The organism is Pseudomonas sp. PGPR40, assembly GCF_022014505.1.
In the GTDB taxonomy this organism is placed as follows: Bacteria; Pseudomonadota; Gammaproteobacteria; order Pseudomonadales; family Pseudomonadaceae; genus Aquipseudomonas.
In genome coordinates this window covers 57,672-153,394 of sequence record NZ_JAKLSP010000014.1, presented here as the reverse complement: position 1 = coordinate 153,394, position 95,723 = coordinate 57,672, and the positions used below count along the sequence as shown (strand labels likewise).

Below are 95,723 nucleotides of genomic sequence, written 5' to 3'. Positions count from 1 at the left end.
AGCACCCACACGAATTGCTTGATTCAGTTGTTAAAGAGCGGTTGGTTAAGATCTTTCGTCTCAACCGAGGCGCGCATTCTACAGCAGCCTCTGTTGCTGTCAAGCGGTTATTTTCAGAAGTTTTCAAAGTTTCGCTTGGAAATCTTTAACAACTTCAACCACTTGCGCTTTCGATCTCTCGTTAGCGGGAGGCGAATAGTACAGCATTTTATTTCGTGGTCAACCACCTGTTGCGATTAATTTTCCCCTTAGCAATGCGCCTCAAGACGGGTACTGATTCTGCTTCTATAAGCAGTCCTTGCTTTACTCATCGACACACCCCAGATCTGGGCAGGGTGAAACCAGCATGTGTCCGTCACAGCTCCCTTGGCAGATGTATTGTGCAAAGCGATCATCACTTGTTACAGATTCAGGCATAAGCCATTGGCCATCAGACAATCCTTGCCACTAGCTGCGCTATCATCGCCCACCTCTCTGCACCAAGAGTCTTGAATCCCGGATGTCCGTATCTTTGCCGTTGCCCGTCGATCACTCCCCATTGCCACCGATCCTCGTCGGCCCGCTATTACGGCGACTGGAACCCAAACGGCTGGTGCTGTGGCTGGTGGGATCACGTGCGTTGACGCTGACGCTACGCCTGCAAGGAGTAGACATCCGTCTCGATGCGGATCAATGCACGATCATCCAGGTCGGTACTCATGCCTTTATTCATTTGATTGATGTATCACTGAATGCCGCCCTGCCCTGCGACACACTGATCGAGTACGACCTGCTGATCACCGAAGCGGATGGCATGCCGTCGGGCATAGCGGAATGGGCACCGCATCTGCTGTACGGCAAAGCGTGTTGCCCGAATTTCGTGCTGCGCTCGCGCATCGATCAATTGCTGCATGGCTCCTGCCGTAAACCTCACCATCCGGCTGCAGATGGTTTGCTGTGCGTCGATCGGTTGCTGGAATCCGAGCCTGACGCTTGCAAGCGCCCCGCACTATTAATGATGAGCGGCGATCAGGTGTATGCGGATGATGTCGCGGGGCCGATGTTGCGGGCAATTCATGCCTTGATCGAGCGTCTGGGGCTGTTCGACGAACACCTCGACGGTGCAGTGGTCAGCGACAGTGCCAGGCTCTATGAACACCCGGCCAGTTACTACCATCGTGCGGATTTGTTACCGGCGCTTGAGAGCAACGAAACCCTGCGCGAACGTTTTTTCGGTGGCGCGCGTAAGCCTATTTTTACCAGTAGCAGCGCCGACAACCATCTGGTGACCTTCGCCGAGGTCATGGCCATGTACCTATTAGTATGGTCGCCAACGCCCTGGACACTGATCGCGCCGCAACCACCGGCACTGACGCTCGAACGACGCAAGCGCTATGCCCTGGAACAGACGCGCATCGATGCGTTCAAGACCGACCTGGGTGGTGTGGGGCGAGCGATGGCACATCTGCCGTGCCTGATGATTTTCGACGACCACGATATTACCGATGACTGGAATCTCTCCGCGCAATGGGAGGAAACGGCCTACGGCCATCCGTTCTCCAAGCGCATCATCGGCAACGCGCTGCTCGCTTATATGTTGTGTCAGGGTTGGGGCAACAACCCGGACGCGTTTGGCAGCATGCTGGAAAAAACCCGTCTATTGAGTGCTACCGGGCAAGATCATTACCTCGACAGTGAGGTCCAGGATAGCTTGATCGATGAACTGCTGAGCTTTCAGAAGTGGCATTACGTACTGCCCACCCGCCCGGCGCTGGTAGTGCTCGACACTCGCACCCGACGCTGGCGCAGCGAAATGAACCTCAAGCAACCGTCGGGTCTGCTGGACTGGGAAGCGCTCAGCGAGCTACAACAGGAATTGCTCGATCATCCCTCGGCCATCATCGTTTCGCCGGCACCGATTTTCGGCGTCAAACTGATCGAAACCGTGCAACGGGTGTTTAGCTGGTTTGGCTATCCGCTGCTGGTGGACGCCGAAAACTGGATGGCCCATCGCGGCGCGGCCCAGGTGATCCTGAACATTTTCCGACATTCCCGCACACCCGGTAACTACGTGGTGCTGTCCGGTGATGTGCATTACTCCTTCGTCTACGAAGTACTGATCCGACATCGCAAGGCCGGCCCAAGAATCTGGCAGGTCACCAGCAGCGGGATCAAAAACGAATTCCCGCCTGTCTTGCTCGAATGGTTCGACCGCCTCAACCGCTGGCTCTACTCGCCCCGTTCCCCCCTCAACTGGCTGACCAAGCGCCGGCGCATGCGCATTGTTCCGCACACTCCCGAACATGCCGAAGCCGGGGAGCGGCTGTGGAACTCGGCAGGGATCGGCCAAGTGTTCTTCAATGAAAAGGGCCAGCCGCAGGATATTTATCAATTCAACGCGGATGGATCGCCGAAGACGCGAATGATTGCGCCTGAAATTTCCGAAGCGGCTGAATGACTTTGCCCGAGTTGCCATGAGCAATGATTACCTGCACACCATGAACCTCACTCGAACCCTGATCATCGGCAACTCCGGCTCGGGCAAGAGTTGGCTGGCCAAACGATTGGCCGGACACCTGCAAGTGCCCTGGATCGATCTCGACCTGATTCACTGGATATCCGATGAACACAGCATCGCTCGTCCTCGCGCCGAAGCATTGCGAATGGCGCGAGTGGCAGCGAGTAAAGAGCGCTGGGTTATTGAGGGGGTGTATGGGTGGATGATCAGTGAACTTGCAGGACAGGCGACGACGCTTATCTGGCTGCGTCTGGAGGACGAAGACTGCGTCAATCATATTCGGCAGCGAGAAGCGAAGCGGGACGACAGTGACGAGTTGCTGATAGCGCTGCAGGACTGGGCGGGGAGCTACCGAAATCGCGAAGGGTCCAGCGGATTTGCCGCGCATCAGCGTTTATATGAAGGGTTCAGCAACTCGAAACTTCAACTTATGAATCGGGCTGAAATCACGGCTTTCGTCAGCAGCATGCAAAAAAACGACTGATCGCTATCGGTTTTTTGGGGAGATGCGTTCTAGACGGAGACACCGTTTCTGCAGGAGCTGCCGAAGGCTGCTCCTGCAGAGGCGTACATCCAATAGAAGTCAGGCCGCGCTCACCGCCCGCACCACCCCTCTGACAATCATCTCCACTTCCCGCTCATCGATCGTTAGCGGCGGCAACAGGCGAATGGTCTTGCTCCGTGTCACGTTGATCAGCAAGCCGTGATCACGTGCAGCAATCAGGGCCAGGTCACGGATCGGTTGGGCGAGCTCGATGCCGATCATCAAGCCCTGGCCACGGATCGCCAGGACGTTTGGGTTGTCAGCCAGTTCGATGCGTAATCTGGCGAGCAGACGTTCCCCCTGAAGTTTGGCGTTTTCCAGCAGGCTTTGTTCCTCGATGATCTCCAGCACGGTGTAACCCACCCGGCACGCCAGCGGATTGCCACCGAACGTGCTGCCGTGGCTGCCAGGGGTGAACAGGTCGGCAGCTCTGCCCCGGGCCAGGCAGGCACCAATTGGAATTCCGTTGCCCAGGCCTTTGGCCAGGGTCATGACGTCCGGGATGATGCCTTCATGCTGGAACGCAAACCACTGACCGGTGCGGCCGATGCCGGTCTGGATCTCGTCGAGCATCAGCAGCCAGGCGCGGCGGTTGCACAGTTCACGAACCGCTTTGAGATAACCGGACGGCGCCACTTGCACACCGCTTTCACCCTGAATTGGCTCCATCAGAATCGCCACAATGCGCGGGCCGTGGGCGTGTTGCACCGCCTCCAGCACCGCGAGGTCGCCAAACGGCACTTTAACGAAATCCCCCGGCAATTCGTTAAACCCCAGGCGCACTGCCGGGCCGTCGCTGGCGGACAAGGTGCCAAGAGTACGACCGTGAAAGGCGTTTTCCATGACCACTACCAGCGGCCGCTCGATGCCTTTATGCCAGCCGTAAAGCCGCGCGAGCTTCAACGCGGTTTCGTTGGCTTCGGCACCAGAGTTGTTGAAGAACGCCCGCTCCATGCCCGACAGCCGAACCAATTTTTGCGCTAGCCGCTGTTGCCAGTCGATGCTGTACAGATTCGAGGTGTGCAACAGTAGCCCGGCTTGTTCGCTAATGGCCGACACAATTCGCGGATGTGAGTGGCCGACGTTGGTCACCGCTACACCTGCCACCGCGTCCAGGTATTCACGACCGGCCTGATCCCACAGGCGCGTGCCCAGACCTTTGCTGAAACTCAAGGCCAAGGGTTGGTAGGTGCTCATCAGGCAGGCAGCAGTCATGACATCAAACTCCATTAATAGTCGGTGTTTTTACAGTATGGTTAGCCACCTGAACTGGATAAACACTGCAACACTTCAATCATTTTAAAGCCGAGCTTGATAATGGACTTGTTTCAGGCAATGACCGTTTACGTAAGAGTGGTGGAAGCCGGGAGCATGACTGCCGCCGCTTTGCAGTGCGAAATGTCCACGACCATGGTCGGTAATCATCTTCGAGCCCTGGAGCAACGTCTGGGTGTGCGCCTGCTCAACCGTACGACACGACGCCAGCGGCTGACGGAATTCGGCACGGCGTACTATCAACGTTGTCTCGAGGTATTGGGGCTGGTGGCCGACTCCGAACGCCTGGCCGAACAGACCCTCGACGAGCCAAGCGGCACCTTGCGCGTCACCGCACCACTGACCTTCGGCACCGAACGACTGGCGCCGGCCTTGAGCGAATTCGCCCTGTGTTGTCCGCAGGTCAAACTCGACGTCGTTTTGACCAACCAGCGCCTGGATCTGCTCGACAACGGTTTCGATGTAGCGATTCGCTTGGGCACTACCGAGATGTCCAACATGATCGCCCGCCCGCTCATGGACTACACAATGACCCTGTGCGCTTCGAAGGACTATCTGGAGCGTCGAGGCACACCAGAAAAACCCACCGACCTGCAACACCATGACTGCCTGGCCTTCGCCTACCCGGCAGGAGATGACTGGCACTCGGTAGCCAAACAATGGCGCCTGAAGGGACCCGAAGGCGAAGTCATGGTGGCGGTCAGCGGACCGATGCTGATCAACAGCTCGGCGGGACTGCATCAAGCGGCGCGAACCGGTATGGGCATCGTAATGGTGCCTGATGCGTTGGTGGAGCAGGACCTGCAGGACGGAAAACTGGTGGCCTTGATGCAGGACTACCAACTGCCGAGTCGGCCGATGAACCTTGTGTACGCCCAAGACCGCTACCGTTTGCCGAAATTGCGCAGCTTCGTCGACTTTGCACTGCAAAGGTGGGGCAAGCCATAGCCAGGGCGATGACAAGTTCATGAGGCTTCGTCCGAGCTGCTTGCTTAGAAGCCCGTTTTCACCAACACCGGCTTCTCCTGATACCGATCCGGATATAGCTGCTTCAACTGTGCCACTTTCGGCAGGTCATTGATCACAATGTACGGATAGGTCGGGTGCTCCGTCAGGAAGTCCTGATGCTCCTCCTCTGCCGGGTAGAAACCGTTGTAGGTTTCCAGTTTGGTCACGATGGGTTTATTGAACGAATGGGCGGCGTCGAGTTGCGCGATGTAGGCCTGGGCGACACGTTGCTGTTCTGCATTTTTCAGGAAAAGCGCCGACCGATACTGGGTGCCCCTGTCTGGGCCCTGGCGATTGAGTTCGGTGGGGTTGTGGGCCACCGAGAAATAGATCTGCAACAGAGTGCCGTAACTGACTTGAGCGGGATCGAAGGTGACTTCAACTGCCTCCGCATGACCGGTATCGCCATTGCTGACCCGCCCATATTGAGCGGTGTCAGCGGCGCCGCCAGCGTAACCGGAGACAGCGTTCTTCACCCCTTTGACGTGTTGAAATACCCCTTGGACGCCCCAGAAGCAACCGCCGGCAAAAACCGCCGTCTCACTGCGCGATTGAGTGTTTTCATCGAGCGCTGGTGGAGGAATGATGGCCGCCTCTTCGGCGCGTCCGAAGGAGAACGCTGCGCATTGACCGATAATGCTGGCAGCGGCCAGTCCCAGCAGAGCGCGACGCCAGTTGAATGGGGTTTTCATGGGCTATCTCCTGAATGATTGAGGCTATCAACCAAACGTAAATGCATACGCCGACACACCCGGATCGAGAAATTCAATGCTGAATGTCCGGTCCTTTACCCCTGCCGTCTGGCGTACCAGTTGATACAACCTCTGCTCGGTGACGCTGCCGCTGCCATCGGGCGCCACATCAACACCGTGGGCATCAACTGGGGGCTTGCCGTCAATCAACACTTTGAAACGCACCGGTTTACCGTCGGCGCCTGGACCCAATACCAAATGCAGATCGCGAGCGTGGAAGCGATAGACGATACGACTGGCCGGTGCGCTTGAGACAGCACGCTCCGGACCGACAGTCCATTGCCCCCCCAGACTCCAGTCATTGAGAGCCAATTGCGACGGTGGGCTATAGACTTTCATTTTGTCCGGCACCAGACCGGTTTCAGGGACGAAGTGCTCCGCCCGCTCGTAACCGAGATAGGTTTCGGGCGATTGCACTTCACTCATGTCCGGCGCGAGATGGACACCCTCGGCACGAGCATTGATCAGCCCGTCTGCGACCTTCGCGGCGCCCGCCTCACGCAGCAGTTGCTGAATCACTCGCTCCGATTCGGCGTACTTGCCTTCACCAAAGTGGTGATAACGAATGCGCCCCTGAGCATCGGCAAAATAGTGGGCTGGCCAGTATTGGTTATTGAAAGCACGCCAGACCTCATAGTCATTATCGATTGCCACCGGATAGGTGATGCCCAGGTCCTTCATGGCTTTTGTGACGTTGCCTACATCCCGTTCGAAGGCAAACTCGGGCGTATGGACGCCGATCACCACCAAGCCCTGATCGCGATACTTCTCGGCCCAGGCCTTCACATATGGCAGGGTGCGCAGGCAGTTGATGCAGGAGTAAGTCCAGAAATCCACCAGTACAACCTTGCCCTTCAAGGTTTGGGCGGTGAGAGGGGGTGAGTTGAGCCATTGCACTGCACCGTCCAGTGATGGAAGGTTGCCTTCAATCGGCAGTTCGCCCGGTATCCTGGCGGTCATTTTCATGCTGCCGACGGGTTGATCGCCGTCCCGTGGAATTTGCGACATCATTGCCCCACTGTCGGTCGGCAACTGACCAGCCAATCGGTTTACCAGCGCTTGCTCGATACCGCCGGTGGATGCCGTCGAGACCCGCGCCAGAATCCCGGTATCCAGTCCCAAGGCGATCGCCACCACACCGGCCAGCATCGCGACTCCCAAACCTCGTCGCAGCCACTCGCCTGCACCTATCGAGCGCTTCATCGCGGCGAAGACTTTACCGCCCAGCAGCAACGCCGCGGCGAGAGAGGTAGCGGCACCGGCCGCGTAAGCCAGTAGCAACAGGGTCGTGGCGATGCTTGCCCCTTGCAGCGCCGCGCCAGTCAATAGCAGACCCAGAATTGGCCCGGCGCAGGGCGCCCAGAGCAGGCCCGTGGCGACACCGATCAGCAACGAAGCGCCGGGGCGCGGCCGGGTATCGGCAGCCGCGGCTTCCGACAGCCGACCGCCGGCCGCCACCAATGGACGCGTCAGACGCTCGGCCAACCGAGGCAGCAACAGTGTCAGCCCGAACAGCGCAACGAACAGCAACGCGAGCCAGCGACCGTACTGATTGACTTGCACCACCCAACCGCCGCCCACCGCCGCCAACGAGGCGACGAGCGCGAAGGTCAGCGCCATCCCGGCCAGCAGCGGCAAGCCACTCTTCATAAACGGCTGCCCGGTGCGAGCGAAGACAAAGGGCAATACCGGCAGAATGCACGGGCTGACGATCGTCAGCACACCACCGAGATAAGCGAGGACCAGAAGCCACATAACGTCGACCTGCATCAAGTGAGTGAAAGGAAGTGCCCATGGATCACGCCTGTGGTTTGAAAGTCAGCGCCAGACCGTTCATGCAGTAACGCAGACCGGTGGGCTTCGGCCCGTCCTCGAAGACATGGCCCAGATGACCGCCGCAACGACGACAGTGGACCTCTTCGCGCAGCATGCCGAAGGTGCGGTCCTGACGAGTGGCCACAGCGTTGTCGAGCGGAGCCCAAAAGCTTGGCCAACCGGTGCGACTGTCAAATTTGGTATCGGAAGAAAACAACGGCAGATCACAACCGGCGCAGGCAAAAATGCCCTTCCGATGCTCGTTGTTCAGCGGGCTGCTGTAGGCCCGTTCGGTGCCCTCTTCGCGCAGGATCTCGTACTGCTCGGCGCTGAGCATGGCGCGCCATTCGCTGTCGCTGTGAGCCACCTCGAAAACCTCCTTCGCGCGAGCCTCATCGATCAGCGCGACGCTTGCGGAAAATTTTGGCAATACACCGATCACCAAGGCTGCAGCCCCCAGCCCGCCGCTCGCTACAAGAAACTGTCGCCGTGAAAACATGGGCCTTCTCCAAAATTCCAGATGCCTTGCATGGAACACAGCCTAGGCTTGAGTTGATCGCCAAATCCTCACGAGAAGTAAAACAATTCGTGATAACTCAGCCTCAGGAAAACCCGCACAATGTGTTCATTGCGTCACAAAGGATTGAGCTCCATGGAACAGACCAAACGCGTCCTGGTGGTCGAGGACGACCTGCCTATCGCCGACCTTATCTGCCTGCATCTGCGCGATGAGCAGTTCGAGGTAGTGCATTGCGCCGACGGCGATGAAGGCATGCGACTGCTGCAGCAAGGAAGCTGGGACGCACTGATCCTCGACCTGATGCTGCCCGGCGTCGACGGCCTGGAAATCTGCCGCCGCGCCCGGGCGATGGCACGCTACACGCCGATCATCATTACCAGTGCGCGCTCCAGCGAAGTCCATCGGATTCTGGGGCTGGAACTCGGTGCCGACGACTACCTGGCCAAACCCTTTTCCATGCTCGAACTGGTGGCACGGGTCAAGGCACTGCTGCGACGGGTCGACGCCATGGCCCGCAACCTGAAAATGGACGCCGGCAGTCTGATCAGCGATGGCCTGTCCATCGACCCGATCACCCGTGAAGTCTCTCTCGATGGTCGGCGCCTTGACCTCACGCCACGGGAGTTCGACTTGCTGTACTTCTTCGTTCGCCAGCCCGGCAAGGTCTTCTCGCGCATGGACCTGCTCAACACGGTGTGGGGCTACAGTCATGAAGGTTACGAGCACACGGTCAACACCCACATCAACCGTCTGCGGGCCAAAATCGAGGCCGATCCGGCGCAACCGGCGCGCATCCTCACAGTGTGGGGTCGCGGCTACAAATTCGCCACGAGCGGAGAGCAGCCATGAGGCTGACCCTGACCCAACGCCTGTCCCTGGTGTTCGCCGTGCTGTTGCTGGTGTGCTGCGGCACCTCGGCATGGATGCAGGTGCGCTCCAACCAGATGCATGAACTGGAAGTGGTGCAAGGGTTGTCGCGGGATCTGGCGCAACACATCGCCCACGACACTGTGCTGATGGACCGCAATGGCCCGATGCCCAATGCCGTGCGCGAATTGTTCAGCCAGCTGATGCTGGTCAACCCCAGTGTCGAGGTCTATCTGCTGGACACCGGGGGCCGAATTGTCGGCAGCGCCGCGCCCGAGGGGCGGATACGTCGCGAACAGGTTGATCTGGCGCCGATCCAGCGTTTGCTCAAAGGCGAAGCCCTGCCGATTCTCGGCGACGATCCACGCAGCATCGATGGCAGCAAGGTGTTCAGCGCTGCGCCATTGCGGGTCAACGGTCAGCCGGCCGGTTACCTCTATGTGGTGCTACTCAGCGAAGAGCATGACCGCTTCGCCGAACGCGGTGCCACCAGCGCAGCGCTCAATACCGCTTTGTTGTCCATTGGGCTGGTGGCGTTGCTGTGCCTGATTGCCGGCCTCACAGCATTTGCCCTGATCACCCGACCATTGCGTCGTTTGACGGAGAAAGTCAGTCAGTTCGATATCAATGGGGTGCCGACTGCTCCGCCCGCCCCGCCCGAGCCAGAATCGGTAGAAAAAGCCGCCAGCCATGATGAAATCGCCATACTCGACGCCGCCTTCCGGCAGATGCAAGCGCGCCTCGGCGAACAATGGCGCTCGCTGACCCGTCAGGATCAGGAGCGTCGTGAACTGGTGGCGAACATCTCCCACGACCTGCGCACACCGCTGGCCTCGCTGCACGGTTACCTGGAAACCCTGTCACTCAAGGACAGCACGTTATCCCCCGCCGACCGCCGTCGTTATCTAGGGATCGCTCTGGATCAAAGCCGCAAGGTCGGGGGCCTGGCGCAATCGTTGCTGGAATTGGTACGGTTGGAACACGGTTTCGTGCAACCGGTGCTGGAGCGCTTCTCCCTGACCGATCTGGTGCAGGATATCTTTCAGAAATTCGAGCTCAGCGCCGAAGCACGCCAGATTGAACTCAAGGCCACCTTCGCCCCCAATGTCGCCGTGGCTTGCGCCGACCTGGGGTTGATCGAACGGGTGCTGACCAACCTGGTCGACAACGCCCTGCGCCATACCCCTCAGGGTGGAGAAATCGAACTCAGTCTTCGCCCTCAAGGGTCTTTTATCGAAGTGTCCGTCAGCGACACCGGCCCCGGCATCGCCCCCGAATTGCGTGAAGGTCTGTTCCTGCGCCCGTTCAACATTGGCGGCGCACGACGTGATGGCGGACTGGGGCTGCGGATCGTGCACCGGATCCTGCAGTTGCACGGTCGAGAGATCGAATTGCTCGATGTGCCCGGACGCGGCGCGACCTTTCGCTTCTCCTTACCGGTAGATGAGCAAACGGCAGAACAATGTGTGGTTCGCTCGATGAGTATTAATTCGATGGGGCAATAGTCGATAGCGCTGGCAAAAATGCTGACCAGCCGCCTGTTCATCCGTGACAACACAGCCTCGGTCCAATAGATTAGGCGGCCTGAAAAGGCCTCGTGCTTTCTCGCCTCAATCCAAGTTAAAAGAAGTAGTGAAATTTCAATGTCCGATTCCAATACCGCTGAATCCGTAGTCACCTTGTCATCCAAAGCGGAATACGAAAACTCCATCAATCTTTCACAGCATGTACCTCAGGCCAAGACCATCAGCGAGATGGTCCTGGACGCTTTTCAATCCACCCGGGAAAGCGACCAGATCCGCGAGTTGCGCACCGCGATTCGCCAGGCTCATGACAGCTTCGATGACGATAAAGCCTACGAACTGATGGGCGAACTCAAGCAACTGAAAGACGCCGAAGCAGCCGACATCGCCGCCTTGGAAGACCTGAGCAGCAAATTTCCGATCAGCCGCATTCTGTCCAGCTTCAAGGACGACCCGGCGTTTCAGGAAATCGTCTATGGCCTGGCATTGAAGGTACTGAACCAGACTCACCAGGCCATCAGCAATCCGAGCAGCAGCAAGAGCAAGGCGGCTCGCGCCAAGAAAGAAGTCGAAGTGTTCACCATCAGCAAGGACGGAACCAGCGTCACGCTGCCCCTGCGCACCCCGCGTTCGCGTCTGAATGTTGACCGTGAAGCGCTGGAATTCCTGGGCTTCGCTTTCGTCGGCGAAGGCGATGAAGCCGAGCTGGAAAGCGAAACGTTCCTGGACAATGCCGGGGCTGAGCAAGCGGTTAACCGCAAGAACATCATCACCGCGCTTCAGCAAAAAACCGCGTTCGACGGCTACAGCATCGCCGCGCAGTAACGCTAAACGCTAATCAAAAAAGCCCCGCCCTTCTCTCGAAGGCGGGGCTTTTCTTTACCGCATCCAACGCTTAAGGCACGTAAGTCAGCAACAACTCACTCGGCACTTTAAAATCCAGCGACATCATTACGCTCAACGCAGTAATGGTGAAGATCGAGAACACGAACAGCTTGCGTGCCCAGACCGTGTCATCCACTGCCTTGTAACCGGTCCAGGCCATGTACAACCAGTACATGCCCATGGCCGCGGCGACGGCGAGGTAGCTCATGCCGGCGTAGCCGCTGAAGGTCAGCATCAAGGTCGCTACGAGGAACGCCAGGATGTAGAGCAGGATGTGCTTCTTGGCCACCTGGATCCCGCGCTTCACCGGCAACACCGGAATCGATGCGGCCAGGTAATCGTTGAAGCGGAAGATGGCGATGGCGTAGGAATGCGGCATCTGCCACAGGCTGAACATCACCAGCAACGTCAGCGCGGCCATGTCGAAGTTATTGCTGACCGCGACGTAACCGATCACCGGCGGCATCGCCCCCGACAGACTGCCCACCAGCGTGCCGTGAACCGACTTGCGCTTGAGGTACAGGCTGTAGAAGCCGACGTAGATCACGAAGCCGATGATTGCGAACAGCGCGGCCAACGGGTTGGCCACCTTGTACAGCAATGCAACGCCGGCAACGCCGAGGATGGTCGCGTAAATCAGGGCCAGTTTCAGGGAGATCAAGCCCTGGACCAGCACCCGGTTCTTGGTGCGTTCCATCTTCAGGTCGATGTCGCGGTCGATGCAATTGTTGAACACGCAACCGGAAGCCACCACCAGGGATGTGCCGATCATCGCAGCCAGGAAAATGGCCAGATCGACATGCCCTTTCGAGGCCAGGAAAAATCCGCCTGCCACTGAAAGCACGTTACCGAAAATGATCCCCGGTTTGGTGATTTGGATAAAGTGCTTCAAGGACATCCGGACTTACCTCACTTCGCCATCATGTTGGTGTGGATGCTGAACATGATCCACAACGACAGGCCAACCAACAGGACGATGACCAGCGCAGCGAAGACAAACGCGATCACGTTGTTACGCTGGGCGGCGGAACGGTCCAGGTGGAGGAAGTACACCAGGTGCACCAGCACCTGGATAACCGCGAACGCCAGCACGATCCACAGCGTGATCGATTTCGGCAGCGACGGGTACATCACCAGACCGAATGGAATGACGGTCAGGATCACCGACAGGATGAAGCCGATGGCGTACGACTTGTAGCTGCCGTGACCGGCGTCGTGGCTATCGTGGGAATGAGCTGGGTTAGCCATTTACATAGTCCCCATCAGATAAACAACCGTGAATACGCAGATCCACACGACGTCCAGGAAGTGCCAGAACAGGCTCAGGCAGCTCAGACGGGTCTTGTTGGTCGATGTCAGGCCGTTTTTCTGGACCTGATACATCATGATCGCCATCCAGATCAGACCGCTGGTCACGTGCAGACCGTGAGTGCCGACCAGGGTGAAGAACCCGGACAGGAAGCCGCTGCGACTAGGGCCGTAGCCTTCGGCGATCAACACGTGGAACTCGTTGATTTCCATGCCGATGAAGCCGGCGCCGAACAGGAAGGTCATGCCCAGCCAGCCCAGCACCTGGTTCTTCTTGCCCTTGAACAACGCCAGCATGGCGAAGCCGTAGGTGATCGAACTGAACAGCAGCAGAGCAGTTTCGCCCAGCACGTATGGCAGTTCGAAGATGTCGTGGCCCGATGGGCCACCCGCTACGTTGTTAACCAGTACCGCGTACACCGCGAAGATCGACGCAAACAGGATGCAGTCGGTCATCAGGTAGAGCCAGAAGCCGTATACGGTCATCTCGCCCGAGTCGTGGTGATGGTCATCGTGCCCATGTCCATCGACATGGGTGTGTCCAGCATTGGTCACTAAGTTCGACATGGTTTAAGCCTGTTCCAACGAGGTTTCAACACGGGTGGCGGTGGCTGGAACTTTCCCGGCCGCTACCAGACGCTTGTGCTGCTCGGCTTCGATGCGCTCGATCACGTCGACCGGCACCATATAGCCTTGATCATCACGTGCAGCATGGATCACGAAGTACACCACGGTGCCGACCAGACCGACGATCGCCAGCCACCAGATGTGCCAGATCATCGCAAAACCGAACACGGTCAACAGCGCACCCATGACCACACCGGTCGCGGTGTTGTTTGGCATGTGGATCGGCTCGTACTTGGCCGGAGCCTTGTACGCGGTGCCGTTTTCCTTGGCTTCGGTGAACGGGTCGATGCTGTCTGCTTTCGGCAGCACGGCAAAGTTGTAGAACGGTGGTGGCGAGGAGGTCGACCATTCCAGGGTGTGGGCATTCCACGGGTCGCCGTGTTCGCACATGTTCTCTGGCTTGTTGCGATCACGCACGCTGACGTACAGCTGGATCAGCTGGCAGGCGATACCGACAGCAATCATCACCGCACCGAACATGGCGACGTACAGGTACGGCACCCACTCAGGGTTAGTGGTGGCGTTCAGACGACGGGTCATGCCCATGAAGCCCAGTGCATAGAGCGGCATGAACGCGACGAAGAAGCCCGAGATCCAGAACCAGAATGCTGCCTTGCCCCAACCTTCGTGCAGCTTGAAGCCGAACGCTTTCGGGAAGTAGAAGGCGAAGCCAGCGATGTAACCGAATACCGCGCCGCCGATGATCACGTTATGGAAGTGCGCGATCACGAACAGGCTGTTGTGCAGTACGAAATCAGCACCCGGGATGGCCAGCAGTACGCCGGTCATGCCGCCGATGGCGAAAGTCACCATGAAGCCCAGAGTCCACAGCACTTGGCTGGTGAAACGCAGACGACCCTGGTAGATGGTGAACAGCCAGTTGAACAGCTTCACCCCCGTCGGGATCGAGATCAGCATCGTCGCCAGACCGAAGAAGGCGTTGACGCTGGCACCCGACCCCATGGTGAAGAAGTGGTGCAGCCAGACCATGAAGCCCAGGATCGAGATCGCGCCCGATGCGTAGATCATCGAGTGGTGGCCGAACAGTTTCTTGCCGGAGAAGGTCGAGATGACTTCGGAGAAGATACCGAACGCCGGCAGAATCAGGATGTAAACCTCGGGGTGACCCCAAGCCCAGAACAGGTTGACGTACATCATCGGATTGCCACCAAGTTCATTGGTGAAAATGTGGAAATCCATGTAGCGGTCAAGTGTCAGCAAAGCCAGGGTAGCGGTCAGGATCGGGAACGAAGCCACGATCAGGACGTTGGCCCAGGTGCAGGTCCAGGTGAAGATCGGCATGTCCATCAGCTTCATGCCCGGGGTACGCATTTTCAGCACGGTGGCCAGGAAGTTCACCCCCGTCAGCGTCGTACCTAGCCCGGATAGCTGTAGCGCCCAGATGTAGTAATCCATCCCCACGCCCGGACTGTATTGCAGCCCCGACAGCGGCGGATAGGCAACCCAACCGGTCTTGGCGAATTCACCAACGCCCAGAGACAGGTTGATCAGCACTACGCCGGATACCAGCAGCCAGAAGCTCAGGGAGTTCAGGAACGGGTAGGCAACGTCACGCGCGCCGATCTGCAGCGGCACTGCAAGGTTCATCAGGCCGGTGAAGAATGGCATCGCCATGAAGATGATCATGATCACACCGTGAGCGGTGAAGATCTGGTCATAGTGTTCAGGTGGCAGGTAGCCAGGCGAACCCTCGGTGGCCATGGCCAACTGGGTACGCATCATGATGGCGTCGGCAAAACCACGCAGCAGCATGACCATGGCGACGATGATGTACATCACGCCGATTTTCTTGTGGTCGACCGAGGTCAGCCACTCGGTCCACAGGTAGGTCCACTTCTTGAAATAAGTGATCCCGGCGAACAGCGCCAGACCACCCAGCGCGATCATGGCGATGGTCACCATCACGATCGGCTCGTGGAACGGGACCGCTTCCCAACTTAATTTACCAAACATCGTTTACTCCTCTGCCCCGGCAGCTGAATGCGAGTTCATGTCCATTCCTTGCGTAGCGGCCACTTCTTTCTCTTTCTTCTCGTGCTTCACTTTCGGGCCCGGTTTCATGCCTTCGTACTTGTCGACGATGATCTGGAACAGGTTCGGCGTGACCGAGGAGTAGAGCTCGACTGGGTTGTTCTGGCTCTGCTTGGCAAGGGCTGCGTATTCAGCTTGTTCAAGCTGTTTAGGTGCCTTTTTGACTTCACTTACCCAAGCGTCGAACTCTTCCTGGGAAGTGGCGATCGCTTTGAATTTCATACCGGTGAAACCGGCGCCGCTGTAGTTGGCGGAGATACCGTCCATTTCAGCGTTCTCGTTGGCGATCAGGTGCAGTTTGGTCTGCATGCCCGCCATCGCGTAGATCTGGCCGCCCAGCGCAGGGATGAAGAACGAGTTCATCACGGCGTCGGAAGTGACCTTGAAGTTGATCGGGGTGTTCGCCGGGAACACGATCTTGTTGACCGTGGCAATACCTTGTTCCGGGTAGATGAACAGCCACTTCCAGTCCAGCGCGACCACTTCGATGGTCACCGGCTTGACGTCGGATTCCAGCGGTTTGTAAGGGTCCAGTGCATGGGTCGACTTGTAGGTGATGTAACCCAGGGCAATGATGATCAGTACCGGAATCGTCCACACGGCGATTTCGATCTTGGTGGAGTGCGACCACTTCGGCGTGTAGACGGCGTCGGTGTTGGAGGCGCGGTACTTCCAGGCGAACAGAAACGTCATGACGATGACTGGCACGACGACCAACAGCATCAGCAGCGTTGCGGTGATGATCAGGTTTCGCTCATCCAGGCCGACCTGGCCCTTGGGATCGAGCAAGGTCATGTTGCAGCCTCCCAGCAACAACGTGCCGAGCAGCGGCAATAAGCCTAGTAGTCTGGGGTACCTGTTTTTACTCATCTCACGACCTCTAAAGCAGCTTGCGCAATGCAGTTGGGTTTTGATCGCCAACACTTCACCCTGCCAAGGGTTGGCATTTTTCTTGGATTGAATAAGGGCCTGCCCGTCGCGCGTCAGACGCTGTTCGACAAATCCTGGGCCTGCGTTAAGTTCTTATTCGAATTCGTGGTCAAGGGCCTTGTTACAGACCAATTCCATTTGGTGCGGATCGTCGGGAAGCACCGACACCTTGGGCGTCACATGAAGCCATCAGGCCTCTCGACACCCTAATGCTGCTCCTGCACCTGAGTCAGGGTGAGCAGTGCCGGAAATTCAGTGCGGGCGATTGTAGATATGTAGCGATTCATAAACCATGTCTCATCCCGAAATAATTTTTATCCGATCCAACAACAATCATTAACGGTTTTTGCAAAAGTGCGCCATGGTATCGAAATTAATTCTCAACAAAAACACCAAAAAATGTAGGTCTACCACACGAAGTTCAGACAGTTTCAAGGGCTCTGCGCTCGCCTTGCATCCTGCTCTACCCCCTATATGACAAGGGCTTCGGCCAATCGCCAGGCCCTGTTAAAACTGCCTGTTTCGTCCCATGGGCGCTAAAGCCTTCAGTTGCTTGAAGGGCCCGTTTTTGTTGCATGACGATGCACTATTTCAACGTATTGAAATGCCTTGCGACACTCACGCTGTGACAACGTGTCGCACGCATGTCGCACCCGTCCTTGTCGCGCATCAAGGTCTTTTTACCCGCCCTCTGAACATGCAAAACGCCCCGGCCTCTCAACGAGGACCGGGGCGTTCTTTTGTTTCACCTGACGGTGCGGCGGACAGTCTCAACGCAGCGCTTTGCGGTTACGCGAAGTGAGCAGCGGCACTAACACCACGATCAGCACGAACGCCACCAGCGCCCACTGTGCCAGGGACAAACCGAGGATCGGCGGATACGGAGTGGAACAGAAACCGTCGACCTGGAAGCCCAGCGGGAAGATCTTCGCCAGGGGCAGACCGTCGACGATGGGTTGCAGCACATCGATGCCGCAACTGACCGCCGGGTAAAACTGGGTATAGACGTGATGCCCGGCTACGCCGACGCCCGCTATGGCGCAGATCACCACCAATGCTTCGAACAGCGTGATGCTGCGACGGGTGCGCATTGCCGCGCCGATAAATGCGAACAGCGCGATCAGCAACAACGCATAACGTTGCAGGATGCACAACGGGCACGGTGCCTCGCCCAGCGCCACTTGCATGTACAGCGCACCACCGATCAGCGCCAGGCAAATAATGCCCAGCAACACCAAATAGCGCCGTTCACGCCCCAACCGCATCGTTTCCTCGCTCATCGCGTTTCCCTTTTGTGTCCGTGGATCAGCTCGCCGGTGGCTGCGCTTGCAGCGGCTGCGTCAGGCTGATGTTGTCTTCGATATGCCCTTTTGGCGGCAATGCCGTTGTCGATCTGATGTCGATTGCCCGGAAGTCTACACGGCAGCATTGACCTTCGGACGGGGGGCTTATCGATCAACCGCTTCGACAAGACCGCCTTGGCTAACGTCGGAAATAAACGATAAACCGGTTAAGAACGGATTAACTTTCAAATGTTTTTCAAGCCGTGATTGCTTACTGCTTCCAGCGATCTGCCGCCGCATGATCGCTGTCACGCCCTTCCACCCAACGCGGCCCATCACCGGTGTTTTCTTTCTTCCAGAACGGCGCGCGGGTTTTCAGGTAATCCATGACAAAGGCACAGGCATCGAACGCTGCTTGACGATGAGCGCTGGCGGCGCCGACGAAGACGATCGGCTCGCCCGGCTCCAGGGCGCCGACGCGGTGCAACACTTCCAGCCTCAACAGCGGCCAGCGCTGTTCGGCCTCTGCGGCAATCTTGCCCAGGGCTTTTTCGGTCATGCCCGGGTAGTGCTCCAGAAACATTCCGGCGACGTCGAGGCCATCATTGAAGTCGCGTACGTAGCCGACAAAACTCACCACCGCACCGACACCTACATTGGCCGCGTGCATGGCGTTGACTTCAGCGCCCGGATCGAACGGCGTGGCTTGCACGCGAATCGCCATGATTCACCCCCCGGTCACGGTCGGAAAAAACGCCACTTCATCGCCATCGCTCACCGGTTCGTCGAGCTGGCAGAGGTCTTCGTTGCGGGCACACATCAGGTTCTGCTCGCTCAGCACCTCGGCACCGTCACGTTGTGCCAACAGCGCGCGCACATCGTCGACCGTGGCGAAATCACCTTCGACCTTCACCGAGTCCACGCCGAGCGCTTCACGGTAGCGGGCGAAAAACTTCACGGTAACATTCATGGCTGATCCGCCTGGAAATGGCCGCTCTTGCCGCCGAGTTTCTCCAGCAGCCGTACGCTCTCGATGGTCATGCCGCGATCCACGGCCTTGCACATGTCATAGATAGTCAGCGCCGCGACGCTGGCGGCGGTCAGCGCTTCCATTTCGACGCCGGTCTGCCCGGACAACTTGCAGCGTGCCACGATGCGCACGGTGTCGTCGCCTTCGGCACTGAGTTCGACCTTGACGCCGGTGAGCAACAACGGGTGGCACAAAGGAATCAGATCGCTGGTTTTTTTCGCCGCCTGGATGCCGGCGATCCGCGCCACGGCGAATACGTCACCCTTGGGATGACCGCCGCTAACGATCATCTGCAGGGTTTCGGGCAGCATGCGCACCAGCGCTTGGGCCGTCGCTTCGCGGAACGTCACGGCTTTTTCGGTGACGTCGACCATATTGGCACGACCTTGGGAATCGAGATGAGTCAGCACAGGGTTACTCCTGATCAGAAGCATCGATTGTAAGCCTGTGGGTCAATTTTTCGCACGTTTGATTATCAAATCGACACACCTCCTGTAGGAGCGAGGCTTGCCCGCGAAGGCGGCGGCACATCCGACATCAATGTGACTGACACATCGCTTTCGCGGGCAAGCCTCGCTCCTACAGGGTATGTGTCGGGCATAAAAAAACCGGGCGACCTTTAGGGCGCCCGGTTCGGTCGTCACTGTTACAGATGCGATTCGGCGTATTCGGCCAGAATCGAGCGTGGCACCCCTTGCAGGGTGATGTGCACACCGTTGGGGAAGTCCTTGAAGCGCTCGGTCAGGTAAGTCAGCCCGGAGCTGGTCGCGGACAGGTAAGGCGTATCGATCTGCGCCAGGTTGCCCAGGCACACCACTTTGGAACCGGCGCCGGCACGGGTGATGATGGTTTTCATCTGGTGCGGCGTGAGGTTCTGGCACTCATCGATCAGGATCAGACTCTGCTGGAAGCTGCGGCCTCGAATGTAGTTGAGGGATTTGAACTGCAACGGCACTTTGCTGAGGATGTAGTCGACGCTGCCATGGGTGTTTTCGTCATCCATGTGCAGAGCTTCAAGGTTGTCGGTGATGGCGCCGAGCCAAGGCTCCATTTTTTCCGCTTCGGTGCCGGGCAGGAAGCCGATTTCCTGGTCCAGCCCCTGCACGCTGCGGGTGGCGATGATGCGCCGGTAGCGCTTGCTGACCATGGTCTGTTCGATGGCTGCCGCCAGGGCCAGGATGGTTTTACCGGAACCGGCCGCGCCGGACAGGTTGACCAGGTGAATGTCCGGATCGAGCAAGGCATAGAGCGCCAGGCTTTGATAGATGTCACGCGGTTTCAGGCCCCAGGCTTCCTGGTGCAACAGTGGTTCCTGATGCAGATCGAGGATCAGCAACTTGTCGACCTGGATTTCCTTGATCCAGCCGACAAAGCCCTGTTCGTCGATGATGAATTCGTTGACGTGTACGGCGGGCAGGTTGTCGATCAACTGCACCTGGTGCCAGGTGCGGCCATGATCCTGCCGGGTTTCGACTTTGCTCACCCGATCCCAGAACGAACCGGTCATGGTGTGATAACCATTGGGCAGCAACGAAACGTCGTCGACCAGTTGGTCGGTACTGTAGTCCTCGGCCGCAATCCCGCAAGCCCGGGCCTTGAGGCGCATGTTGATATCTTTGGTGACCAGCACCACGGGCAGCTTCGCATCGCGCGCGCGCAGGTCGATCAACTGGTTGATGATGATGTTGTCGTTCAGATGCTCGGGCAGAATGATGTTCGGCTCAATACGCTTGCTCATCAGAATTGACAGCAAACCCTTGGGCCCACTCTTGCCGCGCTGGATCGGTACGCCGAGTTCGACGTCTTCGGGGCTGGCATCGCCCAGGGTCTTGTCGATCAGGCGAATCGCCTGACGACATTCTGCGGCAACGCTGTGATGCCCGCCCTTGAGCTTGTCCAGCTCTTCAAGCACGGTCATCGGGATGGCGACGTGGTGTTCTTCGAAATTAAGCAGGGCGTTTGGATCGTGAATCAATACGTTGGTATCGAGTACATAAAGGATTGGCTGGTTGGAAGAAGAGCTACGTCCGTGATCATCCATACTCGGTCACCTTTGTGGGAGCCAGTCGACGCAATACCTTGACAGTGCTGCGCCTCGAAGTGGCCACCGAAATCACCTGCAAAGACTCAAGTGATTGCAACCCAAACGGAGTCTTGGAAGACGCCACCTGTGTTGCAGGTTTCGGCGGTCTGTCTTCGTAATACTCCAAAACCTGTGACAGAAAAAAGTACTTTGACGTTTTTTTGAAGTTTATTTTGCAGAGTGACCAATAGCACTTGGCGGACTGCCAGCACCCCGCTAAAGTCGGAAGTCCGCCTGCACCAAAATCGCTCCCAAAATCGCCCCTCGCGCAATGTTTACGGTGTTTCACCGCTTTCAGCGAAACGCATTCTGACAGTCTTCCCAACCGATCCCGCTTGGCGCCGTTTGCGTAATGAGCCAAGGCATCGCCGTTTTCAGCGCATCCTGCTTCACATTGAAATTGATCACCCCGTGCCGCCACAGCAGCATCAGAGTCAACACCCGTTGCGCGCTCTGGCTGCCCTTGAGCTTGCCGGCGCCATCCTGGGCATCGATGTCCCACAGCGCCACCTGCAAGCCCTGAGAGGTAAAGAAGCCTTCAGCATCGGCTCGACGCTGACCGTCGGGCGGACGAAACAACGGCACGTAATTCTCCGGCAGCTTGCCTTTGACCAGATCGATGCTGCGTCGCACCGAGTCTTGCCAATCCTGCCAATGGCTGTGGGAGCGGAACTCCCAACCCTGCACGCCCACGCATTGCTGCGAATAAGTCCCTTGCAGGCTGGCCACCGAACGTTCGGCCAGACGGGTCTGAATGTCCTTGCCGAGGACGAAGAACGTAGCGCTCATGTTCGATTTGCGCAGGTATTCGGTAACCCAGGCCGTGTTATCTGGCGCGGCATTGGCGGCGCTGTCGAAGGTCAGCAGGAACAGCCGGTCATTCATGGCCTCGCCATTGCGCTCATAGTCGCCAAAACGATCGACTTCGCTGCTGGTCTTCGGGAACAGCGCAGCCTTGCGCAACTGCTCGTCCAGGTATTGGGTGTGGAACGACCGGCTCGGCTCGGCCCACTTGATGTAATAGCTGTCGTCACTCACCTGAAACTTGGCCGCTTGCTCACGTAAGGTGGCCATGTCTTCAACCAGGAAACAGAAGGAGGCATCCTGATCGCAGCTCTGCTGGGCGAAGTTGTAATTGGTCAGCAAACGCTGCCACAGACGCTGGCGCAGCTGGTTCACCGACTCCAGATTGAGGGTGCGCAGGCCCAGGCGCTGAGCCAGCGTCGCTTCATCTTGGGATTCACTGGCCAGCAGGACGCGGGCGAACATGAGGATTTCGGCCCGCGAGGCGACGTCGAACAATGTCGGGTTGTTGAGCTGCTCAGGCCAGGTGCTGCGATCCAGCGTCGCCGCATCGCCCGGTGCCGCCATGGCGCCGAAGCTCAAGAGCCAGGCCGAGAATAGAAAAACGATACGCAATGGGATGCCTCCATAACAAAACCCGCGCGGCACTATAGCCGATCGCCGGCCCATGATCGTTCCCACGCTCTGCGTGGGAATGCAGCCCGGGACGCTCCGCGTCCCTTCCAAAGCCGAACGCGGAGCGTCCGTTGAGGCATTCCCACGCAGAGCGTGGGAACGATCAGGGTGTGCCCACCACCGATCACCTATGGACTTGATAGCTGGAGTCAACACAGCCAACCCCCTAGAATCGCCGCCACGATTAAAGGAGACGACTTCATGCTGATGGTGATTTCCCCCGCCAAGACCCTCGATTACGAAACACCGCCGGCGACCCAGCGCTTCACTCAGCCGCAATACCTCGACCATTCCCAGGAGCTGATCCTGCAACTGCGCGACCTGACGCCGGCGCAGATCAGCGAGCTGATGCACGTCTCCGACAAGATTGGCGGTCTCAATGCTGCGCGTTTCGGCAGCTGGACTCCTGCCTTCACCCCCGCCAACGCCAAGCAGGCGCTGCTGGCATTCAAGGGCGATGTGTACACCGGCCTGAATGCACAAACCTTCAGCGAAGCCGATTTCGATTACGCCCAACAACACTTGCGCATGCTCTCCGGCCTGTATGGCCTGCTTCGCCCTCTGGACCTGATGCAGCCCTATCGGCTGGAAATGGGCACCAGACTGGCCAATGCCCGGGGCAAGGACCTGTACGCTTTCTGGGGCACGCGGATCAGCGAATGGCTGAACGAAGCGTTAGCCGATCAGGGCGACGACGTGCTGCTGAACCTGGCCTCCAACGAGTACTTCTCGGCGGTCAAACGCAATGCCTTGAACGCACGCATCATCAACACCGAGTTCAAGGATCTGAAAAACGGCCAGTACAAAATCATCAGCTTCTACGCGAAAAAGGCTCGCGGGATGATGAGTCGCTTCGTCATCGAAGAACGCATCAATGACCCGATCGCACTCAAGCAGTTCGACGTTCAGGGTTATCGCTACAGCAGCGAGCAGTCTAAACCGGACAATCTGGTGTTCCTGCGCGATCACGCACCGGAGTAATTGAAACCAGCACCAAGTCGGCGCACGACATCGGTTACTTCGTCGCGCGCCGCTCCTTTTACCCTCGAATACTCCTCGCCATTTTGACGCTTTATTGGCGCCAATAAAACATCAGTTAATTTTCTAACTTTTGTTTCACTCGACAGTGACCACTTTTTTCAGTAGTGGCACTGAAAAATTTTATGGGTAGTGGCAAAAAAATATCCAACGCAATAATCACCCTATATATAAAGGGCGAAACGGCAGGTGCTATCAATATGAAAGCAGTGCCATCTTTTTCAATATTTCAAGAAATTTCAGAATTCGCGATGGGCGGACAGGAACTATGTCCAAATGCGCCGCTCATACCACCGGTAACGATTCTCTCGACGATTGTGCGAGATAACTTACGCAGAGAGGCGGTCCCGATAGCGAAGTTGTCACATCAACTTGAACTTATGGACCACTTATTTGGGCAACACATGAAGGACAGGAGATAACGCACCATTAATATCCCCTACAAGGCCACGGCTGCGCCCCTATAAACGTGCTCACCCGAGCACCCAACCGCTTGATTCACGGGCCCCGCGGCCTGGTATTGAGCGCGCAAGACCTTTGCACGAATGTCTTCTGAAAAGAGGAGCGGCTGCATAACAGGGCAAGTCATAACAATAAGGCCTGGTTGCGCACACCTTGAGTGCACTTATTTAGACACTCGGAACTTAGTATGCCTGCACACGGCATTGCTGCGCCTTTAAGCCGCACTTCCGAGTGCACTACGACCGCTGAACACCATTAACTCCGGCCATGTAATGGCTTGATCAATATAGAGGTAAATGCGATGCGCATCAGCATATTTGGTTTGGGTTACGTCGGCGCAGTCTGTGCCGGTTGCCTGTCTGCACGGGGCCATGACGTCGTTGGCGTCGATGTTGCCAAAGACAAAATCGATATGATCAACGCAGGCAAATCGCCGATTGTTGAACCGGGTCTGGGCGAACTTCTGGCACAAGGTATCGAGACTGGCCGTCTGCGCGGCACGACCAACTTCTCCGAGGCGATTCGCGACACCGATCTGTCGATGATCTGCGTTGGTACGCCAAGCAAGAAGAACGGCGACCTGGAACTGAACTACATCGAAGCCGTGTGCCGCGAGATCGGTTTTGTCCTGCGTGACAAAACCACCCGCCACACCATCGTGGTTCGCAGCACTGTGTTGCCGGGCACCGTGGCAAACGTGGTGATCCCGATCCTCGAAGACTGCTCCGGCAAAAAAGCCGGTGTCGACTTCGGCGTGGCGGTCAACCCTGAGTTCCTGCGTGAAAGCACCGCGATCGCAGACTACGACCAGCCGCCAATGACCGTCATCGGCGAGTTCGACAAGGCCTCGGGCGACGTTCTGCAATCGCTGTACGAAGAACTCGACGCACCGATCATCCGCAAGGACATCGCCGTGGCCGAGATGATCAAGTACACCTGCAACGTATGGCACGCCGCCAAGGTGACCTTCGCCAACGAAATCGGCAACATCGCCAAGGCTGTCGGCGTCGACGGTCGTGAAGTGATGGACGTGGTCTGCCAGGACAAGACGCTGAACCTGTCCCAGTACTACATGCGCCCAGGCTTCGCGTTCGGCGGCTCTTGCCTGCCTAAAGACGTCCGCGCCCTGACCTACCGCGCCGGTTCCCTGGACGTGGAAGCACCGCTGCTCAACTCGCTGATGCGCAGTAACGAGTCCCAGGTGCAGAACGCGTTCGACATCGTCTCCAGCCACGACAAACGCAAAGTCGCCCTGCTCGGTCTGAGCTTCAAGGCCGGCACCGACGACCTGCGCGAAAGCCCGCTGGTCGATCTGGCGGAAATGCTGATCGGCAAGGGTTACGACCTGAGCATCTACGACAGCAACGTCGAGTACGCCCGCGTTCACGGTGCGAACAAGGATTACATCGAGTCGAAGATTCCTCACGTCTCGTCCTTGCTCAATGCCAACTTCGACGAAGTGATCAACAACTCCGACGTGATCATCCTCGGCAACCGTGACGAGAAATTCCGCGCCTTGGCGCAGGAAGCTCCACACGGCAAGCAAGTGATCGACCTGGTTGGCTTCATGTCCAAAGCCACCAGCGTGAGTGGCCGGACCGAAGGCATCTGCTGGTAACACAGCGCCCCTGTAGGAGCCAGGCTTGCCGGCGAACCAGGCAACGCGGTGTGTCAGGCACGCCGCCTTCGCGGGCAAGCCTCGCTCCTACGGTTTTTATGCCTGCCTTAACCCCATCGGGCCACCCCACAGGCTCGCCCGAGATCGAGACGGATGCAGATTATGCACAGGCTAAAGCACGGCCTACTTCAGGCCGCCGGTTGGCTGTTTTACCTAAGTTTATTGATGGGCATCGCCATGGCGTTGCCTGCGTCCACATTCGACTCCGAGTCGAAGGACTTCATCTTCCTGATCGGTATCGTCGGTATCTGGCGCTACTCGATGGGTGCCACGCATTTTTTGCGCGGCATGCTGTTTCTGTACGTGGTCTACCCGCACCTGCGGCGCAAAGTGCGCAAGCTGGGTAAAGACGCAGACCCGTCCCATGTATTTCTGATGGTCACCAGTTTTCGTATCGATGCGCTGACCACCGCGCAGGTCTACAGCTCGGTGATCCGCGAGGCCATCGACTGCGGCCTGCCGACCACCGTGGTCTGCTCGATCGTGGAAATGTCCGATGAGCTGCTGGTCAAAAGCCTCTGGAAACGCATGAACCCACCGCCACGGGTCAAGCTCGATTTCGTGCGCATTCCCGGCACCGGCAAGCGCGATGGCCTGGCCTACGGTTTCCGCGCCATCTCGCGCCACCTGCCGGACGACCGCGCCGTGGTTGCCGTGATCGATGGCGACACCGTATTGGCCGAAGGCGTCGTGCTCAAGACCGTGCCGTGGTTCCAGCTGTTCGGCAATGTCGGCGGCCTGACCACCAACGAGTTCTGCGAAGTACGCGGCGGCTACATCATGAGCGAATGGCACAAACTGCGATTCGCCCAGCGCCACATCAACATGTGCTCGATGGCCCTGTCCAAGCGCGTGCTGACCATGACCGGGCGCATGTCGGTATTCCGCGCCTCCGTGGTCACCAACCCGGACTTCATCGCCGATGTGGAAAGCGATTCACTGCAACACTGGCGCCTTGGCCGCTTCAAGTTCCTGACCGGTGACGACAAGTCGAGCTGGTTCAGCTTGATGCGTCTGGGCTTCGACACGTTCTACGTGCCGGATGCCGCGATCCATACCGTGGAACACCCGCCGGAAAAGAGCTTCATCAAGGCCAGTCGCAAACTGATGTTTCGCTGGTACGGCAACAACCTGCGGCAGAACTCCCGCGCTCTGGGCCTGGGGATGAAACGCCTCGGCCTGTTTACCTCGGTGGTGCTGTTCGATCAGCGCGTGTCGATGTGGACCTCCTTGCTGGGCCTGACCGTAGCGCTCATCGCCACCTTCAAATACGGCCCTGCGTTTCTCCTGGTTTACCTGCTGTGGATCGGCATCACCCGCCTGATCCTTACAGTGCTGCTGTCCTGTTCCGGTCACCGGATCGGCCCGGCCTACCCGGCGATTCTCTATTACAACCAGATCGTCGGCGCGCTGGTGAAGATCTACGTGTTCTTCCGCCTCGACCGTCAGTCCTGGAGTCGCCAGCCCACTTCCCTGACCCGTGATCTCGCCAGCTTTCAAGGTTGGTTCAACACTTGGTCGTCTCGGACCATGACCTTCTCCGCCGGCAGCATTTTTGTCGCCGTGCTGCTGCTGATGGTCTGACCGAACTCGCCTGAATTAACTAGGAAATCGCCCATATGAATACCGCCGTCAACAGCAACGTAGTGCACGAATCCGAAGCCCAGCGCCAACACGCCCGCGTGAAAATCCCGGCCAAGCTGCGTTTCTTCGGTCCTGACCGGACCCCGGTCGAAGCCCGAGTCATTGACCTTTCCGCTGGCGGCCTGGCGTTTAACGCCGGTCAACTGCTGCTGAAAGTCGGCGATGTGCACAAGGCGCGCCTGCAGTTCGTCATCGATAACCTCGGCCTGGCCATGGACGTGGAATTGCAAATCCGCTCCGTCGATCGCCAGACCGGTCGCACCGGTTGCCAGTTCCAGAACCTGGAACCCCGTGACATTTCCACCCTGCGCCACCTGATCACCTCGCACCTGGCCGGCGACATCGTCAGCGTGGGTGAAATGCTCGCGACCCTGCAGCGCGACAACTTCACCAAGGCGCGCAAGGTCAAGGACGGCGGCCACGGCATGACCCCGCTCGGCCGCCTGAAAGCGGTGACCTTCAGCGCCGGTATCTTCGCGGTCGGTCTGGTGGCCTTCGGTTTCATTTTCAAATCGGTATACGGCATGTACTTCGTCAGCCACGCCCAGGCCGGCCTGGTCAGCGTGCAGGGCATGAACATCACTATGCCGCGCGACGGCACCGTGCAGAGCCTGATCAAGGCTGACGGCGTTGCCGCCAAAGGCGCACCGCTGGCGACCTTCAGCACCAGCATGCTCGACGTACTCAAGGGCCATCTGGACGAAGGCCAACTGCAGCCGTCCAAAGTTGAAGAACTGTTCGGCAAGCAAATGACCGGCACCCTGACGTCGCCGTGCGATTGCACCGTGGCGCAGCAACTGGTGGCTAACGGTCAGTACGCCAGCAAAGGCGACGTGATCTTCCAACTGGTGCCGCGCAACACCGAAGCCAACGTTGAAGCTCGCTTCTCCTATCGCCAGTTCGGCGACGTGCTCCCAGGCACCTCGGTCAGCTTCCAGATCGCCGGTGAAGACCAAACCCGTACCGGCAAGATCGTCAGCAGCACCAGCCTGAAAAGCGCCGACCTGTCGTCCGACATCCGCGTGCAGATCAAACCTGACGAACCACTGGACAGCGCCTTCGCCGGTCGCCCGGTTGAAGTGAACAGCACCCGTGGCCCGAACCTGAACTGGCTGATCAACAAAGCCATGGCCGTCGGTCTTTAAACAAGAGGACATGCCCGTGACTATCACAAAAATCCTGAACACACCGCACACCTTGTGGGAGCGGGCTTGCTCGCGAAGGGATCAACACGGTCTACCTGATGCACCGCAGCGCCTGCTTCGCGAGCAAGTCGAATCGTCGCACCGCCGCTCCCACATAGGATCGCTGTGTGCCGTTGCATTGGCCGTGAGCCTGGCCGGTTGCGCCGGCCTGCCCGACCAACGTCTGGCCAATGAAGCCCTCAAGCGCGGCGATACCACGCTGGCGGCGCAGAACTACCAGCAACTGGCAGACCTGGGTTACAGCGAAGCTCAGGTCGGCCTGGCCGATCTGCAAGTCGACAGCCGTGACCCGGCGCAAATCAAAAAGGCCGAGGCGACTTACCGCGCCGCGGCCAGCGTCTCGCCGCGGGCTCAGGCTCGCCTGGGGCGCTTGCTGGTGGCCAAACCCGGCGCCACCGAAGCCGAACACCACGAAGCCGAAGCGCTGCTGAAGAAAGCCGCGGCCAATGGCGAAGGCAACACCCTGATCCCGCTGGCGATGCTGTACCTGCAACACCCGAACAGTTTCCCCAACGTCAACGCCCAGCAGCAGATCAGCCAATGGCGCGCCGAAGGCAAACCGGAAGCGGGTCTGGCGCAAGTGCTGCTCTATCGCACCCAGGGCACGTACGACCAGCACTTGGATGACGTGGAGAAAGTCTGCAAAGCGGCGTTGAACACCACCGACATCTGCTACGTCGAACTGGCCACGGTCTATCAGAAACGCGGCCAGCCGGAGCAACAAGCCGAGCTGATCAAGCAGATGCAGGCCGCCCACAGCCGTGGCGCCGTCTCTGCGCAACGGGTGGACAGCGTGGCCCGCGTGCTGGGCGATGCGAGCCTGGGCAAGACCGACGAGAAAACCGCTCAGTCGCTGCTCGAAGGCATCGCCCCTGGCTACCCGGCGTCCTGGGTCAGCCTGGCGCAATTGCTCTACGACTTCCCTGAACTGGGGGACGTCGACGCCATGATGAAGTACCTGGATAACGGCCGCGCCGCCGACCAGCCGCGTGCCGAACTGCTGCTGGGCAAGCTCTACTTCGAAGGAAAAATGGTGCCGGCCGACGCCAAAGTCGCCGAAGAGCACTTCAAGAAAGCTGTCGGCCGTGAAGTCGCCGCCGATTACTACCTCGGCCAGATTTATCGCCGTGGTTTCCTGGGCAAGGTCTATCCGCAGAAAGCCCTGGATCACCTGCTGACCGCTGCGCGTAACGGCCAGAACAGTGCCGATTTCGCCATTGCCCAATTGTTCTCCCAAGGCAAAGGCACCCGGCCCGACCCGGTCAACGCTTATGTCTTCAGCCAATTGGCCAAGGCTCAAGGCACCCCGCAAGCCAATGAGCTTGCGCAAACACTCGAAGCGCAACTGCCGCCTGACCGGCTGGCCGAGGCCCAACGCCTGCTCAAACAAGAGCAGGCCATTCGTAGCACCGTGAGTCCGGACACGCTGGAACTGCACGCCCTGCAAGAAGAAGACGGCGAGGAATCCCTATGAAGCTCAACCCATTCGTGAAGGCCGGTATTGGCCTGACATTCGCTCTGCTGTGGTCGTGCCCGACCCTGGCGGCCCTGACCGAAGACAAGAACTTCGGCCTCGAAGTCAAAGTTACCGGCCAGTCCGAAGACGATCGTGACCTGGGCACCGCCAGCGGCGGGGATGTCTCCGGCGTCGGCCTCGACCTGCGTCCTTGGGTATACGGCGAGAGCGGCGCGTGGAGCGCCTACGCCATGGGCCAGGCCGTGACGTCCACCGACATCATCGAAACGGACACCCTGCAACAATCCGATAACGACGGTACCCAGACCACCGACAACGGTGATCGCAAAACCAAGAAAAACTACCTAGCGATGCGCGAGTTCTGGGTCGGCTACAGCGGCCTCACGCCCTACCCTGGCGAGATCCTCAAGCTCGGTCGCCAACGCCTGCGCAATGACGACGGCCAATGGCGCGACACCAATATCGAAGCCCTGAACTGGACCTTCGACACCACCCTGTTGCGCGCCAACGTCGGTATCGCCGAGCGCTTCAGCGAATACCGCACCGACTTGAAAGAGCTGGCACCCAAAGACAAGGATCGCCTGCACGTTTTCGGCGACGTGGCCACTCAATGGTCGCCGGGTAACTGGGTCGGCATTCGCGGTCATCACACCCACGATGACGGCAAGCTCGACTACCCGGAGCCAGGCGTGGCCGGCGACTCGCTGGATAAAAAACAGAACGGCGACATCAGTTGGCTTGGCCTCACCGCCGACAGCGACGCCTATAACTGGCGCAACACCAACACCGTCAATTACTGGGGCAGCATCACCGGCATGAGCGGCGACACCGACACGGTCAACCCGCTGAATGCCGATGGCACCCGCCCGACCGAAGCCAAACGCGGTGAAGACCTCAATGGCTGGGCCACCGATATTGGTGTGCGTCTGCGCCTCGATCCACAGTGGCAAGTCGGTGCGGCCTATGCCCGTGCCAGCGCCGAGTACGAACAGACCGGCCTGGAAAGCAACCGCTCGAACTACACCGGTACGCGCTCGCGGGTTCACCGTTTCGGCGAAGCCTTCCGTGGCGAAATGAACAACATGCAGACCGCTACCCTGTTCGGCTCGTGGATGCTCAACGACGAATACGACGCCAGCCTGATCTACCACAAATTCTGGCGCGTCGACGGTAACAAGCCGGTGGGCAGCAACGGCATCAACGCCGTCGAAAACAACACCGACGACGTGACCGGTGCGGTCCTCTCCAGCACCTCGCTGCCGCTGGAAGATGGCAACAAAGACCTCGGTCAGGAAATGGACCTGGTCGTCACCAAGTACTTCAAGCAAGGCCTGCTGCCGGCTTCATTGAGCCAGTCGATCGATGAGCCTTCGGCGCTGGTGCGGTTCCGTGGCGGAGTGTTCAAGCCTGGCGATGCGTATGGCAAAGAAGTCGATTCGTACATGCACCGCGCATTTGTCGACGTGGTCTGGCGCTTCTGATGCAAACCGCGAAGGGAGTGCCCGACATGAACAGTGCCAAGAAAGGCTCGATCAGCCTGCTGGCCGGCGCGCTGCTGCTGGCCAGCGCAGCCGCCTTCGCCGCCGTCGAACCGGTCCAGCCTGCACAACAGGGCAAATCGACGACCATGGCCAAGGGACTGCAACAGGCCAAGACCTATACCGTCAGCAGCGCGCCAACCGAGCCGCTGGAGCTGGCCAAGCCGAAACTGCCGGACACCTCGGGCTACACCGCCGAAGCCATCGCCGCGAAAATCGTGCGCACCAAGCCCGGCAAAATCAGCGTGCGCCGGATGATGCAGGAAAACGCCCTGAAGGACTTCATCGGCGGCGACAACAAGATGGCCGAATGGGTGGTGCGTCAGCATGGCATCCCGCAGGCGATCTTCATCGACGACGGCTACATGAACCTCAAGGACCTGGCGAAGAAGGTGCCCAAGCAGTACTTCAGCGAAACCTCGCCGGGCGTGTTCCTGGCGAAGTTGCCGATCGTGGTGGGTAACAAGGGCATTCTGGAAATCGACAAGCAGACCCAGGAATTGCGCCTGTCTCAGGAGGCCGGTTCGTTCCTGGTCAACGATGGTCAGCTGTTCGTGCGTGATACCAAAATCACTGGCTGGAGCGAGAAGGCAAACGGTCCGGCGGCCTTCAAGTCGCCCAAGGAGTTCCGTCCGTTCCTGCTGTCCTGGGGTGGCACCGAGACCTACATCGCCAATAGCAAGATCGCCAGTTTCGGTTACGCCAACAGTAAATCCTACGGCGTGAGTATTTCCCAATACACGCCGAACATGGCCAAGGTGCTCAAGCGTCCTGAACCGTCCGGCTGGATCGTCGGCTCCGAGTTCTCGGACATGTGGTACGGCTTCTACTGCTACGAAACCCGCGACTTCGTGGTCAAGGGCAACACCTACAAAGACAACATCGTCTACGGCATCGACCCACATGACCGGTCGCATGGCCTGATCATCGCCGACAACACGGTGTTCGGTACGAAGAAGAAGCACGGGATCATTATTTCCCGTGAGGTCAACGACAGCTTCATCTTCAACAACCGCAGCTACGACAACAAGCTGTCGGGCCTGGTGATCGACCGTAACAGTGTGAACAACCTGATCGCCTACAACGAGATCTACAAGAACCACACCGACGGCATCACCCTCTACGAGAGTGCCGACAACCTGTTGTGGGGCAACAAGGTGATCAACAACCAGCGTCACGGCATCCGTATTCGTAACAGCGTGAACATTCGCCTGTACGAAAACATCGCGATGGCCAACGGCCTGACCGGTGTCTACGGGCACATCAAAGACCTGACCGACACCGACCGGGACATCAAGCTCGACCCGTTCGACGCCCAAGTGTCGCTGATCGTGGTCGGCGGTGAACTGGCCGCCAACGGCAGCGGGCCTCTGTCGATCGACTCGCCACTGAGCGTGGAGTTGTATCGCGTGTCGATGCTCGCGCCGACCAAATCCAGCGGTATCAGCTTCAACGGCATCCTCGGCGAGCGCCAGGATGAAATTCTCGATCTGCTGGTGCGCCAGCAGAAAGCCGTGCTGATCGACCCTGTCGAACGCCAGACCGAAATGCGGGACTGAGGATAATTTTATGCACCCACACTTGATCAAATTACTCAGCCTGTCGGCCCTGACCGCGGGCATTCTCGCGGCCAGCACTGGCGTACGTGCCGAAGACGCCAAAGCACCCAGCTTCAAGGCCGAGGATTGCTGCAATCTGTGCCCGGCAGCCCACGACGCGAAGAACTACACCACCCGCTATCAGCAGAATTTCACCACGCTGGTGCAGGCGCAAGGCGATTGGCTGTTCCGTACGCAAGAAGACTTGCGCACCGAGTTCGACACCACGCCCGCCGGCTACAAACGCATGAAACAACTGCACGATGCGTTCAAGAGCAAAGGCGTGGAACTGGTCATCGTTTACCAGCCGACCCGTGGCCTGGTGAACCGCAACAAACTCAACCCGGCGGAAAAAGCCAGCTACGACTTTGACAAGGCGCTGAGGAATTACAAGACCATGCTCGGGCGTTTCGCGCAGATGGGTTACGTGGTCCCGGACCTGTCGCCGCTGACCAACGAATCGCTGCCCGAGACCCTGTCGGCTCACGATTTCTATTTCCGCGGCGACCAGCACTGGACGCCGTACGGCGCCCAGCGCACGGCGAAGATCGTCGCCGAGAAGGTCAAGCAATTGCCGGCCTTCGCCGACATTCCCAAGCGTGAATTCGAGACCCATAAGTCGGGTCGCATGGGCAAGACCGGAACGTTGCACAACATGGCCGGTCAACTCTGTGGCACCAGCTATGCGATCCAGTACATGGATCAATTCATCACCGAGCCCAAGGGCGAAGCAGGCGATGGCGATCTGTTCGGCGATTCCGGCAATCCCGAGATCACCCTGGTCGGCACCAGCCACAGTGGCAAGAACTACAACTTCGCCGGTTTCCTCGAAGAGTCCATCGGCGCCGACATTCTCAACGTAGCGTTCCCCGGTGGTGGCTTCGAAGGTTCGATGCTGCAGTACCTGGGCAGCGACGAGTTCCAGAAGAACCCGCCGAAAATCCTCATCTGGGAATTCTCGCCGCTGTATCGCCTCGACCAGGAAACCATCTACCGCCAGATGATGGCGCTGCTGGACAACGGCTGCGAAGGCAAAGAGGCACAGATGAGCGCCAGCGCCACGCTGAAGCCGGGCAAAAACGAATTGATGGTCAACAGCAAGAACCTGGACCTGCGCAACAGCAGCCACCAGGTCGACATCCGCTTCGCCGACACCTCGGTGAAAACCTTGCAAGCCACCCTCTGGTACATGAACGGGCGCCACGAGGACATCAAGATCGAAAAACCGGAAACCTCCGACACCGACGGGCGTTTCGCCTTCGAGTTGCGCACGGACGAAGACTGGGCCTCGCAGACTTTGCTGGCCGTCGAAGTCCAGGGACCTGAAAAAGCAGGTACCGCGCCGCAGAAAGTCGAAGCGAAAATCTGCAAACGCAACGTGTTCTCCGGCAACGGGCAGCGTATCGCTCAAGCCGGGCAATGAGGCTACCTCTTATGAACTGCATGCAAACCCGAACGCTGAAAACGTTACTCGCGCCGTCCTTGCTGACGCTGGCGATGTTCGCCGGCGCCACGCAGGCCGCCGCGCCACTGCGCCCGCCCCAGGGTTACTTCGCGCCGATTGAAAAAGTCAAAACCGGCGGCAAGAGCGAAGGCTGCGACGCGGTGCCGACGCCCTATATCGGCGCCCTGCAATTTCGCAGTAAATACGAAGGCTCCGACAAGGCCCGTTCGACCCTGAACGAAAAATCGGAAAAAGCTTTCCGCGAAGCCACCGCCGACATCACCAGGATCGAACGCGGCATCAGCAAACAAGTGATGCAGTTCATGCGCGACGGTCGTCCGGAACAACTGGAATGCACCCTCAACTGGCTGGTTACTTGGGCGCGGGCAGATGCATTGATGTCCAGGGACTTCAACCACACCGGCAAGTCCATGCGCAAATGGGCGTTGGGCAGCATGGCTTCGTCCTATGTTCGCCTGAAGTTCTCTGATTCGCATCCACTGGCTACCCACCAGGAAGAAGCGCAAGTGATCGAAGCCTGGTTCAGCAAAATGGCTGATCAGGTGGTCAGCGACTGGGACAACCTGCCGCTCGAGCAAACCAACAACCACTCGTACTGGGCCGCCTGGTCGGTGATGGCCACGTCGGTCGCCACCAACCGCCGCGATCTGTTTGATTGGGCCGTCAAGGAATACAAGGTCGGCGTCAATCAGGTCGACGCCCAAGGCTTCCTGCCCAACGAGCTCAAGCGCCAACAACGCGCCCTCGCCTATCACAACTATGCCCTGCCGCCGCTGGCGATGATCGCCAGTTTCGCCCAGGTCAACGGTGTGGATTTGCGCCAGGAAAACAACGCTGCCTTGAAACGCCTGGGTGATCGCGTGCTTGCAGGCGTGGAAGACCCGGATGAATTCGAGGAGAAGAACGGTAAAGAACAGGACATGAAGGACCTCAAGGTCGATTCGAAATTCGCCTGGCTCGAACCGTTCTGCTCGCTCTACACCTGCACGCCGGATGTGCTGGCGCAGAAACACAAAATGCAGCCGTTCAAGACCTTCCGCCTCGGTGGGGATTTGACCAAGGTCTATGACCCGGCCAGCGAGAAAGGCAACAAGGGCTCTTAGGGTTGATCGTTCCCACGCTCCGCGTGGGAATGCAGCCCGTGACGCTCCGCGTCACATGCCGAAGCGGACGCAGAGCGTCCAGTGAGGCATTCCCACGCAGAGCGTGGGAACGATCGTAACTCTCCAGATTTTCGTGGGGGGTTTGGGGGGGCCGTTGGCCCTTGACTGTTGGTTAAACATGGAGAGATCGGGATGGTATTTTCATCCAACGTGTTCCTGTTTCTGTTCTTGCCGATCTTTCTCGGCATGTACTACTTGAGCGGAATACGCTATCGCAACTTGCTGCTGCTGATCGCCAGCTACGTGTTCTACGCCTGGTGGCGTGTGGACTTCCTTGCGCTGTTCGCAGCCGTCACGCTGTGGAACTACTGGATCGGCCTGAAAGTCGGTGCGGCAGGCGTTCGGACCAAACCGGCCCAGCGCTGGCTGCTCCTGGGCGTGGGCATCGACCTGTGCATCCTCGGCTACTTCAAGTACGCCAACTTCGGCGTCGACAGCATCAACGCGATGATGACCTCGGTCGGTCTGTCGCCGTTCATCCTGACCCACGTGCTGTTGCCGATCGGGATCTCGTTCTACATCTTCGAGTCCATCAGCTACATCATCGACGTCTACCGTGGTGACACCCCGGCAACCCGCAACCTGATCGACTTTGCCGCTTTCGTGGCGATCTTCCCGCACCTGATCGCAGGTCCGGTATTGCGCTTCCGCGATCTCGCCGACCAGTTCAACAACCGCACCCACACCCTCGACAAGTTCTCCGAGGGGTGCACGCGGTTCATGCAGGGCTTCATCAAGAAGGTCTTCATCGCCGACACCCTGGCGGTGGTGGCCGACCATTGCTTCGCCTTGCAGAACCCGACCACGGGCGATGCCTGGCTCGGCGCCCTGGCCTATACCGCGCAGCTGTACTTCGACTTCTCCGGCTACAGCGACATGGCGATTGGTCTGGGCTTGATGATGGGTTTCCGCTTCATGGAAAACTTCAAACAGCCGTACATCAGCCAGTCGATCACCGAGTTCTGGCGTCGCTGGCACATCAGCCTGTCGACCTGGTTGCGTGACTATCTGTACATCACCCTCGGCGGTAACCGTAAAGGCACGCTGATGACCTATCGCAACCTGTTCCTGACCATGCTGCTCGGTGGTCTGTGGCACGGCGCGAACATCACCTACATCATCTGGGGTGCGTGGCACGGCATGTGGCTGGCGATCGAAAAAGCCATCGGCCTGAACACTTCACCGCGCAGCTTCAACCCGGTCCGTTGGGCCCTGACCTTCCTGCTGGTGGTGATGGGTTGGGTGATCTTCCGCGCCGAAAACCTCGACGTCGCCGGTCGCATGTACGGCGCGATGTTCAGCTTCGGCGAATGGTCACTGTCGGAACTCAACCAGGCCAACCTCACTGGTCTGCAAGTGGCGACCCTGGTGGTGGCTTACGCAACCCTGGCGTTCTTCGGTCTGCGTGATTTCTACACCAACCAGCCGCCGGTCAAGACCAAGCCTGCCGCGAACACCGAGACCGATGGCCCTGCCGCGGCTACGCCTGGAATGATCAAAGCCGTACCGGGCGACAACCCGGCCAGCATCCACGAACCGGGTTACACCGTCGGCGTTGAAGCGACTGTGCAGCCGGCCTACTGGACCGCTGACTGGTCCCGTTACGTGATGCGCGCGCTGGTACTGCTGCTGTTCATCGCCTCGATTCTCAAACTCTCGGCGCAAAGCTTCTCGCCGTTCCTTTACTTCCAGTTCTGAGGGATCTGACTATGACCCGCTCATTACGCATCTTCTACATCGCCCTGTTCATGGTGACCTTGTTGGCCTTGGGCGTGTGGTCGGTACGCAGCTTCTTCGGCTTCAGTACCAACGCCGATGCGACCGTGCTCAACGGTCGCTGGAGCAAAGCCGTCGAGACGCACTATGACGAAGAGTTCCCGATCAAGCGCTTGGGCACCAACCTTTGGGCCGCGCTGGATTTCAAACTGTTCAACGAAGGTCGTCCGGGCGTGGTGCTCGGTCGCGATCAGTGGCTCTACAGCGATGAAGAGTTTCACCCGATCGTCAACGAAGAGTTGAACCTGCAGGGCAACTACGCGCTGGTCGAAGGCGTGCGCCAGACCTTGAAAAAGCAAGGCGTGCAATTGGTGATGGCGATTGTTCCGGCCAAGACGCGTCTGTACCCGGAACATCTGGGTGAAGTGAAGCCGGCGAGTATCCACGCCAATCTGTACAAGGACTTCCACGCTCGTGTCGCGGCCACCAAGATCCTCGCCCCTGACCTGCTCGGCCCGCTGCAAAAGGGCAAGCAAGACGGTCAGCAAGTGTTCCTGCGCACCGACACCCACTGGACCCCGGAAGGCGCGCAAATCGCTGCCCAGACCCTGGCCAAAACCATTGCCGACAAGGCTCCGCTCAGCGGCGAACCGCAAAACTTCGTCACCGAACCCGCGGAGAAGGTGACGCACAAGGGTGACCTGCGGTTGTTCCTGCCGCTGGATCCACTGTTCGAAAACCTGATGCCGGCCCAAGAGCCTTTGCAGAAGCGCAACACCGTGGCTGCGCAAGATCAGCCTGCCGGTGACGACGCCCTGTTCGCCAACACTGAAGTGCCGGTGGCCCTGATCGGCACCAGTTACAGCGCCAACCCGAACTGGAACTTCATCGGTGCGCTGAAAGAGGCACTGCACAGCGACGTGGTCAGCTACGCCGAAGACGGTCATGGCCCGATTCTGCCGATGCTCAGCTACCTGAAAAGCGACGCCTTCAAGAACAGCCCGCCACAAGTGCTGATCTGGGAGTTCCCTGAACGATATCTGCCTGTGAACAACGAAATCGGTGACGCCGACCCGCAGTGGGTCGCAGAGCTTAAACAAGCCGGCGCACGCCAACAAAACGTAGCTGCAAACACTAAATCCGAGACGCCCGACCGGGCGCAAAACTGAAAGAGAGGTACACCATGACTTTCACTACTACTCCTCGCCGTCTCGCCGCTCGCTCCATCAAAGCAGTCGCCCTCGTCGCCGGCATGAGCGTGCTGTCGATGCAGGCCTTCGCCGGTGACGGCGCGCTCTACGGCCCGACCGCACCAAAAGGCTCCAGTTTCGTGCGGGTCTTCAACGCCGGTAACGCTGAAGTCAGCGCCACCGTTGGCACCACCAACCTGAGCGAAGTCGCGCCGCTGTCCAGCACCGACTTCAGCTTCATGCCGGGCGGCGATTACAGCGCCAAGGTCGGCAGCCAGACCCTGCCGGTGAAACTGGCCGGCGACCACTATTACACCCTGGTCAACAATGCCAGCGGCGCACCGCAACTGATCGAAGAGCCGCCGTTCAAGAACAAGCAGAAATCCCTGGTTCGCGTACAGAACCTGAGCGACAAGGCCCTGACCCTGAAAACCGCCGACGGCAAGACCGAAGTGGTCCCGTCCGTGGCGGCCAAGGGCCGTGGCGAGCGTGAAATCAACCCGGTGAAAGTCAGCCTGGCGCTGTACGACGGCGCCACCAAAGTCGGCGACGTGAAACCGGTTGCCCTGGAGCGCGGTGAAGCCGCAGTGCTGTACGTCACCGGCAGCGGCAGCAGCCTGTCGCCAGTCTGGGTCAAGCGCCCGGTGTCGACGCGCTAATCAATTCGCCTGATTGACCCATTCCAATGTGGGAGCGGGCTTGCTCGCGAAAGCGGTCTGACATTCACCAACGATGTCGACTGATACACCGCCTTCGCGAGCAAGCCCGCTCCCACAGTGGACCGAGGTGTCAGTTGGGACACGGAACAAGAACAAGAGTGAAACTACAGAACGCAGTAGCTCTAACCAATCGATTTTAAAGGAGTAACAACATGATTCCGGTGATCTTGTCAGGTGGTAGCGGCTCACGTCTTTGGCCGCTTTCGCGTAAGCAATTCCCCAAGCAATTTCTCGCCCTGACCGGCGAACACACGCTGTTCCAGCAAACCCTGGAGCGCCTGGTGTTCGAAGGCATGGATACCCCGATCGTGGTCTGCAACAAGGAACACCGCTTCATCGTCAACGAGCAACTGAGTGCCCGTAACCTGGACACCCAGCGCGTCCTGATGGAACCGTTCGGTCGCAACACCGCCCCGGCCGTGGCCCTGACCGCGATGATGCTGGTCAATGAAGGCCGCGACGAGTTGATGCTGGTGCTGCCGGCCGACCACGTGCTGGAAGACCAGAAAGCCCTGCAACGCGCTCTGGCCCTGGCCACTGTGGCGGCCGAGCGTGGCGAGATGGTGTTGTTCGGCGTGCCGGCGACCAAGCCGGAAACCGGTTACGGCTACATCAAGTCCACCAACGATGCGCTGCTGCCGGAAGGCGTCAGTCGTGTCTCGCATTTCGTCGAAAAACCCGACGTGAAACGCGCCACCGAATTCGTCCAGTCCGGTGGCTACTTCTGGAACAGCGGCATGTTCCTGTTCCGCGCCAGCCGTTTCCTCGAAGAACTGAAAAAACACGATCCGGACATCTACGACACCTGCATGCTGACGCTGGAACGTAGCGCACAGGATGCCGACACCGTCGATATCGATCCTGCCACCTTCGCCTGCTGCCCGGACAATTCCATCGACTACTCGGTGATGGAAAAAACCCAGCGCGCCTGCGTAGTACCACTGACCGCAGGCTGGAGCGATGTCGGTTGCTGGTCGTCGCTGTGGGAAGTCAATGCAAAAGACGCCAACGGCAACGTCACCAAAGGCGACGTGGTCATCCAGGACAGCAAAAACTGCATGATCCACGGCAACGGCAAACTGGTGTCGGTGATCGGCCTGGAAAACATCGTGGTCGTCGAAACCAAAGACGCCATGATGATCGCCCACAAGGACAAGGTCCAAGGCGTCAAACAGATGGTCAACACCCTCAACGAACAGGGTCGCAGCGAAACCCAGACCCATTGCGAAGTCTATCGTCCGTGGGGCTCCTACGATTCGGTGGACATGGGCGGCCGCTTCCAGGTCAAGCGCATCTCGGTCAAACCGGGCGCGTGCCTGTCGCTGCAGATGCACCACCACCGCGCCGAACACTGGATCGTGGTCAGCGGCACCGCCGAAGTGACCTGCGACGAAAACGTGTTCCTGCTGACTGAAAACCAGTCGACCTACATCCCGATCGCCTCGGTCCACCGCTTGCGCAATCCGGGCAAGATCCCGCTGGAAATCATCGAAGTGCAATCGGGCAGCTATCTGGGTGAAGACGATATCGAGCGGTTTGAAGATATCTACGGTCGCTCCACCCCGATCGAACGTGGCGTGTCGGTGAAAACCATCGTGCAGTGATTTGACCGGTAAAAAATAAAAAGCCCTCGCCCAGCCCGCTGCGTCCCTATCCGCAGTGGGTTGGGCGGGGGCTTTTTTTTAGGTTTTGCAGCGATTCAGAGAGCCTCTTCGCGAGCAAGCCCGCTCCCACATTTAATCGCGTTCCCATAAGACAACTCGGTCGAATGTGGGAGCGGGCTTGCTCGCGAAGGGGCCATAACGTCCAACGCCTTAATCATGCCCATCGCCAATCCCACCTACGCTTAGGTAGGATGCTCTTTCCCTTCCCGAGGTTTCGCGTCATGTTCATCGGCGTCCTGCTGGTCATCACCTGGCTGATCCTGCTGCTGCGCTATCCGGCCAAGGCTGTCCCGGTGTCCATGGCCGCCGCTGTCGGATTGGGCCTGGTGGCGGTGTGGGTATTCTGGCTGGACACCCGCGAGGTCAAGCAACTGGCGCGTCTTGAGCTGCGTATCGTCTATGCCCCGGAACACTGCCCGGCGGATCGCCCCTTGAGGCTGACGATGAACAACGGCAACGATGTGCCGCTGACCGAATTGCGCTGGCGCATCGCCGCTTATGCACCGGGCGATACGGTCAATCTGGCTGACAATCAATACGCCGCACCGCGCTATCGCGGCCCCGGCGAATTGCAGGCCGGCGGCAATTGGGAAGACTGTTTGCCAATGCCGCCCCTGCGCCCCGGTTATCGTCCGCAAACCCTGGAGTTTCGCGCCGAGCGATTGCAGGGTAGTTTCTCCGACTGATCCCTTTTCTTTTGCACAAGGACCGCGCTCATGCCCATTGCGTTGATTACCGGTTGCTCCAGCGGCATTGGCCGCGCCCTCGCCGATGCCTTCAAAAGTGCCGGTTATGAAGTCTGGGCCAGCGCCCGCAAGGCTGAAGACGTAGCCGCTCTAACCGCCGCCGGGTTCACCGCCGTGCAACTGGACGTGAACGATGGTCCGGCACTCGAACAACTGAGTGAGCGGATAAATCAGCAGTGCGGCGGTCTTGATGTGCTGATCAACAATGCCGGTTATGGCGCCATGGGGCCGCTGCTCGACGGCGGTGTGCCGGCCATGCAGCGGCAATTCGAAACCAACGTGTTTGCCATCGTCGGCGTGACTCGCGCGATGTTCCCGGTGCTGCGTCGCGCCAAGGGCCTGGTGGTGAATATCGGCAGCGTGTCCGGGGTTCTGGTCACGCCGTTTGCCGGCGCCTACTGCGCTTCGAAAGCCGCGGTGCATGCCTTGAGCGATACATTGCGCATGGAACTGGCGCCGTTTGGCATTCGTGTGATGGAAGTTCAGCCGGGAGCCATCGCCTCCAGCTTCGCCAAGAATGCCGGCCAGGAAGCTGAACAACTGATCACCGAACAATCGCCGTGGTGGCCGCTGCGTGAAGGTATTCGTGCACGGGCCAAGGCGTCCCAGGATAAGCCGACCCCGGCCAGTGAGTTTGCGGCCGGGTTGCTCAAGGCTGTGCAGCAGAGCAAGCCACCGCGTCTGGTGCGATTGGGTAACGGTAGTCGGGCGCTACCGCTAATGGCGGGGTTGTTGCCAAAAGGGTTGCTGGAGTCGGGGTTGATGAAGCGGTTCGGGTTGCGCGGGCAGCTCTGATACCGGGTCGACGCCTTCGCGGGCAAGCCTCGCTCCTACAGGATGAGCGCCATCTCAAAATTGGCGCATAACCTGTAGGAGCGAGGCTTGCCCGCGAAGGCGTCAGAACAGACTTTGCAGACTTTCAGGAAACAACATGACCGACTACACCGAATACTTTGACGAAGTGATCCAGGCCCACATAGCCATCGAACAATGGCTAGCCGATGAGCGGGACGAGTCAGAACTTGAACACTTGCTCACGCGTTTTTCGCCGCAGTTTTCCATGATCTCGCCATTGGGCCGGGTGCTGGATTTCGAGGCGTTGAATGAGTTGTTTCTAATGGCGGGCGGGAAGAAGCTCGGGTTCAGGATTGAGCTCAGCGAGTTGCGAGGGGTCGCGCTGTACGATGGTGGCGCCGTGGTGAGTTACCGCGAACAGCAGACTGATGCGACAGGGCTGCATTCTGATCGGCGATCCTCGGTGGTGTTTGAGAAACAGGCCGATGGCAAGGTGGTTTGGCGGCATTTACATGAGACGTTTTGCAAGGGGTGAACTGTCGCCATCTGCCTGAGGGACCGAGTCGCTCCATTCGCGAGCAAGCCCGCTCCCACATTTGATCTTCAGTGAACACAGAATATGTGCACAAAGTAGATCAAGTGTGGGAGCGGGCTTGCTCGCGAAGCAGGCGACTCGGTCTGCCAGTTACTCCTCGACAGCCTGTCTCACCACAACGGTGCAAGTAATCCCCGCCGCCAACAGCACTCCCTCTGGCACTTCATCAATGTGAATCCGCACCGGCACCCGCTGCGCCAGGCGCACCCAGTTAAAGGTCGGGTTCACATCGGCGATCAGTTCGCGGCTTTGCGGGTTGTCGCGGTCGTAGATGCCGCGAGAAATGCTTTCCACATGCCCCTTGAGCACTTCGCCGCTCATCAGTTGCATATCGGCTTTATCGCCCACGCGCACGCGGGGCAATTTGGTTTCTTCGAAGAAGCCATAAACCCAGAACGAGTTCATATCGACCACCGCCATTTTCGCTTCGCCAATGCGTGCGTAGTCACCACGATGGACGTTGAGGTTGGTCACATAGCCGTCCACCGCCGCGCGCACTTCGGTGCGTCTGAGGTTCAGTTCAGCCGCTTCCAGTTGCGCCTGGGCGTGCTGATAATCGGCCAGGGCCGAGTCAGCGATGTTGGTGGCGTCGTCGCGGTTTTCCCTGGAGATCACCAGGTTGTCGAGGTCGGCGCGACGATGGGCGTTGACTTTGCGCATCTCCCACGTGGCCTTGCGCGAAGCCACCAGCGACTGCGCCTGTTTCACCGCGATGCGATAGTGGTCGGGGTCAATGCGCATCAGCAGATCGCCCTTTCTCACCAACTGATTGTCGCGCACCGGCACATCCACCACTTCACCGGTAACGTCGGCGGCGACGTTGATGATGTCGGCGCGCACCCGGCCGTCGCGGGTCCAGGGCGTGTTCATGTAATGCACCCACAGGGTCCGGCCGATCCACAGGGCAAGGGCCAACACCAGCAGGGTCGCGAGCAGGCTGAAAAGCTTTTTCATCGGGGCCTTCTTCAGAAATAGAGAGTCAACGGTAAACAGTCAGCGCCAGGGCGCCGAACAGACAGGTAAACAGGCTCAGGCGCAGCAGCGCCGGGTGCCAGAAGAAGCGGTACAGATCGAACCCGGAAAGGAACCGGTCCAGCGCCCAGGCCAGCGCAGCCGCAATGAAAAACATAAGGGTCATGGTCGGCATGTACACGCCGTGGAAGGCGATTTCACGAGGCATGTTCAAGTCCTTGGGGCTCGGTTTTCGTGTAGGCAGCGAGCGGTGACTGGGGGTCTAGCAAAGAGGTACGAATGAAGTGCAAGTAGCTCTTCACCCGACGCAAGGCAGAGGTATCGAAGTGCGGCGCGAAGGGCTCATCGGTGGCCTGCACGCAGCTGATCGCGTGATCGACCGCGACCAAAGCACGCTCCAGATTGCCCGGGCTCGGTTGCAGAAACAGTCGCACCAGCGAACGTCCCATCAACCGGATTGACTGGCGCCACGGCCGGGATTCGGCGTAGGCCGGGTGCACCGGCAGAATCGCCTGTTCCTTGCGCAACTCGATGATCGCGTGGCCGACTTCCAGCACCACGAACATCCAGCGCAGTAAGTCCCTTTGCACCTGGGGCTGTCCCGCTGCGAGGCCGTAGGCCTGATGCAAAAGATCGCGAGTACGGCTTTCGAAACTCGACGCCAGGCCCTTGAGTTTGCCGCTGATGGCGTACACCACTTGCCCGCGCAAATCCTGCTCCAGCCGCCGCCATAACCAGCGGCTATTGGGCGGCAAAATGATCGCCCCGGCCGCCGCACACACCAGCATGCCCAGGATCATCGCGATGTAGTCGTTGATGAAGGCGTAAGGGTTGTAAACCGTGAGGTTATCCGGCACCGAACCGGTGCTGAAGAAGATCAGCAACCCCAGGCCAACCCCGGCGTATTGCGGCCGTGAAGTCAGGAACGCACCGATCACGATCACTGGCGCGAGCATCACGCAGAGCAATGGAAAGCCGTCGATCAAGGGGAAGATGAAAAACATCTCAACGAAGCCGATCAGTGCCCCGATCAACGTTCCGCAGGCCATCTGAAACGCCATGCGTTTGGGGTTCGGTGTCGCCGCTGAAAGACCGACCGTGGCGGCAGCGATCAAGGTCATGGTCGCGCCGCCCGGCCACGCGGTGGCCACCCAATAACTGCCGAGTACCACGAGAATGAATGCTGCGCGAATACCCGACGCCGCCGAGGCCAGCCAGTTGGTTTGCGGGGTGAAGGGCTCGTCCCAGCGTTCACGTTCGTGGCTGTGATCGGCCAGCGACGCATGGGTCTGTGCATAGCTGTGCAGGTCGTCGACGAAGCGATAAAGCAGCTCGTAGGCAGTGTGGAAATCCAGCTGCTCGGCATCGCTCGGATCACTTTCCTGAAAGGTCGCCCGCAGGCTGCGCACGCGCGCCGGCAAGTGTTCCTTATAGGTCGCCAACGCGGTGGCCAGGCGTGCAGCGTCGGGGCTGGTCAAGGCGCGACCGCTGAAACCGTCGAGCATTTCGGCCAGGTCCTGCAAGCCCGGTTTGATCGCCGCGACAACGTGATCGGTGCCGCTGCTGCGCAGGCGTTCGAGCAATTGATGCAGCGCATTGAAGCGCGTGGTGATGCCCATGAATTCGCTGTTCAAACGACTGAGCCGGCCATTGCGCCGACGCATGTGCGGGTCTTCGAACACCGTCACGCTGCGCAGCCCTTCCAGGCCCACTGCCTCGGCGATAAACCGCACGTTGTTCGCTTCAAACGCCTCGCGCCGGCTGCGACCGCGCAAGCCATCGGTGACGAACAAGGCAAATACGCCGAAGCGCTGATACAAGGCATTGCGCATCGCAGCGCTGGCGGTTTGCGGCAGGATCGCGGCGCTCACCAGCGTCGAGCAGAGAATCCCCAGGGAGATTTCCAATACGCGCCAGACTGCCGCCATGAACGCGCCATCGGGGTGAGCCAACGCAGGCAGCCCGACCATCGCCGCCGTGTACCCGGCGAGCACAAATCCGTAAGCGCGAAAGTTGCGATAACGCGCCGCGCCGGCCGAGCAGAGGCCGACCCAGATCGCCAGCGAGCCAAGGAACAGTTCGGTGTTCTGCGCGAACAAGGCAATCAACGCGACCATCACCGCCGAGCCGGCCAACGTGCCGAGGAAGCGATAGAAACTCTTGGCGAACACTTGGCCGCTTTGCGGTTGCATGACGATGAATACGGTGATCATCGCGGTGCGCGGTTGCGGCAACTCAAGACGCATGGCCAGCCACAGGGTCAGGAAGGCGGCGAGCAGCACCTTGAAGATGTAAACCCAGGTCACGCCATCGCTGCGCGCCCAGTCGAACAAACCCCGGCGCCATTCAAGGGAATACAGCCAGCGCAAAGGTGCGGGCAAGGGAGTCATGGGAATTTTGCTCATTGGTCGAGGGGTATGCGGCGAGTACTCGGAACCTGTGGGAGCGGGCTTGCTCGCGAAAGCGGTGTGTCAGGCAACATCAGCATTGACTGACACTCCCTCTTCGCGAGCAAGCCCGCTCCCACAGGTTCGTGTTCAATTCGGGAGGCTCTTAAACAGGACCGGAGTTTTCGGTGCATCGGTCTGGCTGTCTTCCGGCACGTCGTTGCCAGCGCCGAGGCCTCCGCCCAAAGCAGTCACCAATTGCGCATGAGCGCTCAACCGGGCAGCCTGAACCTGCTGCTGCACCTGCTGCTGCTTGAACAACAAGGTCTGCGAATTGAGTACGTTGAGGTAATCCGTGAGCCCTCGCTGATAAGCGATCATCGCGATGTCGTAGGTCTTCTGCGCCGTGGCCACCGACTCGATGGCGAACGCCTGTTGCTTGTCCATCGACTCGCGGCGAATCAACTGGTCGGAGATGTTTTTCAGCGCGTTGATCAACGTCTGGTTGTACTTCGCCACGGCGATGTCATAACCCGCCGAGGCTTCGCCCAGCTCCGCACGCAAACGGCCGCCATCGAAAATCGGCAACGAAATCGCAGGACCTACGCTGTAGTTGAGTTTCTTGCCGGTGAGGAACTCCAGCGCTCCACCGCCGGTGGCCATGTAGCCGAGGCTGCCGACCAGATCGACGTTGGGGTAGAAACCCGCGTGGGCGACATCGATACCCCGCGCCTGCGCCGCCACTTGCCAGCGACTGGCAACCACGTCCGGGCGTTGACCGAGTAATTGCGCCGGCAGCGACGACGGCAACTTCAGCGCCGCGCCCAACGACAGCGTTGGCCGTTGCAACTGCGCGCCCTCCCCCGGTCCCTTGCCGGCCAAAGCGGCGAGTTGATTGCGGCTTAGCGCAATTTCCTCGTCCAGTGCATCGATTTGCCGATGGGTTTCCGGCAATGGCGTTTCGGCCTGGCTGACTTCGAAATGCGTGCCGATGCCGCCATCCAGGCGCTTTTGCGCCAAGTCGAGAATTTGCTGTTGCTGCTTCAACGTTGCCGCGATGATGTCCCGTTGCGCGTAATGCAACGAGAGCTCGATGTAGGCGCGGACGATGTTGTTCTGCAATTCGAGCTGGGCCTGCCGCGCCTCGGCGGCGCTCATGTGGGCCATGTCTACCGCGCGCTCGGTGGCGTTGCTTTCGCGGCCCCAGAGGTCGAGGGCATAGCTGAAACCCAGCGCGGCGTTGTTGTCCCAGGTGGTGGTGTTGGCCAACTCACCAGGGCCGTAGAACTGATCGGTGGGCCAGTTGTGGCGCTTGAGGGTGGATTGGCCATTGATCTGCAGCGACTCAGCGGACTCGACAATGCCGGCCATGGACCGGGCATGACGCACTCGCGCCGCAGCCATGGCCATGCTCGGGCTGCCTTGCAGGGCGAGGTCGATCCAGCGGTTCAGTTGCGGGTCGCCGTAGGCTTGCCACCATTGGGTGGTGGGCCAATGAGCGTCCTGCTTGGCGCTCTGAATGGCGTCGTCGGTGGCCAATGAATTGGCTTCCAGTGTCTTGCCCTGTGGGGCAATACCGCCGGTTCCGATGCAGCCGCTGATTGCCAGGGTTAAAGCCAAAATACCGAGCGTCTTGAGCGCTCTGTTGATGCGACGCGGCACTGCTGCAAATTCCTGAAATAGAGGGGAGATCCTGTAGGAGCGAGGCTTGCCCGCGAAGGGAACACCGCGGTCATGCACACCCACTGCAGCGCTCCCTTCGCGGGCAAGCCTCGTTCCTACAAGAACAGGCGTGATTCTAGAGGTGGACCGGAATGGCGATAAGCCGGGATTCTTGTGAATCTTTGTTACCGTTAACGCGATAATCCCGTGGTCCATCTTTAGTCGTCTGTAAAAAAGCAGAAACTTCGTGTCACAATTTGCCATCGAACCCGAGAGCACCCCATGGACACTTTGCAAAACATGCGCGCCTTCAGTTACGTGGCCGAGGCCGGCAGCTTCACCGCCGCCGCCGTGCAACTCGACACCACTACGGCCAACGTCTCGCGCGCGGTCTCCAACCTGGAAGCCCACCTGCAAACCCGCCTGCTCAACCGCACCACCCGCCGCATCGCCCTGACCGAGGCCGGCAAGCGCTATCTATTGCGTTGCGAGCAGATCCTGGCCTACGTCGAAGAAGCCGAAGCCGAGGCCAGCGACGCCCACGCGCGTCCGGCCGGGCAACTCAAGGTGCACACCATGACTGGCATCGGTCAGCACTTCGTGATCGACGCCATCGCCCGCTATCGCAAAACCCACCCGGACGTAACCTTCGACCTGACCATGGCCAACCGCGTACCGGATCTGCTCGACGAGGGCTACGACGTGTCCATCGTGCTCGCCAGCGAACTGCCGGACTCGGGCTTCGTCTCCCAGCGTTTGGGCATCACCTACAGCATCGTTTGCGCATCGCCGGCCTATGTGAAAGCCAACGGCTGCGCGCACAAACCCAGCGATCTGCTCAACCACGCCTGCCTGCGCCTGGTGAGCCCGGTCATCCCGCTGGAAAAATGGACCTTCGACGGCCCTGAAGGCCAGGAAATGGTCACCATCAACAGCTCACCGTTTTTGGTGAATTCGGCTGATGCGATGAAGACCGCGATCACCAGTGGCATGGGGGTTGGGGTGTTGCCGGTGTATGCGGCGATTGAAGGCTTGCGCAATGGCACGCTGGTGCGGGTGATGCCGAACTACCGTTCGCAGGAGTTGAATTTGTATGCGATTTATCCTTCGCGGCAATATCTGGATGCGAAGATCAAGACGTGGGTCGAGTACTTGCGTGGGTCGTTGCCGGAGATATTGGCGGCGCATCAGGCGGAATTGGCGGCGTATGAGTTGAGTGGGAGTCTGGGAGGGGTTCGGGTGGCGAATTGAGCTACAGACGGTCCTACAAATCGCCAATGTTCTGGGATGTTTCCGACGAGTTTTGACGGTTGGTGTGTGGGACGGGAGATGGGTAGGCTTTGGGGGTCGCTGACGCATCAGCGATCAGGTCTGGAAAACCTGGATCAATTCTTTACCTCAGCACATGGCATACTGCGGCGCTTTTTTGCTCGCTATGTTATGGCGGCTGTGCGCGGGAGACCTTCGGGTCTGCCGGGTTTTGGTGGGATTGACCGGTTTTTCCAGTCCGCGCACGGCTGCCACCCTTTGTCTGGAAAACAAAAGTGGCAGCTCCATTAATCCCAGTATGGAGTAATGCACTTATGTTCAAGCCGACGCCAAATCCCCCTCACATACCCAGCCACTTGTTCCAGGTTGCCCCCGACGCCACCACCGAAACCTTATTGGTCTACGCCTGCGAATCCCTCGCCTCGGCCAGCGTCATGGCCAGTGACTTCGCCGGGTTTCTCGAAGGCACTCATCGCAACACCATGCTCGGCATCCAGCAGGTCATCATGCAGGGCGAACTGGCGGTGAATCGGGCGCTGGATAACATCGACGTACCGCCACACAGCTGATCCCTTGTAGGAGCGAGGCTTGCCCGCGAAGACTTTCTAACATTCAACATCTATGTCACCTGACACACCGCCATCGCGCACGATCCGCAAGAAATTGGTTGGCTGTCAGGCCGTCTTCGCGGGCAAGTCGGATCGCCGCACCGCTCGCTCCTACAGGTTTTGATGGCGTACACCCGGCGGTCCGAGACTCGCAAAATGTCCGGGAAGAATGTTAGCGTGCTTGGCATTCTCCAAGCCCGACGAGCCGCCTCCAATGAAAAAAACCGTCCTCGCCTTCAGCCGTATCACCCCGCCGATGATCGAACGTCTGCAACAAGACTTCGACGTGATCGTGCCGAACCCGAAAAACGGCGACATCAACGCCCAGTTCAATGAAGCCCTGCCGCACGCCCACGGTCTGATCGGTGTCGGTCGCAAACTCGGCCGCGCGCAACTGGAGAACGCGGCCAGACTCGAAGTGGTTTCCAGCGTCTCCGTCGGCTACGACAACTATGACCTCGCCTACTTCAACGAACGCGGGATCATGCTCACCAACACCCCCGACGTCCTCACCGAAAGCACCGCCGACCTGGCCTTCGCCTTGCTCATGAGCAGCGCCCGCCGGGTCGCCGAGCTGGACGCCTGGACCAAGGCCGGCCAATGGCAAGCCACCGTCGGCGCTCCGTTGTTCGGTAGTGATGTGCATGGCAAAACCTTAGGGATAGTCGGCATGGGCAACATCGGCGCAGCCATTGCCCGCCGCGGTCGGCTGGGCTTCAACATGCCGATTATCTACAGTGGCAACAGCCGCAAGATCGAACTGGAACAGGAACTCGGCGCGCAGTTTCGCAGTCTCGACCAGTTGCTGGCCGAAGCCGATTTCGTCTGCCTGGTGGTGCCGCTCAGCGAAAAAACCAGGCACCTGATCAGCCACCGTGAACTGGCGCTGATGAAACCGAGCGCCATTCTGGTGAACATCGCGCGCGGCCCCGTAGTGGACGAACCGGCGCTGATCGAAGCGCTGCAAAACAATCGGATTCGCGGCGCCGGGCTGGACGTCTATGAAAAAGAACCGCTGGCCGAATCTCCACTGTTCCAACTGAAAAACGCCGTGACTTTGCCGCACATCGGCTCCGCGACTCACGAAACCCGTGAAGCCATGGCCAATCGCGCACTGACCAATTTACGCAGTGCGCTATTGGGTGAGCGTCCACAGGACCTGGTAAACCCACAAGTTTTCAAATAATAAACTGGGGCAGGCGTTTCAACGTTCTGCCCGCACTTAGTTCAATCCTTGTCGCGCCCTACAAGCACTTACACAACTTGCAAATGAGTAACCACGCCAATTAGCAACCCAACCTATAAACTCTCCTCAACACTTGCCTTGGCAAGCATTCATTTGGAGAGTCTAAACTTGAACAATCTGACAACACAGAAAACCATCAGGATCAGCAAACTGGCATTGATGTCATTTATCAGTTTTTTTGGCTTATTGATGATGTACAGCAACTTGACCGACTACCCTGCCAACTATGAGTATGTCGCACATATCCTGAGCATGGACACCACCCGCGACAAGCTGAAATATGGCTACCGAGCGATCACCTCACCCATGCTTCACCATCGAATCTACTGGTTCATCATTACACTCGAAGTTATTTACACTGTGTTTTTCCTGATAGGTACCTATCAACTTTACCGACAGTTGAATGCCAGCACCGAAGCGTTCCACGATGCTAAAAAATTTGCACTGATTGGACTATTGGTAGCCATATTCGTCTACTACATCTGCATCCAGGTTGTCGGTGTCGAATGGTTCAACATGGATCAATCGGAAGCCTGGAACTACAACGAGTGGGCGACGCAGATACTCGACTTTATATTTCCCGCACTCATTTACATCAGTCTAAAAAACGAAAAATGAGGCCTTGGCGAACGGCCATATATCAGGCCGTTTTTGCACCCCTGTGCAATCGAAATGACCCGGGTTTGCGAAAAACCAACACATTCCCCAACATCACCAGCACCAGCCCAGACAGTGCCGGCGCCGTCCATTGATAGCCTTCGACAAATGCCGACACATTCAGCGCCACCACAGGAAAGAGTACGGTGCAATACGCCGCCCGCTCCGGCCCCATGCGCCCGACCAGCGTCAGGTAGGCGGTGAAACCGATCACCGAGCCTGGAATCACCAGGTACAGCAACGAGCCGATATAACGGGCATTCCATTCCATGTCGAACGGGATGCCTTTGACCAGGCACCACACCGTCAACATCGCCGCGCCGTAAGCCATGCCCCAGGCGTTAGTGGTCAGGGGTTTCAGGCCGGCCTTCTGTTGCAGACTCGACAACATATTGCCCGCCGAGAAGCACAAGGTTCCGAGCAATGCCAGACCTAGCCCGAGCAAGGTTTCGGGGCTGGCGGTATGACCAGCCAGCTCTGGCCAGAACAATAGGCCAAGCCCGAGCAAGCCTAACGCGCCGCCCATCAGCACGTTGCGCGCGATTTTCTGACCAAAGAACACCCGCGCATTGAAGGCGTTCCACAGGGTGGCGGTGGAAAACACCACGGCGACGAGACCGCTGGGGATCCATTGGCTGGCGGTGAGGAAGCACATGAAATTAATGCAGAACAGGCACAGGCCCTGCGCCAGGCAAATAAGATGCCCGCGACGGTTCATCACTTGCAGGCGCCGGCTGAGCAGCAACATCACGAACAGCACCAGTGCGGCAAGGCCGAAGCGATAGACGATCGACACGGGAATGGCCACCACGCCCAATTGCCATTTCAAGGCAATCCAGGTGGTGCCCCAGATCAGTACAGTCAATAGATACAGCGAAATGTTCATGGTTGAAGACTCCTGAATAGGCCTTCAGTGTCCGGCGCAAAACCCTTTTGCACTTGCATAAACTTGCGCTTTTGTCGGCCATTGGGCTGGCAGGCCAATGTCTACGGAGTAGGATGCAAGGCGTTGGAGAGAACCGATCATGGCCGCACTGGAAACGTTGCAAGTCTTTCAAGCCCTCAACCGCTCGCCCAATGCTCGCCTGGAGCACAGCGCCGAGCTCGGTGACGGCATGGCTGCGGCTTTGTGGAACAACCATCACGATGCACGGGACTACGAAGCTCCGAGCCATCACACCCTCTCCTGCTACATCGCCGGCGGCACTGGCACCTTTCGCCGCGGACAGCCGGACAACAAGGGCGCCCCGGACAAACTGTGCATCCTGCCTGCCGACCACGAGTCAGGCTGGGTGATCAACGGCGACATTCGCCTGACCCACCTGTATTTCAGCGCAGAACAATTTGCCTTGGGCTGCGTGACGCTGTTGGATCGCGAACCCCGAGAATTGCAATTGCGTGAACAGACCTTTCTTGAAGACCCGCAACAAGCGCAACGCTTTCGGCAGTTACTCGCACTCAACTGGGACGAGCCCGGTGAACGTTTGCTGACCAGCAGTCTGGCCCACGAACTGATCAGTCATACGCTGCTCAGCCAAGTCGGAATGCGTCAGGGCTTGCGCCTCAAGGGTGGGTTGGCGGCACATCAGCGGCGGCAACTTATGGAATTCATCGATAACCAGTTGGCCGAAGCGATCAGCCTTGGGCAAATGGCGGGGCTATGTGCACTGTCGGAATACCACTTTGCGCGGATGTTCCGGGTGAGCTTCGGCCTGCCGCCGCATCAGTATGTGTTGGCCCGGCGACTGAGCCGCGCGCGGGAGTTATTGCGTTCGACGTCGCAGCCGTTAGGGGATATTGCGTTGGCCTGTGGATTTGCCAGTGCGAGTCATTTCACCAACCGGTTTCGCCAGGTTTTGGGGGGCACGCCTGGGGAATATCGGCAGGCGTTTTTGCGCTAGCGCAGCAGCCTCTTCGCGGGCAAGCCCCTCGCCATAGAGACGCCCAAATCAAAACGGGTCTGCATAAGCAGACCCGTTTTCTATGGGAAGGTAAAAAGTGAATCAGGCCTCAGCCGTTGAGCGCAGCCTGTTCGTTTTCGAGAAACTCGTCTTCCAGCAGCGCATCGGCGGTAGGCCTTTCGAACGGCACCACAGCGGCACGTGGTTTGCCCCGCAGTTTGCCGAACAGATGTTCAAGCGCATGTTCGAGTTTTTCGGCCGCACCGTCGATCGCCAGTTCCAGGTTTTCGGCTTTATGAGTCACAGAAATTGGTTGGTGGCCTTTTGGCCGCGCTTCCAGCTGACAGCGTATATCGTGGGGACCGGGCTTGTCGCCGTTCTCGTCCCGCAGGTGGACCTCGACGCGGGTCAGGTCCTCTTCGTATCGTTCGAGCGTGCTCTCAATGGTCGTACGTACCCACTCCTCCAGTCGGATGCTGCTTTGAATATGGTTATCGCTATTGACTTGGATTTGCATAGTTCTTCCCTTATTTCAGCTAGCTCGCGAGAGGCCGGTCAGCTAGCCCCTTGGGCGTCATCACCGTGACCTCTTGGTTACACAATCGGTCTGTACGCTGAACAATTCAACCCCTAAAAAAAGATAAATATTGATTCGAAAAAAAAGCCGGACAACGGGCAAAAGCGCTGTTAAGGTCGGGAGTTCTCTCGCCCCGCTCTTCAGTCACAATTGCTCACAACCCGCCCCCAGCGGATGCAGATCACGAAAAATCCCCGCCTCTTTCACCAGCCAGTCATGCACCGCACGCTCGCCCGGATGACTCAGCGCGCCCGTCGCATAAAATCCAGGCCTCAAACGTGTTCGTGGCGGGTCGGTTTGATTGCACTGTCTGCGATCATCTACTCGTTCATGCCCTGAAACGGGCAGGCAAAAAGAAGGTGAGGCCATGTTGCCCGCCGTTTTTTACCGTGTTCATTGTTCGACAATTTTTCCGGCATGCCCCTTGCTTTGCCTCCTGCGTTGCACGGATGAAAGTACATGAACAGGGAAGGCCGATGGTCTGGTGTGGCGAACTAATCCCGATCACGGCCGGTCAACAACTGCACGTTCAATCAGGCGGTGACGCATCATGGACAACCCCTTTCAACTCATTACCGATGCCTTTGCACCGGATTATCAAATCAACCTGAGCATTCAGGGGCTGGACGGCAGCATCATGCTGACCCTCTCCCAAAGTGGCCGCGTGGTGGCCAAACGGATGATCAGCGCCGAACAGCGCAATGATCCCAAGCGCCTCAAACGCCTGGTGCAAAGCATTCAATTCGGCATCGCCATCGAACAGGGCCACAGCGCCGTGGCCATTCTCGAAGCCATGACCGACGGCGACAATCGCAACCCGCCGCCGCCCTTGGTCAAATCCCGGCCCCGACCTTCAATGGGGCTTTAAATCTCGCCCTTCTCCACTTCGGGATGCTCACCGGAACCCGCACCGATCTTGCGTTGCGGGTGTTCGATCTTCACCGAAGGAAATTGCGACGAGGCGTAACGCACCACCAGAATCGCAAACGCCAGCAGCAGAATCCCGCCGCACAGGTAGATGATTCCCAAGTCCGGCGGGTTGTGGTGCGAGACGTTGGAGATCAGCAGTCGCGTCAGTGCGGTGATCGCCACGTAGATCAGGAAGCGCACCGGCATGTGGTTGGTCTTGAAGTAAATCCCGACCATCGCCCCCAGTTCCAGGTAGATGAACAGCAGCAAGATGTCATCGATCTTGATGTGCCCCTGTTCGAGCATCCCGAGAAATTCCATCACCGCCGCCCAGGCGGTCACCGCACCGATGGCGAACAGTGCCAGGTAGTGGAAGGTCTCGACGAACAGGTTGCCCAGGGACTCGGCCAGTTGATGCACATTCTGCCGCAGGTTCTCGGCCCAGTTGATTTTCACGATGATGGTTCCTTAGCTCGGTTCGAGCGGATGATGCGGGTTGGACGTGACGGTTGTTCTGCATGCAGAAAAAAGGCCAGAGGTTGTTGGTTGAGATGATGAGTGCGTGATATGAGACACGTTGGTGGCGTCAGGACGGACGCCTTCGCGGGCAAGCCTCGCTCCTACAGGGTTCAGCGGTGATCCTTGTAGGAGCGAGGCTTGCCCGCGAATGACAAACCCCGAATTCGGTCTACATTCAAAAGCCACTACCCAAACCGCAGGGATTCGCTTATCCTTTTCGCTGTATATAAATACAGTAGTCGAAACAGACAACTAATGTGAAGGCATGTGAGGTGGTGAATGGCCGTCGAAGTGGTATACCGCAGCAGCCGAGATCTGGAGCGCTTGTTCATGGATAAAGCCGAAGCTGACCGTCATGACAAAATGCTCGAACTGGCTGAATTGCTGGCTGAAGTGTTGCAAAAAGCCGTTCCGTCCCTGACCGAACAGCAAGTGGAAGAAGCCGGGATTTACATGGCGAAGAACCGTGATGTATTCGCCAAGGCATTCAAGAGCCAGCCGGACGCACTGTCCGAACTGCTGAATGTACCCGCCGAGGTCACTGAACCTGTTGAAGCAGCTGCACCTGTTGAAGTAGCCGACGCTGAGCCGACCAAGCCAGCCAAAGCTGCCAAGACACCAAAATAAGCAATGCCCGAATTGAATAGGCCCTGAGTCAAATGGCTCAGGGCCTTTTTCATGCCTGCGGGAAACCTGGGTCTAGGGTTGTTCCAGCGCCTCGACCAACGCTTTGAAGAACCGCGCCGCCTCGCCACCGGTGACCACCCGGTGATCGAAGGTCAGGGACAGCGGCAGGATCGGATGCACCACCACCGCCCCCTCGACCGCCACCGGCTCATCGCGGATCGCCCCGGCGGCGAGGATCGCCACTTGCGGCGGTACCACCACCGGGTTGGCGTAGCGGCCAAACAAAGTGCCGAAGTTCGACAGGGTCAGGGTCGCGCCCATCATTTCCTGAGGCGGGATCGAGCGCGCCTGCACGTCGGCGCGCAGGCGCATCACACCTTCTTTCAAATCCGCCGCCGTGCGCTGACCGACATCGCGCAACACCGGCACGAACAAGCCGTCCGGCGTATCCACGGCAATGCCCAGGTCAAGCCGTTCGTGTTGTTTGAGCGCCAGGGTTTTGCCATCGAAGGCGCTGTTGAGCACCGGTTCTACGGCGCAGGCCGCCGCCATGGCCTTGGCCAGACGAATCAATGGTTCTCGCGCCTGCCCCCAACGATGCAGATCGGCATCCCCAAAAATCGTCACCGGCACCACTTCGGCATGGGACCTGGCCATGTTCAGTGCCATGCTGCGTCGCACGCCGCGCAGCTTCTCGCCGCCGAAGCGTTCGCGTTCCGTCTGGGCCGCATTTTCCACGTCACTGCGGGTGATCTGGCCGTCCTGGCCGGAGCCCGTCAACCCACTCAGTTCAACACCGAGCTGCCGAGCCAGTTGACGCACCGCCGGCGTGGCACGGTTCGCCAAATGCTCACGCGTCGAAGGCGCAGCGCCGATGAAAAATGCATCTTCCTGATTCGTGCCGCCGCCCTCAAGGCGTCCGACCACAGTGCCCGCATCCGCTTCGCCTTCGTAACCGAGCAAAGGCTCACCCACATGAAGAATGTCGCCCTCGCTACCGAATGTTTTCGCCACCACGCCGTCATAAGGCGCGGGAATGTCCACCAGCGCCTTGGCGGTTTCCACTGACACCAGCAATTGATCAGCCTTGACGGTATCGCCGACCTTGACGTGCCAGCGGACGATTTCCGCCTCCTGCAAGCCTTCGCCCAGATCTGGCAGTTTGAAATATTTCATCGCAACCTCCTCTGTCAGGCGTTTCTTCAGGGGTGGTGCAGCACGATGTCACAAGCATGAAGAATGTCTTCGACGCTGGGCATGTACAGCGATTCAAGTCGATACAGCGGCGGCGGAATGTCTGGCGCGGTGACTCGCTGGATCGGTGCCTGCAACTCCAGAAATGCCCGTTCGTAGAGACTGGCGGCGATTTCCGCGCCGACCCCGCAGGAGCGTGGCGCTTCATGCACGATCACGCAGCGACCGGTCTTGCGCACCGAGGCCTCCATCGTGTCGAGGTCCAACGGTTTGATACTGGCAACGTCGATCACTTCCGCCGAGACGCCCCGCTCGGCCAGTTGCGTGGCGGCTTGCAGGGTTTCCATCACGCTGGCGCCCCAACTGATCAAGGTAATGTCGCTGCCTTCACGCAAGGTGAAACAGCTGTCCAGCGGCAAGCGTTTACCGTCATCCAGCAGCGGTTGTGGGTTCATTCGATAGAGTCGGGTCGGTTCGAGAAAGATCACCGGGTCCGGGTCGTCGATGGCCGCGAGCAACAAGCCATAGGCCCGGGCCGGCGAGGACGGGATCACCACCCGCAACCCCGGAATATGCGCGAACAGGGCTTCGGTGCTTTCGCTGTGATGCTCCGGCGCGCGAATCCCTGCGCCCATCGGCGTGCGCATCACCATCGGGCAGGTGATCCGCCCGCGCGTGCGGTTGCGCATGCGGCTGGCGTGGGACACCAGGTGCTCCATGGTGGCGTAGATGAAACCCATGAACTGGATTTCCACCACCGGTTTCAGGCCTTGGGCGGCCATGCCTACCACCAGCCCGCCGAGCATGGTTTCGGCCAGCGGCGAGTCGATCACCCGCTTGAAACCAAAGCTGTCGCGCAGGCCCAGCGTGGCGCGGAACACGCCACCGTTCACGCCGACATCTTCACCGAGGACGATGACGTTTTCGTCTTCGCTCATGGCCCGATGCAACGCCAGATTCACCGCTTCCAGCAGCGGCACCTTGCCGTTACTCATGGCCTGAACCTCCCGTCCGGCGCGCCACCCGTTCGAGAAACTCTTCACGCTGTTCGGCCAGGGCTTGCGGCCACTGGGCATAGACATGATCGATCACCGATTCCGGCGCCTGCAGGCCCGCCGCTTCGAAGTTATCCACAGCCTGCTGCACCAAGCCCTGACATTCGCTGATCAATGCCTGTTCACGGCCTTCGTCCCACACGCCCTGCCCGGCCATGAAACGTTGCAGCCGTTTGATCGGTTCTTCGAGCCAGGCTTGCTTGACCTCGTCCGCTGATCGATAACGCGTGGCATCGTCAGCCGTGGTGTGATCGCCGAGTCGATAGCTCAGGCATTCAAGCAACACCGGGCCTTTACCATGACGCGCCCGATCGAGGGCCGCTTGCACGCGGTCGTAAACGGCGAGCATGTCATTGCCGTCGACTTGCTCGCCGTGGAAGCCGGCGCCAATGGCTTTCTGCGCCAGGGTCGGAGCGCCGCACTGGATTCGTCGCGGTACCGAGATCGCCCATTGGTTGTTGTTGATCACAAACACCACCGGCAACTGCCAGGCGCCCGCGACGTTGAGGGCTTCGAGGAAATCACCTTTGCTGGTTCCGCCGTCGCCACAGGTGGTGACGGCGACTCGATGCTCGCCACGGATTTTGAAGGCGCTGGCGACGCCGCAGGCATGCAGGGCCTGGGTGGCAATCGGCACGCAAATCGGGAAATCTTCGGCCACCGCTGGGTCGGAAAAGTCGCTGCCACGCTCATCGCCGCCCCAGTACAAAAGGATTTCTTCCATGCGCACGCCGCGCATCAATTGCACGGCGGTGTCGCGGTAATACGGGATCAGTACATCTTCGGCGTGCATCAGGCTGCCGACCGCGACGCCAATGGCTTCCTGGCCCAAGGTTGGCGCATACGTGCCGATGCGCCCGGTGCGTTGCAAGGCGACAGCTTTCTGATCGAAAAGGCGGGTCAGGACCATCTGCCGATACAGGCGTGTCAGCAGATTGAAATCGTCGGCCCAGTCGGGAAGATTGCCGAGTAACTGGCCATCAGGGGATAAAAAACGGGTGTAGGGCAACTCAACCTTGTGAAGCATCACAGGGCTCCTGGCACGCGGGAGTCGGCGTGCATGTGTCAGGCCCGACGCTTGTGACGCAGGGCTTGGGGAGCAAGTTGGCCGGATAGGCGCTCACTCCTTTTTCGGTATCGGTTTGACGTTTCACCGGTACAGCACTTTCTCCGCCAACTCATCCGCCACCCGGGCCGGGGAACGTTTTTCCGCCTGGGCATGGGCGAAGACTTCGGTCAGCCGTGAACTGATTTTCGACAGATGCGCGGTGATGGTCGTCAGCTCTTCCCCGCGGTGTTTGAGCGACACGTAGATCAGCCCGCCGGCATTGATCACGTAATCTGGCGCATACAAAATGCCCCGGCGTTCCAGCTGATCGGCGACTTCCAGATGGATCAATTGGTTGTTTGCCGAACCGGCGACCGCCGCGCAACGCAGTTGCGACACACTGTTGCTGTTAAGCACACCGCCCAGGCCGCAGGGCGCGAGTATGTCGCACGGTGTGCTGAGCAGCGCATCGTTGGCGATCGGATGAGCGCCCAACTGTTCCATCGCCAACTGCACTTTGCCATGATCGATGTCGCTGACCAGCAGTTCCGCACCGGCCGCGTGTAGCTGTTCGGCCAAGGCATAGCCGACATTGCCCAAACCTTGAATGGCTATGCGCAAGCCTTTGAGATTATCGCTGCCCAAGCGGGCCATGGCAGTGCTGCGGATGCCAGCGAAGACACCCATGGCGGCGTGCGGTGCAGGGTCACCGGCGGCAGTGGTGCTGGTGACGAATTGAGTCTGTTGGGCGATGCAATCCATGTCCGCCACCGAGGTGCCGGCGTCAATGGCGGTGATGTAGCGACCGTCGAGTTCGTTAATCCAGCGCCCGAAGGCTTCAAATAGCGCGGCGCGGTTTTCCACATGGGCCGGGCGAACAATCACCGCAACGCCACCGCCCTGAGCCAGGCCGGCCAGGGCCGCCTTGTAGCTCATGCCTTGGGCAAGGCGCACGGCGTCCTCGATCGCGGCTTCATCGCTGGGGTAGGCAAGGTAACGACACCCGCCCAGGGCAGGTCCCAGACGGCTGTTGTGGATGGCAATCACCGCCTTCAACCCGGTGACCGGATCGACGCTCAGGTGCAGCGATTCAAGGCGAGTGCTTTGCATGAGAGCGAACATCGTAGGGCTCCCGAATCACTTCTTGTAGTCGCCAGTATAGGCTTGCGCACAAAAATTGCAGAAGCGCGCCGGAATAAGCGGCCCCGCTTTGAACGCTTTCGGACATAACCTGTTATCGCCTGTGTGCAGCACTGGACGAAAGCCTGTGACGGGGCTAAAACGAGGCATTCTCCGGAGATTTTGATGACCCCGCGCCAACGTTTTTTCGACTGTCTGCAACAATCACCGCCCGCGCTGTTCGAGGCGGCGCTGTGGATGGCCGTCGAACACGATAAGGAACTGGATCCCGAGACGGTACTGGCGGACTTCAAGGACCTGCAACAGCGGGTCAGCTACGGGTTGCCGATGCTGCCGGTGAGTGAGTTGGCCCAACCGTTGTTGCGGCGAATGAATGACCTGGGGTTCGCTCAGGACGACTTCACGCCCTTGCGTCCGCAAGTGGCGTTGCTCCATAAAGTGCTGGAACGTCGGCGAGGCCAGCCGTTGGCACTGGGCCTGATTGCACTGGAACTGGCCAGAAGGCTGGAGATTCCCATGGTCGGGGTCAACTTTCCCGGGCATTTCCTGCTGCGAGTGCAAGGTGCCGATCATCTGCTCGACCCCTGCGGCGGGCGGCGGTTGTACCCCAATGATTGCCGTGAACTGCTGCAACGCCAGTACGGCCCGAACATGAAGCTCAGCACCGAGCATTTGCAGACCGCCGAACCGGTGCAGATGCTGCAACGGCTGTCGCGCAACCTGCGCCAGTTGTACCTCACGAATGACGATTATATCGACGCCCTGATCGACGCCGAACGTGTGCTTGAATTGGGCAACGCCAGCGCCTCCGACTATCTGGCCCGAGCCAGCCTCTATCAACGACTGGACTGCCCGAATGCCGAGCGCTTTGACCTGGAGCATGCGCTGCTGCTCAGTGACGATCCGATCCAGCGGATTCGCCTGACTGAACGGCTGGGGCATTTGCCGCCCAATGCCATCGTCCATTAATCGCATCCCTTTGTGGGAGCGAGCCTGCTCGCGAAGACGGCGGCACATTCAATCGCGAGCAGGCTCGCTCCCACATTGGGTCGATGTGAAGTTTTAAGGGGTATCCGGCTGGTTCGCCGGATGCGCCAGGAAGAATGCAGGGTGTGTCGCTGCCAGCGCTGCCACTCGACGAATTCGCGGGTAGGCGTCCAGTGGAATATTGAAGCGCTCGGCCGCATACAACTGCGGGATCAAATAAACGTCCGCCAGCCCCGGTTGATCGCCAAAGCAATAACCGGTATCACCGATCAATTGCTCCACCGTCGCCAACCCTTGGCTGATCCAGTGACCGATCCACTCAACCACCTGTGGCTCATCGTGCCCCAACTGGCGCAGCTTGTTGAGCACGCTGACGTTGTGCAGCGGATGAACATCGCAACCAATCACCGCCGCCACGCCACGCTCATGGGCGCGGGCGGCGAAGTCTTTGGACAGCAATGGCACCTGTGGATAACGCTCCTCCAGGTACTCGATGATCGCCGGTGACTGGATCAGCAACTCGCCTTCATCGGTGCGCAAGGCTGGCACCCGGCCTTGCGGATTGATGCCCAGGTACGTCGACTGCCGATGTTCGCCACCTTGCGGGGCGATCAGGTTGATTGGCAGCGCCTGGTAATCCAGCCCCTTCAACGCCAGCGCGATACGCACCCGGTAAGACGAGGTCGAACGGTAGTAGGTATAGAGTTCCATGACCCGATCCTCTTAGCGTGCTGGCAGCACTTTGCCGCGGCACTCGCCGAAACCGATGGAAGCAAAACCCTCGCGGCTGCAACGCGCGCGCAGAATGATTTCGTCGCCGTCCTCAAGGAATTTCCGCACCTCGCCCGACGCCAGTTCGATCGGCTTTTTACCGCCTTCGGTGATTTCCAGCAGGCTGCCGAACTGACCGTTTTCAGGGCCCGACAGCGTGCCAGAACCGAACAGATCACCGGCCTGCAACTGGCAGCCGTTGACGCTGTGGTGCGCAACCAGTTGTGCAACGGTCCAGTACATGTGTTGGGTGTTGCTGAGGGTCAGGCGATGGGCTGGCAGATTTTGCTCGCGCATCGATTCGGTCAGCAGCAGCACTTCGAGTTCGATGTCGAAGGCACCGGCGGCCTGGTCACGTTTGTCGAACAGGTACGGCAACGGCTGCGGATCGCCTTCCGGGCGCGTAGGCTGGGCACGACGGAACGGCTCCAGCGCTTCGGCCGTCACCACCCACGGGGAAATGCTGGTGATGAAACTCTTGGACAGGAACGGACCCAGCGGTTGGTATTCCCAGGCCTGGATGTCCCGCGCCGACCAGTCGTTGAGCAGGCAGAAACCGGCGATGTGGTCGGCGGCGTCACCAATGGCGATGGAGTCGCCCATCGCGTTGCCCTGACCGATCCAGATACCCAGTTCCAGTTCATAGTCCAGACGGGCGCACGGGCCAAACGTCGGCTCGGTCTGGCCGGCCGGCAGGGTCTGGCCTTTCGGCCGACGAACGTCAGTGCCGGACGGGCGAATGGTCGAGGCGCGGCCGTGGTAGCCGATTGGCACGTACTTGTAGTTCGGCAGTAACGGGTTGTCCGGGCGGAACAGTTTGCCGACATTCTGCGCGTGCTCGATGCCGACGTAGAAGTCGGTGTAATCGTTGATCTTCGCCGGCAGGTGCATTTCGCAATTCGCCGCCAGCGGCAGCAGTTTGGCGCCTTGGGCTTCGATCTTGCCGTGCAGGGTGCTGCCTTCGGCAAACAGTTCCAGCAGACGTTCGCGCAAAGCGACACGAGCATCGCGGCCCAATTCGAAGAACGCATTCAATTGACCGCCACGGGTGGCTTCGACTGCTTTCTTCGCAATGCCATCGAACAGGCCGGCATCCAGTGCCGCTTCCAGATCAAAGATATGCTCGCCGATGGCCACGCCACTGCGCGGCGCGGTGCCCTTCACGCTGAACACGCCCAACGGCAGGTTTTGCAGCGGAAAATCCGCGTGGCCGTTGGCGGAGGCAACCCAGCTACGAGTGATGGAAGTCTGAGTCATGGGTTATCTCCGGGTCGGATCGAAAGTGGCGGGCAGCGTGGCCCAGCAGGCGTCGTAATTGTTTTGCAGTTGCGGGCAATCCAGGGCGAATCGGCTCGGGCGTAACACTTGGCTGGTCTCGAACATGAAGGCCATGGTGTTATCGATTTTAGCCGGCGCCAGTTCAGCGTTGATCGCCTTGGTGCAGGTCTCGCCGTCGGGGCCGTGGGCACTCATGCAGCTGTGCAACGAGGCGCCGCCGGGTACGAAACCTTCGGCCTTGGCATCGTATTCGCCCTGGATCAGGCCCATGTATTCATTCATCAGGTTGCGGTGGAACCACGGCGGACGGAAAGTTTTCTCAGCGACCATCCAGCGTGGCGGAAAGATCACGAAGTCCAGGTTGGCCAGACCGTGCACGCTGGTCGGCGAGGTCAGGACGGTGAAAATCGACGGATCCGGGTGATCGAAACTGACCGTGCCGATGGTGTTGAAACGGCGCAGGTCATATTTGTACGGCACGTTATTGCCGTGCCAGGCGACCACGTTCAGCGGCGAATGGTCGAGCTCACAACCCCACAATTGACCGAGGAATTTCTGCACCAGGGTGGTCGGTTGCTTGAGGTTTTCGTAATGGGCCACCGGCGTCAGGAAGTCTCGCGGGTTGGCCAGGCCATTACTGCCGATAGGCCCAAGATCCGGCAGGCGCAGCGGCGCGCCGTGATTTTCGGCGATGTAGCCACGGGCTTGCGGATCGAGCAGTTCGACGCGGAATTTCAGCCCGCGAGGCAACACGGCGATTTCCAGTGGCGCAAGCTCCAGCACGCCCAGTTCGGTCGCGATGCGCAAGCGGCCCAGTTCCGGCACCAGCAACAGTTCGCCGTCGGCATTGAAAAACACCCGTTCCATTGAACGGTTGGCGCGGTAGTTATAAATGCTGATCCCGGCCGGTTTTTCCGCGCCCGAGTTGGCAGCCATGCTCACCAGCCCGTCGATGAAATCGGTGGGTTCGGTCGGAATGTCCAAAGGGTTCCAGCGCAGGCGATTGGGGGTTACTTCACCCAATGGGCCGCCGGCCAGTTGCCGCTCCAGTTTGACGAATGCCGGATGATTGGCCGACGGCTGAATGCGGTACATCCAGGTCCGCCGCGCTTCGCTGCGAGCCATGGTAAAGGCCGTGCCGGAGAACAGTTCGGTGTACAGGCCGTATGGGGCTTTTTGTGGGGAGTTCTGGCCGACGGGCAGTGCGCCGGGCAACGCTTCGCTGCTGAATTCGTTGCCAAAGCCTGACTGATAAGCCAGCGCTGGCGCCGTTGAATCGAGGTTCATGGAGCCTCCTGAACGGGAGTAGGCAATGGCCTGTCACTCTGCTGAAGAGGTCTTGGCACGCCTGGGTTATTTTTATCGTAATTCAATTACGCATAACGTAATTTGATTGGTATTGACCGTCAAGCTATAAAGACGGCCATTCGTCCCGGGATCACACCGCCTCCATGACCAGCGAAAGCAACGGTAAACAGAAAGTCCGCTCAGCCGAGGTCGGCACCGACATCCTCAAGGCGCTTGCCGAGCTGTCGCCGTCGACCTCGTTGTCGCGCCTGGCCGAACACGTGCAGATGCCGGCGAGCAAGGTTCACCGCTATTTACAGGCGCTGATCGCCAGCGGTTTTGCCGAGCAGAACACCGCCACCAACCACTATGGCCTCGGCCGTGAAGCGCTTCGAGTCGGTCTGGCTGCCCTGAACAGTATGGACGTGCTGAAAGTCGCCGCCCTGCCCTTGGCCGAGTTGCGAGACGAGCTGAACGAAACCTGTTTTTTGGCGGTATGGGGCAATCAGGGCGCGACAGTGGTGCACATCGAACCGGCAGTGCGCGCGGTGACGGTGGTCACACAATTGGGCTCGGTTTTACCTTTGCTCAGCTCATCGACGGGGCTGGTGTTCAGTGCCTATTTGCCACACCGGGAAACGGATGAATTGCGCAATCTCGAAGTGCGCGCCGTCGACGTTCATCCGTTGGCCGATGAGCAAATTTACGCCACATTGTGCGAGCAGATTCGCGAACGCGGTCTGCACCATGTTCACGGTTTGCTGATGCCCGGCGTGGATGCGTTGTCGGCACCGGTGTTCAATGCGGTCGGCCAGGTAGCGGCGGTGCTGACCATCGTCGGCCCGACCTCATTGTTTCACGCCGATGAAAATGGCCCTGCAGCACAACGCTTGTTATCCGCCACCCGCGCCGTTAGTTGGCGAATGGGGTTTGAACCTGTGGGTCCGACAGCATAAAAAAGCGGTTGTGCATGAACATACGTTCGCACGACCGCTTTTCATTACATCACCGATTCAGCCAGAAAAATCTTCGCCATACTTTCACCCAGCCCATTGACTTCGTCAAACTCCAGCCCTTTAAAACGATACTGCGGATCGAATGTATAAGCTTCGGAAAAAAGCCCCAAATGCTCACCTTCGAAATACGGAACCTCGCCGTCCTGTAACCGTAGAAATAATGCCCATACCAATGTTTGAGAATACGTGACCAACTGATTATCAGGGGGTTGCGCGCCGTTGATATAGACCTTATCAACATCGATTCCACGCCCACTTACTTTTGCATGCAGAATGGCACGCACCCGATCAATATTCAGATCTTCCATGATTTAGAACTCCATTATTAATAATTGATAGCAACTGACTTTCAGGCGCTGACAGGCATATTAGTTAAAATTGTGATTAATGCACGCGACGGTGTGTTTGAATTCATTACATCAACATTCACTACTTTTATCTTCCGCCCTGTAATCAAGCTTTCGATATCAGCCCTAACTTCTTCGCCGTAGCAACGGCTTGCGTCCGACGCTCTGCGCCCAATTTACTATGTATTCGTCGCGCATGAGTCTTCACCGTATGCAATGAAATAAACAATTGCTCGGCAATCTGCTGATTCGAGTTGCCTAGGGCGATCAGACCCAACACTTCAAGTTCTCGCCCGCTCAGCGGGTTGGCATCCATCGCGGCGGGATTCAATTGTTCATCTTCAACCAATCGGCACAGCAGGCTCGGCTGGCGCAGGCGCAATTCGCGCAATGCCTGTTGCAAGTTGCAGCGGCTCACCCGTTCCAGACCTGCCTCCAGTGCCGACCTGGCCAGCGTGGCTTCGCGGATAAGGTCCGCCACTTCGGCGATCGCAAAGTGCAATTCGGCTTCCAGCGCCAGCATGGCATGACGTTGCGCGTGATCGAGCAAGGAGTTGAGCTGATCCAGCGGATTTTTCGCCTGTTGCAGATAGGTCTCTGCCAGCACCAACTGATATTCGACCCGCGCAATCAATTCCAGGGTCGCCGGCGGCGCCTGCCGAGCATTCGGCCCGCGATAGTGACGCAACACGCGGCTCAGGGCCTCGTGTGCCAGTTCCGGGCGACCTTGTTGCAGCCAGAGCTGACTGCTGACTTGCAGCAGAACACCGCGGTAGACGGTGTCTGGGATATGCCGTTGCTGCATCAGCCGCTCAGCGTCGCGCAACCGGACGAATGCCTGGGCGTAATCGCCCTTGTTGGCAGCTAATTGGGCCTGACCCAGAAACCCATACAACACGCGCTTGTCGTGATTGCGCGAGCAATCGTCCAGACCCGCCTGAAAGAACTCGGCAGCGCGCTCGTCTGCGCCCACGCACAGGGCCAACCGCCCACGCCGCAACGCAATTCGCCCCAACAAGGGCGCAGGTCGGTCGGAACGCTGGCGAAGCAATTCATCGATGTCGCAAAGCAGACTTTCGGCCCGCACCGCCGCGCCCCGTTGCTCCAGCAATTGCGCATGATCGAGTTCGATCAAGCCCTCGAACACCAGCGAACCTTGCGCCCGCGCCAGGCATAGTGCCTCGCGGTTATGGGCTTGCGCCACATCAAGTTCGCCCCTTAGCAATGCCTGTTGCGTCAGACCGGACAAACACATCAGGCGTGCTGTCCAGCATTCGGGATCGAGCGCATTCAACGCGTCAAGGAAGTGCGCGCGTGAAGTCTCCATTCGTCCCTGTAAATGCAGTAACCAACCCTGCAGGGCCTGCCAGCGGGCAATCAATTGACGCTGAAGCACCGCCGAGGGTTGAGGCGTGAAATGCGCCAAATGAGCAATGCAGGCAGTGGCCTGTTCGAAGCGCCCGGCGAACAACAGCGCAGCTGTAATCAATCCGACCAACTGCGGGCTGCCCAGCGTCAGTTCCTCACCTTGCTGCTCATGCAAACGCAGCAACAGCACCACCGTCTGCTCCTCGAACAAATGCTCGAAACTGAAGTGCTGCAACAGGCTGACCGCCACTTCGTATTCCTCAGCGAGCAACGCCTGTTCAAAGGCCGATTTCCAGTCCTGTTCGGCACAGAACCACTGGCAGGCACGCCGATGCCAGGAGCGTCCCGCCGGCCATTGTTCGTCGCGCAACAACTGGGTGAACGGGGTGAAAATCTGTAGCCAGTCGATGGAGTCGCGCCAAGGTTCGATAAAACAGCCCAGCGCTTGCAAGGTCCGCAAGTATTGAGCGCCCTCCCCGGCCCCGAACAGGTGATCGCACAGCGGGGCATTGAAGCGTGGCAAGTGGGCCAGTACGCGCCAGGCCTCGCTCAACTCAGCCGTCAGCGAGCTGAACAACTCATGCTCCAGGTAATCGAGCAAGGTGTCCGCCCGTCCCAGGGGTTTGTCCTGACGTGACCAGTCGCACTTTTGCAGCAATGCAATCCGTACACCGGCACACCAGCCGCCAGTGCGCTGAATGATTCGACTGGCCACCTTGCTGGCCTGTTCCGGTATCCAGGGCTGCAATATCTGCTCGACTTCACCCGAAGTAAACGCCAGCGAAGCGCTCTCGCACTCGTACAACTCATCATCAAGCAGCAACCTTGGCCAGTTGCAGGGCGGCCGACGGCGAGCACCCAGCCACCAAGTCAGCATCGGACTGCTGATCGCCAACATGCGATCCAGCAGCGAGTCCAGCTCCGGGTTCGGCAGGCGGCAATAGTCATCGAGAAACAGCCAGGTCGGTGTCTGCAATCGCGCCAGATAGCCGAGCAATTCGGTTTCACCCGATATGGGCAGCCCCAAGGTGTCTGCCAGACGATGACAAAAGTCCGTCGCGCTCGATGCCACCCCAGACAATGCCAACCAATGCACTCGGCATTGGGTTGGCGCCTGCAACAGGCATTCGGCGAGCAGCGCGCTCTTGCCACTGCCGGCGGGTGCGCAGAGTAATCTCACCCGGGCTGTGGAGGCCAGTAACGGCTCGCTCAAACGAGCCCGCGAAAGGTGATGAGAGGACAGGCGGGGCAGGAATCCAGAACGGTCCAGACATGGAGTCATGGCGGTCATTGCGGCGTGCCTTTTTTATAATTGTGCGGCCACCCTAGCCCTCTCCAAACCGCTTGTTGAGAAGTATTCAGGACGCTGATCGGCAACCATAAAAAGTCAGGCGTTTGAATCGCTTTTCGCTTTATCGTAGGAGCGAGCGGTGCGGCGATCCGACTTGCCCGCGAAGGCGGTATGGCTGGCACACCGCGTTATCGTTCTTCGCGAGCAAGCTTCGCTCCTACAGAGATGGAGATATCCCTTACCGAACGCCCTCGGCGCGCAGGGCCGACGGGGTGTAGTCCGCGGACTTGGCGTCGAAGCCAAACTCGAAACTGTGCTTCTCTTCGTTCTTCATTCCCAAGGCAATGTATCGGCCAGCAATGATGTCGTAGAGCGCCTCTAGGGTGTAGGCCGGAGTCTGGTGATCGTAGTAATACTGAGCGTGACCTTCGGCCACCCGCCAGAGTTGACCGCGACCGTCGTAGTGATCCACCAGCGCCACTTGCCAGCTGTCTTCGTCGAGGTACATGTGGCGCTTGGCGTAGATGTGCCGCTCGCTCGGCTTGACCGTACCGACCACTTCCCAGACCCGGTGCAATTCGTAGCGGGTCAGGTCCTGGTTGATGTGCCCAGCCTTCACCACGTCATCGTACTTGAGGCTCGGCGAGTCGAGTTTGTAGCTGTTGTAGGGGATGTACATTTCCTTTTTGCCGATCAGTTTCCAGTCGTAGCGATCCGGCGCGCCGGAGAACATGTCGAAGTTATCCGATGTACGCAGACCATCGGCGGCGGTGCCCGGCCCGTCGTAGGCCACTTGCGGCGCGCGACGCACACGACGTTGACCGGCGTTGTAGATCCACGCCAGACGCGGCTCTTTCACCTGATCGAGGGTTTCATGCACCAGCAGCACGTTACCCGCCAGCCGCGCCGGCGCGGTCACCGACTGTTTGAAGAAGGTCAGCACGTTGGCGCCTTTTTCCGGATCCAGGTCCTTCATCAATTGCGGTACAGCGATCTCTTCCTCGAAGCGGATCGGCGTGTAACTGCCGTTCGTTTGCGGGGTCACCTGAGTGATGATGCGTCGCAGATTACCGCCGTGGTAACGGGTAATGTGGTTCCACAGCACTTCGACGCCGTTCTTCGGAATCGGGAACGCGTAGTAGCGGTTGCCGGTGAAATTGGCCAGGCCGTTACCGTCGTTGATGCTGTTCACATTCAGCGCGCTGCGCTTGGCCGACTCGTAGATTTCCGCCGGCAGGCCTACGGTACGATGGCTCGAATAGACCGGGATCTTGTAGGTTTCCGGGTAGCGTTTGAACATCGCCACCTGGCCATCCGAAAGCTTGTCCTTGTACTTGTCGACGGTCGCGGCGGTGATGGTGAACAGCGGTTTTTCACTGACGAACGGGTCGGCCAGAAAGCCTTTGCTGTCGACTGCGCCGGCGTTTTTCGGGATGCCACCGGTCCAGGCCGGGATCGAGCCATCGGCGTTGCCGGCCTTCTCGGCGCCCAGCGGCGTGAGTGTGGCGCCGAGCTTGTTGGCTTCTTCCGGCGAGACCGCCGCCATCACGTTGGTGGCCAGCAGACTCAGGGCCAGGGCGCCGCATTGCAGAATCATCTTGCGCATTAACATCATCCTTCTCAGCCAGATCAGAAGTTCACGCCGAAGCTCAGCGCCAGGAAGTCGCGGTCTTCGAGGACGTTGTAGTCACCGCCGAAGAAGTCGGTGTAACTGAGGCTCGCGGTATAGGTGTTGCGGTAATCGGCATCGACACCGACGCTGACCGCCTTGGCGCCTTCGTTGAACAGCCCGTTGGGGCCGTAACCGGCGACGTCATGGGACCAGGACAGGTTGGGTTTGAGGTTGATCCCGCCGATCACGTTGGCGTAATCGAGGATCGCCCGGGCGCGGTAGCCCCAGGAGGTGGAAGTGACAAAGCCGTCGGTATCGCCACCGAAACCGTACTGGCCATAGACCGAATCGCGGCCGTAACGCAGCTCGCTTTTCGACTCCAGACCACCGACCCGTACCACCGCTGCTTCACCGACCAGAGTCAGGCGTTGGGCGCCCAGCACTTGATCGAAGAAGTGCGTCAGGGTGCTTTGGACCTGAGTGATTTCCTTGCGGCGATAACCGGTGTTGTCGGCACCTGCCGTGGTCGCGATCGGCGATGCCGCGCCGCCGGCGATCGGGTTGAGCAACGCCAGGGTCAGGTCAGTGGTGTTGAGCTGCACCGGAGCGTTGGGCCGGTAGCTGATTTCGCCGGTCCAGGCAGTACCGGTGGGCAACGTGGTGGAGAAGCTCGCGCCATACAGACGAATGTCTTCCGGGTATTCGAGGTAGTACTGGCCGCGCCCGAGCATCACGCTTCGGGCCAGGCCCGAACCGCTACCCGGGGCCAGACGGTTGGCGGTAGTGACCATGCCCGGCAGACTGGCCAGTGTTGACAGCCCGGCGGTGGTGGTGCCGACGGTCGGCGTGCGACTGTGATAGTTCATGAAATAGAGGCCGTATTCGGTGTCGTCACCGAGCCAGCGCAGGGCCGTGCCCCACTGCCCCGAATCCCGGGCATCGCGATCGCCGCCGCGAGGAATGATCACCCCCTCGCTAGAGACCTGGATAGGTTGGCCAAAGGCTGCCGCCAGCGGCGCCAACGGGGCGATCGCAGGGCTGCCGACGGTGTAACCGGTGTTGCAACCATCCGCCGCCACGTCACCACCGAAGAAGGTGCCGCAGTTGTCGAGCACCGTCTGATCCCACTCCAGTTGATAGAACCCTTCCACCGTCAGCTGATCGGTCAGACCCTGGGAAGCGAACAGCATGTTCACCGGAATCAGGCCTTCCTTGATCTCCGCGCCAGGACGCCGGAACGCGGAAACGTCGACCGGGTTGATGCTGTTGATCGAGTTGCCGATGAAGGTACTTTCACCCCAACTGACCACCTGTTTGCCGGCGCGCACGGTGCCCGGCAGATCGGCAATGGAGTAGTTGTGATAGACGAACGCATCGAGGATCTGCGCGCCCGAAGACTTGGAGCCTTCCTTGCGGCCGTTGTCACTGATCTGTTTGAACTCGCGGTCTTCGTCCTTCAACTCGAAGTCGTACCAGTACTTGCCACGGACGAACACACCGGTATCGCCGTACTTCAATTCGAGGTCGTGGATACCTTTGAAAATCTTGGAGAAGGTCTCGCCTTTCTTGAAGTTCAGGCGTCCGTCATCACCCGTCGAAGCCTGGCCGGTGCCGCCATTGACCGTGCCCACCAGAGCCTTGTCGGCATCACGCATGCCCCAGCTCGCGCCGACGGACAGCGAGGAATCGAACTGCCCCTCGATTTCGCCGATGTTGAATGAAATAGCGTGTGCCTGAGCACAACAGCCCAAGGCTACCGCAGCGGCCAGCGCTTGCGGTTTGAAGATGGCGCGCATTGTTGTTTTTGTCATGCGTCTTCCCCAGTGAGTGACAGAAGGCCCCACCCTACTGCCGCACGCTGGGAGCGATAAGCGCACCAAGGAGGTATTCGTGGTGTACCTCCAAAGGATGAAAGGCCGCATGGGCCGGGGGTTTGCGCGGGGTATGGATGGGCTGGATGGAGGGTTATCAGTGCAGCGCATGGGACAGGGTGAAGTTGGGGTTGCGTAGCAGCTGTCGCAGGCTGCGTTCGCTTGTAGCAGCTGTCGAGCTTGCGAGGCTGCTGCTACATAGGGCCGCCCGAGACTGTTGCCGAGACTGCAACAGTGCATGTCTGGAATCGCTATTTTTCCTTTGCGCTCAAGCCCTTATTCTTATCGGACTTTCACGGCAAACGGCCTGAAAGCACGAAGCGACGGGAGATAGATCCACCCCGTTGGCGACAGAATCCAGATGATTTGAAACGTATTTCTTTCGACTCGTCGCCCCATGTTCACTGACGTTGATTGTTGCTCCTTGATCCAACGTCTTACTTTGGCCGCTGCGTTTGCAGCGGCCTTTTTTATGCCCTTTGAAAAACCGAACATCCGTCCTCAGGGAAACGTCCGAAAACGACATGGGAAGCTTCTTTTTTTACAGAAGCATTTACCCTCGATTGTTTTGGCCGACCGAAAACCCACTCAAACTTATACGAATTTACTTACAGCCTTAGCAGAATCATGAACCAAAGCTTTGCTGTAACTTAAAACATATCGATCACTCGCTGAGAAAATGGGAATCGATGCCAACCGAATAACTTTCCACTACTCAATCATTCAAAAAGCACATTCAAAAGGATATGAATATGCAAAAGCCCCCAACTTGGGAGTTAACCGAAGCTGTCCACACGACTGCAGTTGCACCTTTACACATTCCGATCACAGCAGGAACTTCATCGGTCATTCCCCATAGTGGTATGTTTGGCCCCCATAACTTTGGCCCCCACCATATTGTTATTGCCAACTCACATACGATAGATGCCACCAAAAAGTCAATTGAGCAGGAATATCAAACCCGCATCAGTCAACTACCACATACCATCGAACAAGAACTGGCAGCCACAAGACTGGAAGGTTCGACTCATCCACTGCCCCCTGCAGACGCGATCATTCGTGAACTAGGCGTTCGCAACACTCTTTTGATTAGAAAGACCGCTGACTTCCATCAGAAAACAGCTCTCGCCAATCAGTTTTATGGCGGAGACCCGCTGAACCGAAGCTTGATTGAGTTCTATCAGAAAGCATCGGCCATGGGACAACGGGTCTTGCCTGGTGGTATTGCAATGCAAGCATGGGCGGCCTCATACAGAGCTGCCCACGAGGCCAGACTGCTGGCGCAGTCCATTCAGATGCTGAATCAACAGCAAGTCAACGTGCTCAATTGGCTGGCTGCCGTGCAAACCAATGATCAAGCGCGAATCGCTGCAGAACAGGAGGCCCACCGAGCAGCTGCCGAACTGGCGCGAATCAATGAGCAGGCACGGCTTGCGGCGCTTGCTGAAGCCGCTCGACTGGCAGCCGAGCGCGAACGGGTCGCCGCAGAAGAGCGCCGTCAGGAAGCTATTGCAGAGGCAGCACGCCTTCAAAAAGAACAGGAGGAGATCCGCAACCGCGAACAGGCACGGCTTGCGGCATTGGCTGAAGCCCAACGGATGGCGGTCGAACAGGCGCGGCTCGCCGCCGAAGCAGCCGCCCGACAGGTCGCGGCCGAACAGGCACGTCTCGCAGCCCTGGCCGAGCAGCAGCGACAGGCCGAACTGCGGTGGGCGGAGGCCGAACGACAGGAACAGGAGAAAAGGCAGGCGATTGCCGAAGTCCATCATGTCTACCCAACTCTCGGTGCAGCAGCTGTCTCTGGCCCGGTATTCGCCTTCGCTTCGACCACCACCCTCGCTCCCGCAGGAGCCGCCGCAATACTGACCGCTCTGCGTTCGGCGCTGCAATGGGTGACCATGGCCGGGGCTGCGATGGCAGGCCCGGTGTTGATGGGCTTTGCGGCACTGTTGACGCCTTCGCGTCTGGGCAATGGCGAGCGCTTTGTCATGAGCGTACCGCTCGCGGAACTGTCTTCAGAATCTGCGCAATCGCTGAGAGCGATCGCTGATCGACAAGGGACACTGGATCTACCGGTGGGGCTGGGTCATCGGCCAATCGACTCAGGGGCCGAGGTGTTCGTCATCACGGCCAACGACTTCGATATTCGCTCTAGCGTGCCGGTGTTGCACGCCACTTACGACTTGCTCAACGACGTCTATGAGACAGTCCTCCCCGACTCACCAACCGACGTCCTAACTTGGACACCCGCCATCACGCCGAGTGACAACTCGACTGAGTTGCCGATTGCTCACACGCAGAATCCTGCGTATTCCGGCGCTCCGATCGTGCCAATCGAGGGTCGGCTGGATCTTCATCCGATTCTGGTGGAGGGTTGGGACAGGTTCATCATCGTCTTTCCGGATGATTCGGGTATTGCGCCGCTGTATGTCGTGTTCAGTAGTCCCTATCAAGGGGCTTCCGTCAAAGGCAAATACAGTGGGCGTCTTTTCAATCCGGAGCAGGCGGGAGGGCCGATACTGGATCTGGACTGGCGCACGGCGGTCATCACCCAAACCGGAATTGATGCAGTGAAATTACACATCGCACGGCTCGATCAATCCGATGCCAATGACATGATGGTGCAACGCCTTGAGAAAATCCTTAACGGATATTCGCAGCTCACTGACACGGATCTGCGCTACTACACTCATGAGATAAGAGAGCTTGAGAGGTTTCGAGCGTTGGGGCTCAGCGATGATTTCAAACCCGACAAGGATTTGCCGATCTGGAACAACGCGCACACGGCAACCCTGGAAGATTTCAAGCTTCATGATGATGAGTCGTTGCTCTACACAAAAGACGCCATAGCGGCTGCAGATCGACAAGATGAAGTGTTTTTCAAAAATTTCTTGAAAGGAGGCAAACAGTGAGTATCGTCGAGCAAATCGTTAAAAATGAAACAGTAGAAGATGTCCTGACTGTTTTCGCACTCGGTTCAGCTATTCCATCTCTAGACAGAATGTTTGGACGCTATCGATATGAAGTCATTGAAAGTGGCGAGTTGCTGAAAACCTATGCAAGGCTTTTCGAGGAGGGTGTACTGGCCAACGGTGAAGGCCCAGTCGCTATCAAAGGCCCGAACTGGAAAGCCCCCAAGTTCATGACCGAAAACAAATACTCTTAATAAGCAATTCGGCCACCAAGCCTTAGCTTGGTGGCACTCCACTTAAACCGAATACCTCTGCAAATTCCCCATCATTTCCTTCAACGCCTCAATATTGTCCTTCGGATGCGCCGCCCCCTCGAAATCACAAATCTGCTCCCAATGCGCCGCCACATCTTCCGGCGAAAACCCCACCCGCGGATCGAACCCGGCGCCCAAACTGCGCTCCCAACGCACCTTGCCCATCCAGCCGCCACCCACTTCGAATAACCCCGAAGTTTCCTGGCAATGCTCGCTGCCCAAATACACCACCAGCGGGCTGACCAGTTCCGGTTTAAGTTGTTCGAATACTTGCGGCGGGATCAGGCCTTCGGTCATGCGGGTGCCGCCGGTCGGGGCGATGGCGTTGACCAGGATGTTGTTTTTGCGGCCTTCGATGGCCAGTGTGCGGGTCAGGCCATAGAGGCCGAGTTTGGCCATGCCGTAGTTGGACTGACCGAAGTTGCCGTAGATGCCCGAAGTCGATGCGGTGAAGATCACGCGGCCATAGTTTTGCTCGCGCATGTGTGGCCAGGCGGCGCGGGTGACCTTATAGGCGCCCTCGACGTGGACGCGGTAAACCAGGTCCCAGTCGCTGTCGTCCATTTTGTGAAAGGTCTTGTCCCGCAGGATGCCGGCGTTGTTTACCACGACATCGACACGGCCAAACGTATCGAGGGCGTGTTGCACGATTTTGTCGCCATCGGTGACGGAGTCGTGGTTGGCCTCGGCGGTGCCGCCCGCTTCGCGAATTTCCGCTACCACGCGGTCCGCTGCCGAAGCATTGGCGCCGTCACCTTGCGCCGAACCGCCAAGATCATTGACCAGCACTTTGGCGCCCTGCTTCGCGAACAGCAGCGCGTGCGCCCGGCCCAAGCCGCCGCCCGCACCGGTGACGATCACGACTTTATCTTCGAAGCGCACAGACTCATTCATGGGGAATTCCAGCAGGCCAGGGGACAATGAATCCCAGTGTCAGGCACAAGGCGGCTGGTCACAATAAACACGGAGGAAGCTGAATGGTGCGCAATAAGGCAGCGGGATAGTCAGGAACACGCCACCTTGCGCGGCAGTGAAACCAGCCGGTCGCGAAACTCCAGATAGTGCTCAAGCACCTGCGCCGGCGCTTCGATCTGCGGGTAATGGCCGATCTCGGGCAGCTGGACCGTGTCCGGGTCGGGAATCAGTTGCCTATAGCGTGCCACCATATGTGCGCCAGACACCGGATCGACCTCGCCATCGATGAGCCGTAGCGGCACCTCGCCACGCTGCATGGCGCTGACCCAACGCTCACGCTGGACACGTCGCTGCGGGATATAACTGATCAATTTGTGCATGATCCGTTGCCCGTGATTGCTGTCGACCAGGCTCCAGAAATCATCCAGTTCACTTTCGGTGGGTCGGGTCTGCGGACCGAAGATCTGTTTGAAACTCTTCACCAGCGCATCACGGCTAAACGCTCGCCCGATCATCCAGCCCAAGGGGCTGAGCAGGAGTTTTTGTATCAACACCGGGCGATGGGTTTCGGGAAACAGCCCGCCATTGAGGAATACGCAACTGGCGATATCAGCGCGCGCTTCGTAGTGCCGGGCCAATAGTTCCTGGGCCACGCTGTCGCCATAATCGTGTGCCAACACGTGAACGGGTTGTTCAACATTCAGATGCGCCAATAAGGCCTGTTGCAGATCAGCCTGTTCCAACAGGCTGTAGTCGTGGTTCACCGGTTTGGCCGAATCGCCGAAGCCGAGCATGTCGCAGGCAATCACCCGATAGCGCTGCGCCAGCGGCTGCCACAGGTAATGCCAGTCCCAACTGGCGGTCGGGAAACCATGGATCAGCAACAGCGGCTCGCCCTGCCCCGCGGCCCAATAGCGCAGGATCTGACCGCGGAATACGAACGTCTGACTGCGCTTGCGCCAGACACACAGTGGAATCTCGGCGAGTGCCATTTAGAATTTATAACCCGGGTCTTGTTTATCGAGTTTGCGCAGCAGCGCCGGCCAGGCCAGCGCACCGCCCATCCCTTGAGCACTTTTGGTGACACCGGCGATCATCGCCTTGGCGCCCGCCAGTATCTGCGGTTCGATGGCGATCAGCTCCGCACCACCGTTCTGCGCCAGCACTTGAATCTCGCAGGCGCGCTGGAAGGTGAACATCATCAGGAACGTGTCGGCGATGGTGCCGCCACAGGTCAGCAGGCCGTGGTTGTGCAGCATCAGGAAATTGTTTTCGCCAAGATCGGCTTGCAGTCGCGCCTTCTCTTCATGGTTCAGCGCAACGCCTTCGTAGGCGTGACAGGCCAGGCTGGACAGGACGAACAAGGACTGCTGACTGATCGGCAAGATGCCCTGCTTCTGCGCCGATACCGCCACCCCCGCTGCGGTGTGGGTGTGCAGGACACACGCGACGTCATGACGGACTTCATGCACGGCGCTGTGGATGGTGTAACCCGCCGGATTGATCTCGTAAGGGCTGTCCATCAACTTGTTGCCAGCTTGATCGACCTTGACCAGGTTCGACGCGGTCATTTCATGGAACATCAGCCCGAACGGGTTGATCAGGAAATCTTCAGTGCCCGGTACCTTGGCGGAAATATGCGTGAAGATCAGATCGTCCCAACCCTGCAGAGCGACCAGACGATAACAGGCAGCCAGGTCGACGCGAGTCTGCCATTCGGCGGCACTGACTTTGTCTTTGATGCTGTGTGGCGATTGGACAGGGGCTACGCTCACGGCAAGGATTCTCTTTTTTATTTTTCTGGGTTTTTATTGTTTTCTATTCACTGCGTTACAGCAGTCTAGTCAGCCCCCGGACTTCGGGTAGTTGCATTGGCAGCCAGCTTGATGGCCGAGCGAGTCAGTACGCGGGGGAGTCTGGATCCATGTCAAAGCGGTAAGTCAAGCCGCACAACCTTGTGGGAGCGAGCAGGCTCGCTCCCACAAGTCAGCCTCGCAGTGTGCTGACGAGCTCCGTCAGCCAAGGCTCGGCATCGGTTTCCGGCGTCACGGTTTCGCTGGCGTCCAGACGCAGCATCGGCAGGACTTCACGCACGCCCAGTTCGCCGAACAACTCACGCATTTGCTCACCGCCGCCGCAGAACGTGTCGCCATAACTCGAGTCGCCCAAACCGATCACCGCACCCGGCAAACCACGCCAGGCTGCTGGCAACTGATCGCGGATTGCGAAATACAACGGCTGCAGATTGTCCGGCAACTCGCCCATGCCGGTGGTCGAGGTCACCGCCAGAAATGCTTCGGGGCCAAACGCCTGAACATCGGCGAGGGTCGCGCGCGGGTTGTGCCAGGTTTCAAAACCGGCGGCGTTCAAAATGCTTGCAGCGTGGCGGGCGACTTCTTCAGCCGTGCCGTACACCGAGCCGGAAAGGATGGCGACTTTCATCAATCTGATCCTGAAGCTGAGTAAAAGGGTCGAGATATTAACAGCACGGCCCTCATTGATCTTTTAGAATGCAGCGTATCAATCCATACGCAAAGGACTCTGCGATGATCAATGCCTCACTGCTGCAAATGGTGATCGACGCCTCCAACGACGGCATTGTGATTGCCGAAAAGGAAGGCAAGCAGGACAACATCCTGATTTACGTAAACCCGGCATTCGAGCGCCTGACGGGTTATACCAGCGAAGAAATCCTCTATCAGGATTGCCGTTTTTTGCAGGCAGGAGATCGGGATCAGGCAGCCCTTGCATTGATTCGCCAAGCGTTGGGCAATGGGGGTTCCTGCCGGGAAATCCTCAGGAATTACCGTAAGGACGGCACGCCGTTCTGGAACGAACTGTCGCTTTCCACGGTAAACAACCCGCACAACGGACAGACCTATTTTGTCGGGGTGCAGAAAGACGTCACGGTTCAGGTCAAGGCGCAGCAGCGAGTCGCGCAGCTGGAAGCGCAATTGGCCGAGGCGCAGGAAGAAATTGCCGCACTCAAATCGACGAACGGCTCAAACCAATCTGCGAATTAGTGGTCATTTACTACAATCACCGATGACTTTGTAATTATTCCTTTCGAGCAAATCATGCAGCGCGACGCACTCCTGACACAGGATGAGCTGGATTTTATCCAGAACATGCAGCACAACCCGCAACTCAATGTGCGGGATGCGACGTCGAGCTTGCTCGTCAACGGTGGTTCGCAGATTCGTGACTTGCTCACACGCCTGGCCGCTCATGAGCAAGTCACCATCCAGGCCACTTTTGAAAATCAGCAAATGACCTTCCCGCTGCACTTGGTGGAAGATGAATTCCATGCGATGCATCTGCGCCTCGGCGTCCCCAGTATTTATGAAGACGGGCCGATGATTCGGCCATGGCGCCTGGTGCTCGAAGAACCCGTGGCGCTGGAAAATGCCAAGGGCCAGCCCGGCACGATGTGGGTGCATGAAATATCGTTCAAGGGGGTTTTGCTGGAAGTTCGCAACAAGACCAAGGCGCCAAAACACTTCGCGTTGTGGTTCAGCCCGTCAGGTTATGAGCGAATTGCGTTGCGCGGTACGTTTGAGCGTGAAACCGAGCAGGGTTTCTACGCCTATGAGTTGAGCCAGAGCGATACGGATGAAACCGAACGTCTGCGTCAATACATCCTTCAGCAGCATCGCCTGACCCATCCTGCATTGCATATCTGAATCTCAGGTATCCAGATTTCCCATCAGGAACTGCTTCAGACGCTGACGCATTAACACGCCCTCGTTTCCCAAATAACCGATTGACGATCCGGCCAGGCTCTCCTGTGCCAGGTCCGATGCATCCCCGGCCAGCAACACCTGACAATCCAGGCTCATGGCCAGGCGGTTCAAACGTCGAGGCAGTTCGGCGGCCGGCGCTTGATTGGAAACCAGCACCAGTGCCTTGGGCTGGATTTTTTCACAGACCAGAATCAACTCGTCGAAGGGCTGACCGATCGCCAACAACTGAATAGCCGAATCGATGTTGCTCAGATACAGCGCCGTGACCAGCACCTCGAGCTCACGACATTGATCGGCCAAGGCGCAGACAATCACTCGTCGCGGTTGCATGACACGCACCAGCAGCAAGCGTTGCAACACCCGAGCACGCAGAAAAGCATCCAGAAAAAGCCATTCGCTGGTCTGCCCGAAGGCTTCATGGCGTTGTAGCAATAGCTTCCAGATTGGAATCAGAATGTCCTGAAACACCACCGTCAGCGGGTAACTGGAAAAAACCTGACCGTAGACGTGCTCCAGTTGAACTTCGTCAAAAGCACTCACAGCTGCCTTGACCTGTTGCTGCCATTGGTCGTAGTCAGTTTGAACGAGTTCGTTGGGGATGATCTGCGCTAGCACCTTGAGCGGTTCGGTCTTGGCCAATATCTTGCCGACCTTGCTGACCGCGACGCCGCGTTCGATCCAGCCAAGGATGCTGCGAACACGTTCGATATCGTTCATCGAATACAAACGGTGCCCGCTTTCGGTGCGAGTGGGCTGTATCAGACCATACCGCCGCTCCCATGCGCGTAGGGTGACCGGGTTGACCCCCGTCAGGCGCGCTACTTCACGAATCGGAAACAGCTCTTCTTGAACCAGGGAATTTCTTGGGAGCAAGCCAGGCGCAATGTCGGTCAGCACAGCCATCAGCAACGTCCATGTATATATTTGGACATATTCTAACTCTCTTGCTTCGCTAAAATTCAACATACCGCTGAACTAATTGGCACTTTCGTTCCAGACAAAATCAGGAATAATCCTTGCTTGTTCCTCGGACCCAGCCCCACTACCCCGGCGTTGGTGCCCCAGCGACGCTCCTATCCGGAGCGATGCGCTTGTAATATGGAGATACAAAATGTCTACCTCCCCCGTTACGTTAATGGTTGCGCGCCGCGTTGCCGATGGGCGTTATCAGGACCTGATGGCCTGGTTGCGCGAAGGCGAACAACTGGCCACCGACTTCCCCGGTTACCTCGGCTCTGGCGTGCTCGCGCCACCGCCCGACGATGACGAATTCCAGATTATCTTTCGCTTCACCGACGAGCAGACAATGCACACTTGGGAGCATTCTGCATCGCGCATCGCCTGGCTGGGACGCGGCAGCGATCTGTTTGCCCATCCTACGGAGCATCGAGTCAGCGGCATCGAAGGCTGGTTCGGCGCTACCGATCAACGCCCGCCACGCTGGAAGCAGGCCGTGGCGATCTGGCTGGCGTTCTTTCCGGTATCCCTGCTGTTCAATTTTGTATTGGGGCCACTATTGGCTGAAACGGGTTTGCTGACCCGCGTATTTGTCAGCACCCTGTGCCTGACGCCATTGATGGTGTATTTCTTCATTCCGCTGTCGACTCGTCTGCTGGCCGGGTGGCTGCACACTGCACCACAACAACCGTTGCCCACAGCGTCCACCGTGCAAAAACAATAACCCCTGTAGGAGCGAGCGGTGCGGCGATCCGACTTGCCCGCGAAGAACGATGACGCGGTTTGACAGATAGACCGAAGCGCCTTCTTCGCGGGCAAGCCTCGCTCCTACAAAAGCAAGGCCATCGCAGGACATAGGTGAACAACTCCCGTCGCTGGTATAGTTTTGCTCTCACCGCGAAGCGAGCCGTTCATGACCTCTTCCGTAGCCCCAATCCTCATCACCGGTGCTGGACAGCGTGTCGGTCTGCACTGTGCGCAGCGTTTACTCGAAGACGGCTATCCGGTCATTTTCAGCTACCGCAGCGAGCGCCCGGGTGTGCAAACCCTTCGTGACCTTGGGGCGAGCGCGTTGTTTGCGGACTTTTCCAACGAGGCCGGAATCCTTGCGTTCATCGGCGAACTGAAAAACCACACCGACAGTTTGCGGGCGATTGTCCATAACGCTTCTGAATGGCTGGCCGAGCCCCCGGGCACCGAAGCCGCAGCTTTCACCCGCATGTTCAGCGTGCATATGCTGGCGCCTTACCTGATCAACCTGCACTGTGCTGACTTGCTACGGCGTTCAAGTCCCGCCGACATCGTACACATCAGCGATGATGTGACCCGCAGAGGCAGCAGCAAGCATATCGGCTACTGCGCCAGCAAAGCCGGGCTCGACAGCCTGACCCTGTCCTTTGCCGCGAAATACGCGCCCGACATCAAGGTCAACGGTATCGCCCCAGCCCTGCTACTGTTCAATCCCGACGACGACGCGGCTTACCGCGCCAGGGTTCTGGCCAAATCGGCACTGGGCATCGAGCCCGGCAGCGAAGTGATCTACCAGAGCCTGCGCTACTTGCTCGACAACCCTTATGTCACCGGCACGACCCTGACCGTCAATGGCGGACGGCACGTCAAATAAGCCACTCCCGCGAGGATGTCCCATGACGTTATTCCCGCCACACAACTTGTCCGAGAACTATCGCGAGATCCTGATCGGCCTCGGTGAAAACCCCGACCGCGAAGGACTGCAAGACACCCCGGTTCGCGCCGCCAAGGCGATGCAATACCTGTGTCATGGATACGAGCAAAGTGTCGAAGAAATCGTCAACGGCGCGCTGTTCGCCTCCGACAACGATGAAATGGTGATCGTCGACAACATCGAGCTGTACTCGCTTTGCGAACATCACATGCTGCCCTTCATCGGCAAGGCTCATGTGGCTTATATTCCAACGGGCAAGGTGCTGGGCCTGTCGAAGATTGCGCGGCTTGTGGATATGTTCGCCCGCCGACTGCAAATCCAGGAAAACCTCACCCGGCAAATCGCCGATGCCGTGCAGCAAGTGACCGACGCCGCCGGAGTCGCGGTGGTCATCGAGGCTCAGCACATGTGCATGATGATGCGCGGCGTAGAGAAACAGAATTCGACCATGAACACCTCGGTGATGCTCGGCGCTTTCCGCGAGTCGAGCAACACCCGCCAGGAGTTCCTGCAATTGATTGGACGGAGCAAGTAGCAATGCCACAACTTCAACCAGGAATGGCGCGCATCAGGGTCAAGGACCTGTGTTTGCGAACTTTCATCGGGATCAACGAGGACGAAATCCTCAACAAGCAGGATGTGCTGATCAACCTGACCATTCTGTACGCTGCCCAGGATGCCGTGCGTGACAACGATATCGATCACGCGTTGAATTACCGCACCATCACCAAGGCGATCATCTCCCACGTGGAGGGCAATCGCTTTGCCCTGCTGGAGCGCCTGACCCAGGAGTTGCTGGACTTGATCATGGCCAACCAGTCGGTGCTATACGCCGAAGTCGAAGTCGACAAGCCTCACGCCCTGCGCTTCGCCGAGTCGGTATCGATTACCCTTGCTGCGAGTCGTTAGCTTCTAGCTTCAAGCGCCAAGCTGTAAACTTCGAGCCACCGTAATCCATCTTGCAGCTCGAAGCTTGCCGCTTGCAGCTGTCTCGCAGAGACCTCTCATGAACGATCAACAACGCCTGGAACTTGAAGCCGCCGCCTTTCGCCGGCTGGTTGCCCACCTGGACAGCCGCAAGGATGTGCAGAACATCGACCTGATGAACCTCTCGGGTTTCTGCCGTAATTGCCTCTCCAAGTGGTACAAGGCCGCCGCCGATGAACGCCAGATCGACGTCAGTCTCGACGAAGCCCGCGAAGTGGTTTACGGCATGCCGTACGCCGAGTGGAAAAACCAATACCAGAAAGAAGCCAGCGCCGACCAGCAAGCGGCGTTCGCCAAAGGAAAACCCAATGAGTGATTTGAACACCCTGCGCGCCAGCCTCAAGAGCGGTGAACATGCGTTCGCCGATACTTTGGCGTTCATCGCTGCCGGTTACGACTATCAGCCCCAGGCTTTCAATAATGGCGGTGTGGAAAACGTCGCCGGGCAAAACGAAGGTTCGTGCAAGACTTTGGGTCTGGCATTGCTGGAAGGCTTGAGCGATGAAGAAGCGCTGTTGGCATTCGGTGAGCATTACCGCTCGGTGGTGGCTACGCCTGAAGGCAGCGACCACGGCAATATCCGCGCGTTGATTGCCCATGGTCTGGCGGGTGTGAAGTTCACTCAGCAGCCACTGACTCGCCGGTGAGTCACTGACAATTTGTAGGAGCCGTCTTGCCCCAATTCTGTAGGAGCTGGCTTGCCAGCGAAGGCGTCCTGAAGGGCGGCATGGCTCAAGGGACCCTTCGCTGGCGAGCCAGCTCCTACAGGATTGACTACATCATCAATCCTGATCAAACCATATCCCGACTTTTAAGATTGACCCGGCGACTTTATTTCGTTTGCCGGGCACCTCTGCTCGCGGCTTAGATAAAAGAAGCATCCCTTCTTCAGAGTCAGCCATCCATGCGCAGCGAATCCGTCAGTCAGTCGATCAACATCGTTCACCCCATCACCCTCAGCCACGGCAAAAATGCCGAGGTCTGGGACACCGATGGCAAACGCTACATCGATTTTGTCGGTGGTATCGGCGTACTGAACCTCGGCCATTGTCATCCGCGCATCGTCGAGGCCATCCGCGAACAAGCCACCCGGCTGACCCACTATGCCTTCAATGCGGCGCCCCATGTGCCTTACATTGAACTCATGGATCGCCTCACTACAGTTATTCCGGTGGATTACCCGGTTAGCGGCATGCTCACCAACAGCGGTGCGGAAGCGGCGGAAAACGCCTTGAAGATCGTCCGTGGCGCCACCGGTCGTACCGCGATCATCGCCTTTGACGGCGCCTTCCACGGTCGCACGCTCGCCACCCTTAACCTCAACGGCAAAGTCGCGCCCTACAAACAGAAAGTCGGCGTGCTGCCAGGTCCGGTGTACCACCTGCCCTTCCCCAGCAAAGACAATGACGTGACCTGCGCCGAGGCCCTGAAAGCCATGGAGCGGCTGTTCAGCGTTGAGATCGACGTTGATGACGTGGCCTGTTTTATCGTCGAACCGGTGCAGGGCGAAGCGGGCTTCCTGGCGATGGACGTGGAGTTCGCCCAGGCGCTACGACGCTTCTGTGATGACAAAGGCATCCTGCTGATCGCCGATGAAATCCAGTCCGGCTTCGGCCGTACCGGCCAGCGGTTTGCGTTCTCGCGATTGGGTATCGAGCCAGACCTGATCCTGCTGGGCAAAAGCATTGCCGGCGGCATGCCGCTGGGGGCGGTTGTCGGGCGCAAGTCGCTACTCGACAACTTGCCCAAGGGCGGACTGGGCGGCACCTATTCGGGCAATCCCATTGCCTGTGCCGCCGCGTTGGCGACCCTGGAGGAAATGAGTGATGCACACCTGCACGCCTGGGGCATGCAACAGGAAGAAGCGATTGTCAGCCGCTATGAATCCTGGCGAACCCGCGAATTGTCACCGTATCTGGGCCGCTTGACCGGCGTCGGTGCAATGCGCGGCATCGAGCTGATCAATGCCGACGGCACGCCGGCTTCGGCGCAGCTGACGCAGCTGCTGGCCCTGGCGCGCGATTCGGGCTTGCTGCTGATGCCCAGCGGCAAATCACGTCACATCATTCGGCTGCTGGCGCCGTTGACTACAGAGGCGGCCGTGCTGGAGGAAGGGCTGGATATTCTTGAGGCGTGCCTGGCGAAGCTGTCCTGAGAGCAAAATCATGCAGTCCCTGTAGGAGCGAGCTTGCTCGCGAAGGTGGCGGTACAGTCAACATTGATGTCGCCTGATAGACCACTTTCGCGAGCAAGCTCGCTCCTACAGCATTGGGGCAAGCCTGCACGCACAAAAAAACCGGCCAAGGCCGGTTTTTTCATTTCTACGGAGTCAGAACGAAGCGTTCTGCAGCCCGTCGAGGTAACGCTCGGTGTCGAGTGCCGCCATGCAACCGGCGCCGGCCGAGGTGATGGCCTGACGGTAAACGTGGTCAGCTACGTCACCGGCGGCGAAAATACCTTCGACGCTGGTCGCCGTGGCGTTGCCATCACGGCCGCCCTGCACAACCAGGTAGCCGTCTTTCAACGTCAGCTGACCTTCGAACAACGAAGTGTTCGGGGTGTGGCCGATGGCGATGAACACGCCGTCGACTTTCAGCTCGTCGAAGCTGCCGTCGTTGTTCTTCAGGCGAGCACCGGTCACGCCCATGTTGTCGCCCAACACTTCGTCCAGGGTCGAGTTCAGCTTCAGGATGATCTTGCCTTCGGCAACCCGTGCATTGAGCTTGTCGATCAGGATCTTCTCGGCGCGGAACGTCTCGCGACGGTGAATCAGGGTCACAGTGCTGGCGATGTTGGCCAGGTACAACGCTTCTTCCACGGCAGTATTACCGCCGCCCACCACGGCCACTGGCTTGTTGCGATAGAAGAAACCGTCGCACGTCGCGCAGGCCGAAACGCCTTTGCCCATGAACGTTTCTTCCGACGGCAGGCCCAGATAACGAGCGCTGGCGCCAGTGGCGATGATCAGTGCGTCGCAGGTGTAAGTCGCACTGTCGCCAATCAGGGTGTATGGCTTGGCGGCGAAGTCCACGGCATTGATGTGATCGAACACGATCTCGGTTTCAAAGCGCTCGGCGTGCTCTTTCATCCGCTCCATCAGCGCCGGGCCGGTCAGACCGTGGACGTCACCCGGCCAGTTGTCGACTTCGGTGGTGGTGGTCAGTTGACCGCCAGCCTGCATGCCAGTGATCAACAGTGGCTTGAGGTTGGCACGGGCGGCATAAACCGCGGCGCTGTAACCGGCAGGGCCGGAACCGAGAATAATCACTCGCGAATGACGAACTTCAGACATGACCTGCTCCTGTTGACCGGGCCCGAAACACTGAGCGCGGTACGCCGGATTGCCGGCGGGAATAAAAAGGACCGTTGAAAGCACTTGGGGAAGGCTCGGGCTCGACAGTCCTGTAAAAGAATGGGTGCAGCGTATCGAGGGGGCGAAGATTAAGGAAATACGGTTTAACAATCCAGCTCATAGGCGGTCTCTATTCCATTGCGGTGAATTTATAGACGCCTTTGTTACAGTTAATGTCGATGCCGCTACTGCGCTTTCGCCTGTCAGGCAAAGCCGGTAAGGTCGGCGCGTTTACCCTTTGCCCGGAGCACGCTATGCCCGCCCCCGTTCTGTCTGGCCCGCAATACCTGCGCGAGGGCCTAAAGCTGGTCCTGAGCCCAAGCCTGCGCTTGTTCGTGTTGTTACCGCTGGCGATCAACCTGGTGCTGTTCGTCGGATTGATCTATCTGGCTGGCCATCAGTTCGGCATGTGGGTCGATACGCTGATGCCGTCCCTGCCCGATTGGCTGAGCTTCCTCAGCTACATCCTCTGGCCGATTTTTGTCGTGCTGGTAGTGCTGATGGTGTTCTTCACCTTCACCATGCTCGCCAACGTCATCGCCGCGCCGTTCAATGGCTTCCTCGCGGAAAAAGTCGAAGTGGTGGTGCGCGGCACCGACGACTTCCCCGCCTTCAGCTGGGGCGAACTGATCGCCATGATTCCGCGCACCTTGGCCCGGGAAATGCGCAAACTCGGCTACTTCCTGCCCAGGGCCATCGGGCTGTTCATCCTGTCGTTCATCCCGGTGGTCAATATCATCGCCGCGCCGCTGTGGCTGCTGTTCGGGGTGTGGATGATGGCGATCCAGTACATCGACTACCCGGCGGACAACCATAAACTCGGCTGGAACGAAATGCTCGCCTGGCTGCGGCAGAAACGCTGGCAGAGCCTCGGTTTCGGCGGGAGCGTGTATCTTGTGTTGCTGATTCCGGTGGTCAATATTCTGATGATGCCGGCAGCCGTGGCTGGGGCGACGCTGTTCTGGGTACGTGAGCGTGGCGCGGAAAACCTGGTGGCAGAACGCCGTTAATCGCGTCACAAATCCATCATCCCACCGTCACAATGACGACATGGCCTCAGCCGACACTGAGGTCATGACGACAACTCTGCATATCACCCTGATCACCGAAACCTTCCCACCGGAAATCAACGGCGTGGCCAATACCCTTGGCCGCTTGTTCGACGGTTTGCGCGCGCGCGGGCATCAGGTCGAGTTGGTGCGGCCACGTCAGGATGGCGACCCACTTATGGGCAGCAGCGATGAGTTGCTGCTGTGTCGAGGCTGGCCGCTGCCGGGTTATCCCGGTCTGCAATGGGGTCAGTCGTCGATGCACAAGCTGCTGCGGCGCTGGAAACGCCATCGCCCGGACGTGTTGTACATCGCCACCGAAGGACCGCTGGGGTTGTCAGCGTTGCGCGCGGCACGGCGCTTGGGGATTTCGGTGGTCAGCGGCTTTCACACCAATTTTCAGCAGTATTCCAGCCAATACGGCCTCGGGCTGCTGACGCGCTTGCTGACTCACTACCTGCGCTGGTTTCACAATCGCTCGACCCTGACCCTGGTGCCCAGCGCCAGCCAGCGACTGGAACTGGAACGCCGCAGTTTCGAGCGCCTGGCGCTGCTCTCTCGAGGCGTCGACAGCCAGTTGTTTCATCCGGCCAAACGGCTGAAGCCGCTGCGCGAGCAATGGGGACTGGCCGAGGATGATATTGCCTTCATCCACGTAGGACGCCTGGCCCAGGAGAAGAATCTTGGCTTGCTCAAGCGCAGTTTCGACACGCTGAAAACGAGTTATCCACAACGAAAAATGAAATTGATTGTGGTCGGTGACGGTCCGCAACGATCGATGCTGGAGAAGGAATTGCCCGAGGCGATTTTCTGCGGCGCACAACGCGGAGAAGCCTTGGCCAGTCACTATGCGTCGGGGGATGTGTTTCTGTTTCCAAGCCTGACCGAAACCTTCGGCAACGTGGTGCTTGAGGCATTAGCCTCGGGACTGGGGGTGGTGGCGTACGATCAGGCTGCGGCGGCCCAGCATATTCGCCATGGCTACAACGGCGTACTGGCCATGCCCGGGGATGAAGAGGCGTTCTGCGATGCGGCACGTTGGCTGCTGGAGGAGCGCGAAACCTTGCGCTGCGTGCGCCTTAATGCGCGCCAGCATGCGAGTCGTCAGGGTTGGGCGGCGATTATCAAGCAGTTCGAGGGGCAGTTGCGCGGGGCTTGTTTGCAGGGGCAATCCCTGCCTGATGCAGCATTGCTGCCTTGAAAAGCTTCGCGGGCAGGGTTTGTGTCGTTCGCAATATTGCAAGCGACGCTAACCTGTAATGGTATGTCAGGCGACATAAATTGACCGTACCGCGGTCTTCGCGGGCAAGCCTCGGTCCTACACGGTCGCTTTACTCTTGCTCTTGCCTTGATTCTCATTATCATCTAATAATAAATCTCATTACCGAATGAGCCCGGATCATGAGTTCTGCCTTGCACGAGCAGCCTTACCTCGAAAGCTGGCGCTGGATGAGTCGCCAGATCCGTTGCGCCATGGACCCTGACGAGCCGCGCCTGATTGAGCATTATCTGGCCGAAGGCCGATATCTGGCGTGTTGCACGACCACTTCTCCCTGGACCATCGCCGAAACCTCTTTGCGCTTATTGCTCGACACCGCCGCCGACATCGCGCTGCCCTGGCACTGGCGCAGCCTGTGTCTCGACCAGGCCTGGCGGCCGTTGCGCGATCTCGAACGACAATCACTCTGCGGCTGCCGCCTCAAGCGCTGGCAAAGCTATGCCTGGCAACTGGCGACCTGCGAGTTGCAACCTTCGATTCCTCTCATAGAACTGGTGCAAGGATCTCCTGATGAATAACACACGTATCGAACGCGACAGCATGGGCGAATTACAGGTCCCGATTGATGCTTTGTATGGCGCACAGACCCAGCGCGCGGTGGATAACTTCCCGATCAGCGGCAAACCGATGCCCGTGCAGTTCATCCGCGCGCTGATTCTGGCCAAGGCCGCAGCCGCCCGAGCCAACGTCGAGCTCAAACAAATCAGCGAGTCCCAGGGCAAAGCCATCGTCGACGCGGCTCAAGGCCTGCTCGAAGGTGACTTCATGCAGCACTTCCCGGTGGATATCTTCCAAACCGGTTCCGGCACCAGTTCCAACATGAACGCCAACGAAGTGATCGCCACCTTGGCCAGCCGTTTGCTGGGCAAGCCGGTGAACCCCAACGATCACGTCAATTGCGGGCAAAGCAGCAACGACATCATTCCGACCACCATTCATGTCAGCGCCGCATTGAGCTTGCATGAGCAGTTGTTGCCGGCGCTGGTGCATCTGGTGCAGGTGATCGAACACAAGGCCGAGCAAGTTCATCCGTTCGTCAAAACCGGGCGCACCCATTTGATGGACGCCATGCCCGTGCGCATGAGTCAGGTGCTCAATGGTTGGGCGCAACAACTCAAGGCCAATATTGATCACCTGCAGGATCTGTTGCCAAGCCTGCAATCCCTGGCCCAGGGCGGCACGGCAGTAGGTACTGGAATCAATGCCCATCCGGAGTTTGCGGCGCGTTTCAGCCAGCAACTCAGCCAACTGACTCAGGTGCGGTTCACGCCGGGTAAAGACCTGTTTGCGCTGATCGGCTCGCAGGACACGGCGGTCAGCGTTTCAGGGCAGCTCAAGGCCACGGCGGTGTCCTTGATGAAAATCGCCAATGACCTGCGCTGGATGAATTCCGGCCCGTTGGCCGGGCTCGGTGAAATCGAGCTCGAAGCCTTGCAGCCGGGCTCGTCGATCATGCCCGGCAAAGTCAATCCGGTGATCCCGGAAGCCACCGCGATGGTCGCCGCTCAAGTGATCGGCAATGACACGGTGATCACCGTCGCCGGGCAGTCGGGCAATTTCGAGCTGAACGTCATGCTGCCGATCATTGCCCAGAACCTGCTGAGCAGTATCGAATTGCTGGCCAACGTCAGTCGTCTGCTGGGCGACAAGGCCATCGCCAGCTTCAAGGTCAACGAGGCCCGCCTCAAGGAAGCGCTGTCGCGCAATCCGATTCTGGTCACCGCACTCAACCCGATCATTGGTTACCAAAAAGCCGCTGAAATCGCCAAGAAGGCTTATCAGCAGGGCCGGCCGGTGATCGATGTCGCCCTGGAGCACACCGACCTGACGCGCAGCCAACTGGAAGAATTGCTCAACCCAGAGAAGCTCACCGCAGGCGGCGTGTAAGCACTGCTACCGCTTTGGAGGCTCACCATGGAGCACTGGAAACGCACGATCGAAAGAGCCAACCGCTGTTTCATGCTGGGCGAGCTGATTGATGCCCGCGAGGCTTATTTGCAGGCATTGGCCTTGGCCCAGGTGTTGTTCGAGCGCTGGGCGGATGCCGACGAAGCGGTGGCGGCCTGCGTGATTTCCCACCACAACCTCGCGGACCTGCACTTGCGTCTGAATCAGCCGGAGGAGAGCGCCGAGTACCTGTGTGCGATCCATCAACGACTGTTGCAGACCATGCAGGACCCGCGACTGGCGCCGGCTTTGCGTGAAGCCGCGTTACGCCAGAGCAGCAAAACCTATGTCGAACTGCTGAATTTCATCAGCGATCACGGCGAGTATCCGCGCACCCATCGTTTGTTGCACACCGACACCGCTTCGCCCTCGCATCAGCCTGCGCCCTTACAACATGGAGTTCATTGAAATGGCTTTTACCCTGCCCGCCTTGCCGTACGCCTACGACGCCCTGGAACCGCACATCGATGCGCAGACCATGGAAATCCACTACACCAAACACCACCAGGCTTACATCAACAATCTCAACGCTGCAGTCGAAGGCACTGAGTTTGCTGAATGGCCGGTGGAAAAGCTGGTGGCGGCTGTCCTGCAATTGCCGGAAAAACTCCGCGCGGCGGTGATCAATCAGGGCGGTGGGCATGCCAACCATTCGTTGTTCTGGGAAGTCATGGCGCCCAACGGCGGTGGCCAGCCTGAAGGTGCGCTGGCCAAGGCTATCGATGAGCAACTGGGTGGTCTCGACCACTTCAAGGAGGCCTTCACCAAAGCAGCGTTGACCCGTTTCGGCAGTGGTTGGGCCTGGTTGAGTGTGACGCCGCAAAAGACCTTGATCGTTGAAAACAGCGGCAATCAGGACAGCCCATTGATGAACGGCAATACGCCGATCCTCGGCCTGGACGTCTGGGAACACGCTTATTACCTGCGCTATCAGAACCGCCGTCCGGAATACATCAATGCGTTCTACAACGTGATCAATTGGCCCGAAGTTGCTGCGCGTTATCAGGCAGCGCTGGTTTAAGTCTCTAAAACAATCCAGGGCTGACTATGGGCACTGAAACACTGGCGGTCGGAAGCGGGCGAATGTTTCGTTACGCACTGGGATCGCTGTTACTGCTGGCGGGCATGACGTTATTGGCTGCTCAAGGGCTGAGCTGGCTGGACCTCGAACCGAAACTGCAGCGTGCCCTGCAAGGCGGGGCGATTTGCGCCTTGGGCACGGCTTTGGGCGCGGTGCCGGTGCTGGTGCTGGTGATTCGGCAGATGCCTCAGGTAGTCAGCGACATATTGCTCGGTTTCGGGGCCGGGGTAATGCTCGCGGCGACGGCGTTTTCGCTGATCGTGCCGGGCATTGCCGCAGCCGAAAATCTCGGTCTGACGCCTTGGGCGGCCAGCGGCCTGATCAGCTTCGGCATCATGCTGGGGGCATTCGGGCTGTTTCTGGTGGATCGCAAGGTGTCCGGCGCTACGCCTGAAATGTTCGCGGGGACACTGGAGCGATCGGTGATTGCACCGCGAATCTGGTTGTTTGTGTTTGCCATCATCGCGCATAACATTCCCGAAGGCATGGCGGTCGGCGTCTCGGCCGGTGGTGGCATGCCTGATGCCGACAGCCTGGCCATGGGCATCGCTTTGCAAGATGTGCCGGAAGGGCTGGTGATTGCGTTGGTGTTGGCCGGAGCAGGGATGTCGCGGGTCAAGGCATTCCTGATCGGAGCAACGTCAGGTTTGGTCGAGCCGGTCTTTGCGTTGTTGTGCGCCTGGTTGGTGAGCCTGGCCGAACTGCTGTTACCTTTGGGGCTGGCGCTGGCGGCCGGTGCGATGTTGCTGGTGGTGACTCACGAAGTGATTCCCGAGTCGCGCCGCCGTGGTCACGACAAACTGGCCAGCCTGGGACTGCTGATTGGATTTTGTTTGATGATGGTGATGGATACGGCGTTGGCCTGAAAAAAGATCAAAAGATCGCAGCCTCGTTTCACTCGACAGCTCCTACTGCATGCCGATCCTTGTAGGAGCTGTCGAGTGAAACGAGGCTGCTTTTATTCGCCTTCGTCGAAGAAGTTGTTGATCAACTTCACCAGTGCGTCCAGCGCTTCCTGTTCCTGCTCACCTTCGGTACTCAGGTGGATTTTGGTGCCCTTGCCAGCGGCCAGCATCATCATGGCCATGATGCTTTTGCCGTCCACCACGGATTCTGGCGTACGTCCTACCCTGATCTGGCAGGGATACTGACCCGCCACTCCAACGAATTTTGCCGACGCGCGAGCATGCAGGCCCAGCTTGTTGATGATTTCGATTTCCAGAGCAGGCATCGCGATGTGAATCCTTTAGCTGAGGTCGCGGTGGCGAACCTGGACGTTCTTCAGGGTTTTTTGCAGGACCTGACCCAGACGTTCGGTCAGGTAGACAGAGCGGTGATGCCCGCCGGTGCAGCCAATGGCAATGGTGACATAGGCGCGGTTGCTGGCGGCAAAACGGGGCAACCACTTGAGCAGGTAGGAGGAAATGTCCTGGAACATCTCTTCGACGTCCGGCTGTGCCGCCAGGTACTCGGCCACCGGTTGATCGAGCCCGGATTGTGCCCGCAGCTCCGGTTTCCAGTAAGGGTTGGGCAGGCAGCGCACGTCGAACACCAGATCGGCGTCCACCGGCATCCCACGCTTGAACCCGAAAGATTCCACCAGGAACGCAGTACCGGGCTCCGGCTGATTCAGCAGGCGTAGCTTGATGGTATCGCGTAGCTGATACAGGTTCAGATTGGTGGTATTGACCTTGAGGTCGGCCAGATCGGCAATAGGCCCCAGCAGTTTGGTTTCGTCCTGTATCGCCTCCGCCAGCGAGCGATTGGCGCTGCTCAGCGGGTGACGACGGCGCGTTTCCGAAAAGCGTTTGAGCAAGGTCTCTTCGTCGGCATCCAGGTACAGCACATCGCACTGGATATGTCGGCCGCGGACTTCTTCCAGCAGCTCGGGAAACCGTGACAGGTGGCTCGGCAAATTGCGTGCATCGATGGACACGGCCACCAGCGGTTGTGCCAGTTCGGTGTGAATCAGCGCGCGTTCGGCCAGTTCCGGCAGCAAGCCGGCAGGCAGGTTGTCGATGCAGTAATAGCCGTTGTCCTCGAGCACGTCGAGGGCGGTGCTTTTACCTGAGCCGGAGCGGCCGCTGACGATGATCAGGCGCATGATTAGTGACCGCTCTGCTCGTCCAGGACAACCTGATACAAGGCTTCGTTGCTCGGGGCGCTGCGCAGTTTTTCACGCACATCCTTGCGATCCAGCATGCTGGCGATCTGACGGAGCAATTCCAGGTGTGCATCGGTGGCGGCTTCCGGGACCAGCAGCACGAACAGCAGGTCAACCGGGGCGCCATCAATGGCGTCGAAATCGATAGGGGCTTCCAGGTGCAGCAGCGCACTGATTGGCGAGGTGCAGCCTTTGAGCCGGCAATGGGGGATGGCGATGCCGTTGCCGAAACCGGTAGAACCGAGTTTCTCACGGGCAATCAGAGCCTCGAAGACGTCCTGCATTTCCAGATCCGGCACTTCGCGGTGGATAAGGTTGGCAATTTGCTCGAGGGCTTTCTTTTTACTGCCGCCCGGCGCGTTCACTTGGGAACGGCCGGGGGTCAGGATGGTTTCTAGTCGGATCATGGGTTGGGAGTGTTAACGACCGGTCGCGCCCTGGAGGAGGCTCTGGGTCTTTTCCTTATGCTTTTTGAGTTGGCGATCCAGCTTGTCGGTCAGCAGGTCGATGGCGGCATACATGTCCGTATGCTCGGCATTGGCGACCACTTCTCCGCCGGGAATATGCAG

General features: G+C 58.7%; 91 protein-coding genes and 2 pseudogenes (1 of these 93 only partly in view). 49 read left to right on the top strand and 44 right to left on the bottom strand.

Annotated elements, in window-relative coordinates:
* The first annotated feature begins 499 nt into the window (after positions 1 to 499).
* Together MEB48_RS14285 and MEB48_RS14280 are read left to right on the top strand one after the other, a co-directional pair.
* Positions 500 to 2,437: an alkaline phosphatase D family protein gene (locus MEB48_RS14285; protein WP_237884826.1), complete on the top strand. Its 1,938-nt coding sequence runs from the start codon at positions 500 to 502 to the stop codon at positions 2,435 to 2,437.
* A gap of 16 nt (positions 2,438 to 2,453) precedes the next feature.
* Positions 2,454 to 2,981 carry an adenylate kinase gene (locus MEB48_RS14280; RefSeq protein ID WP_237884825.1) on the top strand — a complete coding sequence of 176 codons (528 nt, stop codon included), beginning with the start codon at positions 2,454 to 2,456 and terminating at the stop codon, positions 2,979 to 2,981.
* A gap of 99 nt (positions 2,982 to 3,080) precedes the next feature.
* Here the strand turns inward: MEB48_RS14280 and MEB48_RS14275 are convergent, their stop codons facing one another.
* Positions 3,081 to 4,256 (bottom strand): aspartate aminotransferase family protein, encoded by a 1,176-nt coding sequence (locus MEB48_RS14275; RefSeq protein WP_237884824.1) that lies wholly within the window; start codon positions 4,254 to 4,256, stop codon positions 3,081 to 3,083.
* Positions 4,257 to 4,358: 102 nt separating this feature from the next.
* On the opposite strand from MEB48_RS14275, the gene MEB48_RS14270 reads away from it, so the two are divergent.
* Positions 4,359 to 5,264 carry a LysR family transcriptional regulator gene (locus tag MEB48_RS14270; RefSeq protein WP_237884823.1) on the top strand — a complete coding sequence of 302 codons (906 nt, stop codon included), beginning with the start codon at positions 4,359 to 4,361 and terminating at the stop codon, positions 5,262 to 5,264.
* 44 nt (positions 5,265 to 5,308) lie between these two features.
* Here the strand turns inward: MEB48_RS14270 and msrA are convergent, their stop codons facing one another.
* From msrA to msrB, 3 genes are read right to left on the bottom strand one after another with little or no spacing between them, the layout of a single operon-like run.
* Positions 5,309 to 6,016 carry a peptide-methionine (S)-S-oxide reductase MsrA gene (gene msrA / locus MEB48_RS14265; protein ID WP_237884822.1) on the bottom strand — a complete coding sequence of 236 codons (708 nt, stop codon included), beginning with the start codon at positions 6,014 to 6,016 and terminating at the stop codon, positions 5,309 to 5,311.
* Positions 6,017 to 6,043: 27 nt separating this feature from the next.
* Positions 6,044 to 7,831: a cytochrome c biogenesis protein DipZ gene (locus MEB48_RS14260; protein WP_237884821.1), complete on the bottom strand. Its 1,788-nt coding sequence runs from the start codon at positions 7,829 to 7,831 to the stop codon at positions 6,044 to 6,046.
* Positions 7,832 to 7,874: 43 nt separating this feature from the next.
* Positions 7,875 to 8,390, bottom strand: coding sequence for a peptide-methionine (R)-S-oxide reductase MsrB (msrB, locus tag MEB48_RS14255; RefSeq protein ID WP_237884820.1), 516 nt, complete (start codon positions 8,388 to 8,390; stop codon positions 7,875 to 7,877).
* Positions 8,391 to 8,543: 153 nt separating this feature from the next.
* On the opposite strand from msrB, the gene MEB48_RS14250 reads away from it, so the two are divergent.
* From MEB48_RS14250 to MEB48_RS14240, 3 genes are all read left to right on the top strand, one after another.
* Positions 8,544 to 9,260, top strand: coding sequence for a response regulator transcription factor (locus MEB48_RS14250; protein ID WP_237884819.1), 717 nt, complete (start codon positions 8,544 to 8,546; stop codon positions 9,258 to 9,260).
* Positions 9,257 to 10,783: a sensor histidine kinase gene (locus tag MEB48_RS14245; protein WP_237884818.1), complete on the top strand. Its 1,527-nt coding sequence runs from the start codon at positions 9,257 to 9,259 to the stop codon at positions 10,781 to 10,783. Before MEB48_RS14250 ends, MEB48_RS14245 begins: the two co-directional genes overlap by 4 nt.
* 138 nt (positions 10,784 to 10,921) lie before the next feature.
* The gene (locus MEB48_RS14240; RefSeq protein WP_237884817.1) at positions 10,922 to 11,626 is read left to right on the top strand and encodes a hypothetical protein; all 705 of its coding nucleotides are present in this window, start codon (positions 10,922 to 10,924) and stop codon (positions 11,624 to 11,626) included.
* A gap of 70 nt (positions 11,627 to 11,696) precedes the next feature.
* Here MEB48_RS14240 and cyoE read toward each other — a convergent pair whose 3' ends face one another.
* From cyoE to MEB48_RS14185, 11 genes are all read right to left on the bottom strand, one after another.
* Positions 11,697 to 12,584, bottom strand: a complete 888-nt coding sequence (gene cyoE / locus MEB48_RS14235) for a heme o synthase (protein ID WP_237884816.1) — start codon at positions 12,582 to 12,584, stop codon at positions 11,697 to 11,699.
* An 11-nt stretch (positions 12,585 to 12,595) separates the two neighbouring features.
* Positions 12,596 to 12,934, bottom strand: a complete 339-nt coding sequence (gene cyoD / locus MEB48_RS14230) for a cytochrome o ubiquinol oxidase subunit IV (RefSeq protein ID WP_237884815.1) — start codon at positions 12,932 to 12,934, stop codon at positions 12,596 to 12,598.
* Positions 12,935 to 13,561, bottom strand: coding sequence for a cytochrome o ubiquinol oxidase subunit III (locus tag MEB48_RS14225; protein ID WP_038979057.1), 627 nt, complete (start codon positions 13,559 to 13,561; stop codon positions 12,935 to 12,937). It lies immediately after the preceding gene.
* A 3-nt stretch (positions 13,562 to 13,564) separates the two neighbouring features.
* Positions 13,565 to 15,595 carry a cytochrome o ubiquinol oxidase subunit I gene (cyoB, locus tag MEB48_RS14220; protein ID WP_237884814.1) on the bottom strand — a complete coding sequence of 677 codons (2,031 nt, stop codon included), beginning with the start codon at positions 15,593 to 15,595 and terminating at the stop codon, positions 13,565 to 13,567.
* Between the two features lie 3 nt (positions 15,596 to 15,598).
* Positions 15,599 to 16,543, bottom strand: coding sequence for a ubiquinol oxidase subunit II (gene cyoA / locus MEB48_RS14215; protein WP_237884813.1), 945 nt, complete (start codon positions 16,541 to 16,543; stop codon positions 15,599 to 15,601).
* 830 nt (positions 16,544 to 17,373) lie between these two features.
* Positions 17,374 to 17,883 (bottom strand): disulfide bond formation protein B, encoded by a 510-nt coding sequence (locus tag MEB48_RS14210; protein WP_237884812.1) that lies wholly within the window; start codon positions 17,881 to 17,883, stop codon positions 17,374 to 17,376.
* A gap of 274 nt (positions 17,884 to 18,157) precedes the next feature.
* The gene (moaE, locus tag MEB48_RS14205; protein WP_237884811.1) at positions 18,158 to 18,610 is read right to left on the bottom strand and encodes a molybdopterin synthase catalytic subunit MoaE; all 453 of its coding nucleotides are present in this window, start codon (positions 18,608 to 18,610) and stop codon (positions 18,158 to 18,160) included.
* A gap of 3 nt (positions 18,611 to 18,613) precedes the next feature.
* Positions 18,614 to 18,856 carry a molybdopterin converting factor subunit 1 gene (gene moaD, locus MEB48_RS14200; RefSeq protein WP_008010586.1) on the bottom strand — a complete coding sequence of 81 codons (243 nt, stop codon included), beginning with the start codon at positions 18,854 to 18,856 and terminating at the stop codon, positions 18,614 to 18,616.
* Positions 18,853 to 19,326 carry a cyclic pyranopterin monophosphate synthase MoaC gene (moaC, locus tag MEB48_RS14195; RefSeq protein WP_033061025.1) on the bottom strand — a complete coding sequence of 158 codons (474 nt, stop codon included), beginning with the start codon at positions 19,324 to 19,326 and terminating at the stop codon, positions 18,853 to 18,855. The genes moaD and moaC overlap by 4 nt, the downstream gene beginning before the upstream one ends.
* A gap of 236 nt (positions 19,327 to 19,562) precedes the next feature.
* Positions 19,563 to 20,957, bottom strand: a complete 1,395-nt coding sequence (locus MEB48_RS14190) for a PhoH family protein (RefSeq protein ID WP_095055620.1) — start codon at positions 20,955 to 20,957, stop codon at positions 19,563 to 19,565.
* Between the two features lie 336 nt (positions 20,958 to 21,293).
* Complete coding sequence (locus MEB48_RS14185) at positions 21,294 to 22,418, bottom strand: polysaccharide deacetylase family protein (RefSeq protein WP_237884810.1); 1,125 nt, start codon at positions 22,416 to 22,418, stop codon at positions 21,294 to 21,296.
* Between the two features lie 261 nt (positions 22,419 to 22,679).
* On the opposite strand from MEB48_RS14185, the gene yaaA reads away from it, so the two are divergent.
* The 16 genes from yaaA (at position 22,680) to MEB48_RS14105 (ending at position 43,111) form a co-directional block, all read left to right on the top strand.
* Positions 22,680 to 23,459 carry a peroxide stress protein YaaA gene (gene yaaA, locus MEB48_RS14180; protein ID WP_237884809.1) on the top strand — a complete coding sequence of 260 codons (780 nt, stop codon included), beginning with the start codon at positions 22,680 to 22,682 and terminating at the stop codon, positions 23,457 to 23,459.
* A gap of 820 nt (positions 23,460 to 24,279) precedes the next feature.
* Positions 24,280 to 25,596, top strand: coding sequence for a nucleotide sugar dehydrogenase (locus MEB48_RS14175; RefSeq protein ID WP_237884808.1), 1,317 nt, complete (start codon positions 24,280 to 24,282; stop codon positions 25,594 to 25,596).
* A gap of 162 nt (positions 25,597 to 25,758) precedes the next feature.
* Entirely contained in the window at positions 25,759 to 27,240 is a 1,482-nt protein-coding gene (alg8, locus tag MEB48_RS14170) for a mannuronan synthase (protein WP_442969093.1), read from the top strand.
* Positions 27,241 to 27,275: 35 nt separating this feature from the next.
* Entirely contained in the window at positions 27,276 to 28,445 is a 1,170-nt protein-coding gene (locus tag MEB48_RS14165) for an alginate biosynthesis protein Alg44 (RefSeq protein ID WP_237884807.1), read from the top strand.
* A gap of 16 nt (positions 28,446 to 28,461) precedes the next feature.
* The gene (gene algK, locus MEB48_RS14160) at positions 28,462 to 29,979 is read left to right on the top strand and encodes an alginate biosynthesis TPR repeat lipoprotein AlgK (RefSeq protein ID WP_330932707.1); all 1,518 of its coding nucleotides are present in this window, start codon (positions 28,462 to 28,464) and stop codon (positions 29,977 to 29,979) included.
* Positions 29,976 to 31,463: an alginate export family protein gene (locus MEB48_RS14155; RefSeq protein ID WP_237884806.1), complete on the top strand. Its 1,488-nt coding sequence runs from the start codon at positions 29,976 to 29,978 to the stop codon at positions 31,461 to 31,463. The genes algK and MEB48_RS14155 overlap by 4 nt, the downstream gene beginning before the upstream one ends.
* A gap of 26 nt (positions 31,464 to 31,489) precedes the next feature.
* On the top strand, positions 31,490 to 33,079 hold the full coding sequence (algG, locus tag MEB48_RS14150; protein ID WP_237884805.1) for a mannuronan 5-epimerase AlgG: 1,590 nt from the start codon (positions 31,490 to 31,492) through the stop codon (positions 33,077 to 33,079).
* A 10-nt stretch (positions 33,080 to 33,089) separates the two neighbouring features.
* Entirely contained in the window at positions 33,090 to 34,541 is a 1,452-nt protein-coding gene (locus MEB48_RS14145) for an alginate O-acetyltransferase (RefSeq protein ID WP_237884804.1), read from the top strand.
* A gap of 11 nt (positions 34,542 to 34,552) precedes the next feature.
* Positions 34,553 to 35,686: a mannuronate-specific alginate lyase gene (locus MEB48_RS14140; protein ID WP_237884803.1), complete on the top strand. Its 1,134-nt coding sequence runs from the start codon at positions 34,553 to 34,555 to the stop codon at positions 35,684 to 35,686.
* A 192-nt stretch (positions 35,687 to 35,878) separates the two neighbouring features.
* Positions 35,879 to 37,444, top strand: coding sequence for an MBOAT family O-acyltransferase (locus tag MEB48_RS14135; protein WP_237884802.1), 1,566 nt, complete (start codon positions 35,879 to 35,881; stop codon positions 37,442 to 37,444).
* 11 nt (positions 37,445 to 37,455) lie between these two features.
* Positions 37,456 to 38,631: an alginate O-acetyltransferase gene (locus MEB48_RS14130; protein ID WP_237884801.1), complete on the top strand. Its 1,176-nt coding sequence runs from the start codon at positions 37,456 to 37,458 to the stop codon at positions 38,629 to 38,631.
* A 14-nt stretch (positions 38,632 to 38,645) separates the two neighbouring features.
* Positions 38,646 to 39,311 (top strand): alginate O-acetyltransferase AlgF, encoded by a 666-nt coding sequence (locus MEB48_RS14125; RefSeq protein ID WP_237884800.1) that lies wholly within the window; start codon positions 38,646 to 38,648, stop codon positions 39,309 to 39,311.
* A 212-nt stretch (positions 39,312 to 39,523) separates the two neighbouring features.
* Positions 39,524 to 40,975: a mannose-1-phosphate guanylyltransferase/mannose-6-phosphate isomerase gene (locus MEB48_RS14120; RefSeq protein ID WP_237884799.1), complete on the top strand. Its 1,452-nt coding sequence runs from the start codon at positions 39,524 to 39,526 to the stop codon at positions 40,973 to 40,975.
* A 281-nt stretch (positions 40,976 to 41,256) separates the two neighbouring features.
* Positions 41,257 to 41,721 (top strand): multidrug transporter, encoded by a 465-nt coding sequence (locus tag MEB48_RS14115; RefSeq protein ID WP_237884798.1) that lies wholly within the window; start codon positions 41,257 to 41,259, stop codon positions 41,719 to 41,721.
* A gap of 30 nt (positions 41,722 to 41,751) precedes the next feature.
* A complete protein-coding gene (locus tag MEB48_RS14110) occupies positions 41,752 to 42,576 on the top strand; it encodes an SDR family oxidoreductase (protein ID WP_237884797.1) in 825 nt (274 codons plus the stop codon).
* A 136-nt stretch (positions 42,577 to 42,712) separates the two neighbouring features.
* A complete protein-coding gene (locus tag MEB48_RS14105) occupies positions 42,713 to 43,111 on the top strand; it encodes a DUF4440 domain-containing protein (RefSeq protein ID WP_237884796.1) in 399 nt (132 codons plus the stop codon).
* Positions 43,112 to 43,261: 150 nt separating this feature from the next.
* Here MEB48_RS14105 and MEB48_RS14100 read toward each other — a convergent pair whose 3' ends face one another.
* The 4 genes from MEB48_RS14100 to MEB48_RS14085 all read right to left on the bottom strand — a co-directional run bounded on the left by MEB48_RS14100 (position 43,262) and on the right by MEB48_RS14085 (position 48,192).
* Complete coding sequence (locus MEB48_RS14100; protein ID WP_237884795.1) at positions 43,262 to 44,125, bottom strand: efflux RND transporter periplasmic adaptor subunit; 864 nt, start codon at positions 44,123 to 44,125, stop codon at positions 43,262 to 43,264.
* Positions 44,126 to 44,150: 25 nt separating this feature from the next.
* Complete coding sequence (locus tag MEB48_RS14095) at positions 44,151 to 44,351, bottom strand: DUF1656 domain-containing protein (RefSeq protein ID WP_007896379.1); 201 nt, start codon at positions 44,349 to 44,351, stop codon at positions 44,151 to 44,153.
* A complete protein-coding gene (locus tag MEB48_RS14090; protein ID WP_237884794.1) occupies positions 44,341 to 46,533 on the bottom strand; it encodes an FUSC family protein in 2,193 nt (730 codons plus the stop codon). Before MEB48_RS14090 ends, MEB48_RS14095 begins: the two co-directional genes overlap by 11 nt.
* Before the next feature lie 147 nt (positions 46,534 to 46,680).
* A complete protein-coding gene (locus MEB48_RS14085; RefSeq protein ID WP_237884793.1) occupies positions 46,681 to 48,192 on the bottom strand; it encodes an efflux transporter outer membrane subunit in 1,512 nt (503 codons plus the stop codon).
* Positions 48,193 to 48,474: 282 nt separating this feature from the next.
* Between MEB48_RS14085 and MEB48_RS14080 the strand changes: the two genes are divergently transcribed.
* The 4 genes from MEB48_RS14080 (at position 48,475) to MEB48_RS14065 (ending at position 51,933) form a co-directional block, all read left to right on the top strand.
* A complete protein-coding gene (locus tag MEB48_RS14080) occupies positions 48,475 to 49,443 on the top strand; it encodes a LysR family transcriptional regulator (RefSeq protein WP_038979032.1) in 969 nt (322 codons plus the stop codon).
* Positions 49,444 to 49,775: 332 nt separating this feature from the next.
* A complete protein-coding gene (locus tag MEB48_RS14075) occupies positions 49,776 to 50,030 on the top strand; it encodes a DUF6124 family protein (RefSeq protein WP_237884792.1) in 255 nt (84 codons plus the stop codon).
* 253 nt (positions 50,031 to 50,283) lie between these two features.
* A complete protein-coding gene (locus MEB48_RS14070; RefSeq protein WP_237884791.1) occupies positions 50,284 to 51,255 on the top strand; it encodes a 2-hydroxyacid dehydrogenase in 972 nt (323 codons plus the stop codon).
* A gap of 168 nt (positions 51,256 to 51,423) precedes the next feature.
* Positions 51,424 to 51,933 carry a DUF2165 domain-containing protein gene (locus tag MEB48_RS14065; RefSeq protein WP_237884790.1) on the top strand — a complete coding sequence of 170 codons (510 nt, stop codon included), beginning with the start codon at positions 51,424 to 51,426 and terminating at the stop codon, positions 51,931 to 51,933.
* Positions 51,934 to 51,955: 22 nt separating this feature from the next.
* Here the strand turns inward: MEB48_RS14065 and MEB48_RS14060 are convergent, their stop codons facing one another.
* A complete protein-coding gene (locus MEB48_RS14060) occupies positions 51,956 to 52,858 on the bottom strand; it encodes a DMT family transporter (RefSeq protein WP_237884789.1) in 903 nt (300 codons plus the stop codon).
* Positions 52,859 to 52,997: 139 nt separating this feature from the next.
* Here MEB48_RS14060 and MEB48_RS14055 point away from each other — a divergent pair, with 139 nt between their 5' ends.
* The gene (locus tag MEB48_RS14055; protein ID WP_237884788.1) at positions 52,998 to 53,873 is read left to right on the top strand and encodes an AraC family transcriptional regulator; all 876 of its coding nucleotides are present in this window, start codon (positions 52,998 to 53,000) and stop codon (positions 53,871 to 53,873) included.
* Between the two features lie 109 nt (positions 53,874 to 53,982).
* Here MEB48_RS14055 and MEB48_RS14050 read toward each other — a convergent pair whose 3' ends face one another.
* Complete coding sequence (locus MEB48_RS14050) at positions 53,983 to 54,390, bottom strand: HPF/RaiA family ribosome-associated protein (protein WP_237884787.1); 408 nt, start codon at positions 54,388 to 54,390, stop codon at positions 53,983 to 53,985.
* Between the two features lie 204 nt (positions 54,391 to 54,594).
* Positions 54,595 to 54,711 (bottom strand): annotated as a pseudogene (locus tag MEB48_RS14045) (LysR substrate-binding domain-containing protein); the annotation flags it as partial.
* Positions 54,712 to 55,000: 289 nt separating this feature from the next.
* Here MEB48_RS14045 and MEB48_RS14040 point away from each other — a divergent pair.
* A complete protein-coding gene (locus tag MEB48_RS14040; RefSeq protein WP_095055647.1) occupies positions 55,001 to 55,318 on the top strand; it encodes a DUF3509 domain-containing protein in 318 nt (105 codons plus the stop codon).
* On the opposite strand, the gene MEB48_RS14035 is transcribed toward MEB48_RS14040, so the two are convergent.
* The gene (locus tag MEB48_RS14035) at positions 55,315 to 55,815 is read right to left on the bottom strand and encodes a phosphate-starvation-inducible protein PsiE (RefSeq protein WP_007903272.1); all 501 of its coding nucleotides are present in this window, start codon (positions 55,813 to 55,815) and stop codon (positions 55,315 to 55,317) included. The two genes, MEB48_RS14040 and MEB48_RS14035, sit on opposite strands and share 4 nt — an antisense overlap.
* A 342-nt stretch (positions 55,816 to 56,157) precedes the next feature.
* Here MEB48_RS14035 and MEB48_RS14030 point away from each other — a divergent pair.
* Positions 56,158 to 56,397: pseudogene (locus MEB48_RS14030) on the top strand (YebG family protein); the annotation flags it as partial.
* A gap of 180 nt (positions 56,398 to 56,577) precedes the next feature.
* Here the strand turns inward: MEB48_RS14030 and MEB48_RS14025 are convergent.
* The 4 genes from MEB48_RS14025 to MEB48_RS14010 all read right to left on the bottom strand — a co-directional run bounded on the left by MEB48_RS14025 (position 56,578) and on the right by MEB48_RS14010 (position 60,924).
* On the bottom strand, positions 56,578 to 57,681 hold the full coding sequence (locus tag MEB48_RS14025) for a dihydrolipoamide acetyltransferase family protein (RefSeq protein ID WP_237884786.1): 1,104 nt from the start codon (positions 57,679 to 57,681) through the stop codon (positions 56,578 to 56,580).
* A gap of 26 nt (positions 57,682 to 57,707) precedes the next feature.
* Positions 57,708 to 58,694, bottom strand: a complete 987-nt coding sequence (locus tag MEB48_RS14020; protein ID WP_237884785.1) for an alpha-ketoacid dehydrogenase subunit beta — start codon at positions 58,692 to 58,694, stop codon at positions 57,708 to 57,710.
* Entirely contained in the window at positions 58,687 to 59,781 is a 1,095-nt protein-coding gene (pdhA, locus tag MEB48_RS14015; RefSeq protein WP_237884784.1) for a pyruvate dehydrogenase (acetyl-transferring) E1 component subunit alpha, read from the bottom strand. The genes MEB48_RS14020 and pdhA overlap by 8 nt, the downstream gene beginning before the upstream one ends.
* 123 nt (positions 59,782 to 59,904) lie before the next feature.
* Positions 59,905 to 60,924, bottom strand: a complete 1,020-nt coding sequence (locus tag MEB48_RS14010; RefSeq protein WP_237884783.1) for a Glu/Leu/Phe/Val dehydrogenase family protein — start codon at positions 60,922 to 60,924, stop codon at positions 59,905 to 59,907.
* A 183-nt stretch (positions 60,925 to 61,107) separates the two neighbouring features.
* On the opposite strand from MEB48_RS14010, the gene MEB48_RS14005 reads away from it, so the two are divergent.
* Positions 61,108 to 61,911, top strand: a complete 804-nt coding sequence (locus tag MEB48_RS14005) for a SirB1 family protein (protein ID WP_237884782.1) — start codon at positions 61,108 to 61,110, stop codon at positions 61,909 to 61,911.
* A gap of 93 nt (positions 61,912 to 62,004) precedes the next feature.
* Here the strand turns inward: MEB48_RS14005 and maiA are convergent, their stop codons facing one another.
* The 3 genes from maiA to hmgA are packed head-to-tail and all read right to left on the bottom strand — an operon-like array spanning position 62,005 to position 65,265.
* Positions 62,005 to 62,640, bottom strand: a complete 636-nt coding sequence (gene maiA, locus MEB48_RS14000; RefSeq protein WP_237884781.1) for a maleylacetoacetate isomerase — start codon at positions 62,638 to 62,640, stop codon at positions 62,005 to 62,007.
* 12 nt (positions 62,641 to 62,652) lie between these two features.
* Positions 62,653 to 63,957, bottom strand: coding sequence for a fumarylacetoacetase (gene fahA / locus MEB48_RS13995; protein ID WP_237884780.1), 1,305 nt, complete (start codon positions 63,955 to 63,957; stop codon positions 62,653 to 62,655).
* A 3-nt stretch (positions 63,958 to 63,960) separates the two neighbouring features.
* Positions 63,961 to 65,265: a homogentisate 1,2-dioxygenase gene (hmgA, locus tag MEB48_RS13990; protein WP_237884779.1), complete on the bottom strand. Its 1,305-nt coding sequence runs from the start codon at positions 65,263 to 65,265 to the stop codon at positions 63,961 to 63,963.
* Between the two features lie 164 nt (positions 65,266 to 65,429).
* On the opposite strand from hmgA, the gene MEB48_RS13985 reads away from it, so the two are divergent.
* On the top strand, positions 65,430 to 66,221 hold the full coding sequence (locus MEB48_RS13985; protein ID WP_237884778.1) for an IclR family transcriptional regulator: 792 nt from the start codon (positions 65,430 to 65,432) through the stop codon (positions 66,219 to 66,221).
* A 44-nt stretch (positions 66,222 to 66,265) separates the two neighbouring features.
* Here the strand turns inward: MEB48_RS13985 and MEB48_RS13980 are convergent, their stop codons facing one another.
* From MEB48_RS13980 to MEB48_RS13965, 4 genes are all read right to left on the bottom strand, one after another.
* On the bottom strand, positions 66,266 to 66,589 hold the full coding sequence (locus MEB48_RS13980; RefSeq protein ID WP_237884777.1) for a hypothetical protein: 324 nt from the start codon (positions 66,587 to 66,589) through the stop codon (positions 66,266 to 66,268).
* A 145-nt stretch (positions 66,590 to 66,734) separates the two neighbouring features.
* Positions 66,735 to 69,287 carry a LuxR C-terminal-related transcriptional regulator gene (locus MEB48_RS13975; RefSeq protein WP_237884776.1) on the bottom strand — a complete coding sequence of 851 codons (2,553 nt, stop codon included), beginning with the start codon at positions 69,285 to 69,287 and terminating at the stop codon, positions 66,735 to 66,737.
* A gap of 238 nt (positions 69,288 to 69,525) precedes the next feature.
* Complete coding sequence (locus MEB48_RS13970; protein ID WP_237884775.1) at positions 69,526 to 70,893, bottom strand: DUF1329 domain-containing protein; 1,368 nt, start codon at positions 70,891 to 70,893, stop codon at positions 69,526 to 69,528.
* A gap of 23 nt (positions 70,894 to 70,916) precedes the next feature.
* Positions 70,917 to 72,710 carry a DUF1302 domain-containing protein gene (locus tag MEB48_RS13965; protein WP_237884774.1) on the bottom strand — a complete coding sequence of 598 codons (1,794 nt, stop codon included), beginning with the start codon at positions 72,708 to 72,710 and terminating at the stop codon, positions 70,917 to 70,919.
* An 812-nt stretch (positions 72,711 to 73,522) separates the two neighbouring features.
* On the opposite strand from MEB48_RS13965, the gene MEB48_RS13960 reads away from it, so the two are divergent.
* Both MEB48_RS13960 and MEB48_RS13955 read left to right on the top strand, forming a co-directional pair.
* Positions 73,523 to 75,682 (top strand): S-type pyocin domain-containing protein, encoded by a 2,160-nt coding sequence (locus MEB48_RS13960; protein ID WP_237884773.1) that lies wholly within the window; start codon positions 73,523 to 73,525, stop codon positions 75,680 to 75,682.
* Positions 75,679 to 75,936, top strand: coding sequence for an immunity protein (locus MEB48_RS13955; protein ID WP_237884772.1), 258 nt, complete (start codon positions 75,679 to 75,681; stop codon positions 75,934 to 75,936). Before MEB48_RS13960 ends, MEB48_RS13955 begins: the two co-directional genes overlap by 4 nt.
* 42 nt (positions 75,937 to 75,978) lie before the next feature.
* Here the strand turns inward: MEB48_RS13955 and MEB48_RS13950 are convergent, their stop codons facing one another.
* The 4 genes from MEB48_RS13950 to MEB48_RS13935 all read right to left on the bottom strand — a co-directional run bounded on the left by MEB48_RS13950 (position 75,979) and on the right by MEB48_RS13935 (position 79,353).
* Positions 75,979 to 76,890 carry an SDR family oxidoreductase gene (locus MEB48_RS13950; protein ID WP_237884771.1) on the bottom strand — a complete coding sequence of 304 codons (912 nt, stop codon included), beginning with the start codon at positions 76,888 to 76,890 and terminating at the stop codon, positions 75,979 to 75,981.
* 110 nt (positions 76,891 to 77,000) lie between these two features.
* Positions 77,001 to 77,903 (bottom strand): alpha/beta fold hydrolase, encoded by a 903-nt coding sequence (locus MEB48_RS13945; protein WP_237884770.1) that lies wholly within the window; start codon positions 77,901 to 77,903, stop codon positions 77,001 to 77,003.
* The gene (locus MEB48_RS13940) at positions 77,904 to 78,686 is read right to left on the bottom strand and encodes a class II aldolase/adducin family protein (protein ID WP_237884769.1); all 783 of its coding nucleotides are present in this window, start codon (positions 78,684 to 78,686) and stop codon (positions 77,904 to 77,906) included. It lies immediately after the preceding gene.
* Positions 78,687 to 78,897: 211 nt separating this feature from the next.
* Positions 78,898 to 79,353, bottom strand: coding sequence for a flavodoxin (locus MEB48_RS13935; RefSeq protein ID WP_237884768.1), 456 nt, complete (start codon positions 79,351 to 79,353; stop codon positions 78,898 to 78,900).
* A gap of 104 nt (positions 79,354 to 79,457) precedes the next feature.
* Between MEB48_RS13935 and MEB48_RS13930 the strand changes: the two genes are divergently transcribed.
* On the top strand, positions 79,458 to 79,934 hold the full coding sequence (locus tag MEB48_RS13930; protein WP_237884767.1) for a PAS domain-containing protein: 477 nt from the start codon (positions 79,458 to 79,460) through the stop codon (positions 79,932 to 79,934).
* A gap of 54 nt (positions 79,935 to 79,988) precedes the next feature.
* The gene (locus MEB48_RS13925; RefSeq protein ID WP_237884766.1) at positions 79,989 to 80,594 is read left to right on the top strand and encodes a hypothetical protein; all 606 of its coding nucleotides are present in this window, start codon (positions 79,989 to 79,991) and stop codon (positions 80,592 to 80,594) included.
* 3 nt (positions 80,595 to 80,597) lie between these two features.
* Here the strand turns inward: MEB48_RS13925 and MEB48_RS13920 are convergent, their stop codons facing one another.
* The gene (locus MEB48_RS13920; RefSeq protein ID WP_237884765.1) at positions 80,598 to 81,557 is read right to left on the bottom strand and encodes a MerR family transcriptional regulator; all 960 of its coding nucleotides are present in this window, start codon (positions 81,555 to 81,557) and stop codon (positions 80,598 to 80,600) included.
* 208 nt (positions 81,558 to 81,765) lie between these two features.
* Here MEB48_RS13920 and MEB48_RS13915 point away from each other — a divergent pair, with 208 nt between their 5' ends.
* The 7 genes from MEB48_RS13915 to MEB48_RS13885 all read left to right on the top strand — a co-directional run bounded on the left by MEB48_RS13915 (position 81,766) and on the right by MEB48_RS13885 (position 86,437).
* Positions 81,766 to 82,335: an antibiotic biosynthesis monooxygenase gene (locus tag MEB48_RS13915; protein ID WP_237884764.1), complete on the top strand. Its 570-nt coding sequence runs from the start codon at positions 81,766 to 81,768 to the stop codon at positions 82,333 to 82,335.
* A gap of 189 nt (positions 82,336 to 82,524) precedes the next feature.
* The gene (gene folM / locus MEB48_RS13910; protein WP_237884763.1) at positions 82,525 to 83,235 is read left to right on the top strand and encodes a dihydromonapterin reductase; all 711 of its coding nucleotides are present in this window, start codon (positions 82,525 to 82,527) and stop codon (positions 83,233 to 83,235) included.
* Positions 83,236 to 83,257: 22 nt separating this feature from the next.
* A complete protein-coding gene (gene folE, locus MEB48_RS13905) occupies positions 83,258 to 83,830 on the top strand; it encodes a GTP cyclohydrolase I FolE (protein WP_237884762.1) in 573 nt (190 codons plus the stop codon).
* Between the two features lie 2 nt (positions 83,831 to 83,832).
* A complete protein-coding gene (gene folX / locus MEB48_RS13900; RefSeq protein WP_237884761.1) occupies positions 83,833 to 84,204 on the top strand; it encodes a dihydroneopterin triphosphate 2'-epimerase in 372 nt (123 codons plus the stop codon).
* A gap of 97 nt (positions 84,205 to 84,301) precedes the next feature.
* Positions 84,302 to 84,598, top strand: a complete 297-nt coding sequence (locus tag MEB48_RS13895) for a DUF1244 domain-containing protein (protein WP_237884760.1) — start codon at positions 84,302 to 84,304, stop codon at positions 84,596 to 84,598.
* Positions 84,591 to 84,929 carry a HopJ type III effector protein gene (locus MEB48_RS13890; protein ID WP_237884759.1) on the top strand — a complete coding sequence of 113 codons (339 nt, stop codon included), beginning with the start codon at positions 84,591 to 84,593 and terminating at the stop codon, positions 84,927 to 84,929. The genes MEB48_RS13895 and MEB48_RS13890 overlap by 8 nt, the downstream gene beginning before the upstream one ends.
* A 257-nt stretch (positions 84,930 to 85,186) precedes the next feature.
* Complete coding sequence (locus MEB48_RS13885) at positions 85,187 to 86,437, top strand: 2-aminoadipate transaminase (protein ID WP_237884758.1); 1,251 nt, start codon at positions 85,187 to 85,189, stop codon at positions 86,435 to 86,437.
* 174 nt (positions 86,438 to 86,611) lie between these two features.
* On the opposite strand, the gene trxB is transcribed toward MEB48_RS13885, so the two are convergent.
* Positions 86,612 to 87,574 carry a thioredoxin-disulfide reductase gene (gene trxB, locus MEB48_RS13880; RefSeq protein ID WP_095055091.1) on the bottom strand — a complete coding sequence of 321 codons (963 nt, stop codon included), beginning with the start codon at positions 87,572 to 87,574 and terminating at the stop codon, positions 86,612 to 86,614.
* Positions 87,575 to 87,888: 314 nt separating this feature from the next.
* Between trxB and cysZ the strand changes: the two genes are divergently transcribed.
* The 7 genes from cysZ (at position 87,889) to MEB48_RS13845 (ending at position 93,856) form a co-directional block, all read left to right on the top strand.
* Positions 87,889 to 88,644 (top strand): sulfate transporter CysZ, encoded by a 756-nt coding sequence (cysZ, locus tag MEB48_RS13875; protein WP_237884757.1) that lies wholly within the window; start codon positions 87,889 to 87,891, stop codon positions 88,642 to 88,644.
* A gap of 40 nt (positions 88,645 to 88,684) precedes the next feature.
* Entirely contained in the window at positions 88,685 to 89,884 is a 1,200-nt protein-coding gene (locus tag MEB48_RS13870) for a glycosyltransferase family 4 protein (protein ID WP_237884756.1), read from the top strand.
* A gap of 200 nt (positions 89,885 to 90,084) precedes the next feature.
* On the top strand, positions 90,085 to 90,480 hold the full coding sequence (locus MEB48_RS13865; RefSeq protein ID WP_237884755.1) for a FagA protein: 396 nt from the start codon (positions 90,085 to 90,087) through the stop codon (positions 90,478 to 90,480).
* Positions 90,473 to 91,849 (top strand): class II fumarate hydratase, encoded by a 1,377-nt coding sequence (locus MEB48_RS13860; RefSeq protein WP_237884754.1) that lies wholly within the window; start codon positions 90,473 to 90,475, stop codon positions 91,847 to 91,849. Before MEB48_RS13865 ends, MEB48_RS13860 begins: the two co-directional genes overlap by 8 nt.
* A gap of 27 nt (positions 91,850 to 91,876) precedes the next feature.
* Entirely contained in the window at positions 91,877 to 92,317 is a 441-nt protein-coding gene (locus MEB48_RS13855; RefSeq protein ID WP_237884753.1) for a hypothetical protein, read from the top strand.
* A 1-nt stretch (position 92,318) separates the two neighbouring features.
* Complete coding sequence (locus MEB48_RS13850) at positions 92,319 to 92,930, top strand: superoxide dismutase (RefSeq protein WP_237884752.1); 612 nt, start codon at positions 92,319 to 92,321, stop codon at positions 92,928 to 92,930.
* A gap of 26 nt (positions 92,931 to 92,956) precedes the next feature.
* Positions 92,957 to 93,856 carry a ZIP family metal transporter gene (locus MEB48_RS13845; RefSeq protein ID WP_237884751.1) on the top strand — a complete coding sequence of 300 codons (900 nt, stop codon included), beginning with the start codon at positions 92,957 to 92,959 and terminating at the stop codon, positions 93,854 to 93,856.
* A 92-nt stretch (positions 93,857 to 93,948) separates the two neighbouring features.
* Here the strand turns inward: MEB48_RS13845 and MEB48_RS13840 are convergent, their stop codons facing one another.
* The 4 genes in view from MEB48_RS13840 to hpf are tightly spaced (at most 15 nt apart) and all read right to left on the bottom strand, a layout consistent with a single transcriptional unit that may run on beyond the window.
* Positions 93,949 to 94,221: an HPr family phosphocarrier protein gene (locus MEB48_RS13840; protein ID WP_237884750.1), complete on the bottom strand. Its 273-nt coding sequence runs from the start codon at positions 94,219 to 94,221 to the stop codon at positions 93,949 to 93,951.
* Between the two features lie 15 nt (positions 94,222 to 94,236).
* Entirely contained in the window at positions 94,237 to 95,094 is an 858-nt protein-coding gene (rapZ, locus tag MEB48_RS13835; RefSeq protein WP_237884749.1) for an RNase adapter RapZ, read from the bottom strand.
* A gap of 2 nt (positions 95,095 to 95,096) precedes the next feature.
* On the bottom strand, positions 95,097 to 95,561 hold the full coding sequence (gene ptsN, locus MEB48_RS13830; protein ID WP_237884748.1) for a PTS IIA-like nitrogen regulatory protein PtsN: 465 nt from the start codon (positions 95,559 to 95,561) through the stop codon (positions 95,097 to 95,099).
* Between the two features lie 12 nt (positions 95,562 to 95,573).
* A protein-coding gene (gene hpf / locus MEB48_RS13825; RefSeq protein ID WP_095055115.1) for a ribosome hibernation-promoting factor, HPF/YfiA family crosses the window boundary here: on the bottom strand, positions 95,574 to 95,723 show its end. The gene runs 159 nt beyond the window's last position; only the last 150 of its 309 coding nucleotides appear in the window; its start codon lies beyond the right edge, outside the window; its stop codon occupies positions 95,574 to 95,576.

Excerpts from the sequence above, each read along its gene's own strand:
- cyoB (WP_237884814.1), bottom strand. The coding sequence starts at position 15,595 with ATGTTTGGTAAATTAAGTTGGGAAGCGGTCCCGTTCCACGAGCCGATC.
- MEB48_RS14050 (WP_237884787.1), bottom strand. The coding sequence starts at position 54,390 with ATGCAAATCCAAGTCAATAGCGATAACCATATTCAAAGCAGCATCCGA.
- cyoA (WP_237884813.1), bottom strand. The coding sequence starts at position 16,543 with ATGAGTAAAAACAGGTACCCCAGACTACTAGGCTTATTGCCGCTGCTC.
- MEB48_RS13865 (WP_237884755.1), top strand. The coding sequence starts at position 90,085 with ATGAGTTCTGCCTTGCACGAGCAGCCTTACCTCGAAAGCTGGCGCTGG.
- MEB48_RS14100 (WP_237884795.1), bottom strand. The coding sequence starts at position 44,125 with ATGAAAAAGCTTTTCAGCCTGCTCGCGACCCTGCTGGTGTTGGCCCTT.
- moaE (WP_237884811.1), bottom strand. The coding sequence starts at position 18,610 with ATGGCGATTCGCGTGCAAGCCACGCCGTTCGATCCGGGCGCTGAAGTC.
- MEB48_RS14175 (WP_237884808.1), top strand. The coding sequence starts at position 24,280 with ATGCGCATCAGCATATTTGGTTTGGGTTACGTCGGCGCAGTCTGTGCC.
- cyoE (WP_237884816.1), bottom strand. The coding sequence starts at position 12,584 with ATGTCCTTGAAGCACTTTATCCAAATCACCAAACCGGGGATCATTTTC.
- MEB48_RS13840 (WP_237884750.1), bottom strand. The coding sequence starts at position 94,221 with ATGCCTGCTCTGGAAATCGAAATCATCAACAAGCTGGGCCTGCATGCT.
- fahA (WP_237884780.1), bottom strand. The coding sequence starts at position 63,957 with ATGACTCAGACTTCCATCACTCGTAGCTGGGTTGCCTCCGCCAACGGC.
- MEB48_RS14095 (WP_007896379.1), bottom strand. The coding sequence starts at position 44,351 with ATGCCTCGTGAAATCGCCTTCCACGGCGTGTACATGCCGACCATGACC.
- MEB48_RS14125 (WP_237884800.1), top strand. The coding sequence starts at position 38,646 with ATGACTTTCACTACTACTCCTCGCCGTCTCGCCGCTCGCTCCATCAAA.
- msrA (WP_237884822.1), bottom strand. The coding sequence starts at position 6,016 with ATGAAAACCCCATTCAACTGGCGTCGCGCTCTGCTGGGACTGGCCGCT.
- MEB48_RS14225 (WP_038979057.1), bottom strand. The coding sequence starts at position 13,561 with ATGTCGAACTTAGTGACCAATGCTGGACACACCCATGTCGATGGACAT.
- MEB48_RS14040 (WP_095055647.1), top strand. The coding sequence starts at position 55,001 with ATGGACAACCCCTTTCAACTCATTACCGATGCCTTTGCACCGGATTAT.
- MEB48_RS13885 (WP_237884758.1), top strand. The coding sequence starts at position 85,187 with ATGCGCAGCGAATCCGTCAGTCAGTCGATCAACATCGTTCACCCCATC.
- MEB48_RS13850 (WP_237884752.1), top strand. The coding sequence starts at position 92,319 with ATGGCTTTTACCCTGCCCGCCTTGCCGTACGCCTACGACGCCCTGGAA.
- MEB48_RS14070 (WP_237884791.1), top strand. The coding sequence starts at position 50,284 with ATGAAAAAAACCGTCCTCGCCTTCAGCCGTATCACCCCGCCGATGATC.
- MEB48_RS13970 (WP_237884775.1), bottom strand. The coding sequence starts at position 70,893 with ATGCGCAAGATGATTCTGCAATGCGGCGCCCTGGCCCTGAGTCTGCTG.
- MEB48_RS14130 (WP_237884801.1), top strand. The coding sequence starts at position 37,456 with ATGACCCGCTCATTACGCATCTTCTACATCGCCCTGTTCATGGTGACC.
- MEB48_RS13985 (WP_237884778.1), top strand. The coding sequence starts at position 65,430 with ATGACCAGCGAAAGCAACGGTAAACAGAAAGTCCGCTCAGCCGAGGTC.
- MEB48_RS14210 (WP_237884812.1), bottom strand. The coding sequence starts at position 17,883 with ATGAGCGAGGAAACGATGCGGTTGGGGCGTGAACGGCGCTATTTGGTG.
- MEB48_RS13845 (WP_237884751.1), top strand. The coding sequence starts at position 92,957 with ATGGGCACTGAAACACTGGCGGTCGGAAGCGGGCGAATGTTTCGTTAC.
- MEB48_RS13945 (WP_237884770.1), bottom strand. The coding sequence starts at position 77,903 with ATGGCACTCGCCGAGATTCCACTGTGTGTCTGGCGCAAGCGCAGTCAG.
- MEB48_RS14140 (WP_237884803.1), top strand. The coding sequence starts at position 34,553 with ATGAACTGCATGCAAACCCGAACGCTGAAAACGTTACTCGCGCCGTCC.
- MEB48_RS14260 (WP_237884821.1), bottom strand. The coding sequence starts at position 7,831 with ATGTGGCTTCTGGTCCTCGCTTATCTCGGTGGTGTGCTGACGATCGTC.
- alg8 (WP_442969093.1), top strand. The coding sequence starts at position 25,759 with ATGCACAGGCTAAAGCACGGCCTACTTCAGGCCGCCGGTTGGCTGTTT.
- MEB48_RS14110 (WP_237884797.1), top strand. The coding sequence starts at position 41,752 with ATGCCCATTGCGTTGATTACCGGTTGCTCCAGCGGCATTGGCCGCGCC.
- MEB48_RS13930 (WP_237884767.1), top strand. The coding sequence starts at position 79,458 with ATGATCAATGCCTCACTGCTGCAAATGGTGATCGACGCCTCCAACGAC.
- msrB (WP_237884820.1), bottom strand. The coding sequence starts at position 8,390 with ATGTTTTCACGGCGACAGTTTCTTGTAGCGAGCGGCGGGCTGGGGGCT.
- MEB48_RS14190 (WP_095055620.1), bottom strand. The coding sequence starts at position 20,957 with ATGGATGATCACGGACGTAGCTCTTCTTCCAACCAGCCAATCCTTTAT.
- MEB48_RS14285 (WP_237884826.1), top strand. The coding sequence starts at position 500 with ATGTCCGTATCTTTGCCGTTGCCCGTCGATCACTCCCCATTGCCACCG.
- cyoD (WP_237884815.1), bottom strand. The coding sequence starts at position 12,934 with ATGGCTAACCCAGCTCATTCCCACGATAGCCACGACGCCGGTCACGGC.
- MEB48_RS13960 (WP_237884773.1), top strand. The coding sequence starts at position 73,523 with ATGCAAAAGCCCCCAACTTGGGAGTTAACCGAAGCTGTCCACACGACT.
- MEB48_RS14025 (WP_237884786.1), bottom strand. The coding sequence starts at position 57,681 with ATGAAATATTTCAAACTGCCAGATCTGGGCGAAGGCTTGCAGGAGGCG.
- MEB48_RS13855 (WP_237884753.1), top strand. The coding sequence starts at position 91,877 with ATGGAGCACTGGAAACGCACGATCGAAAGAGCCAACCGCTGTTTCATG.
- MEB48_RS14145 (WP_237884804.1), top strand. The coding sequence starts at position 33,090 with ATGCACCCACACTTGATCAAATTACTCAGCCTGTCGGCCCTGACCGCG.
- trxB (WP_095055091.1), bottom strand. The coding sequence starts at position 87,574 with ATGTCTGAAGTTCGTCATTCGCGAGTGATTATTCTCGGTTCCGGCCCT.
- MEB48_RS14135 (WP_237884802.1), top strand. The coding sequence starts at position 35,879 with ATGGTATTTTCATCCAACGTGTTCCTGTTTCTGTTCTTGCCGATCTTT.
- MEB48_RS14120 (WP_237884799.1), top strand. The coding sequence starts at position 39,524 with ATGATTCCGGTGATCTTGTCAGGTGGTAGCGGCTCACGTCTTTGGCCG.
- MEB48_RS14275 (WP_237884824.1), bottom strand. The coding sequence starts at position 4,256 with ATGACTGCTGCCTGCCTGATGAGCACCTACCAACCCTTGGCCTTGAGT.
- maiA (WP_237884781.1), bottom strand. The coding sequence starts at position 62,640 with ATGGAACTCTATACCTACTACCGTTCGACCTCGTCTTACCGGGTGCGT.
- MEB48_RS14155 (WP_237884806.1), top strand. The coding sequence starts at position 29,976 with ATGAAGCTCAACCCATTCGTGAAGGCCGGTATTGGCCTGACATTCGCT.
- yaaA (WP_237884809.1), top strand. The coding sequence starts at position 22,680 with ATGCTGATGGTGATTTCCCCCGCCAAGACCCTCGATTACGAAACACCG.
- moaD (WP_008010586.1), bottom strand. The coding sequence starts at position 18,856 with ATGAATGTTACCGTGAAGTTTTTCGCCCGCTACCGTGAAGCGCTCGGC.
- MEB48_RS14005 (WP_237884782.1), top strand. The coding sequence starts at position 61,108 with ATGACCCCGCGCCAACGTTTTTTCGACTGTCTGCAACAATCACCGCCC.
- MEB48_RS13860 (WP_237884754.1), top strand. The coding sequence starts at position 90,473 with ATGAATAACACACGTATCGAACGCGACAGCATGGGCGAATTACAGGTC.
- ptsN (WP_237884748.1), bottom strand. The coding sequence starts at position 95,561 with ATGATCCGACTAGAAACCATCCTGACCCCCGGCCGTTCCCAAGTGAAC.
- MEB48_RS14105 (WP_237884796.1), top strand. The coding sequence starts at position 42,713 with ATGACCGACTACACCGAATACTTTGACGAAGTGATCCAGGCCCACATA.
- MEB48_RS14240 (WP_237884817.1), top strand. The coding sequence starts at position 10,922 with ATGTCCGATTCCAATACCGCTGAATCCGTAGTCACCTTGTCATCCAAA.
- MEB48_RS14250 (WP_237884819.1), top strand. The coding sequence starts at position 8,544 with ATGGAACAGACCAAACGCGTCCTGGTGGTCGAGGACGACCTGCCTATC.
- algG (WP_237884805.1), top strand. The coding sequence starts at position 31,490 with ATGAACAGTGCCAAGAAAGGCTCGATCAGCCTGCTGGCCGGCGCGCTG.
- MEB48_RS14280 (WP_237884825.1), top strand. The coding sequence starts at position 2,454 with ATGAGCAATGATTACCTGCACACCATGAACCTCACTCGAACCCTGATC.
- MEB48_RS13950 (WP_237884771.1), bottom strand. The coding sequence starts at position 76,890 with ATGAATGAGTCTGTGCGCTTCGAAGATAAAGTCGTGATCGTCACCGGT.
- MEB48_RS13870 (WP_237884756.1), top strand. The coding sequence starts at position 88,685 with ATGGCCTCAGCCGACACTGAGGTCATGACGACAACTCTGCATATCACC.
- MEB48_RS13920 (WP_237884765.1), bottom strand. The coding sequence starts at position 81,557 with ATGGCTGTGCTGACCGACATTGCGCCTGGCTTGCTCCCAAGAAATTCC.
- MEB48_RS14075 (WP_237884792.1), top strand. The coding sequence starts at position 49,776 with ATGTTCAAGCCGACGCCAAATCCCCCTCACATACCCAGCCACTTGTTC.
- MEB48_RS13935 (WP_237884768.1), bottom strand. The coding sequence starts at position 79,353 with ATGAAAGTCGCCATCCTTTCCGGCTCGGTGTACGGCACGGCTGAAGAA.
- MEB48_RS13965 (WP_237884774.1), bottom strand. The coding sequence starts at position 72,710 with ATGACAAAAACAACAATGCGCGCCATCTTCAAACCGCAAGCGCTGGCC.
- MEB48_RS14245 (WP_237884818.1), top strand. The coding sequence starts at position 9,257 with ATGAGGCTGACCCTGACCCAACGCCTGTCCCTGGTGTTCGCCGTGCTG.
- MEB48_RS14060 (WP_237884789.1), bottom strand. The coding sequence starts at position 52,858 with ATGAACATTTCGCTGTATCTATTGACTGTACTGATCTGGGGCACCACC.
- folM (WP_237884763.1), top strand. The coding sequence starts at position 82,525 with ATGACCTCTTCCGTAGCCCCAATCCTCATCACCGGTGCTGGACAGCGT.
- MEB48_RS14020 (WP_237884785.1), bottom strand. The coding sequence starts at position 58,694 with ATGAGTAACGGCAAGGTGCCGCTGCTGGAAGCGGTGAATCTGGCGTTG.
- MEB48_RS13895 (WP_237884760.1), top strand. The coding sequence starts at position 84,302 with ATGAACGATCAACAACGCCTGGAACTTGAAGCCGCCGCCTTTCGCCGG.
- cysZ (WP_237884757.1), top strand. The coding sequence starts at position 87,889 with ATGCCCGCCCCCGTTCTGTCTGGCCCGCAATACCTGCGCGAGGGCCTA.
- MEB48_RS14090 (WP_237884794.1), bottom strand. The coding sequence starts at position 46,533 with ATGACTCCCTTGCCCGCACCTTTGCGCTGGCTGTATTCCCTTGAATGG.
- MEB48_RS14010 (WP_237884783.1), bottom strand. The coding sequence starts at position 60,924 with ATGTTCGCTCTCATGCAAAGCACTCGCCTTGAATCGCTGCACCTGAGC.
- folX (WP_237884761.1), top strand. The coding sequence starts at position 83,833 with ATGCCACAACTTCAACCAGGAATGGCGCGCATCAGGGTCAAGGACCTG.
- rapZ (WP_237884749.1), bottom strand. The coding sequence starts at position 95,094 with ATGCGCCTGATCATCGTCAGCGGCCGCTCCGGCTCAGGTAAAAGCACC.
- MEB48_RS14055 (WP_237884788.1), top strand. The coding sequence starts at position 52,998 with ATGGCCGCACTGGAAACGTTGCAAGTCTTTCAAGCCCTCAACCGCTCG.
- MEB48_RS14080 (WP_038979032.1), top strand. The coding sequence starts at position 48,475 with ATGGACACTTTGCAAAACATGCGCGCCTTCAGTTACGTGGCCGAGGCC.
- hmgA (WP_237884779.1), bottom strand. The coding sequence starts at position 65,265 with ATGAACCTCGATTCAACGGCGCCAGCGCTGGCTTATCAGTCAGGCTTT.
- folE (WP_237884762.1), top strand. The coding sequence starts at position 83,258 with ATGACGTTATTCCCGCCACACAACTTGTCCGAGAACTATCGCGAGATC.
- MEB48_RS13925 (WP_237884766.1), top strand. The coding sequence starts at position 79,989 with ATGCAGCGCGACGCACTCCTGACACAGGATGAGCTGGATTTTATCCAG.
- MEB48_RS14270 (WP_237884823.1), top strand. The coding sequence starts at position 4,359 with ATGGACTTGTTTCAGGCAATGACCGTTTACGTAAGAGTGGTGGAAGCC.
- pdhA (WP_237884784.1), bottom strand. The coding sequence starts at position 59,781 with ATGCTTCACAAGGTTGAGTTGCCCTACACCCGTTTTTTATCCCCTGAT.
- MEB48_RS13915 (WP_237884764.1), top strand. The coding sequence starts at position 81,766 with ATGTCTACCTCCCCCGTTACGTTAATGGTTGCGCGCCGCGTTGCCGAT.
- MEB48_RS14165 (WP_237884807.1), top strand. The coding sequence starts at position 27,276 with ATGAATACCGCCGTCAACAGCAACGTAGTGCACGAATCCGAAGCCCAG.
- MEB48_RS13980 (WP_237884777.1), bottom strand. The coding sequence starts at position 66,589 with ATGGAAGATCTGAATATTGATCGGGTGCGTGCCATTCTGCATGCAAAA.
- MEB48_RS13890 (WP_237884759.1), top strand. The coding sequence starts at position 84,591 with ATGAGTGATTTGAACACCCTGCGCGCCAGCCTCAAGAGCGGTGAACAT.
- MEB48_RS13975 (WP_237884776.1), bottom strand. The coding sequence starts at position 69,287 with ATGACCGCCATGACTCCATGTCTGGACCGTTCTGGATTCCTGCCCCGC.
- MEB48_RS14115 (WP_237884798.1), top strand. The coding sequence starts at position 41,257 with ATGTTCATCGGCGTCCTGCTGGTCATCACCTGGCTGATCCTGCTGCTG.